The sequence below is a fragment of the Pseudomonas sp. B21-010 genome, assembly GCF_024749325.1.
Taxonomy (GTDB): Bacteria; Pseudomonadota; Gammaproteobacteria; order Pseudomonadales; family Pseudomonadaceae; genus Aquipseudomonas; species Aquipseudomonas kilonensis.
The window spans coordinates 2,748,657-2,863,999 of sequence record NZ_CP087198.1; the positions used below are offsets into that span (position 1 = coordinate 2,748,657).

General features: G+C 61.4%; 81 protein-coding genes and 3 pseudogenes (1 of these 84 only partly in view). 32 read left to right on the forward strand and 52 right to left on the reverse strand.

Features of this window, described 5'->3' with window-relative positions; genetic code table 11:
* The 6 genes from LOY50_RS12155 to LOY50_RS12180 all read right to left on the reverse strand — a co-directional run.
* A protein-coding gene (locus LOY50_RS12155; protein ID WP_258690962.1) for a non-ribosomal peptide synthetase crosses the window boundary here: on the reverse strand, positions 1-4,002 show its beginning. Its footprint begins 5,100 nt before the window's first position; only the first 4,002 of its 9,102 coding nucleotides appear in the window; its start codon is at positions 4,000-4,002; the stop codon falls past the left edge of the window.
* 86 nt (positions 4,003-4,088) lie between these two features.
* On the reverse strand, positions 4,089-18,023 hold the full coding sequence (locus tag LOY50_RS12160) for a non-ribosomal peptide synthase/polyketide synthase (protein ID WP_258690963.1): 13,935 nt from the start codon (positions 18,021-18,023) through the stop codon (positions 4,089-4,091).
* A 58-nt stretch (positions 18,024-18,081) separates the two neighbouring features.
* On the reverse strand, positions 18,082-21,144 hold the full coding sequence (locus LOY50_RS12165; RefSeq protein WP_258690964.1) for an amino acid adenylation domain-containing protein: 3,063 nt from the start codon (positions 21,142-21,144) through the stop codon (positions 18,082-18,084).
* 111 nt (positions 21,145-21,255) lie between these two features.
* A complete protein-coding gene (locus LOY50_RS12170; protein WP_253473885.1) occupies positions 21,256-22,302 on the reverse strand; it encodes a TauD/TfdA family dioxygenase in 1,047 nt (348 codons plus the stop codon).
* An 18-nt stretch (positions 22,303-22,320) separates the two neighbouring features.
* A complete protein-coding gene (locus tag LOY50_RS12175; RefSeq protein ID WP_258690965.1) occupies positions 22,321-25,749 on the reverse strand; it encodes a condensation domain-containing protein in 3,429 nt (1,142 codons plus the stop codon).
* Between the two features lie 7 nt (positions 25,750-25,756).
* Entirely contained in the window at positions 25,757-26,734 is a 978-nt protein-coding gene (locus LOY50_RS12180; RefSeq protein WP_258690966.1) for a TauD/TfdA family dioxygenase, read from the reverse strand.
* Between the two features lie 248 nt (positions 26,735-26,982).
* Here LOY50_RS12180 and LOY50_RS12185 point away from each other — a divergent pair, with 248 nt between their 5' ends.
* On the forward strand, positions 26,983-29,046 hold the full coding sequence (locus LOY50_RS12185) for a TonB-dependent receptor (protein ID WP_258690967.1): 2,064 nt from the start codon (positions 26,983-26,985) through the stop codon (positions 29,044-29,046).
* A 107-nt stretch (positions 29,047-29,153) separates the two neighbouring features.
* On the forward strand, positions 29,154-30,575 hold the full coding sequence (locus LOY50_RS12190) for a diaminobutyrate--2-oxoglutarate transaminase (RefSeq protein ID WP_258690968.1): 1,422 nt from the start codon (positions 29,154-29,156) through the stop codon (positions 30,573-30,575).
* Positions 30,576-30,897: 322 nt separating this feature from the next.
* On the opposite strand, the gene LOY50_RS29120 is transcribed toward LOY50_RS12190, so the two are convergent.
* Both LOY50_RS29120 and LOY50_RS29125 read right to left on the reverse strand, forming a co-directional pair.
* Positions 30,898-31,575, reverse strand: coding sequence for a methyl-accepting chemotaxis protein (locus LOY50_RS29120; RefSeq protein ID WP_408980865.1), 678 nt, complete (start codon positions 31,573-31,575; stop codon positions 30,898-30,900).
* A 195-nt stretch (positions 31,576-31,770) separates the two neighbouring features.
* Positions 31,771-33,048: pseudogene (locus tag LOY50_RS29125) on the reverse strand (FIST signal transduction protein); the annotation flags it as partial.
* A gap of 340 nt (positions 33,049-33,388) precedes the next feature.
* Here LOY50_RS29125 and LOY50_RS12205 point away from each other — a divergent pair.
* From LOY50_RS12205 to LOY50_RS12245, 9 genes are all read left to right on the forward strand, one after another.
* Complete coding sequence (locus LOY50_RS12205) at positions 33,389-33,592, forward strand: hypothetical protein (RefSeq protein WP_258690969.1); 204 nt, start codon at positions 33,389-33,391, stop codon at positions 33,590-33,592.
* 162 nt (positions 33,593-33,754) lie between these two features.
* Positions 33,755-34,033, forward strand: coding sequence for a hypothetical protein (locus LOY50_RS12210; protein ID WP_258690970.1), 279 nt, complete (start codon positions 33,755-33,757; stop codon positions 34,031-34,033).
* 227 nt (positions 34,034-34,260) lie between these two features.
* A complete protein-coding gene (locus LOY50_RS12215) occupies positions 34,261-34,620 on the forward strand; it encodes a hypothetical protein (RefSeq protein ID WP_258690971.1) in 360 nt (119 codons plus the stop codon).
* A 154-nt stretch (positions 34,621-34,774) separates the two neighbouring features.
* Positions 34,775-35,038, forward strand: a complete 264-nt coding sequence (locus LOY50_RS12220; protein WP_258690972.1) for a hypothetical protein — start codon at positions 34,775-34,777, stop codon at positions 35,036-35,038.
* 175 nt (positions 35,039-35,213) lie between these two features.
* The gene (locus tag LOY50_RS12225) at positions 35,214-35,708 is read left to right on the forward strand and encodes a hypothetical protein (RefSeq protein ID WP_258690973.1); all 495 of its coding nucleotides are present in this window, start codon (positions 35,214-35,216) and stop codon (positions 35,706-35,708) included.
* A 551-nt stretch (positions 35,709-36,259) separates the two neighbouring features.
* Entirely contained in the window at positions 36,260-36,535 is a 276-nt protein-coding gene (locus LOY50_RS12230; protein ID WP_258690974.1) for a hypothetical protein, read from the forward strand.
* Between the two features lie 1,238 nt (positions 36,536-37,773).
* The gene (locus tag LOY50_RS12235; protein WP_258690975.1) at positions 37,774-38,091 is read left to right on the forward strand and encodes a DUF3077 domain-containing protein; all 318 of its coding nucleotides are present in this window, start codon (positions 37,774-37,776) and stop codon (positions 38,089-38,091) included.
* A 12-nt stretch (positions 38,092-38,103) separates the two neighbouring features.
* Positions 38,104-39,339, forward strand: coding sequence for a hypothetical protein (locus tag LOY50_RS12240; RefSeq protein ID WP_258690976.1), 1,236 nt, complete (start codon positions 38,104-38,106; stop codon positions 39,337-39,339).
* A gap of 218 nt (positions 39,340-39,557) precedes the next feature.
* Entirely contained in the window at positions 39,558-41,084 is a 1,527-nt protein-coding gene (locus tag LOY50_RS12245; protein WP_258690977.1) for an FAD-dependent monooxygenase, read from the forward strand.
* Between the two features lie 25 nt (positions 41,085-41,109).
* Here the strand turns inward: LOY50_RS12245 and yghU are convergent, their stop codons facing one another.
* The 5 genes from yghU to LOY50_RS12270 all read right to left on the reverse strand — a co-directional run bounded on the left by yghU (position 41,110) and on the right by LOY50_RS12270 (position 45,977).
* Positions 41,110-41,949: a glutathione-dependent disulfide-bond oxidoreductase gene (gene yghU, locus LOY50_RS12250; RefSeq protein ID WP_258690978.1), complete on the reverse strand. Its 840-nt coding sequence runs from the start codon at positions 41,947-41,949 to the stop codon at positions 41,110-41,112.
* A gap of 44 nt (positions 41,950-41,993) precedes the next feature.
* The gene (locus LOY50_RS12255) at positions 41,994-42,728 is read right to left on the reverse strand and encodes an ABC transporter substrate-binding protein (protein WP_214511840.1); all 735 of its coding nucleotides are present in this window, start codon (positions 42,726-42,728) and stop codon (positions 41,994-41,996) included.
* A gap of 26 nt (positions 42,729-42,754) precedes the next feature.
* A complete protein-coding gene (locus tag LOY50_RS12260; protein ID WP_258690979.1) occupies positions 42,755-44,098 on the reverse strand; it encodes a diguanylate cyclase in 1,344 nt (447 codons plus the stop codon).
* 1 nt (position 44,099) lies between these two features.
* A complete protein-coding gene (locus tag LOY50_RS12265) occupies positions 44,100-44,858 on the reverse strand; it encodes an ABC transporter substrate-binding protein (RefSeq protein ID WP_258690980.1) in 759 nt (252 codons plus the stop codon).
* 123 nt (positions 44,859-44,981) lie between these two features.
* On the reverse strand, positions 44,982-45,977 hold the full coding sequence (locus tag LOY50_RS12270; protein WP_258690981.1) for an aldo/keto reductase: 996 nt from the start codon (positions 45,975-45,977) through the stop codon (positions 44,982-44,984).
* A gap of 113 nt (positions 45,978-46,090) precedes the next feature.
* Between LOY50_RS12270 and LOY50_RS12275 the strand changes: the two genes are divergently transcribed.
* Complete coding sequence (locus LOY50_RS12275) at positions 46,091-47,014, forward strand: LysR family transcriptional regulator (RefSeq protein ID WP_258690982.1); 924 nt, start codon at positions 46,091-46,093, stop codon at positions 47,012-47,014.
* A gap of 681 nt (positions 47,015-47,695) precedes the next feature.
* Here the strand turns inward: LOY50_RS12275 and LOY50_RS12280 are convergent.
* The 7 genes from LOY50_RS12280 to ppk2 form a co-directional block, all read right to left on the reverse strand.
* Entirely contained in the window at positions 47,696-47,881 is a 186-nt protein-coding gene (locus LOY50_RS12280) for a nucleoid-structuring protein H-NS (RefSeq protein ID WP_258691301.1), read from the reverse strand.
* Positions 47,882-48,120: 239 nt separating this feature from the next.
* Positions 48,121-48,888: a phosphonate ABC transporter, permease protein PhnE gene (gene phnE, locus LOY50_RS12285; protein WP_258690983.1), complete on the reverse strand. Its 768-nt coding sequence runs from the start codon at positions 48,886-48,888 to the stop codon at positions 48,121-48,123.
* Positions 48,885-49,712 carry a phosphonate ABC transporter, permease protein PhnE gene (gene phnE / locus LOY50_RS12290; protein ID WP_258690984.1) on the reverse strand — a complete coding sequence of 276 codons (828 nt, stop codon included), beginning with the start codon at positions 49,710-49,712 and terminating at the stop codon, positions 48,885-48,887. Before phnE (LOY50_RS12290) ends, phnE (LOY50_RS12285) begins: the two co-directional genes overlap by 4 nt.
* Complete coding sequence (locus LOY50_RS12295; RefSeq protein WP_258690985.1) at positions 49,706-50,503, reverse strand: phosphonate ABC transporter ATP-binding protein; 798 nt, start codon at positions 50,501-50,503, stop codon at positions 49,706-49,708. The genes phnE (LOY50_RS12290) and LOY50_RS12295 overlap by 7 nt, the downstream gene beginning before the upstream one ends.
* A complete protein-coding gene (locus LOY50_RS12300) occupies positions 50,500-51,351 on the reverse strand; it encodes a putative selenate ABC transporter substrate-binding protein (protein ID WP_253473927.1) in 852 nt (283 codons plus the stop codon). The genes LOY50_RS12295 and LOY50_RS12300 overlap by 4 nt, the downstream gene beginning before the upstream one ends.
* Before the next feature lie 407 nt (positions 51,352-51,758).
* Complete coding sequence (locus tag LOY50_RS12305; RefSeq protein ID WP_258690986.1) at positions 51,759-53,378, reverse strand: inorganic phosphate transporter; 1,620 nt, start codon at positions 53,376-53,378, stop codon at positions 51,759-51,761.
* A gap of 68 nt (positions 53,379-53,446) precedes the next feature.
* On the reverse strand, positions 53,447-54,364 hold the full coding sequence (ppk2, locus tag LOY50_RS12310; protein WP_214511831.1) for a polyphosphate kinase 2: 918 nt from the start codon (positions 54,362-54,364) through the stop codon (positions 53,447-53,449).
* Between the two features lie 210 nt (positions 54,365-54,574).
* Between ppk2 and LOY50_RS12315 the strand changes: the two genes are divergently transcribed.
* The 4 genes from LOY50_RS12315 (at position 54,575) to LOY50_RS12330 (ending at position 59,341) form a co-directional block, all read left to right on the forward strand.
* Positions 54,575-55,510, forward strand: coding sequence for a Ppx/GppA family phosphatase (locus tag LOY50_RS12315; RefSeq protein WP_258690987.1), 936 nt, complete (start codon positions 54,575-54,577; stop codon positions 55,508-55,510).
* A gap of 254 nt (positions 55,511-55,764) precedes the next feature.
* Complete coding sequence (locus LOY50_RS12320) at positions 55,765-56,862, forward strand: carboxynorspermidine decarboxylase (RefSeq protein ID WP_058545429.1); 1,098 nt, start codon at positions 55,765-55,767, stop codon at positions 56,860-56,862.
* 25 nt (positions 56,863-56,887) lie between these two features.
* On the forward strand, positions 56,888-58,132 hold the full coding sequence (locus LOY50_RS12325; RefSeq protein ID WP_018603827.1) for a saccharopine dehydrogenase family protein: 1,245 nt from the start codon (positions 56,888-56,890) through the stop codon (positions 58,130-58,132).
* Between the two features lie 708 nt (positions 58,133-58,840).
* Positions 58,841-59,341 (forward strand): GNAT family N-acetyltransferase, encoded by a 501-nt coding sequence (locus tag LOY50_RS12330; RefSeq protein WP_258690988.1) that lies wholly within the window; start codon positions 58,841-58,843, stop codon positions 59,339-59,341.
* Between the two features lie 85 nt (positions 59,342-59,426).
* Here LOY50_RS12330 and LOY50_RS12335 read toward each other — a convergent pair whose 3' ends face one another.
* From LOY50_RS12335 to LOY50_RS12370, 8 genes are all read right to left on the reverse strand, one after another.
* Entirely contained in the window at positions 59,427-60,125 is a 699-nt protein-coding gene (locus LOY50_RS12335) for an outer membrane protein (RefSeq protein WP_253473939.1), read from the reverse strand.
* 85 nt (positions 60,126-60,210) lie between these two features.
* Positions 60,211-60,681 carry an SRPBCC family protein gene (locus tag LOY50_RS29130; RefSeq protein ID WP_214511826.1) on the reverse strand — a complete coding sequence of 157 codons (471 nt, stop codon included), beginning with the start codon at positions 60,679-60,681 and terminating at the stop codon, positions 60,211-60,213.
* 57 nt (positions 60,682-60,738) lie between these two features.
* Positions 60,739-64,158: a beta-ketoacyl synthase N-terminal-like domain-containing protein gene (locus LOY50_RS12345; RefSeq protein ID WP_258690989.1), complete on the reverse strand. Its 3,420-nt coding sequence runs from the start codon at positions 64,156-64,158 to the stop codon at positions 60,739-60,741.
* Between the two features lie 77 nt (positions 64,159-64,235).
* Positions 64,236-65,336 (reverse strand): phosphopantetheine-binding protein, encoded by a 1,101-nt coding sequence (locus LOY50_RS12350; RefSeq protein ID WP_258690990.1) that lies wholly within the window; start codon positions 65,334-65,336, stop codon positions 64,236-64,238.
* Between the two features lie 118 nt (positions 65,337-65,454).
* Positions 65,455-67,218, reverse strand: a complete 1,764-nt coding sequence (locus tag LOY50_RS12355; protein ID WP_253473945.1) for an FAD-dependent monooxygenase — start codon at positions 67,216-67,218, stop codon at positions 65,455-65,457.
* A 3-nt stretch (positions 67,219-67,221) separates the two neighbouring features.
* Complete coding sequence (locus tag LOY50_RS12360) at positions 67,222-67,833, reverse strand: HAD-IB family hydrolase (RefSeq protein WP_018603840.1); 612 nt, start codon at positions 67,831-67,833, stop codon at positions 67,222-67,224.
* Positions 67,823-69,343: a class I adenylate-forming enzyme family protein gene (locus LOY50_RS12365; RefSeq protein ID WP_258690991.1), complete on the reverse strand. Its 1,521-nt coding sequence runs from the start codon at positions 69,341-69,343 to the stop codon at positions 67,823-67,825. The genes LOY50_RS12360 and LOY50_RS12365 overlap by 11 nt, the downstream gene beginning before the upstream one ends.
* Before the next feature lie 81 nt (positions 69,344-69,424).
* Positions 69,425-70,438, reverse strand: a complete 1,014-nt coding sequence (locus LOY50_RS12370; RefSeq protein WP_258690992.1) for an SDR family oxidoreductase — start codon at positions 70,436-70,438, stop codon at positions 69,425-69,427.
* Between the two features lie 510 nt (positions 70,439-70,948).
* On the opposite strand from LOY50_RS12370, the gene LOY50_RS12375 reads away from it, so the two are divergent.
* The gene (locus LOY50_RS12375; protein WP_253473951.1) at positions 70,949-71,545 is read left to right on the forward strand and encodes a TetR/AcrR family transcriptional regulator; all 597 of its coding nucleotides are present in this window, start codon (positions 70,949-70,951) and stop codon (positions 71,543-71,545) included.
* Positions 71,546-71,936: 391 nt separating this feature from the next.
* Here LOY50_RS12375 and LOY50_RS12385 read toward each other — a convergent pair whose 3' ends face one another.
* Complete coding sequence (locus LOY50_RS12385) at positions 71,937-72,680, reverse strand: GntR family transcriptional regulator (protein ID WP_253473954.1); 744 nt, start codon at positions 72,678-72,680, stop codon at positions 71,937-71,939.
* A 134-nt stretch (positions 72,681-72,814) separates the two neighbouring features.
* Here LOY50_RS12385 and LOY50_RS12390 point away from each other — a divergent pair, with 134 nt between their 5' ends.
* The 4 genes from LOY50_RS12390 to LOY50_RS12405 all read left to right on the forward strand — a co-directional run bounded on the left by LOY50_RS12390 (position 72,815) and on the right by LOY50_RS12405 (position 77,842).
* Entirely contained in the window at positions 72,815-73,654 is an 840-nt protein-coding gene (locus LOY50_RS12390; protein WP_253473957.1) for an ABC transporter ATP-binding protein, read from the forward strand.
* A complete protein-coding gene (locus LOY50_RS12395; RefSeq protein ID WP_253473960.1) occupies positions 73,651-74,652 on the forward strand; it encodes an ABC transporter substrate-binding protein in 1,002 nt (333 codons plus the stop codon). Before LOY50_RS12390 ends, LOY50_RS12395 begins: the two co-directional genes overlap by 4 nt.
* 7 nt (positions 74,653-74,659) lie before the next feature.
* A complete protein-coding gene (locus LOY50_RS12400) occupies positions 74,660-75,409 on the forward strand; it encodes an ABC transporter permease (protein ID WP_053179194.1) in 750 nt (249 codons plus the stop codon).
* A 63-nt stretch (positions 75,410-75,472) separates the two neighbouring features.
* On the forward strand, positions 75,473-77,842 hold the full coding sequence (locus LOY50_RS12405; protein WP_258690993.1) for a hypothetical protein: 2,370 nt from the start codon (positions 75,473-75,475) through the stop codon (positions 77,840-77,842).
* A gap of 229 nt (positions 77,843-78,071) precedes the next feature.
* On the opposite strand, the gene LOY50_RS12410 is transcribed toward LOY50_RS12405, so the two are convergent.
* The 13 genes from LOY50_RS12410 to LOY50_RS12470 all read right to left on the reverse strand — a co-directional run bounded on the left by LOY50_RS12410 (position 78,072) and on the right by LOY50_RS12470 (position 95,085).
* Positions 78,072-79,127, reverse strand: a complete 1,056-nt coding sequence (locus LOY50_RS12410; RefSeq protein ID WP_258690994.1) for a hypothetical protein — start codon at positions 79,125-79,127, stop codon at positions 78,072-78,074.
* A gap of 32 nt (positions 79,128-79,159) precedes the next feature.
* Positions 79,160-80,968: a hypothetical protein gene (locus LOY50_RS12415; RefSeq protein ID WP_258690995.1), complete on the reverse strand. Its 1,809-nt coding sequence runs from the start codon at positions 80,966-80,968 to the stop codon at positions 79,160-79,162.
* Between the two features lie 3 nt (positions 80,969-80,971).
* Positions 80,972-82,276, reverse strand: a complete 1,305-nt coding sequence (locus tag LOY50_RS12420) for a hypothetical protein (RefSeq protein WP_258690996.1) — start codon at positions 82,274-82,276, stop codon at positions 80,972-80,974.
* Positions 82,277-82,295: 19 nt separating this feature from the next.
* Positions 82,296-83,216, reverse strand: a complete 921-nt coding sequence (locus LOY50_RS12425) for a hypothetical protein (protein WP_258690997.1) — start codon at positions 83,214-83,216, stop codon at positions 82,296-82,298.
* Positions 83,217-83,397: 181 nt separating this feature from the next.
* On the reverse strand, positions 83,398-85,782 hold the full coding sequence (locus LOY50_RS12430; protein ID WP_258690998.1) for a hypothetical protein: 2,385 nt from the start codon (positions 85,780-85,782) through the stop codon (positions 83,398-83,400).
* A 10-nt stretch (positions 85,783-85,792) separates the two neighbouring features.
* A complete protein-coding gene (locus LOY50_RS12435; protein ID WP_258690999.1) occupies positions 85,793-86,935 on the reverse strand; it encodes a hypothetical protein in 1,143 nt (380 codons plus the stop codon).
* Positions 86,914-88,359 (reverse strand): alkaline phosphatase family protein, encoded by a 1,446-nt coding sequence (locus tag LOY50_RS12440; protein WP_258691000.1) that lies wholly within the window; start codon positions 88,357-88,359, stop codon positions 86,914-86,916. Before LOY50_RS12440 ends, LOY50_RS12435 begins: the two co-directional genes overlap by 22 nt.
* Positions 88,349-89,578 (reverse strand): metabolite traffic protein EboE, encoded by a 1,230-nt coding sequence (eboE, locus tag LOY50_RS12445; protein WP_258691001.1) that lies wholly within the window; start codon positions 89,576-89,578, stop codon positions 88,349-88,351. The genes LOY50_RS12440 and eboE overlap by 11 nt, the downstream gene beginning before the upstream one ends.
* Positions 89,575-90,459, reverse strand: a complete 885-nt coding sequence (locus LOY50_RS12450) for a TatD family hydrolase (protein WP_258691002.1) — start codon at positions 90,457-90,459, stop codon at positions 89,575-89,577. Before LOY50_RS12450 ends, eboE begins: the two co-directional genes overlap by 4 nt.
* 36 nt (positions 90,460-90,495) lie before the next feature.
* Positions 90,496-91,269, reverse strand: coding sequence for an EboA domain-containing protein (locus LOY50_RS12455; protein ID WP_258691003.1), 774 nt, complete (start codon positions 91,267-91,269; stop codon positions 90,496-90,498).
* Positions 91,266-92,156: a UbiA family prenyltransferase gene (locus tag LOY50_RS12460; protein ID WP_253473997.1), complete on the reverse strand. Its 891-nt coding sequence runs from the start codon at positions 92,154-92,156 to the stop codon at positions 91,266-91,268. Before LOY50_RS12460 ends, LOY50_RS12455 begins: the two co-directional genes overlap by 4 nt.
* Positions 92,153-94,027: a 3-dehydroquinate synthase gene (locus tag LOY50_RS12465; RefSeq protein ID WP_258691004.1), complete on the reverse strand. Its 1,875-nt coding sequence runs from the start codon at positions 94,025-94,027 to the stop codon at positions 92,153-92,155. The genes LOY50_RS12460 and LOY50_RS12465 overlap by 4 nt, the downstream gene beginning before the upstream one ends.
* A 242-nt stretch (positions 94,028-94,269) precedes the next feature.
* Entirely contained in the window at positions 94,270-95,085 is an 816-nt protein-coding gene (locus tag LOY50_RS12470; protein ID WP_258691005.1) for a helix-turn-helix transcriptional regulator, read from the reverse strand.
* Between the two features lie 92 nt (positions 95,086-95,177).
* Here LOY50_RS12470 and LOY50_RS12475 point away from each other — a divergent pair, with 92 nt between their 5' ends.
* The 4 genes from LOY50_RS12475 to LOY50_RS12490 all read left to right on the forward strand — a co-directional run bounded on the left by LOY50_RS12475 (position 95,178) and on the right by LOY50_RS12490 (position 98,880).
* The gene (locus LOY50_RS12475) at positions 95,178-96,134 is read left to right on the forward strand and encodes a threonine dehydratase (RefSeq protein WP_258691006.1); all 957 of its coding nucleotides are present in this window, start codon (positions 95,178-95,180) and stop codon (positions 96,132-96,134) included.
* A gap of 303 nt (positions 96,135-96,437) precedes the next feature.
* The gene (locus LOY50_RS12480) at positions 96,438-96,941 is read left to right on the forward strand and encodes a hypothetical protein (protein ID WP_077506097.1); all 504 of its coding nucleotides are present in this window, start codon (positions 96,438-96,440) and stop codon (positions 96,939-96,941) included.
* Between the two features lie 227 nt (positions 96,942-97,168).
* Entirely contained in the window at positions 97,169-97,312 is a 144-nt protein-coding gene (locus tag LOY50_RS12485; protein ID WP_258691302.1) for a hypothetical protein, read from the forward strand.
* 420 nt (positions 97,313-97,732) lie between these two features.
* Positions 97,733-98,880, forward strand: a protein-coding gene (locus tag LOY50_RS12490) for an IS3 family transposase (RefSeq protein ID WP_258689295.1) whose coding sequence is annotated in 2 segments (ribosomal slippage) — positions 97,733-97,988 and positions 97,988-98,880 — 1,149 coding nt in all. Because the reading frame shifts where the segments join, the coding sequence is not laid out codon by codon here.
* A 119-nt stretch (positions 98,881-98,999) separates the two neighbouring features.
* Here the strand turns inward: LOY50_RS12490 and LOY50_RS12495 are convergent.
* The 6 genes from LOY50_RS12495 to LOY50_RS12520 all read right to left on the reverse strand — a co-directional run bounded on the left by LOY50_RS12495 (position 99,000) and on the right by LOY50_RS12520 (position 102,864).
* Complete coding sequence (locus LOY50_RS12495; RefSeq protein ID WP_258691303.1) at positions 99,000-99,140, reverse strand: hypothetical protein; 141 nt, start codon at positions 99,138-99,140, stop codon at positions 99,000-99,002.
* Between the two features lie 178 nt (positions 99,141-99,318).
* Entirely contained in the window at positions 99,319-99,915 is a 597-nt protein-coding gene (locus LOY50_RS12500) for a helix-turn-helix domain-containing protein (protein ID WP_162493997.1), read from the reverse strand.
* Between the two features lie 47 nt (positions 99,916-99,962).
* Entirely contained in the window at positions 99,963-100,124 is a 162-nt protein-coding gene (locus tag LOY50_RS12505; RefSeq protein ID WP_258691007.1) for a hypothetical protein, read from the reverse strand.
* A gap of 121 nt (positions 100,125-100,245) precedes the next feature.
* Entirely contained in the window at positions 100,246-100,959 is a 714-nt protein-coding gene (locus LOY50_RS12510; protein WP_018605145.1) for an ABC transporter ATP-binding protein, read from the reverse strand.
* Positions 100,960-100,962: 3 nt separating this feature from the next.
* Positions 100,963-101,808 (reverse strand): ABC transporter permease, encoded by an 846-nt coding sequence (locus LOY50_RS12515; RefSeq protein WP_258691008.1) that lies wholly within the window; start codon positions 101,806-101,808, stop codon positions 100,963-100,965.
* A gap of 63 nt (positions 101,809-101,871) precedes the next feature.
* Positions 101,872-102,864: an aliphatic sulfonate ABC transporter substrate-binding protein gene (locus LOY50_RS12520; RefSeq protein ID WP_258691009.1), complete on the reverse strand. Its 993-nt coding sequence runs from the start codon at positions 102,862-102,864 to the stop codon at positions 101,872-101,874.
* A 303-nt stretch (positions 102,865-103,167) separates the two neighbouring features.
* Here LOY50_RS12520 and LOY50_RS12525 point away from each other — a divergent pair, with 303 nt between their 5' ends.
* Positions 103,168-104,115, forward strand: coding sequence for an ABC transporter substrate-binding protein (locus LOY50_RS12525; RefSeq protein ID WP_258691010.1), 948 nt, complete (start codon positions 103,168-103,170; stop codon positions 104,113-104,115).
* Positions 104,116-104,883: 768 nt separating this feature from the next.
* Here the strand turns inward: LOY50_RS12525 and gstA are convergent.
* Positions 104,884-105,483: a glutathione transferase GstA gene (gene gstA, locus LOY50_RS12530; protein WP_258691011.1), complete on the reverse strand. Its 600-nt coding sequence runs from the start codon at positions 105,481-105,483 to the stop codon at positions 104,884-104,886.
* A 112-nt stretch (positions 105,484-105,595) separates the two neighbouring features.
* Between gstA and LOY50_RS12535 the strand changes: the two genes are divergently transcribed.
* The 4 genes and pseudogenes from LOY50_RS12535 to LOY50_RS12545 all read left to right on the forward strand — a co-directional run bounded on the left by LOY50_RS12535 (position 105,596) and on the right by LOY50_RS12545 (position 110,285).
* Complete coding sequence (locus tag LOY50_RS12535; protein WP_253478508.1) at positions 105,596-106,501, forward strand: transcriptional regulator GcvA; 906 nt, start codon at positions 105,596-105,598, stop codon at positions 106,499-106,501.
* 174 nt (positions 106,502-106,675) lie between these two features.
* Positions 106,676-107,353 (forward strand): annotated as a pseudogene (locus tag LOY50_RS29135) (PAS domain-containing protein); the annotation flags it as partial.
* 114 nt (positions 107,354-107,467) lie between these two features.
* Positions 107,468-107,941, forward strand: a pseudogene (locus tag LOY50_RS29140) (methyl-accepting chemotaxis protein); the annotation flags it as partial.
* A gap of 289 nt (positions 107,942-108,230) precedes the next feature.
* Positions 108,231-110,285, forward strand: coding sequence for an FAD-binding oxidoreductase (locus tag LOY50_RS12545; protein WP_258691013.1), 2,055 nt, complete (start codon positions 108,231-108,233; stop codon positions 110,283-110,285).
* Here LOY50_RS12545 and LOY50_RS12550 read toward each other — a convergent pair.
* Positions 110,282-111,187, reverse strand: a complete 906-nt coding sequence (locus LOY50_RS12550) for an AraC family transcriptional regulator (protein ID WP_253474028.1) — start codon at positions 111,185-111,187, stop codon at positions 110,282-110,284. The genes LOY50_RS12545 and LOY50_RS12550 overlap by 4 nt on opposite strands.
* A 110-nt stretch (positions 111,188-111,297) precedes the next feature.
* Here LOY50_RS12550 and LOY50_RS12555 point away from each other — a divergent pair, with 110 nt between their 5' ends.
* Positions 111,298-111,645, forward strand: coding sequence for a carboxymuconolactone decarboxylase family protein (locus tag LOY50_RS12555; RefSeq protein WP_003201101.1), 348 nt, complete (start codon positions 111,298-111,300; stop codon positions 111,643-111,645).
* A 913-nt stretch (positions 111,646-112,558) separates the two neighbouring features.
* Positions 112,559-112,783: a hypothetical protein gene (locus LOY50_RS12565; protein WP_258691014.1), complete on the forward strand. Its 225-nt coding sequence runs from the start codon at positions 112,559-112,561 to the stop codon at positions 112,781-112,783.
* A gap of 53 nt (positions 112,784-112,836) precedes the next feature.
* On the opposite strand, the gene LOY50_RS12570 is transcribed toward LOY50_RS12565, so the two are convergent.
* Both LOY50_RS12570 and LOY50_RS12575 read right to left on the reverse strand, forming a co-directional pair.
* Positions 112,837-113,235 carry a VOC family protein gene (locus LOY50_RS12570; RefSeq protein ID WP_258691015.1) on the reverse strand — a complete coding sequence of 133 codons (399 nt, stop codon included), beginning with the start codon at positions 113,233-113,235 and terminating at the stop codon, positions 112,837-112,839.
* 309 nt (positions 113,236-113,544) lie between these two features.
* On the reverse strand, positions 113,545-115,251 hold the full coding sequence (locus tag LOY50_RS12575; protein ID WP_258691231.1) for an amidase: 1,707 nt from the start codon (positions 115,249-115,251) through the stop codon (positions 113,545-113,547).
* Positions 115,252-115,343 lie beyond the last annotated feature (92 nt).

Here is a 115,343-nt window from a genome sequence, read left to right on the forward strand (position 1 = left end):
GCCGATGACCGTGGCCGGGTCGAAGTCGGTGCGGCTCAAGGCGCTGGTGAGCGGTAGGCGAGCGCGCTCGCAGCGGCCGCGGTCCAGGCTTAGCCAGACGTCCTGATTGGCACTTTGTTGTGCCAGTTCCGCTGCGACGGCGGTAGCTACCAGTGATGCCCACGGCGCGTGGCTGCGGCGTTGCAGCACATTCAGACGGGCGCTCAGAGACGACGAAATCCGCACGCGGCGCTCAGTGGCCGGCCCCTCCGGTTGCGGGGCGGACGGCAGGGCTTCACCTGCGTATTGCAGCCAGTATTCCCACGCCGGCTCCAAGCCGTCTTCATCCTTGGCGCGGGTAGTTTGGTATTCAGCCCATTCATCCAGATTGCCACCGTGACGCGGCAAATCGATTGCACGGTCGTATTGCGCTTGCGCCACGGCCAGCGCCAGGTCCGTCATCAGCAAAGCCCATGAACTGGCGTCCAGGCGCAAGGCATGCGCCACCAACAGCACGGCGTCGCCCTGTTCGCAAAGGCAGGCATGCCAGCCTTCGCCGGCGGCGTGGTCCAGCCTGGCCAGGGTGGTTTCAGCCAGCTCGGCCAATGCGTTGGAATCGCCAGTGTTCAGCGACTGGCGACTGGCGCTGACCGGCTTAGGTGTAGCCGGCAGGGTTTGCACCCAGGTGCCGTCAGCCTGTGGGACCAGGCCCACTTGCAGCGCCCGGTGCTGTTGTTGCAGGGCCAACACGGCACGGCTCAATACCTCGACGCTGATCGGCGCATTCAAGGCCACACAGCGCCAGTCCGCCGCCAGCGGGCCGGCTTCGAGGCGGGCATGCTGACCCGCTGTCAGCGGCACATTGCGCGCCACGCTGCTGGTCTCGCGGCTGTAGTTCGTGCCTTGGCTGATCACCGCGGAGATTTCGGCGATGGTGCGGTTTTCGAACAACTGCTTGGGCGTCAGCTTCATGCCGCGCTGGTGGGCGCGAGCGATGATCTGCAGGTTGAGAATCGAATCACCGCCCAGGGCAAAGAAGTTGTCGTGGATACCGACGCGCTCGACCCGCAGCACATCCTGCCAGATCTCGACAAAGGCGCTTTCCACCGCATCCCGTGGGGCTTCGTAGGTGTCCTGACGGGTCGGGGCGTCGGGCAAGGGCAAGCGGGCAATGTCCGGTTTGCCGTTGGCGTTCAGCGGGATGGCATCCAGCGCGATGAAGTCCGCTGGCACCATGTAATCCGGCACGCGCAGCGCCAGGTCATGGCGCAGCTTGTCGGCAGACATGGAGGTACTGGCCACCAACCAGGCGACCAGGCGTGGCGTCTCGTTGGCCGGCTGCACCACATGCACCAGCACTTGCTGGATGTTGCTCGACAGGCGTTTGATCTGTGCTTCGACTTCGCCCAATTCAATGCGGTAGCCGCGCAGCTTGATCTGGTTGTCGACGCGCCCAAGGAATGCCAGCTCGCCAGTCTCTAGCCAACGCACACGGTCGCCAGTGCGGTAAGCGCGGGGCAGGTCGGCGACGGCCGTGAAGCGCGCAGCGGTTTGCGCTGGATCGCCGAGGTAGTCGATGGCCAGGCCTTCGCCGCCCACCCACAGTTCCCCCGGCACACCGACAGGCACTGGGTGACCGTGGTTGTCGAGTACCCGCAGTTGCCGGTTCGGCTGCGGGCGGCCCAGCGGTTGCACACCGGCCAGAGGCTGGTCGATGCGCGACAGGCAAATGCCCACTGCGCTTTCGGTCGGGCCGTAGTGGTTGTAGACCGCGAGGTCCGGACGCAGCGCCCGGAGGGTGTCCAGCAATGTGCCTTGCAGCGCTTCGCCACCCAGCAACAAGGCGCGGCGCGGGAGCAGATCGGCGTCGGGACGAGCGGCGAGCAGACCGTGCAAGTGATTGGGGGTGAGCTTGACCAGATCCGGGGTGAACTCGGCAAAACACTGCGCCAGTGCGTTCGGGTCGGCACGTGTGTCGTCGTCCACCAGCAACAGGCTGCCACCGCTGACCAGCGCGCCGAACAACTGGGTGTACCCAAGGTCCGCCGCCAGGGTCGAGAGCAGCGCATGGCGCCAGGGTTGTTTCGCCTCGGCGCAACCCAGTTCGGCCAGAATGCCGGTGATATAAGCGACGATAGCCCGATGAGACAGGCGCACGCCTTTCGGCGTACCGGTGGAGCCGGAGGTGTAGATCACATAGGCGCAGGCCTGTTGATCCGCCGCTGGCAGGTCGATGCCGGTGGCGCGGGCCGAGGCCTCGATCACCTGCACGCAGGCGCTTTCGAAGGCCGGTGTCCCGATGATGAAGTCCACGTCGGCACTGGCGATCAGTGCACTCAGGCGCGAGGCCGGTTGGCCCAGGTCCAGCGGCAGGAAGCAACCACCGGCCTGCATCACCGCCAGCAGCGAGATGACCGCGTCGTTGTTGCGGGGCAGGGCCAGCGCGACTCGATCACCCTGTTGCAGGCCCCGCTGGCGCAAGACGTTGGCCAATCCGGTCGATGCTTCAAGCAGTTCGCCGTAGCTCAAGGCGCCGTTGGCGTCGCGCACGGCTTCGCGCTCGGGATGACGGCGGGCCTGGGCGGCGATCAGTTCGTGCAGCGGGGCTTCAGGTATTTCGAGGGGCGCACCGTTGCCCCAGTGGCGGGTCAGCTGCAGCTCTTGCGCCGGGCACAGCGGCACGTCGGCCAGGGGCCGATTCGCGTCACGGCTCAGTTCCTCGACGAGCACGGCCAATTGCTGCAACAGGCGCGCGCCGGCCGCGTCGGACAAGCGTTTGCGTTGATGCACCAGGTGCAGTTGCAAGCAGTCGCTTTCCATCGACGCGATCAGCGACATCGGGTAGTTGTTGCGCCCGCCCGTGTGGCGCAAGGGCGCGGCGTGTTCGGCGTCCGGTAGGCCGAACAGGCCATCGTCGATTTGATCCAGCTCCCGGGGGAATGGGAAATTTTCGAATACGATGATCGCTTCGAACAATTCGCCACCCGGCGGCAGCGCGGTCAATGCCCGCAGACTGGCGAGTGGGGTGTGTTCGTGCTCGCGCATCTCGGCGTTCCAGTCCTGGATGCCCGCCAGCCATTGACCCACGGTCGGTGCATCGTCCCAACGAACGCGCAGCGGCAAGGTGTTAATGAACAGACCCACCATGCGCTCGACACCGCTCAGACGCTGTGGGCGCCCGGCCACGGTGACGCCGATCAGGCTTTCATCAGAGCCATTGTGACGACCCAGCAGGTAAGCGTAAGCCGCTTGCAGCAAGGTGTTGACGGTCAGGTTGTGGTTCCGGGCGAAGCCGGCCAGGCGAGCGGTGGTTGCGGCATCCAGCCTCAGGGAATGCTCGGTGCAGAGCAGGTGAGCGTCTACCGGGTCGGCGACCAGGCCGCGCGGGTCCGATTCGGGCACGCGGGTGGTGTTGGCGAAGTCTGCCAGGCGGCTGTGCCAGAAGTCGTCTGACGAAGGGCGTTCACTGAGGTAAGCCACGTAATCCTGGAATGGTCGCACCGTTTCCAGTGCCGCGTGCTGGCCGCGCCGTGCCGCACGATACAGATCACGCCAGTCCGCGAGCAGCGAGCCGACGCTCCAACCGTCGAGCAACAGGTGATGGTGCGTCCAGACCAGCGACCACTGTGCTTGGCCGTTCACATCGTCCAGTCGTGCCAGGGTCAGGCGCATCAACGGGGCGGCACCCAGTTCGAACGCCTGTGCGTGATCTTCTGCCGCGAGGGCTGCCAGCCCTTGCGAGTGACCGCGTAGATCGACTTCACGAAGGGGCAAGTCGACTTCTTTGAGGATGACCTGGTAGGCGTCGTCCAGCTCTTCCCAGAGAAACGCCGTGCGCAACACTGCGTGGCGTTGCATCAGGGCCACCCAGGCCAGGCGGAACGCAGCGAGGTCGAGCTCACCGGCCAGGCCGATGTTCATCTGCTGGTAATAAACCCGGGATTCGGGCGCATAGGCCTCGTGGTACAGCAGGCCTTTTTGCAGCGGGGTCAGCGAGTAGATATTTTCGATTTGGTCATGCATGGCGGCAGTGTTCAATCCAGAAAAACGAGGAGACACGTGCGCCGCGAACGGCGCACTTCTAAGTCAAATACAGGTCGTGCCGGGGCTCACTTCTTCGGCCCCAGGCGTTTGAGCAAGGTGTCGAGGGTCGCCTGGTTCATGCCTTTGGCCAGCGGGAAGTCCGCAGGCATCAGCGAACCGGCCTGCGGGTCGAGGCAGTGTTCGACCAGCGCCTGCAAACGTTCCAGCAGGCGAGCGGGCAAACGGCTGTCGGCATTCGGCGTGACGCTGTGCCATTCGACACGCAACACGCCGTCCTCCAGCCAGGCGACCACTTCACGGGCGTGGGTCACTCGGTTCACCGGGGCCACGTCCGGCGGCGGGGTCAGGCTGCTGGCGCGCAACCAGCCCGCTGGCGTTTGCTCATGCCCCAGGTAGTTGAACAGCACATCACCGTGGCTGGCCGGCAACTCGCCGCGCTGGCGCAGCAAGCCGTAGCCGAGGCCCAGGCCAGGTACGTCACGCAAGGCTTGCTTGGCGTTGCGCACCTGATCGCCCGCGGCGCCGCTGGCATTCACTCGCAGTGGGTAAAGGGTGGTGAACCAGCCGACGGTGCGGCCGACGTCCAGCCCGGCAAACGGTGCGTCACGCCCGTGGCGCTCCAGGTCCACGACGATGTCGCTGCGCTGTTCGACCTCGGCCAGGGTCGCGGCGAGGGCGGCGATCAGCAGTTCTTCCGGTTGGGTGCGGTAAGCCGCATGGGATTCGGTCAGCCATTGGTGCGTGCGGCTGGCATCCCAGCGAGCCGACAGGGTCTGGCGTTCGGCGACCGTGGCCATGGGCGGCTGGTTTGCGCCGATCTGGGCACTCCAGTAGCGATGCTCGGCAGCGACCTTGGCGGCATGGGCTTGCAGGTGCTCGCTCCATTGACGATACGAGGTGGTTTTCGCCGGCAACGTCGGGCTCTCGCCACGCTCCAGTGCCGGGTACAACTGCTGGAAGTCTTCCAGCAGCGGCGTCCAGGACAGCGCATCGACCACCAGGTGATGGGCCACCAGGTACAGGCGTTGCGGGGTATCTTCCAGCAGCGCCGCGGCAAACAGTGGACCGTGTTGCAGGTCCAGGCCCTGGGCGACTTGCAGCAGTTGTTCCGGGTGCTCGCAGCAGGTCAACTGGGCCGCAGCCAGCGGCGCGATGTGCGCCTGCCATTGGCCGTCGACGTCGGTGAAACGCAGGCGCAGGGCGTCGTGGTGGGCGACCAGTCGATCCAGCGTGGCTTGCACGATGGCCGGCTCCAGGCGCCGATCGCTGTCGGCCAGTACCGATTGGTTCCAATGCGCGACCTGGACCTGTTGCTGGTCGAAGAACCACTGGTGCAATGGCATCAGCGGCATCGGCCCGGTCACGTCACCTTGTTCGGCCTGGGTCAGCAGCGCCGTGGTCACATGGGCCAGGGCCGCCGGGGTCGGCGAACGGAACAAGTCCCGTGGGGTGAGCGAATAGCCCTGTTCACGCAAGCGCGAGATCAGTTTCAGGCCAAGGATCGAGTCACCGCCCAAGGCGAAGAAACTGTCCGAGGTGCCGACTTCACGGCCGCCGGTCAAGGTGTCGCCGAGCAGTTCGCCGAACAACTGGCAGAGCAGGCGTTCCAGGTCGGTGCGCGGTGCCGCGTAGTCTTTCTGGGTGTTTGGCAAAGGCAGGGCGGCCAGGGCCTTGCGGTCGATCTTGCCGTTGGTGCTCAGGGGCAGGGCCGGGATTTGCACCCATACCGCCGGCACCATGTAGGCCGGCAGCTCGGCCGCGAGCTGGGTGTCGAGGTCCGGTTGCGCAGTGCTACTGCTGTAGAACGCCACCAGGCGGTTGTCGATGACCAGGGTACAGGCACCCGTGATGGCCGGCAGGTTCAGCAGGGCTGCGTCGATTTCCCCCAGCTCGATGCGCTGGCCGCGCAGTTTCACCTGATGGTCGAGACGTCCCAGGTATTCGATGTTGCCATCGGCCAGGAAGCGGCAGCGGTCGCCGGTGCGGTATAGGCGATCACCGGCCACGAACGGGCTGGCGAGGAAGCGTTCCTCGCTCAGGGCCGGACGTTTCAGGTAACCCCGGGCCACACCGACGCCGCCGATGTACAGCTCGCCGATGCTGCCAATCGGCAACGGTTGCAGGGCCTCGTCGAGGATGTACAAGCGCAGGTTGGCGATGGGCTTGCCGATCGGCACGATCACATCGTCCGCCGAGCAACGCCAGACCGAGACGTCGATGGCCGCTTCGGTCGGGCCGTACAAGTTGACCAGCGCTGCCGGGTGTTGACCCATGAAGCGCCGCACCAGGTCCACCGGCAAGGCTTCGCCACTGGCGAACACTTGGCGCAGGCTCTGGCAGTCGACCAGGCTCGGCTCTTCGACAAAGGCCCGCAGCATCGACGGTACGAAGTGCAACGTCGTGACCCGTTCCTGCTGGATCAACTGGCTGAGGTAGGCCGGGTCGCGATGACCGTCGGGACGGGCAACCACCAGGGTCGCGCCAGTGATCAGCGGCCAGAAGAACTCCCACACCGACACGTCGAAGCTGTACGGGGTTTTCTGCAAGACGCGGTCGTTCGGGCCAATCGGGAAGGCGTCCTGCATCCAATGCAGGCGGTTCATCAAGGCGCCGTGTTCGTTCATCACGCCTTTGGGTTGGCCGGTGGAACCGGAGGTGTAGAGCACGTAGGCCAGGTCGTGGGCTTCGACGCTGATCGGCTCGAAGGCGGGTGCCTGGGGCAGAGCGTCAAGAGTCCAAGCCTGATGCTCAACGGGCAGGCGCGACAGCCATTGCCCTTGGGTCAAGGTGACCCGGGCGTCGGCGTCTTCGATCAGGAACGCCAGGCGCGCGGCAGGCAACTCCGGATCCAGCGGCAGCCACGCGGCGCCGGCATGGACGATGCCGAGCAAGGCCACGACCATCTCCACCGAGCGCTCCATGCACACCGGCACGATGCTGTCGGTGCCCACGCCGGCGGCACGCAGGGCGCGGGCAACGGTTTGTGCCCGTTGGTCCAGCTCGGCATAAGTCAGGCGCTGGCCTTCGAACACCAGTGCCGGGGCGTTGGGGCTCAGGGCGGCTTGTTGGCTCAGGGCGGTGTGCAGGTTGGTTGGGCCGCTGTAGTGGCGGTCGGTGGCGTTCCAGCGGTCCAGTTGCTGCTGATCCTGCTGTTGCGGGAACAGTTCGACCAGAGTGCGTCCAGGGCTTGCCACCAGGGCGTCAAGCAGCGCGCACCACTGCGCGCTCCAGCGGTGCATCGTCGCTTCGTCGTACAAGGCCGATTGGTATTCCAGCGCCAGCGTCATGTCGCTGCCGTCGTCCTGGATTTCCCAGCTCTGTTCAAACTTGGCGTCGATCACCGGCAGCATCTGTTCTTCGACGTTCAGCCCAGGCCATTGGCTGCTGTCCACCCGGCCATAGTTGAGGGAGAACAGCACCTGGAACAACGGCGTACGGTTCAAGTCGCGGTTTTGCGCGACGGCGCCGACCAGGGTGGCGAAGGGCAGGTCAGCATGGGCTTGGGCTGCACGCAGGTCGGCCTCGAGGCTGGCCAGCAGTTGCTCGGCCGGGGCCCGTTGGTCGACGTCGCTGCGGATCACCAGGGTGTTGACCAGGCAGGCCAGCAATGTCTGGGTTTGTGCGTGGTCACGCTGGTCCGCCGGGGTGCCGAGGCGAATCTCCCGCTGGCCGCTGTAGCGGGCCAGCAGCGCGCTCAGGGCCGTGGCCAGCACCACATAAGTGGTGGTGCCGCGCTGACGGGCGAACTGCCGGATGGCTTCGGCGCGCTGGGTGCCGAGGCGCACGTTCAGTTGCCGGGCGCGACGATCGGCTTCGGCGCCGCGTGGATGGTCGAGGGGCAGGTCGAGCTGGTAGTCGTCCTGGCCCAGGTGGTTTTTCCAGTAGTCCAGGCTGTCACCGCGCCGGGCCTGGGTGTCCGGGTGCTGTTGCCACAGGGCGAAATCGACGTAATCGATTTCCAGCGGAGCCCAGGCAGGCGACTGCCCGTTCAGGCCGGCGGCGTAGGCCTGGGTCAGTTCGTCGATGAGTAACTGCATGGCCCAGCCGTCGGTGGCGCTGTGATGCAGGCACACCAGCAACCGGTGTTCGTCACTGCCCTGGCGTTGCAGCAGGTGCGCACGCCAAGGCGCGGCGGCGGCCAGGTCGAACGGTGTCATCAGCTCGTCCTGGGCATTGGCGCAGGTCGCGGCCCAGTCCTGGGTTGCAACGCCAGTGACCGCGAGCGCCGGCCCGTGGTCGTCGATCAGCAATTGCGGCTCGCCGTCGACTTCGACGATACGGCTGCGCAGCACCAGGTGGCGCTGGCTGACCTGCGCAAAGGCCTCGCGCAAGACCTCGACCTGCAGCTCGCCGCGCAAGGTCAGGGCGAATGGCATGTGGTACTCGCGGGACTCCGGCACCAGGCGGCTGAGCATCCAGAACCGGCGTTGAGCCAGGCCCAGGGGCAATTGCGCCGGGCGCGGTTGTGCGCTGATCGACTCACCGGGCATGGCCGCGCGCAGATGCTCGGCCAAGGCCGCTACCGTCGGTTGGGCGAACACCAGCGGCAAGGGCAGGGAAACCCCGAGGCGCTCACGGACTCGGCTGACCAGGCGGGTAGCCAGCAAGGAATGGCCGCCGAGTTGGAAAAAGTTGTCCTTGATGCCAACTTGCGAACCACCCAGCACTTCGCTGAACAGTTCGCAGAGCACGGATTCAGTGACCGTGCGCGGCGCGGTGCGCGGCTGGTCGTTCTGGTTTTGCGGCAGCGACGTGGCGGCCAATGCCTTGCGGTCGAGCTTGCCGTTGCTGTTGAGCGGCAGGTTATCGAGCTGGACCAAGAGGCTTGGCTGCATGTGTGCGGGCAGGCTGTCGTTCAAGTAGGCCCGAAGGGTCGCCTCATCGGCGTCACCGCACCAGAAACTCACCAGGCGCTGATCCAGCAACAAGGTGGCGGCATCGCGAACACCGGCCTGGGCCAGCAACGCAGCATCGATTTCCCCCAGCTCGATGCGCTGGCCGCGCAACTTCACCTGATGGTCGAGACGTCCCATGTATTCGATGTTGCCATCGGCCAGGAAGCGGCAGCGGTCGCCGGTACGATACAGGCGCTCACCGGCCACGAACGGGCTGGCGAGGAAACGTTCCTCGCTCAGGTCCGGACGTTTCAGATAACCCCGGGCCACACCGACGCCGCCGATGTACAGCTCGCCGATGCTGCCAATCGGCAACGGCTGCAGGGCTTCGTCGAGGATGTACAAGCGCAGGTTGGCGATGGGCTTGCCGATCGGCACGATCACATCGTCCGCCGAGCAACGCCAGACCGAGACGTCGATGGCCGCTTCGGTCGGGCCGTACAAGTTGACCAGCGCTGCCGGGTGTTGACCCATGAAGCGCCGCACCAGGTCCACCGGCAAGGCTTCGCCACTGGCGAACACTTGGCGCAGGCTCTGGCAGTCGACCAGGCTCGGCTCTTCGACAAAGGCCCGCAGCATCGACGGTACGAAGTGCAACGTCGTGACCCGTTCCTGCTGGATCAACTGGCTGAGGTAGGCCGGGTCGCGATGACCGTCCGGACGAGCGACCACCAGGGTCGCGCCGGTGATCAGCGGCCAGAAGAACTCCCACACCGACACGTCGAAGCTGTACGGGGTCTTTTGCAGCACACGGTCGTTCGGGCCAATCGGGAAGGCGTCCTGCATCCAATGCAGACGGTTCATCAAGGCGCCGTGTTCGTTCATCACGCCTTTGGGTTGGCCGGTGGAACCGGAGGTGTAGAGCACGTAGGCCAGGTCGTGGGCCTCAACACTGATCGGCTCGAAGGCTTCAGCGTTTGGCAATGCCTCCAGCGTCCAGGCGTCATGCCCGGCTGGCAGGCGCGATAGCCATTGTGCTTGGGTCAAGGTGACCCGGGCGTCGGCGTCTTCGATCAGGAACGCCAGGCGCGCGGCAGGCAACTCCGGATCCAGCGGCAGCCACGCGGCGCCGGCATGGACGATGCCGAGCAAGGCCACGACCATCTCCACCGAACGCTCCATGCACACCGGCACGATGCTGTCGGTGCCAATACCGGCGGCGCGCAGGGCGCGGGCAACGGCTTGTGCTCGTTGGTCCAGCTCGGCATAAGTCAGGCGCTGGCCTTCGAACACCAGCGCCGAGGCGTTGGGGCTCAGGGCGGCTTGTTGGCTCAGGGCGGTGTGCAGGTTGGTTGGGCCGCTGTAGTGGCGGTCGGTGGCGTTCCACTCGATCAACTGGCGATGACGCTCTACCGCCGGCAACGGTGTCCAATCCCTGAGGCGGGTTTGTGGCGCTTCGAGCATGGCCTCCAGCAGTTGTTGCCACTGTTCCAGCCAACGCCGGGCGGTGGTTTCGCTGAACAGCGCGGCGCGGTATTCCAGCAACACCGACAGCACCTCGCCGTCATGCACTTCCCAGTTCAGGTCGTACTTGGTGGCCTGGGCGGTCACGGCGCGTTCGCTGACCTGCAACTGCGGCCATGGCTGGCTCGACGAATCGGCGTTCTGCATGGCGAACAGCACTTGGAACAACGGCGTCTGGCCGAGGCTGCGCGAAGGTTTCAAATGCTCGACGACCTGGTCGAAGGGCACGTCCTGATGCTGCTGGGCATCCAGCACACGGTTGCGCACCTGGCCCAGCAAACCTTCGAAATCCAGCGCCGGATCAAGGTCGGCACGCATGACCACGGTGTTGACGAAGCAGCCGATCAGCGGCTGCAGCTCAGCGAATGGACGCTGGGCCACCGGGCTGCCAACGCGCACATCACGCTGGTTGGCGTAGCGCCCCAACAGCAACTGCGCAGCGCCGAGCATGAGCATGTACAGCGTGGCACCACGCTGTTGGGCGAACTGTCGCAGGCGTTCCACCAGGGCGGGCGGCAATTGCAGTTGCACCGCGCCGGCCGCCGGGGCGAGCTGGTTTGGCCGGCCCTGTGCGGTTGGCAGGTCCAGCAGGTAGTCGCCGTCCTCCAGTTGGTTGCGCCAGTATTCCAGTTGGCTGCTGAACGCGGTCTGTTGAGCGGGTTCGCGCTGCCAGAGGGCGTAATCGGGGTATTGCAGCGCCAGCCCTGGCAGTGCCGCCGGGGTGCCCTGGCACTGGGCGGTGTAGAGCTGTCGCAGTTCATCCAGCAGGTTCTGGCTGGAGGCGTCGTCGGTGGCGCAGTGGTGCACGCTGAGCAACAGCAGCGACTGTGCAGCGCCGCTGCGTTGCAGCAGCATGGCACGGACCGGCACTTCGGCGGCGAGGTCGAAGCGGCGGCCGGTTTCTGCGTGGATCGCCGCGTCGGTCAGTTGTTGCCATTGCTCGTCGCTGGTCGCTTGCAGTGCCGTTACCTGCACACTGATATCGACCTGCGGTTCGATCACCAGCGCCAACTCGCCGTCGCTATCGCGCACGATGCGGCTGCGCAGGATCTCGTGGCGTTGGACCACGCTGTTCAGGGCCGTGCGTAGGGCCTGGACGTTGAGTTCGCCGTCCAGTTGCACGGCGCTGACCACGTTGTACTCGCCGCCGCCGGTGCTCAGTTGTTCAAGGAACCACAAGCGTTGCTGTTCGAACGACAGCGGTAGGCGCGGCGGACGCGCTGCCGGGACAAAGGTCGCCGCCGGGGCGTGCAGGGGATCGCCCAGCAGCGCGGCCAAGGCGTCGAGGGTCGGGTGTTCGAACACCGCCCGCAACGGCGGCACGCTGGCGAACTGTTGGCGCAGGCGGGCAAACAGCGTCGCCGCCAGCAGCGAGTGGCCGCCGAGGTAGAAGAAATGGCTGTCTCGGCCGATCTGCGACGACGGCATCTTCAGCAGTTCGGCCCACAAGGCCGCCAGTTGCTGTTCGGCGGCGCTGCGGGGCGGATCGAGGGCGTCTGGCGCGGCTTGGATGTCCGGGGCCGGTAAGGCCTTGCGGTTGAGTTTGCCGTTGTCGGTCAGCGGCAGTTCATCGAGCAGCACGAATGCCGAGGGCACCATGTAGTCGGGCAGGCCGGCGCCAATGGTTTTGCGCCAGGCGTGGATGTCGGCTTGCTGGTCGCACGTCACGTAGGCGACCAGGCGCTTGTCGCCGGGCACGTCTTCCCGGGCCAGTACCACGGCCTGGCGCACACCCGGTTGGGCGCCGATCAAGGTTTCTATTTCCCCCAGTTCGACACGGAAACCACGGATCTTCACTTGATGATCCATGCGTCCCAGGTATTCGAGCTGGCCGTCGGGCAACCAGCGCACCAGGTCGCCGGACTTGTACATCCGTGCCCCGGCCACCGCTGAGAACGGGTCTTCGATGAACACCTTCGCGGTCTGTTCGGCGCGGTTGAGGTAACCCAGGGTCACGCCGGCACCGCCGATGTGCAGTTCCCCCGGGACGCCCACCGGCATCGGGTTGAGGAAGGCGTCGAGCACGTAGGTGCGCACGTTGGCGATAGGCCGGCCGATGATCGGCCGCAGCGGGAAGTCATCCACCGCGCAACCGGTGGCATCCACCGTGCATTCGGTCGGGCCGTAGGTGTTGAAGAAGCGGCTGCCGGCAATCGACGGCAGGCGTTGCCACAGCTGTGCGTCCACCGCATCGCCACCGAACAGCACGAAGCGCGGCAGGTACACCTCGCCACGCCGAACGCCGTCGCTTTCAAGCAGAGCCTTGAGCTGTGCCGGGGTGCATTCGAAGGCGTCCAGGCGGGTGTCGCGGAAGAAACCGGCCAGGGCCTCGGGGTCGTAGCGCACGTCTTCCGGGGTCAGGTACAGGCTGTGGCCGTCGAGCAACAGGATCAGCTCGGCCACCGAACTGTCGAAGGCGAACGAGTAGTTGAAGCTGGTGCGCATCGGCTGGTCGGTGTAGCGGCGATACAAGCCATGGATACGCGCCCAGGCCAGGTTGACCACCGAACCGTTGGTCACCAGGGTGCCCTTGGGCTTACCGGTCGAACCGGAGGTGTACATGATGTAGGCCAGGTCTTGCGGCCCGGCGAGCGGAGCCGGGTTGCTGTCCGGCTGGTTGGCGAACAGGGCCGCGTCGCTGTCCAGGCGCAAGCGCGGCAGTTCGGCGCCCAGTTGTTCCAACAGGCCTTGCTGGCCGAGGAACAGTGCCGGTCGGGCGTCCTCGAGCATGTACGCCAGGCGATCCACCGGGTAGGTCGGGTCCAGCGGCACATAGGCGCCACCGGACTTGAGGATGCCCAGCAGGCCGACCAGCAGTTCCAGCGAACGCTCGACACACAGCGCCACCGGGCTGTTGGCGCCGACGCCGCGGCTGCGCAGGTAATGCGCGACCTGGTTGGCGCGTCGGTTGAGTTCGCCGTAGCTCAGGCTGCGGCCTTCGAAGCACAGGGCGTCACGTTCCGGGGTGCGTTCGGCCTGTTGTTCGAACAACTGGGCGAAGGTCAGGTGCGTCGGCACCGCCATCTCGGTGCGGTTCCACTCGACCACGGTGCGTTGCCATTCCGCTTCCATCAGCAGCGGCAAGGCCGCGACCGGACGCTGTGGCTCGGCGAGCATGTGTTCGAGCAGGTGTTCCAGGCGTGCCAGGGTCTGGCGGGCGCTGTCGGCGACGAACAGGTCGAGGGCGAACATCAGCTCCAGCTGGATCGGCGCATTGGCCGGGCACAGCACGTGCAGGTCCAGGTCGCATTCGGAGTGCCGCAGCGGCGTGTCCAGGGCTTCGAATGCCAGCCCGGGGAAGCGCAACCGCGACTCCATGGCCAGTTGCTGGGCGACCATCACCTGGTACAGCGGCGCATGGCTGAGGCTGCGTGGCAGTTGCAGGCTGTCCACCAGTTGCTCGAAGGGCAGGTCCTGGTGCAGCAGGCCACTGCGCAGACGTTCGGCCACCTGTTTGACCAGGGCGGTGAAGCCGGCTTGCGGCTCGAAGTCCGCACGGATCGCCAGGTTGTTCAACAAAATGCCCAGCAGGCCTTCGGTGCCAGGCTGTTCACGGTGGGTGACCGGGGTGCCGACCAGCACCGTGGCATCGCCGCTCAAACGGTGCATCAGCACGGCGAAGCCGGCGAACAGGACGGTGAACGGCGTGGTGCCGAGGCGACTGGCAAAGGCCTGTACCCGAGCGCTGAGGTCGGCGCTGAGTTCACGCTGCACGATGCCGGCGCGGTAGCTTTGCACCGACGGCCGTGGATGATCGGTGGGCAAGGCCAGCAGCGGACTGGCATCGCTGTCGTGCCGGTCCAGGGTGGTGGTCCAGTAGTCGAGTTGGCGCTTGAGTTCGGCGCCTTGCAGGTGTTCGCGCTGCCAGAGGGCGAAGTCGGCGTATTGCAGCGCCAGGGCCGGCAGTTCGGCGGGAGCGCCGTTGCAACGGGCTTCATAACCCAGGGCCAGCTCGCGCAGGGCGATGGTGGCCGACCAGGCGTCCGAGACCAGGTGATGCAGGGCGATGCCGAGCACATGTTCGCCCGGCGCCAGGCGCAGCAAGCGCGCACGCAGCAGCGGTGGGCAGGTCAGGTCGAACGGCTGCTCGAAGGTGTCTTGCAGGGCATTGAACTGCGCGCCGGCGCGAGCGGTGGCGGTCAGCCCCGACAAGTCTTCGAAGGGCAGCGCGATGTCCAGCGCTGGGCTGATGCGCTGGCACGGCACGCCGTCGGTGCTGTGGATGCCGGTGCGCAGGATTTCGTGGCGTACCAGCAGGTCGTTCAGGCTGGCGTGCAACGCCTCGACATTGAGTTCACCCTTGAGGTGCAGGGCGAACGGGATGTTGAACAGGGTGGTGCCCGGCGTCAGTTGCTCGATGAACCACAGGCGTTGTTGCGAGAACGACAGCGGCAGCAACGTCGGGCGTGGCTGGGCCTTGGGCACGCTGATCGCGCTGGCTTGCGGTGCGGCGGCCTGGGCCTGGCGTGCGGCGATGGCCACGGCCAGCAAGGCCACGGTCGGCTGTTCGAACAGCACCCGCAACGGCAGGTCGAGCTTGAATTGAGTGCGCAGGCGGGCAACGATCTGGGTCGCCAGCAGCGAGTGTCCGCCGAGGGTGAAAAAGTTGTCTTCCACGCCCACCGTGTCGCGCCCCAGGACCTCGGCCCAGATGGATGCCACGGCGGTTTCCAGCGCGTTGCGCGGGGCGATGCTTTGCTGGGTGTCGGCCTGCCAGTCCAGCTCCCGGGCGGCCAGGGTCTTGCGATCGACCTTGCCGTTATTGTTCAGGGGCAGTTTGTCCAGGCAGACGAAGGCCGCCGGCACCATGTACGGCGGCAGTTGCGTGCGCAGGTGTTCGCTCAGGCCGTCGCTGCCCTGGGTCTCGTCATGGGCCGACCAGTACGCCACCAGCCAGGCTTCGCCGACGGTGTTTTCCCGCAGCAGGACGGCGGCTTCGCGTACGTTGGGGTGCTGGGCGAGACGGTGTTCGATTTCCGTCAGTTCGATCCGGTGCCCGCGCAGTTTTACCTGCTGGTCGCGGCGGCCGAGGTATTCGATCACCCCGTCTGCACGCCAGCGTCCCAGGTCACCGGTGCGGTACAGGCGACCTTCAAATTGAGGGTGGTCGATAAACGCGTCTGCGGTGCGCTGCGGGTCGTGCAGATAACCGCGGCCAACGCCGACGCCGCCGACACAGATTTCCCCGGCCACGCCCACCGGCACCGGACGCAGGGCTTCGTCCAGCACATACAGGCGGTTGTTGGCCGTCGGTTGGCCGATGGGCATGTGGCTGACCTCGGCCCCCGGTGCTGTGAAGATCGGCTGGAAGGCCACGTCGTCGGCGCATTCGGCCGGCCCGTAGGCGTTCATCAGGGCGATGTCGGGGAACCGTGCGAACCAGTCGCGGGCCACGGTCGGCGGCAGGGCTTCGCCGGTAGGCAACACCCAGCGCAGGTCCGGCAGTTGCAAGTCGCACGGGCACAGCGCGAGCAAGGTGCGCATCAGGCTCGGGACGATTTCCAGCACGTTCAGGCGCTCGCTGGCGAGCACTTGCAACAGGCGTTGCGGGTCGTGGGCGACTTCATCCGGAAGAATGTGCACCGTGGCACCGAGCACCGGCGCGGCGAGGAACTGCCACACCGAAATGTCGAACGCCACCGAGGCGGTCTGGGGAATCCGGTCGGTGGCGCTGAGCCCCAGGGCCGGTACTTTGCCGAAGATGTTGTTGAGCATGCCGCGCTGTTCGATCATCACGCCCTTCGGCGTGCCGGTCGAACCCGAGGTGAACAGCACGTAGGCCAGGCTGTCGGGGTTTGCGAGCACCGGCAGTGGCGCGTCGTTGCCGGACGTCCAGCAGGCTTCGGCGAACAGCGCCTCGGGTGCCTGGTCGAGGCCGCTGAGCAGTTGATCGAGCAGGCCGCTGCAGGCTTCGCTGGCAACCAGGAGCGGGGCGCGGGACAGCCCGAGGATTTCCCGCAGGCGCTCGGGCGGGTGATTGACTTCAAGGGGCAGCATCGCCGCACCGGCCTTGAACACGGCCAGCATCATGGTCAACAGCGCCAGGCCACGGGGGGCCACCAGCGCAACCAGTTGGTCTTCAGCGGCGCCGGCCTCGCGCAGGGCGTGGGCCAGGCGTGTGGAGCGCAGGTCCAGCTCGGCGTAGGTCAGCGACTCCCCGTCGCAGGTCGCGGCGACCTGATCACTGCGCTGGGCGACCTGGGCGGCAAACAGCTCGGCGTAGCTTTGCTCCAGCGGAAAATCGTGGGGGTTGAGCGCCCACTCACCCAGCAACTGCTGGCGTTCTTCGGCGGCCAGCAGCTCAAAGCTGGCCAACGGCGCCTCGGGTGCGGCGAGCATGCTGCGCACCAGGCTGGCGATGTGGCCCAGCAGGCGTTGCACGGTGGCGGCTTCGAAACGTTCGCGGTCATAGGACACGCGGATGCCCAGCTGTTCACCCGGCAGGATCACCACGGTCAAGCCGTAGTGGGTGTGCACGCTGTGGTCCATGCCTTCGAGGCTGAACTGGAAGCCGCCTTCGAGAATCTGTTCGTCGATGGGCGCGTTTTCGAACACCAGGATGCTGTCGAACAGGGTTTCGCCCCGGGGGAAATCGCTCCAACCCTGGATGTCGGTCAAGGGCGTGTGTTCGAAGTCGCGCATGTCGACGTTGAGCTTTTGCAGGTCGCCCAGCCAACTGCCGAGCGCGGCGTTCGGGTCCACCGAAACCCGCAGCGGCAAGGTGTTGATGAACAGGCCGATCATTTCCGCAACGCCGGTCAGGTCGGCCGGACGCCCAGCCACGGTGACGCCGAAGACCACGTCCTGCTGCCCGCTGTAACGTGACAGCAGCAGCGACCAGACGCCCTGGAAGAACGTGTTCGGGGTGATCCGGCGACTGCGGCAGAACGCCGCCAGTGCCTGGGTTTGCTGTTCGTCGAGGTGGATCAGTTGGTCGTCCACCAGCACCGCATCGGTGTAGCGGTCGCGGGTCACGCCGTTGTCCACGGTCAGTGGCGTGGGGGCATTGAGACCTTGCAGCTGGCCGCGCCAGAACTGTTCGGCCTTGCCCGCATCCTGGCGTTGCAGCCACTGGATGTAATCGCGAAACGGCCGCGGGCTTTTCAGCTCTGGCGTGCGGTCGTTGCACAGTGCTTCGTAGACTTTGAGGAAGTCCACGGTCACCAGGGAAATGCACCAGGCGTCCATCAGGATGTGGTGGAAGCTGCGAATGAACTCGTAGGACTCATCGCCCAGGCGCACCAACCGGAAGCGAATCAGCGGAGGCTTGGACAGGTTGAAGCCGACTTTCTGCTCGTCTTCCAGCAGCGTACGGATCCGCGCTTCCTGCTCATGGGGGGCGAGCCCGCGCAGGTCGAGGGTATCCAGCGGTACCTTGACCTGGCGATGGATCACCTGCACCGGTTGCTTCTGGCTTTTCCACTGGAAACTGGCGCGCAGGGAAGGGTGCAGCGCCACCACCTGGCGCCACGATTCGAGGAACGCCCCTTCATCGATGGCCCCGCCGATGCGGTAGCGATCCTGCATCAGGTACACACCGGAGTCTTCGTGCAGCAGGGAGTGGAACAGCATCCCTTGTTGCAGCGGCGACAGCGGGTAAATGTCTTCGATCGGGTTGCCGGTGGTTTTTTCGGTGGTCATTGAAAGCGTCCTGCGTAAAAAGGGGCAACGGTGATGGCGGGGCGACGGGACGAGCCGCTCACAGGTCGGCCTCGTCCAGTTCGGCCATCAGCGCTTGCATTTCGTCATCGGACAGGCCCGAGGCGCTGAACTCGGTGCTGTCGGCTTGCGGCTCGGCGGCGCTCGGCGCCAGCGGTTGCGCGACCTCGGCCATGGCCGCGATAGTCTGGCGTTCGAAGACTTGCTTGGCCGACAGCGCGATGCCTTGCTCGTGAGCCTGGGCCACCACTTGCAGGCTCAGGATCGAGTCGCCGCCGATGGCGAAAAAGTTGTCGGTGACGCTCACCGTCGAGAGCTTCAAGACCTTGGCGACGATGGCTTGCAGGGCGGTTTCCATGGCGTTGCGCGGCGCCACGTGGGCGCTTTCGTCGAACGAGTCGGGGTCGGGCAATTGGCGGGTGTCGAGCTTGCCGTTGGGCGTGCGCGGAAAGCTCGCCAGGGTCAGCACCAGGGCCGGCACCATGTATGACGGCAGGCGCTCGCCGAGGAAACGCTTGATCGCCTCGGAGTCCGGTGCGTAGCCGTGGGCGGCCAGGATGTAGGCGAGCAGGCGCTTGCCGGCGGCGTGTTCCTGGACGATCACCGCGGCTTCGCGCACGTCGCTGTGGCTGCACAACTGGCGTTCGATTTCACCCAGCTCGATGCGGTAGCCGCGCACCTTGACCTGATGGTCCTTGCGCCCCAGGAACGCCAGGCGCCCGTCGGCCAACCAGCACGCCAGGTCGCCCGTACGGTAGGCGCGGGTGCCGTCGGCCAGGGTGACGAAGGCCTTGGCGGTTTCTTCGGGTTTGTGGCGATAGCCGCGGGCCAGGGTCGGGCCGGCGAGGACGATTTCCCCTGGCTCGCCGATGCCGCAGGCGCTGTCGAATTCGTTCAGCAGGCGCAGGTCCATGCCGGCGATGGGGCGGCCAATGCTGACGTTGCGGTTTGGCTCCAGCACCTCATAGGTGGCCCAGACGGTGGCTTCGGTAGGACCGTATTCGTTCACCAGCCGGGCGTGGGGCAAGGTCTTGCTGTGTTGCGCGATCAGCGATGGCGGGCAGGCTTCACCGGCGACGATCCAGCAGGCGAGGCTGTCGGTGCCTGGGCTGCGCTGCAATTGATCGAGCAGGGCCTGGTACAGCGATGGCAGCGACAGACCGTGGCTGACCTGATGCTGGGCAATCAGTTGTGCCAGGCGGGACATTTCCAGCTCTTCCCCTGGGGCGGGCAAGACCAGGCGTCCGCCTTGGGCCAGGGTCCAGAAAATCCCGGCGACCGAGCTGTCGAAGGCGAACGACGACAGCAGCAGGTAGGCGCGCACCGGGGTGTCATAGGTGGTCATGCGCACCTGGGTCGAGAAGCTCAGTGCGCCGTGGCTGATTTCCACGGCTTTCGGCGCACCGGTAGAGCCCGAGGTGTAGATCAAGTAGGCGAGGTCGTTCGCGTCCGGCAACGGCAGCGCCGGCCAATCGCCAAGGTCCGGCGCTGCCAGGTCATCCAGCACGAAACGTTGCAGGGTGGCCGGCACGCTGTCGGCCAGTTCGGCGCTGACCAAGATGTGGGCAATGGCGCTGTCGGCGAGCATGTAGGCGCGGCGGTCGGCTGGGTAGGTCGGGTCGATTGGTACGTAGGCGCCACCGGCTTTCAACACGGCGAGCATGGCGACAATGGCCGCGTTGCTGCGGGCGAACAGGATGCCGACGGGCACGCCAGGACCGATCCCGGCGGCGACCAGTCGATGGGCCAGTTGCGTGGCGCAGGCGTCGAGGCGGCTGTAGCTCAGGTCACCGTCCTGGTCGCTGAGGGCGATGGTGTCCGGTTGCTGGCGAACCTGGCGGGCAATCAATTCCACCAGCGTCACCGGTTCGACGGCTGGCACGCTCGTGCTGGTGCCGATCAACTGCGATTGCAGCGTTCCACCCAGGGGCAGTTGGGCCCAGGCCCGTTGCGGTTCCGCCACGGCGCCTTGCAGCAGTTGCAGCCATTGCTCGGCGAGGCAGCCGGCGGCTTCGGCGCTGAGGAGGTGGCGGTCGTAAACCAGCTGCGCGTGCAGGCTGTCGGGCAACTGGCGTACGTTCAGGCACGCCTTCCGCGGGTTCATCACCGCGCTGGCATGGCGCTCCAGGGCATCGCCCGAGCGCCAGGCAAAGGCATAGCCGGCGTTGAGGTGGCCGGTGTAATAGTCTTGCCAGCCGACTGCCCGTTCCAGGGTGGCGGCCACTTGCGAGCTTTGCTCCAGCAGGGTTGCCTGGGCATCCAGTTCGATGCTCACGGGCAGGCACTGCTCGAACAGGCCCAGGGTGCTTTCCAGTTCCGCGCCGCGACTTTCATGGATCAGGGTGAGCGGCACCTGTTGCTGGCCGGCCAATCGTCCCAGTACCGCCGCCCACGCCGCCAGCAGCAGCTCCGGGGTCAGGGTCGGGTGACGGGCGAGGGCGCTCGGCAGGCTCAGGTCCAGTCGGGTCGGCGCGAACCCGCCATCGAGGGCCACTTCGAGCGGCAGCTGCAAGGTGGCCTGTTCGGTTTCGCCCGAGGGTTTCCAGAAACTCACGCCCGGATGGTCCGGCGCGTCTTCAACCAGGCTCCAGCGCCATTCGGCGTAGTCGGCGTACTGCAAGGTCTCGGCCAGGTCCGTGGCGATGTCTTGCTGCAATGCACCGGCCAGCCACTTCAGGCTGGCGAGGTCGAAGTGGCTGCTGGCCGCCGCCAGGTCCAGGACCGCATGTTCATCGGACAGGCGCACCAGGGTCACCCACAGTGGCGTCGTCCAATCGCGGGGCTGGTCGGCGAGCCGGGCCAGCGTGGCGTCCTGGTCGGCACGGCTGTGCTGGCGCAGGTCCTGGAGATTCACCGCCAGCGGAGCGGTTTCGTCGATCACCTGCACCGGGTGGCGCAGGCCGGGCACGGGCATCAGGCGCGTGCGCAGGATTTCACTGCCGGCCACCAGGGCTTGCAAGCGGTTGTTCAGTGCAGCGACGTCTAGCGGTTGCGACAGCGACCATTGCAAATGGCAGCTGAACGGGTGCTCCGCCGCGCCGTTGATGTGGGGGTAAACCGATGCCTGTTGCGGCGAAATACGAAAACCTTGAAGTCCGCTCATGTTCATCTCGACTGGAAAAGGGCTTGAGCCTGGATCACCGCACAGACGTCGGGGCTTGCTGGACACGTGTCAGGCAAGCCTCCTGCGAACGGCGGGTGGCCCCGTTGAATGTCAGACGGCAACGTCGCTCGACAGCAGGGCTTCAGCCATGCCGGTCATGATGGCGCGCTTGCCGGTAAAGGGTTCGCGACCGTGCACGGCGAGCATGTTGTCGATGAACAACACGTCCCCCTGTTGCCAACTGAACCGCACCAGCGAGTCGAGGTAGGCTGTACGCAGCGATTCCAGGACCTGCGGCTCGATGGGTTCGCCGTCGCCATAAAAGGTGTTGGTGGGCAGGTCGAGGTCGTTGAAGTTGCTTTGCAGCGAATCGCGGATTCGCTCAGGCAGGGTGCTGATGTGGAAGAACGTGGCGTGGTTGAACCAGACCTCTTCGCCGGTGCGCGGGTGGCGCACCACGGCCGGCCCGCGTTGGCGGGTGCGCAGGCGATTGTTGTCTTTCCACTCCACTTCGATGCCGACGCTGGCGCAGTAGGCCTCCACTTCGCCGCGGTCTTCGGACTGGAACACGGTCTGCCAGGGCAGGCCGAAACCGTCGCCGTAGTTGCGCACGTACAGCACGCCTTTTTCCCGGAACCGCGCTTCGATCTGCGGGCTGATCCTGGCCTTCACGGCGCGGGTCGAACCAATCGGTGTTTCACCACCGGTCTCGGACGGCAGTTGGCAATAGAAGAACAGCCGCAGTGGAAAGCGCGGCGAATAGGAGTGCTCGTTGTGGGGGAAAATCATCTGGTCGGCCGGGTAGTCGGTCGAGGTGTAGATGTTGCCGCCGACCCGTGTCCGGGGCGAGGCGCGGAACATGTATTCCAGAGCGCCGGGAGAGAGGGCGGCGATCACCTGGTCGAACTGCTCGACGGACGCGACGTTGAAGCCGCGAAACAGCAGGGCGCCGTACTGCAGCAGTTTCTGTTCCAGCGACTCGCGTTCCCGGGCGGCCCAGGCGATCAGGTCGACGCCACTGACCGCCGGTTCGATCACCAGGGGCAGGGCGTGGTCCGGGCTGAGCAGGCGCTCGGTGACCAACTGTTGTTCCGAGACGCTCATGGCTTTGCGACGCACGGCGCCAAGGGCGCGTGGCGATGGGGGCACGATAGACATAATTGGCATCCGACTCGGTTAAAGGGACAAGGAGCGACGTTTGGCTTGCATCATCTGGCTGCGACCGGCCAGCGCCTGTGACTGTTGTCGCTCACGGGCAAAGGCCTGGTCCCAGGTGTCGATGCGCTCGGCCAATGCCGGCAGCGGCTCGTCCAACAGGGTGTGTAGCTGTTCCAGCAGGCCCGTCCACAGGTGTTGCAGGCGCAGGGCACGCTGCTGGTCGAAGTATTCGCCGCGATACTTGAGGATCGCAGCGAGACCTTCGCTGCCGTGCACGAGGTCGAGCACCAGGTGGAAATCTCCCGGTGCCTGGGCCACGTCCAGCGCGGACAGTTGCGCGCCGGCGATGGCGGTCGGGGTCACCCGTGACGGTTGATAGTTGAGCTTGACCTGAAACAGCGGCGAGTGACCGGGGCGGCGTTGCGGCGCGAGGGCCGAGACCACCAGGTCGAAAGGCAGGCCTTGATGGGCATAGGCCAGGCGTGCCTCAGCGCGAACCCGCTCAAGGAAACCGGCCAGGGTCGGTTCGCCACGCAAGTCGCAACGCAGGGTCAACTGGTTGACGAAGAAGCCGATGACGTCGCTGTGCTCGGCCAGTGGCCGGCCGCTGACATCGGTGCCCAACAGGAATTGCTGCTGGCCGCCCAGTTGCTTGAGCACCAGTTGGTAGCTGGCCTGCAACAGCATGAACAAGGTCATGCCTTGCTCGCGGGCCAACTCAGCCAAGTGCTCGCAGCGGGCCTGGGGCACGCTGAAGTCCAGGCTGTGTTCGCCCGGGGCCTGGCCGCTGCCACCGAGTTCCAAGGTTTGCGGCATGCCGGCCAGGTGTCCGCGCCAGAAGTCCTGCTCGGTGGCGATTCGTTGTTCGCTCCAGTACCGGGCTTCCCATTGGGCGAAATCGAGGTATTGCCCCGGCAGCCCTGCGTCCGTCGAGCCAGCCAGTTCCGCCAGCAGCACTTGCGCCGAACGCCCATCGAAGGCGATGTGGTGCAGGGTCAGCAGCAGGTCATGCTGTTGCTCATGTCGGCTAAGCAACTGTGCTCGCAGCAGCGGGCCGGCTTGCAAATCGACAGGGGTGGCGTGTTCGTGGGCCAGGTGCTCGCTCAGCGCCCGCTGTTGCTGCGCTTCATTCTGTTCACGCAAATCATGATGGACCAGTGCTACCGCCGTGGCCGGCAACACCTGTTGTTGCGGGCCATCGACACCGTCGCGGTACACCGTGCGCAACACGCCATGCCGCTCGACCAGCGTGTTCAAGCGCAGGGCCAGCGTCTCGATGTCCAACGGCCCTTGCAGGCGCAGGTGCAGCACCAGGTTGTGGCGGGTGTCGTCCGGGTTCAGTTGGCGCAGGAACCACAGGCGACGCTGGGCGAACGACTGATGGCCCTGGCTGAGATTGGCCTGCTCGGTCGAGGCTTCGGCCGTGGGCGCCGGTTCATTCAGGAAACCTTGCAGGGCCAGCGCCCATTGCCCGAGGGTGGTGTCCCCGAACAGGCTTTGGGTATCGAGGTTCCAGCCCTGGTCCCGGTGCAGGCGCGCAGCGAAGTCGGCCACGCCGATGGAGTCCAGGCCCTGGCCGATCAAGCTGCGTTCGAAGTGGGCCGACAAATACGGGTTGACCGCGTGCAGCGTCTGTTCCAGCCATTGGCGGCAGGCGACCTGGGCCTGTTGCGGCGTTTCGGCCACCAGGTGCTTGAACTGGGCGAGGTCAAGGGTCTCGCCGTTCGAGGCATGCTGGCCACCGCTCTGGGCGATGATGCTCAACGTGCCCGCGGCCAGTTGTTTGCGTGCGCCTTGACGGGCGATCTTGCCGCTGGTGGTCATCGGGATGGTGCCGGCTTGCACCAGCACAATCTGGTCGATGCCGCAGTCGGCGGCTTCGCGCACGGCGTTTTGCATCGACGCGAACAGCGCCGGATGATGCGCCGGGTCGACGAACTTGCGCTGCGGCTCGGCGACGATCACCAGTTTCTCGCGGCCCAGGGCCGGGTCCATTTCCGAGAAGGCGGCGATGCGGCCGGTGCGGATGCCTGGCTCGGCGTCGGTGATGGCGAATTCGATGTCGTGGGGGTAGAGGTTGCGTCCGTTGAGAATCAGCAGGTCCTTGAGGCGTCCGCAGATCACCACCTGGCCTTCGTGCATGAAACCCAGGTCGCCGGAGCGCAGGTAATGCTCCGATGAACCGACAATCCGTGCTTCAAAGGCTTCGCGAGTGGCCTCGGGGTTCTTCCAATAGGACTCGGCGTTGCTCGGGCCCTTGAGCCAGACTTCGCCGATGCGGTCGGCGGCGCAGCGCTCAAAGGTGTGCGGGTCGACGATGGCGATGCTATGCAGGGCTTGCGGGTAACCGCAGGCGACGAACTCCACGGCGGCGGCATCGGCCATCGCCAGGGCCACTCGACCGGTTTCCAGCACGGTCTTGTCCAAGCGCAGCACCACCGGCAGCGCATCGGCCGGCGTGGCGCTGACGCACAGGGTCGCTTCGGCCTGGCCGTAACCGGGGCTGATGGCCAACGGATTGAGGCCACACGCGGCAAAGCGCTGGGCGAACGCTTCCAGAGTGCCAGGATGGATCGGTTCGGCGCCGTTGATCGCGTGTTTCCAGGCGCTCAGGTCGAGCTGCGCGATTAGGTTGTCGCTGACCACGCGGTTGCACAGGGCATAGGCGAAGTTGGGGGCGAAACTGGCGGTGGCGCGGTAGCGACTCAGCGCCTGCAACCAGGTCGACGGCGCATTGACGAAGGTCTGGGACGCCATCAGGTAGCACGGCATGCCGCTGTAGAGCGGGGCCAGCATGCCGCCGATCAGGCCCATGTCGTGGTACAGCGGCAGCCAGTTGACCATGGCGCCGTGCTCATCGAACGCGTAGGCCTGGCGCATCAGCTCGACGTTGGCGATCAGGTTGCGTTGACGCACCTCGACGCCTTTTGGCGAGCCGGTAGAGCCCGAGGTGTATTGCAGGAAGGCCACGGTCGAACCGTCGATGGCCGGGCGTTGCCACTGGCTGGCCGGTGGCGTGCCCAGGTGCTGGACGGTCAGCACATCGACGCGGCCCTCCACCAGTTCCAGCAAGCCTTCGCAATAGTCTGCTGGTGCAAGAATCAGCGCCGGTTCGGCATCCACCACCACGTTGCGGACGCGATCGAGGTGGCGTGGTTTTCGCGACGGCGGTGGAAACAACGGCACGGCAATCAGCCCCGCATAGAGGCAGGCGCAGAAGGCGCGGGCGTAGTCGAGGCTGCTGGGCAGCATCAACAGCACCCGATCACCCGGTGCATAACGCGCTTGCAGCGCGGCCGCCAGGGATTGGGATTGCTCGTGCAGTTGGGCAAAGGTCAGGGTTTCGCCGATCTCTACGCCGTCCGGCAGAAAATGCAGGGCGGCACGCTGAGGGAAGTGCTGGGCGTTGGCTTCCAGCACGTCGATCCAGTGTTCGAATGAAAACATGTGCAATTCACGCCATGGCCACGATGACTTTGCGGTCACCGGTGAAAGGATTGCGCCCGTGTGCAACCAGTCGGTTGTCGAGCATCAGGATATCGCCGGGCTGCCAGGGGAAACTGATGGCAGTCTCGCGGTAGACCTCGCGCACGGTGTCGAGCATGTCGTCGGCAATCGGCGAACCGTCGCCGAAATAGACATGGCGCGGCAGGTTCTCTTCACCCACCGCCGCCAGCAGGCTGGCGCGTACGCTCGGTTCGATGGCCGAGACATGGAACAGGTGCGCCTGGTTGAACCAGACCCACTCTCCAGTCTCGGGATGCTGCTGCACGGCGGCGCAACGCTGGCGGGTGCGCAGGTCGCCATCGGCTTTCCATTCCCACTCGATGTCGTTGTCCTGGCAGTAGCGTTCGACCTGGGCGCGGTCCTGGGTGTTGAAGACTTTCTCCCAGGGCAGGTCCAGGGCGCCACTGTAGTTGCGCACGTAGAGCAACTCGCGGGTGGCGAACAGCTCGCGAATCTCGACAGGCATGCGCTGGTAGATCAGGCGGCTATCGGCAATCGGGGTCTCGCCGCCGGTTTCACTGGCCTTGATGCAGTGGAACCAGATGCGCGAAGGCCAGGGACGGGTGTAGGCCTGTTCGTTGTGCAGCGGGATGAATTGATGGGCCGGATACTCGGTGGAGCTATAGACCCCGGCGAAGACTTTGCTGCGCGGTGTGGAGCCGAATTCGTAACTGGCCAGCGGTGCACCGAAGCTGGCAGCGAAGCGCTTGAAATCAATGGGCGTGGCGACGGTGAAACCGCGAAACAACACGCCGCCAACGGTATTCAGGAGATGGGCCAGGCTGTCGCGGATCGAAGTGTCCAGATCGTGGATCGACTGCCCCGATGTCCCCTGCACCAGCACGGGTAGCGACTGGGCGCTTGCATCCGTGGGCGCCATTGAAAAAAGCTCGGAACGCCCGTTCAGGTGTTCGATTGAGGTCATCCTTGTGCATCCTCTTTTGTCTTCTTCGACCAGTCACAAGACCATGAAAGCAGGGCAGCGGTCAGTGTTGTAGGACTCGTCTGTAATGTATGTAAGGCAATACAAGACGACATACTAGGTACAAATGAGATGGATTATCAATACTATTTATTTAAATTTTTTTTTGGATTAGACTCCGCTCCGCTGGCGCCAAGCAGCCTTCGGCCAGTTAAAAAAACCTAAAAATATCTGTCGCAGGGGAGCGGGGCGTGAATTTCAAAAAGAACACAATTGCGTTGGCTGTAGGGTCGGCCATCGGCCTGAGCAACGGCGCATGGGCGGCTGAAGAAACCGGCAAGATGGAGATCGCTCCGATCACCGTGACGGGTGAAAAAATCGACCGCACCCTCGAGAAGACCCAGTCCAGCGTCGTGGTCGTCACCGACAAGAATCTGCGTGAACACGGCGACAAGGACCTGGTTGATGTGTTTGCCCGCACACCCGGCGTCTTTAGCCAGGCCGGCAATGAGAACTGGGGTATTCGTGGCGTGCCGGTGTCCGGTTTTGACGACCAGGGCCCGGCGACTCTCAACGGTGCGGTATCGGTGTATGTCGACGGCGCCGTGCAGCCAAACCGTGCGCTGACCCTCAGCCCGGTTCCGCTCTGGGATGCCGAGCAGGTCGAGGTTTTCCTTGGCCCGCAATCCACCACCCAGGGCCGTAACTCCCTGGCCGGTGCGGTGGTTATCCAGACCAAAAACCCAACCTTCGAACCGAGCTTCTCGGCGCAGACCAACGTGGGCAACTACGGTGAGCACGGTGCGGCCGTGGCGGGTGGCGGGGCCATTGTGGATGACAAAATCGCCGGCCGTATCGCCGTGGATTATTCCGACGGTGACGGCTACATCCGCAACACCACGCTCGATAAAGACGCCAACCCGCATCGCACCAGCAACGCCCGCGGTAAATTGCTGATCCTGCCCAATGACGACACTGACGTCTTGCTGACTTATGCCCATAACGAACATCGCCAGGGCGACCGCTCGACGATGCGCGGCACCGATGGCAAACCGAGCTATTACGACATCGCGTCCAACACCGAGGCCTTCGACAACCTCAAGCAGGACACCCTCAGCGCCAAGGTGGATTATCGTCTGAACGATGCCTGGTCGTTGACGAGCATGACTGCCAATACCAGTACGGACTACAGCGCCCGTCTGGACTTTGACCAGACAGCCGTGGACGACCAAGTCGTTTTGCGTAAACAGGATGGCAACCTGTTCAGTCAGGAACTGCGCTTGAATTACGCGTCCGACACCGTCAAGAGTTTCGTCGGTGCCTACTATGGACGTAACACCAACGACTTCCATGACCGCTTGTTGTTCGATGGCGCGCTGTTCGGCACGGTCAAGGGCGATACCACGATCGAGAACAAGGCAGTGTTCGGTGAAGTCAACTGGACGTTCGCACCGCGCTGGACCTTGATCACCGGCCTGCGTTATGACCACGAGACGAACGACACCGACGTCGAGCAGGATGATTTCTCCGAGCCGGCCAAAGTCAGCAAGTCTTTTGATGCCGTACTGCCGAAACTCGGCATCGACTACGAACTGGCCACCGACCAATACCTCGGCTTCATGGTGCAGAAGGGCTATCGCGGTGGCGGCGTCAACCTGCGCTCCGGCAGCGGTCACCAGGCCTACGACCCGGAATACACCACCAACTACGAGTTGTCCTACCGCGGTTCGTTCTTCGACAAGACCCTGCGTACCCGCGCCAACCTGTACTACACGGATTGGAAAGACCAGCAGGTCAGTGTTCGGCGCAACGGCAGCAACTTCATTGATGTCTTCAACGCTGGTCGCAGTGATATCAAGGGACTGGAAGTTTTCGTCGAAAAAGACGTTACCGAACAGCTGACCTTGAACGTCGGCGGGGCCATCACCGATGGCAAATATAAGGACTTCGTTGCTGACAATGGTCAGGACAGGAGCGGCGAGTCACTACTTTACTCGCCTAAGTACAAGATGTCGGTGGGTGGTGTCTATCGCTTCGATGACCGTCTGATATTCGGCACGGACGTTGTCTACCAGAGCGCCGCGCCAACGGAATACGAGTTCGATGCCAGCGGCAAGGTCACCGGCGAGCGCCGGAGCGACAACTACGTGCTGGTGAACTTCAACACCGAGTACAAAGTCACCAAGAACGTCGCGGTGTCCGCCTACGTGAAGAACGCGTTCGACAAGGAATACGTCACCAACAACCGCAACGACACCATCATTGACGTCGGCGCACCGCGCACGGTGGGGATGATCCTGCGCTACGACATGTAACCCATGGGCGCGGGGAGGCAATCTCCCCGCGTCTGCTCTGCAACGTTTCGGATGTTTGTTTCCAGGCTGTTCGTTCCCTTCCAAACCCAGCCTCCATGGAGGAAATCATGAGTGCTTTTTCGAATGTCACAGCAGGTGGCGCGCAACAGCTACGCCTGTTGCACACCGGTCTGTCGAGTCCTTACTGCCTCGATTCCACGCCGTTGCTGGAACGTCAGCAACAGCAGGAGTCCAACGCCCGCAGTTACCCGCGACGCATTCCCCTGGTGCTTGAAAGGGCCCATGGCATTTATGTGCAGGACAGCCGAGGGCAAGTGTTCGTCGATTGCCTGGCCGGTGCCGGGACCCTGGCGCTGGGGCACAACCACCCGGTGATCATCGAAGCCATCACCCAGGTCATGGCGGCCGGTGTGCCGATGCATACCCTGGATCTCATGACCCCTGTGAAGGATGCATTCGTCCAAGAGATTTTCGCTTGCCTGCCCAGCGAGTTCGCTCGCCATGCACGCATCCAGTTCTGCGGCCCGAGCGGGGCCGATGCGGTCGAGGCCGCGCTCAAGCTGACCCGTACCGCCACCGGGCGGCACTCGGTCCTGGCGTTCGAAGGGGCCTATCACGGGATGACCCTGGGCACGCTGGCCATCAGCGGCAACCTGTCGCCGAAAAATGCCCTCGGCGCGTTGATGCCCGGCGTGCAGCGCCTGCCGTTCCCTCACGACTATCGTTGCCCGTTCGGGGTGGCCGGCGATCAAGCGGTCACGTTGAACGTGCGTTACCTGGAACACTTGCTCAACGACCCGGAAAGCGGGGTGACCGCACCGGCGGCAATGATCCTGGAGCCGATCCAGGGCGAGGGCGGGGTGATTGCCGCGCCGGACCGCTGGCTGCAGGAGTTGCGCCGGTTGACCCAGGCCCACGGCATTCCGCTGATCGTCGACGAGATCCAGTGCGGCATTGCCCGCAGTGGACGGATGTTCGGCTTCGAGCAATCGGGCATCACGCCGGATGTCATCACCCTGTCCAAAGCCATCGGCGGCGGGTTGCCGCTGTCGGTCATGGTCTACCATGAGTCGCTGGACGTCTGGCAGCCGGGTGCCCACGCCGGCACATTCCGCGGCAATCAACTGGCGATGGCGGCGGGTACTGCGACCTTGCGTTTTATTCGTGATCAAGGCCTGGTCCAGCACGCTGAAACGGTGGGCGCCCACCTGCAGAAACACCTGCAGGCACTGCAAAACGAGTTCGCCTGGATCGGTGATGTGCGTGGGCGTGGCCTGATGCTCGGCATGGAAATCGTCGACCCGCACGGCACCCCAGACGTACAGGGCCATCCGCCGGTGGACACCGCCCGGGCCAAGGCGTTTCAGCAGGCTTGCCTGAAGCACGGCTTGATCGTTGAACTGGGCGGACGCCACGGCGCGACCGTACGCTTCCTGCCGCCGCTGATCATCACCGAACAGGAAATCGATTTCGTCGCAAAAATCCTGTTCCAGGCCGCGAGCACAATCAACGAGCACCCCGCAGGCTGATCATCCAGGTCCGGACCTGCATCGGGACTCAACACCAAACCCTGTGGGAGCGAGCTTGCTCGCGAAGGCGCCGGCCCATCCAACATCACCACAAGCTGACCCACCGCTATCGCGAGCAAGCTCGCTCCCACAAGGGATTACGGGTGCCCAAAGCATCCGGACCCAACACCAAACCCTGTGGGAGCGAGCCTGCTCACGAAGGCGCCGGCACATCCAACATCACCACAAGCTGACCCACCGCTATCGCGAGCAAGCTCGCTCCCACAAGGGATTACGGGTGCCCGCAGCATCCGGACTCAGCACCAAACCCTGTGGCAGTTGCTCAAGCACTGGCGTGAGTCAGCCCCGTCAAGGTGTCCGCGATGGCCTTCGTGCGTTGTGCGGTGCCTTCGGTGGTGCGGCTCGAGTCTTCCAGGGCATCGAGCATCTCGCGCAGGGCGCTGACGGCGACGGACTGGTCTTCGATCTGTTGGGCGACGCCTTGGATCTCCGTCGAGAGCAGGTCAATGTCCACGCCGATTTCCGCAGCATTCTTGCGGGTGATTTCCGCGAGCTTGCGGACCTCATCAGCCACCACCGCAAACCCTCTGCCCATTTCACCGGCGCGTGCTGCTTCGATGGCGGCGTTGAGGGCCAACAGGTTGGTCTGCCCGGCGATTTGCTGGATGACCTGTACGATCGACTGAATACGCAAGCTTGAACTGGCAAGCGCACGGGCGCCGACCACCGCTTCACCCGCTTGGGTGGCAAGTTGTTCGACGGTCGTACCGGCCTGCTCGGCGACGCTGTTTTGCCGGTCGATCGTGCCCGTCAGGTCATCCATCGACAAGTGCAGTTCGCCAGAGTAATGCTTGATTTGCGTCGCCATCTGCGCCTGCTGCTGGCTGGCTTGCGCCAATACCTGGCCCAGATCGGTCAGGCCGTCGAACACCGGCAGGATGGCGTTGTCCAGGCCGCGCGTGTCCAAGGCACTGCTGAAATCATTCATCTTGAACGCCATGATCTGCTTGACCACGACATGGTTCAGGCCGGCCAGCTTCTTGATCTGGCGGCGCAGGAAAAACGCCTTGAACTCGCCATAGTGGGCGATGAAGTTGTCGACGTACTCATCGACAAAATTGGCGCCCTTGGTGACTCTGAAGAAGAAAATCGCCGTAAGGGTCTGGTTAAGGTTCAAGCCGAGGATTTCACCAAACGTCGAGAAGCCGGCCAAAGGCACATCGCCGAAAATACCGGCCATGCTGCCCAGGTCGCTGCTGTTGTTGAGCCGCCGCAGGATGCAATCGTTGAGAATGGCGGCCACCGGACGGCCGCCTTTGCCCTTGAGGAATTTCTCGTAGTCGAGCCGGGTCGCCTCGCGAAGGGGCGTGCGCTTGACCATCACCAGCTCTTCGCCGGGCGCCACGTCGCAGAACAGCTGGATGATCTGCTGCTGATAATCGATGCGGGCAATGGAACGGACGAACAGCTCATCGCCCACGCGGATGGCGAATGAATAATCGGCCAGCTTCTTTTCCAGTGCCTGGGCACTGCACTCGAATGCATCGCACAGCGCCTGGACCATGCTCTTGATGTTGCCACGGCTGTCGATGACCTGGTCGATGGTGCGGTCTTCGACCGACGCGGTCAGCACGCTGAACGTCAGCCCGGCAGGTTGGAAGTTCTGACTCTTGAACACCCCGAAGCGCACATCCGCCGCGGTTTTCAGGAAGACAATCTGCGCGTGGTTCTGATAACTGCGCTGCCCATCACTGATCAGGGTCTTTTTGAAATCCGTCTTGCCACCGGCCGAGCCGCCGACGAACAGGCAGGGGAAACGTCCCGATTCATAGAGCGCCTCCATAAAGAACGACTCGGAAGCCGAAAGACCATCGAACACCACGTAGGCCAAGGTGTCGCGATGATCAATCGGCGTGCTCACTTGCGCCTGCTTGATGTTAGTCACCAACCTGGCGATTCGCTCACGCATGGCCAAGCGCTTGCCGCCACCGCGAATGTCCTCGCATTCCAGCGGCACCATCACCACCTCGGCCGACACAATCACACTGGCATCAAACAGCTGTAGCACCACCCGATCCCAGGTCTCGCCGGTCTGGCAATACAGCGTGTTCGCACCGTTGCACAGCTCACCTGACGTCGTGCACAGGCTGATGGTGCTGTGGGCGAAGCGCTTTTTGACGTTGGCGGCGATCTGGTCGATGTCCAGGTGCGGGGAGATGAACCCGGTGATCAATACCGGGGTGATGCGCACGCTGGCCAGCGCCTGATCAAGTTCAGCAGAGGTGCAGACCACGCTTACAACCCCTTGAGTGCGGGCTCGGGCAGTGTTGAAGAGGTTCAGTAGGTTCATGGCTGGACTCGGTTGAGCGCGACGTGACGCGTACGCGGTATGCGTGCGGAGTCCTTTCTCTGTAGCGGTCACGGCTGGGGGCTTGTATGGGCGTGAGCTTGTGCTATTTGCGGGGGGGGCCATAGGGGCTTTTGGTTGGGGTTTGCTCCGTCTGTTGATCAACTACTTTCGTATAGGTGCCAAGGGAGGGCGATGAAAAAACAGTCTCTGACCTCTAGACGAAAAAATGGCAGCCGCTATGCTTCGGTGATGGCCTCTTGCTACTCGCTATGCCCACCACAAGCAATTCTTGGCGCGAGACGGAAACTTACTCGTCATCGTCCTTGAGGAGACGTGGAGGAAAACGGGGGGACAGATTTGAGCTCACTTGTAATTGGCCTGTCTCATAATCGTAATCTGTCCAGGTTTTTTCGTTGTTAAGCAATAGATCGAATTTTTAGCGAATGGCTGAGGTTGTTGTGTAATGAATAATGAAAAGATATTACCTGAGCCTCGAGAAATCGAAGAGGCGACGCGCAATCCAAATGGTTGGGTGTATAGAATATACGGTCACTATGGGGTAAACGATGCAGTCCCACCTGAAGCTGTTGTGGGTGCTTGGAAAGTTAATGAGGAAGGACTCATTGTGGGTGAATTTATTTCGAATCCGAAATTCATCCATAGATGACAGAGTAGCAAGGTAGGGTGATGAGTATCTCTATAGTGAAACCCAAAATAGCTCTATTGTTCTGTGGTATTTTTTATAGAAAACGTGGTCTTTCCCCGTTTTTGTGGTCGATATTGGCGATCAGGCTGTATGGCAGTTGCGCAGAGATAGGGGGCTTTAACTATGGAATCCGAACTGCTCAATGAAGTTTGTCAGATTGTTGAAGACTGCAAAGTGCTAAACTTTTCAGAGTCAAAACTGGCACTCGCAATAATTCGCGCCGCAGAAAAATACTCCGATAAGGAAGTCGTAAGCGTCTTTTCCAGTCTGTCAAACGGTGTGATGGCGGAGATTGGGCAGCATGTCTCCAGGTACGAAACTACCGGGGAGTATTACGTCATTTCAAATGCGGGTATAAGCGACTTGTCTGGACTGATGGGGCGCATTTCGAAACTGGTTTAAGCTTCAATCAGCGCATGTAGTAAAAATGTTAAGGCCTGTAAAAGATGTTGTGAATGCTACCCAGGTGCTGGCGGAAACGCCCATCAACGGCTATTGTTGCCGGCGTTGTTTCCCCCAACCCATTAAGGTGCCTAAAAACCACCAATTGTGTAGGGAACGTGGTCTATCCCTGAGGAATTTCAGCTGTCAATTGTTGTGAAACCAATCGTTCCTAGAGGTTGAATTCAATGCAATATGTAAACCTGCTTGGTGTGCACCCTGGTTGCGTGGAACTGCGACCATTTGCGAAAAAATTCTTTGACGCCCTATGCGTTAATGATAGGGAAGAGCGCGAGAGCAGTAATTACATTGATGGTTATTATTGCAAGGATTCCCTTGGTGGCATGACTTTCTCCGTCGCTATTTCAGACGAAGATGCGCATGAAAACGTACCGTACTGGATTCACATTTCAGCGGACTTGGTCACACCTGACGCTCTGGAAGATGCTGTTTCCCAGTTGATTCGAGATAAGGTACTTCCAATGGGATTTCAGTTGGTCCGTATTGTTAACTTAGGCAAGCGAGGTGAGCTGCGAATTGACTACTGACATGTCAAGCGTGATAAAGATAATATTGTTATTGGTAGCGTTGTGGTGACGGATTTTGCCGATGGCGAGATTTTCAGATTGGATCACGGCGACCAACGCACTTGAGAAGTCAGAAGGCAACAGAAAGATAGGGCTCTAATAAATGAAGTTTACAATGAGCGTAGTCGAAAAATTTGAGTTGTCAGATGGAGTTACGATTCTCGCTTGTAAAGGCTGTAACTCAAATGTTGATGTTATCGGAAAACGATTTTATCCGGTTTCTGGTGATAAGGTTCGACAGCCTCTGACGATAGTTTGTGAGCGTAAGATGCTAAATCAACAGTCGAATCTTGATCAAAAGGCTTTTGAAATAAGAGATGTTGTGGATCTGACGCAAGAAGAGGCAAGAAGTGGAGGTTGGCAGTTGGTCGTAGAATAAGATCAAGAGGGCTTAACGGGGGGCAAAATTCTGGCTCACTTGAAGTAGTGCTATTAACGCTTTGTTACGTTCTTTAAAGGCTAAATAGAATGCTAGCGATTGTCGGGTAAAAGCATTGCGCACAAATAGATTCTGAGTTTGGCGATAAAAATTATCTGTTTTGAGGGTTGGCTGGATGAGTTCTCCAATTATTTTTGGCTTGAGCGAAGATGATAATTCAATGAGGCTGATTTATCGTCTTGAGCATGACTTGGAAAGAGATCGCGAAAGAGTATCGTTGACTCAAGCTTTAACATTGGATAAAACTCGCCCGCTTATAGGGCTTAAAGGAACCTATGGGCTTTTTGGATCAGTAGATTGGTGGGATAGCATCCGCCAAGGACAAATGCCACTGTTATTCGTTTCTGGCGTCATTTTGCGGGCTTATGTTGCGGGGCAAGATAAGCATCAAGCAAATAATATGCTTGATTTAAAGCTAGAAGACGGCTCGGTGCGAGCTGTTGGTATTTATGTCAATGACAGGGAAGACGTTCGGTTGTTTCGGTCTGGTTACAAAGCTAGTGTTGTGTATGCGTTAGATGAATTGAAACAGCAGCCGGCTTCTGATGGTAGTGTGAATTATTCGAAGGTTGCATTGGAGATGGCGGTTTCGTTGCAGTCTGTTATATAGCGAAAACCAGTTGGCAGCTTTGGGGCAGTGCGCGCAGATCAAGTCTTCTGATGTATTTTGATTGACTGAAACAGTAGGGGAATAGAAAAGGGTGCTGTCTCTTCTGGAGTTGACTAAGTTTTTGGTCCGACTTGTACGAAAGGACTCTCCATATGCCACGCAGAGCATGCGTCTCGATACCTGGCGTATCCTTGCGTTCAATTCTATGGGGCAACGAGGCATATTTGTTCCGAGGGGTGATAGCTTGAATGGGTGGAAGCCATGGTGATGAAGAGGTTGATGAGCTTGGATGAAATGGAGCCAATCGCTAAGGAGGCTACGCGTCTGGCGTTAAGTGAGTATCCGGAACCGTCGAAGGGAAGCGGGGACAGACCACGTTTTCTGATGAAACTGAAGCAATGATCGAACGGGGAGTTCAGCGAGGTCGACCGGAGGGCGGGACAGCGATTGTCGTCTTAGTTTAGAAAACGTGTTCTGTCCCCGTTTTCTCTGTCCCCGTTTTCTAGAACTGGTTCGAGTCCACGATTGACTCAGCCAATAAGACGATTGGGGTGAGTATTAATTTGAAGTACGACACCGGTACGTTAACGGAGGCGCAAGCGACCAAGCTGATGTCTTTAACCCAGGATGGGGTATCTAGGTTCTGGAGCCGCACTATTGACCTGAATGGCGATACATATGCTGTTAATGTTAACGTGAGCAAAAATGAAGAAGGTATGCCGATTAGCCTGAAAATCGAAAGTGGAAAAGATTATGCGCGCTCGCTCAATACGAATGGCGCGTTCTTTCCATTCTCGATTCCGGGCGCCACCATCTATTGTCAGTAAGGGTATAGTAGTGGCAGGCTGGAGCGGGCTGACAATGACTATAAACTTGTTGCGGCACACGAAATCGGGCACCCAATCCTTACGCTGGCAGAAGGTTTGAAGTATTCGTGGGGCCACGAGGGGACTTCCGGGATCTTTGGAGGCGAAAACGGTACGCGGGCCTCTGCTTCCTGAACGGGCGAAATAAATCTGATGAAATACTACGAGCGAGTGAGCGATAAAGCAAAATATGACCGATCTATTGCGAGTGAGAGTTATGTCAAAAATCTTATCTATATTTCTACACGTCGTTAAAGTGTCGGTTCTGCCACTGGCGTTGTCTAGCTGTTCTTTGATAGAGATGGAGCAGGTTTTTTTTGACGAGCTGCGTATTGAAAATAAGCTGGCAATACCAATAGCCTATTGCAACGAATTCGATGCTACGACCTGTTCTGAGGTAGTCCAGAGTGGCGGAAGCTACAGCGTAATTTTCGTTTCGCACGTTAATAATGACAGTGACGAAAAAAAGTTAGAGTCATTTGATCGTCAAAACATTAAGGTCTGTGGAAAGGTCCTTGATATCAAGCTGATTCGGACAGTGTCGTCAATAGTGAAGCGTGACAAGGACCATTCCGAGATCATCATCGATAGGGCGGTAAGCGATAAATTTTGTCAATAAAGGAAACGGGAGCAGACCCTGAGGAATCCCCACAAATCTACTCCAATACCCGCGCCTCTTGATGGGCCTCTGCTCGCAACGCGTGCTCAAGCCTCTCAAAGGTGCTTCGAGAATTTGAGCCGCGTCCACAAAACGTGTCTGTCCCTGATGGACTGCGAGCATTGGGTCCTCGCGTAGGAAACTTCTGAAAATCCCACCAAAAGCACTATTCTGACCCTAAGCCTCTCGCCGGAGGTTTTCTGTCGCGTTACGCTCTGGATGTCGCTGCACATTCAGCGACCGGGCTTGGTAACCCGGTGGAATAAGGCGTAACAGTGCACAGACAGGATTGCAGGCTTTCAGGCCTGCGATTTTGTTTTATGGCAGCTGTGCGTGGGACGTCTTCTGACGTGCCGGTTTCCTTGATTCCCCGGTTTACCAACCTGCGCACAGCTGCCACCCATTCGCTTGGTGACGGATGCGGCAGCTCTTCGAATCAAGGGAGCTGAACAATGCATATCAATAGATCAAGAAAACGGCCTCATCTGCTCAGCAGTTCTGTATCGCAGTCCCGCTGCATCTCAGTCAGTGGAGATAGCAAATGACCGAACAAGCAGAAGCAAAAACCATCGGCTACACCCCATTCCATTATTGCTCCGATCGTCCACTGTTCCGCGTTAACGGCGGTGTTCCGTTAAATGAAGCGTTGCAACAAGCGTCAGATCTCTTGCATCTCGCCTACCGGCTTGCAGAGGATGCAACCTTCGAAAGGAAAACGGACCGTCATGCTTGGGCGGCTCATTATTTAATGGAGATGAGCAAAGCGGTGATTGATGATGTAGTGAAAGTCATGACAGTTAGACCCGGGGAATCAAAACACCGGTTTCTTCGGGTTGGTGGTGCAGCACCAGAGCGGTGAAAAATCAGCTCCATGACGCCTGGACGGCAAACCGACACCCGCTATGCTATCGACGATGGCGTCTTGCCATTTACCACGCCCACCACAACCCCAGGCGCGAGACGAGAACCTGCTCGTCATCGCCCTTTGCAGAGACAATCCATGAATACATACAAAGCCGTGTCCGGAGTGGCCTGGGGTGTTTTGTTGGGTTGCATCGGCCAGGCCAACGCTTTTCAGCTTTCGCCGGATGGCACCTTGGCTGAGCGGGAGATGGCCAAGAAATACGGGGTTTCCTATAAGGCGACGGTGCCTTTCGCCAGTTTTGCGCTGCACAATTTTTCCGATCCTGCCCATGAGGCGCTGACGCAGAAGATCTATGGGTGCGACGGGGATTGGCAGGAGTGCAGCAACCCCAACCTGGAGAATGCTGGCGCCTACATCATTGCCGGGGTTCGCTGGAACGATGATCCGGTGTTCATGCCGGGCGCGGAAGATGCCAAGACCAAGGGCTGCGATGGGCGTTATTCGGTTGGTTTTATCTCGCAGACGCGGTGCTGGGTAAATCTCTTCGAGAAAGCCGAGAGCAAAAGCGCTTCTGATCCGATGGCGTTCATGGGCGCGGGGAACTACATCTCTCGTTCGCATTTTGGCGACCTGCAGTTCTTGCATTCCATGGCTTCCCAAGAGGGCGCCACGCCAGAGCAGACCAAGCGTGAAATCATGATGTGGGCCGAGTTCGCCTGGGGTGTTGCCGATGGGACCTATCCCATCAATACCTATTTGAAAGACATCAAGATCGAAGGCTGGGAGCAGCATTTCAATAACGGGCAGACCGTGCAGGATCTTTTTGCCGTGGGGCGTCCATGGCTGCGGGCGAATGTGAACCAGGTGGCGTTTGGCAGCTTGCTTCACCTTGTCCAGGACAGCTTTGCCGGTGGGCATGCGCAGCGGCGCGAAGAGGTGCTGGGTGACAAGTGCATGGGCGGTGCCGAGGCTGTGTTGGGGCGAATCGAGGAATTTCATTCTTACGCCCGGCAGGATCATGCCAAGCACAAGGCCGATGACGCCAGTTCAGTCGCCAGGATCATGCTGATGGCCCATGAACCGGACGTCGTGGATGCGGGCAAGAAGCTGAGAGGGTTTATCGCCGATCGCAGGAAATGGGCGGATGTCAGGCCTTATCTGGATGAGTGTGTTTTTGCGCTGGCCAATGAAACGACTCCGGCGTCGGCGGGTGATGGATATAAGCTGGAGGCCAATCGCTGACCACCTGATGAAAAACTGGTGGGAGCGAGCTTGCTCGCGATAGCGGTGTGTCAGGCGACTTCGATGTTGACGGTCATGACGCCTTCGCGAGCAAGCTCGCCCCCACAGTAGCCGCAGAACGATGTGCCTTACTTGCCCGTCGGCCGTTCGTTGACATTCGGCCTTCCTCGACCATTATTAAGTGCCTCCAGAGTCATCACTCCTCCAGAGGCACGATCATGGCGCAAACGGACATTCTCATTGTGGGGGCCGGCCCTACTGGATTGGTCCTGGCTTTGTGGCTCACCCGGCAGGGGCTTGCTGTCAGGATTGTCGACAAGAGCAGCGGGCCGGGGGAAACCTCGCGTGCCATGGCCGTCCAGGCCCGCACACTTGAGCTGTATCGCCAGCTTGGCATGGCCGGCGCGGTCATCGACGCCGGGTACAAGACCCCGGCCATGAACATGTGGGCCCGGGGGAAACGCAAGGCGCGGATTCCCCTGGTGGACGCTGGCGGGGATGTATCGCCTTATCCTTTTGTCCTCATATACCCCCAGGATCGTCATGAGCGGCTGTTGGTCGAGCAGCTTCAGTCCCTGGGCGTCGAAGTCGAGCGGCAGACCGAACTGCTGTCCTTCGAGGACTGTGGCGACCACGTTACCGCGCGCTTGAAACACGCCGATGGTCGCGAAGACACGCTGACGACCGCTTACCTCGCAGGATGCGATGGCGCGCGGTCGCTCGTGCGTCATCAGGTGGGGAGCGGCTTCGAGGGCGGCACCTACAAGCAGCTGTTCTACGTGGCGGATGTGTCTGCCAGCGGTTTCGAGCCTGCGGAGGAGGCCCATATCGCCTTTGATAAATCCGAATTCGTGTTGGCGTTTTTCTATGGCGAAACTGGTCAATATCGCCTGATCGGTACGATTCGCGATGAACGCGCAGAGCATCCAGAGACGCTCACGTTCGAGGACGTTGGCCATGACGCCATCAACGGCCTGAACATCAGGATCAATGGCGTGAATTGGTTTTCCACCTACCGGGTCCATCATCGCGTCACGGATCAGTTCCGCTGGGGCAGGGCGTTTTTGCTGGGGGATGCTGCGCACGTCCACAGCCCGGCCGGTGGACAGGGCATGAACACCGGCATCCTCGACGCGATCAATCTGGCCTGGAAACTGGCGGCGGTCGTGAAGGGACAGGCACCAGACGCGTTACTCGACAGCTACCAGGTCGAACGCCAGGCGTTTGCGCAAAAGCTTGTGGAAACGACGGACCGGCTGTTCACCTTTGCAACCGCCCAAGGCAATTTTGCCGACTTCGTGCGCACGCGCATCGCACCGCTTTTTGCGAGTGTTGCCTACAAAAGCGAGAACGTGCGTGAGTACCTGTTCCGGATGGTGTCCCAAACCACCTTGAATTATCACGAGAGCCCGTTGAGTGCCGGCAAGGCGGGTGACGTGCTGGGCGGTGACCGTTTGCCCTGGGTACCGGTGCCAGGCGCTGACAACTACGAACCGCTCGCATCCATCGGCTGGCAGGTGCATGTCTACGGCGAGGCCGGGGCGGAGCTGAAAGCCTGGAGCAGCCAGCACCAGATCCCTCTGCACACGTTCACCTGGCGGGATGAGCATCATAAAGCCGGGTTGTGTCGGGACGCCGCCTATCTGCTGCGTCCCGATACCTACGTCGCCCTGGCGGATCCCCAAGCGTCTGCGGCAACGTTGAGCCGCTATTTCAGCGACCGGGGCCTGACGCTGCCGGCTTGAGCGCGTCAGGTGTGGCGATCGGCCCTCAGCCCAAATCCCCAGCCTCATGCCGCTCCGGCACTTGGCTCGCCTCATCCCCCCACGTACGGTTGACCCGCTGCCCGCGCTGGACGGCGGGGCGCTTGGCAATGTCTTCGGCCCAGCGCTGCACATGGGTGTATTCGTGGGCACTCAGGAATTCGGCGGCGCCGTACACGTTGTTGCGCACCAGTTGGCCATACCAGGGCCAGACCGCGATGTCGGCGATGGTGTAGTCATCGCCCACCAGGTATTGGCTTTCGCCGAGGCGGCGATCCAGGACGTCGAGTTGACGCTTGGCCTCCATGGTGAAGCGATTGATCGGGTATTCGAATTTTTCCGGTGCATAGGCGTAGAAATGCCCGAAGCCGCCACCCAGGTACGGGGCAGAGCCCATCTGCCAGAACAGCCAGTTCAGTGTTTCGGTGCGGCCTGCCAGGTCGGTGGGCAGGAGGGCGCCGAATTTTTCCGCCAGGTAGAGCAGGATCGAACCGGATTCGAAGACCCGGAGGGCAGGCTCCACGCTGCGGTCCAGCAGGGCCGGGATCTTGGAGTTGGGGTTGACCTCGACAAAACCGCTGGAGAACTGGTCACCTTCGCTGATGCGGATCAGCCAGGCGTCGTATTCCGCGCCCGTATGACCCAACGCCAGCAGTTCCTCCAGCAGGATGGTCACCTTCACGCCATTGGGCGTGGCCAGGGAATAGAGCTGCAACGGGTGCTTGCCAATCGGCAAGGTTTTTTCGTGAGTCGGCCCAGCGATAGGGCGGTTGATGCTGGCGAACTGGCCGCCAGACGGGGCGTCGTTTTTCCAGACCTTGGGCGGAACGTAGGACGCTTGGCTCATCGGGACATACCTCATCGTTTGCTTGTGGTGTGATCCCCCAGAGTCTACCGCTGTTCGTTCATGATCCGCGCCACTTCACCGGAAGCCTTGAGCTGCTCGAAAGCGCGCTGGGCCTTGGCGACGACTTCGTCAGGTGTGCTCAGGCTGAACGCCAGGTGGACCTTGTGGGGTTGCTCGTCGAGGGTATAGACCTCTTCCAGCGAAGTGAAATCCACTTGGGCATCCTTGCTCATCAGGCGCGCGGTGTTCTCCGGCAGCGGCAGCATTTGGATCTGGTGATTCAGCAGCTTTTGAAAGTTGTCGTGGTTGTTGGCCGAGATGACCAGCCGGGTAAACCCACGCTGTTGCAGGTAAATCTGCTTGGCGTCATTTCGCACCACGCCGATGCTGTACTGCTTGGCATCCTCAAGGTTGTTGACGGCGATGCCCTCACTGTCTCGCATCTTGTAGAGCCGGCTCGCCACCCGGTGTATTTCACCGACCCATTTGAACAATTGCTCGCGGGCCGGGGTGCGGTCCAGCGGGAAAATCAACACGTTAGGCTCGTGCAGCGCCTTTTCGTAGGCCCGGGCCCACGGGTACAGCGACAGGCTGTAGTCGGTGAGCTGGGCGTTTTTCAGCGTTTCTTCGGCGATGCGACTGCCCGGCCCGACGACCTTGTCATCACGCTGGTAGGCATAGAGGGAATCTTCGGTCACGACTTCGATCGTCTCGGCGTGGCTTTGCAGGCTGATCGAGGTGAGAAGCAGGCACGAGCAGAGTATCAGGCGATAGTGCATATACAGACCTCATGGCACGCGATGGTTTACAGGGCGACGCAATCGCGTCCCTTGTGTTTGGCCCGGTACAGCGCCTGGTCGGCGCGTTGCAGCAGTTGATCGAAATGGTCCATGGTCTCCGGGTCCAGCTCGGCGACGCCGATGCTCACGGTGACAAACGACGAGACCTTGGAACCGCTGTGGGGCAGTTCACGTTCCGCCAGGCTTGCACGGAAACGTTGGGCGGCCTCGCAGGCCTGGGCGGCATCGACGTTGGGCAGGACCACGACGAACTCTTCGCCGCCGACGCGCGCGGTCAGTTCGCCAGAGCGGCCGAACACGCTGCGCAGGGTCTCGGCGATCTCTTTCAAGCACAAGTCGCCCTGCATGTGGCCGTAGGTGTCGTTGTAGATCTTGAAGAAATCGACATCGCACATGAGCACGGCCAGCGGGGTCTTGTGGCGGATCGCCCGGCGAAACTCGATGTCCTTCAATTCGTCGAAATAGCGACGGTTGGCCAGCCCCGTCAAATCGTCGTGACGTGACAGGGCTTCGAGGGCCTGGTTGGCCGCCTTCAATTCTGCGGTGCGGGCCTCGACCAGTTCGGCCATTTGGTCGCGGCTGGCGGCAAGCACCAGCTCGTCCGAATGCTGGCGTTCCAGATGGGCGCGCAGATTGTCCTGGAGTGTATTGACCTGGTGTTCGAGCAGGCTCAGTTCGTCCTGGCGCTGCACCGCCCGTTGCAGCTTGAGGTGCCGCTTGAGGGTTTGCGGCGCCAGTTCGCCCAGGTGCCGGGCGATGTGCACCACATGCACGGTCACCAGCCGGTTGAACACGGTCATGATCAACCCGGCCAGCAGCAAGGACTGGATGAGCTGGGTGATGACGATGCTGCGTGCTTCGCCCCAGAGGCGCTCCCACAGCAGGTTATTGTCGCCTTCGATGGTCAGCTCGCCGACTTTTTCATGGGCCCCGGCATAGGGTTGTGCGATGAGTTGGCGATGCAGCACCGGCACCACGCCCGATTGACCGACGGGGTATCGATTGAGCTCGATGACTTCAGGCGCTTGCCCGGGGCGCAGGATGTTCAACACCAGGCGTCCCACGGGCGCTGCCATGGCGACGCTGGCGATTTGCTGGTCGAGGGATTCACGGTCCAGTTCCCAAATGGCATGGGCCAGGGTGTTCTGGAACACTTGGTCGATCAGGGCCAGCTCCGAATTCATCTCCGCCAGGTTGTTTTCCCAGGCCATCCAGGTGCGCCAGGTGACCATCACCAGGGTAAAGAGCAGGCAGAACAACAGCGTTGCCAGTACCAGGCGACGTCCCAGGGAGCTGAACGCCTTGGCCTGTGGTTGTAAGGAGGACGCCCTACGGAAATTGGCATCCATGTCATAACCATTTGCGCAGGATGGCATCGTAGACGCCATTGCGCCGGATGGTCTCCAGGCCCGCACGGAACTTCGCCACCGTATCGGCCGGCGTCTTGCGGCTGAATGCCATGCTCAAGCCGTCGGTGCTGCTTAGCTCGGGCAGCGCCAGCGAGCGGATCAGCAACTTGTCCGGGTCTTCGCCATTCTGGCGCGTCAGGTACAGCGCGTTGAGCTCATTGGAAATCCACAGCTCCACGTGATCGACCTTGAGCTTGCGGTAGTTGTGTTCGTACTTGGTGCTCGACTGCAGTTCTTCGCCGATGCGAAAGCCCTTCGAGACCAGGTATTGCTCACCCACGTCCTGATTGACCGTGGCGATCTGGTGCCCATGGGCATCGGCCAGCGAGTTGAGTTTCACCGGCCGGTCCGCCAGCGAGTAGATGTACCACTGCGTCGGGCCGATGCTGCCGACCCACTGGAAAAGCGGTTCGCGTGCAGGCGTGCGGACGATCGAGTAGATCAACACGTTGCTTTCATTGAGCGCCAGTTCGTAGGCCCGGGCCCACGGCATGGAATGGATAGGCGCGTCCATGCCGACCTCCTTGAGCACGGCCTGGACCACCTCGGTGCTCATGCCGGTCATTCGGCCGTTCTGCGTCATGTTGTAGGGCGGTAGCTCCTCCGTCACGATGCGCAGCGGCGCCTCTGCCGCACAAGCGCTTGCAGCGAGGAACATCAGGACGCCCCACATCAGCAGGCGATTCAGCGGCCAATCCATTGATCATTACCCTATGCAACTGGCAGAACCCGGAGGTCTGGGAGCTATTATTGTATAGGGTTATCGGCTGGGCTGGGGCCTGCTTGAATCCGGCCTGTCGAAACTGCCAGCCCAGCCGAAGGATCAACCGTTCAACAACGTCATCGTGTGCGCCTGGTATCGGTCGCCCGCCACGGCACCTTCGCCTGCGAAAATCCCGTCCAGCTGGGCCAATTCACCAGCGCTCAACACCACTGAAGAAGCTGCCACGTTGCTTTCCAGGTACTTGCGCTGCTTGGTGCCCGGGATCGGGATGACATGGTCACCCTGGGCCAATACCCAGGCCAAGGCCAATTGCGCAGCGCTGATGCCCTTGTCCAAGGCCAATGCCTTGACCCGCTCTACCAGCACCAGGTTGCGATTGAAGTTGTCGGCCTGGAAGCGCGGGTTGAAGCGGCGATAGTCATCGGCGGCGAAGTCCTCCGGTGATTTCAGCTCGCCGGTCAAAAAGCCCCGGCCCAAGGGACTGTAGGCGACGAATGCAATGCCCAGTCGCTGGCAAGTCGCGAGCACGCCATTGTGTTCAGGCTCACGGGACCACAGCGAGTATTCGCTTTGCACCGCTGCCAGGGGATGCACGGCGTGGGCTCGCTGGATGGTCTCGGCGCTGGCTTCCGAGATCCCGATGTGGCGGACCTTGCCGGCCTTGACCAGCTCGGCCATGGCGCCGATGGTTTCTTCGACGGGCACTTCAGGATCGATGCGGTGCTGGTAGTAGAGGTCGAGGTAATCGGTATCGAGACGCTTGAGGCTGCCGTCGACAGATTGCCGGACGTAGTCGGGGCGACCATTGACGCCGCGGGCATGGGGATCGCTGCTGCGCACCAGGCCGAACTTGCTCGCCAGGTACAGGTTTTCACGCTTGCCACGCAGGGCCCGTCCGAGCAGTTCTTCGTTGGTATGCGGTCCGTACATGTCGGCGGTGTCGAACAGCGTCACGCCCAGTTCCACGGCGCGGTGGAGCGTGGCAATCGCTTCGCGCTCGTTCACACCCGTGGTGTAGAAATCCGACATGCCCATGCAGCCCAGGCCGATGGAGGAAACGTGAGGGCCGCGATGGCCGAGTTGGCGAGTCTTCATGCTGATAGCTCCTGGAAATGAACGACCTGTGCAGTCTCTATCAAGCGGTTTCCTGGATAAATCCATGATTATTGGTTTAACTATTCGTGATATCTAAATAGTGAGGCGCGAGATTGGACCGATTACAGGCCATGCAGGTGTTCCGGCGCATCGTTGAACTGGGCGGTTTTGGCAAGGCGGCCGATGACCTTGGGCTGCCCCGGGCCACTGTCAGCCTGCTGATCCAGCAGTTGGAAGCCCATCTGGGCGTGCAACTGTTGCAACGCACCACCCGACAGGTGCGCGCAACGCTGGATGGGCAAGCGTATTACCAGCGCAGCGGCCAGTTGCTGGACGACCTTGATGACCTGGAAAGTTCGTTATCGGCGCAACGCAGCCAGCCGCGCGGCACCTTGAAAGTGGACATGCCCATCGCCTTTGGTTGCACCTGGATCGTGCCGCGCCTGCCGGATTTCTATCGCCGCTACCCGGCGTTGCAACTGGACATCGGTTTTCATGACCGCCAGGTCCATCTGCAGCGCGAGGGCGTGGATTGTGCAATCCGCGCCGGCAATGTCGTCGACCAGGCGCTGGTGGCGCGGCCCATTGTGCGCCTGCATCAACTGACGTGCGCCAGCCCTGGCTATCTGGCCCGCGCCGGTACGCCCGGGCGGTTGGAGGGTTTGACGGCGCACCGGGCCATCGGGTTTGCGTCCGGCAATGGGCGGTTCTTCCCGTTCGAATTCGAGGTGGCGGGGCGGGTGCGTGAAATGCAATTGCCCAGTGACTTGAACGTCAACAATGCCGACGCCTATGTGACGGCCTGTGAAGCGGGATTCGGCTTGATCCAGGTGCCGCGCTATCACGTGCAACGGCAATTGGCCGAAGGCCGGTTGGTTCAGGTACTTGAGGATTACAACGTACCAACGTGGCCGATCTCAGCGGTGTACCCGCCCCATCGACAGTTGTCGCCCAGGGTGCGGGTGTTTATCGACTGGGTGATCGAGCTGTTGCAGGGAGAGGCGGATGCCCAGCAGACGCTGATGGATAGGGTGTAGATGGTGCTTGTTTCAGGAATGGAAAGCGCCGTTTTTTGAGCCGGTATCTACTTGCTTTGGTGTGTATATCCGTTTCTTCGGTAACGGCCACTGACGGTTCCGCTCTTACAGCGGCTCACTTTTGAGACGCCCGGAAGCTGGCCCAGTCAAAAGTAAGCAAAACGCTTCTGCCCCACCACTCGGTGCCTCGCTTAGGCTCGGCATGCCCTCACTCCGGCATTGCTCCGTGGGCCCACTGCGCAATGCCTGCGTTCGGCCATCGTGGTTAACGGGGCGCCCGAGATCCACGTCCACGCCGAGGCGGCCTAGTAGCCGACCTGGCTCTCCCGGTCGTACACCCATCAGATCTGTGGGAGCAAAGCTTGCTCGCGAGGCGGCCTGATAGCCGGCCTGGTTCTCCCGGTCGTACTCCAATCCAATTAATGTGGGAGCGAGCCTGCTCGCGAAGGTGCCACAATCAGCATTGATGCAAGCAGATCCACCGCCATCGCGAGCAAGCTCGGCTCCCACAGGGATCGGCGGTGGACACTGATCTTATAAACGACCAAGAACCTGTGTGGGAGCGAGCTTGCTCGCGATGGCGGTGGTTCAGTCACATGGATGTTGGGTTTACTGGCCCAATCGCGAGCAGGCTCGCTCCCACAGGAAAAACGCGGTCCCCATCAAGAACCAGGTCGGCTATCAGGCCGCCTCGTGGCGGACGTTGATCTCGGGCGCCCCGTTAACCACGATGGCCGAACGCAGGCATTGCGCAGTGGGCATCCCGGCATGGATGCCGGGATAGCCGCGCTGGGCCATGGATGGCCCTTCGCGGCGGGCCCACGGAGTAATGCCGGAGTGAGGGCATGCCGAGCCTAGGCGAGGCACCGAGTGGTGGGGCAGGAGCGTTTTGCTTACTTTTGACTGGGCCGGCTTCCGGGCTTCTCAAAAGTGAGCCGCTGTAAGAGCGGAACCATAAGTAGCCGTTACAAAGAAAACGGATATACACACCAAAAAACTATGCCTCTCGGAACGGAAGACCAGAATCTCGGGAAGGCTTAAGTGAACAGCATTACGCTCCCACAGGTTGCGTGGTTTCATCGAACGTGTTGGTTTTGCCAAAGACCTCAAGCCTTGACCCAGCGCTGGCGACTCCAGCTGCTCAACGTATCGACCGCGAAAACCAGTAGCAACATCGCCAGGATCACCGTGCTGCCTTGGGCTTCCTGGAACAGGCTGAGGCTGACGTAGAGCATTTGCCCCAGGCCCCCGGCGCCGACGAAGCCGAGCACGCTGGCCATGCGGATATTGTTTTCCCAGCGGTACAGGACATACGCCAGTAGCTGGGGCAGGAGGTTGGGCAGCGTGCCGTAGCAGAACGCCAATACCGCATTGCCACCTTGCAGGCGGATGGCGTCGGCCGGTTCGGACGGGGTATTTTCCAGGGCTTCGGCGAACAGCCGGCCGAGCACGCCCGTGGTGTGCAGGGCCAAGGCCAGGGTGCCGGCATTGGGGCCGAGCCCGGCGGCCAGGACCATCAGCGCCGCCCACACCAGTTCTGGAACCGCGCGCAAGGCATTGAGTACCAGCCGCGAAGCGCTCTGCAGGGGCCAGCCGAAGCGCCCGGCCGCAGGCAAGGCCAACAGCAGGCCGAAGACCGCTGCGAGCAGGGTGCCAAGGGCCGACATGGCGAGGGTTTCCAGGGCGCCGTGGCCGATCGCCTTCAGGTGGCCCAGGCTCAGGTCCGGGCTGAGAAAGCGCTGCGCATAAGCGCCCATCCGGTGCAGGTTGCCGCTGTCACCGAGCTCGCCCAGGTCGATGCCCAGGTAGACGAACGAGGCGACGACTGCCGCACCGATGCCCAGGACAATGACCGCGTTGATCAGGCGATTCATGCCAGCCTCCAGCGCAGCAGGCGGCTGAGTTGATCGGCGAGCAGCACCAGCATCAGGAACGTCAGCAGCAGGCTGGCCACTTCACCGCCGGCGAACATTCGCAGCGACAGGTCCATTTGTTGGCCGAGGCCTCCGGCACCGACGAAGCCCATCACCACCGAGGCGCGGATGGCGCACTCCCAGCGATAAACCGTGTATGACAACAGTTCCGCCGCGACATTGGGCAGGATCCCGTAGCAGAAAGCGGCGAGCCGGCTGCTGCCCGATTGCAGGAGCGCATGGGCCGGACGCTGGTCGACCGACTCGTAGATTTCCGCGTAGACCTTGCCCAGCATGCCGCTGTAGGTAATGGCGATCGCCAGTACGCCGGCCGTGGGGCCGAGGCCGACGGCACGGACGAAGAGCAAGGCCCAGACGATTTCCGGGACGCTGCGCAGGAAGATCAGCAGGCCGCGCACCGGCCAGCGCAGCAGTTGACCCCAATAGCCCGGGTGCCCGGCACGGGAGGCCGCCGACAGCGACAGGGCGCGGCTGGCCAGCAGGCTCGCGGGCACCGCCAACAGCAACGCCAGGGCCATGCCGGCCGTGGCGATCGCCAGCGTCTGCAAGGTGGCTTGCCACAGCAGTTCGACAAATTCGTCGCCATGGGCTGGAGGCCAGAAGGCCGCTACAAACCGGCCCATTTCGCTCTGGCTGTCGCTCGCCACCAGCACGCGAAGGTCCAGTTCGCTGAACTGGATGCCCGGCCACAGCAGGACGAGGGCCAGCAGAGTGAGCAGCAGGCGCGGGCGGGTAGCGGGGTCTCGGGTATCGCGTGTCAGCATCGGGGGATCTGCACGCTCAAGGAAGAGGACGGTGTTGGCGAAGACTGTAGCTGTTCGTTGGCGTAGAGCGTGTCGAGCAACTGACGGTCCACCGCTTCGGTTGGCAGGTCGAACAGGATCTGTCCATCGCGCAGGCCAATGACTCGGGAAAAGTGTGCCAAGGCCAGCTCCACCGCGTGCAGGCTGGCGACCAGGGTCACGTCGTGCTCGCGGGCATGGCGGCACAGCACCGAAAGCGTGTGCTGGGCCAATACAGGGTCCATGGCCGAAACCGGCTCGTCGGCCAGCAGCACCTCTGGCGCCTGGTACAACACCCGGGCAATGCCTACGCGTTGCAGCTGTCCGCCTGACAGCTGCTGGCATTGCGCGAACAGTTTGTCGCCCAGGTCCAGCCGGGCCAACGCCGCCCTGGCGCCTGGAATATCCAGGGGATGCAGCAGGTTCAACAGGCTTTTGCCGATACCCCACTGACCGAGCTTTCCCGCCAGGACCGCCGTGACCACGCGTTGACGTGGCGGCAGCGGCGGCGATTGGTGGATCAGGCCGATGCGCGCACGCAGGCGCTGACGCTGGCGGGCAGACAGCTGCCAGGCGCGCTCACCGAGCAACTGCAGCTCGCCGCTACCCGGGCGCAGGGCGGTGGCCAGCAGGTTGAGCAGGCTCGACTTGCCCGCGCCCGATGGGCCGATGATGGCGACCTGCTCACCTGTGCCGATGTGCAGGTCGATGCCCCGCAGCGCCTGGACGCCGTTGGCATGGGTAACGCTGACCTGGGTCAGTTGCAGGGTCATTTGAGCAGTTCGGCGGCGCGTGCGGCTTCCTCGATGCCCTTGTAGTTCTCAGGCTTGGTTTCGATGAAGCGGCTGGCGGCCTGCAGATCGAGGATTTCCTTGTCCTTCGGGTTGGCCGGATCGAGTGCCAGGAAGGCTGCCTTTATCTTGGCCGCCAACGCTGGGTCGAGGGTACCGCGCACCGTCCAGTTGTAGTCGAAGTAGGCTGGGGTGGTGGCGAAGACCTTGACCTTGGTCGTGTCGACCTTGCCGGCAGCGACCAGTTTTTCCCAGACACTGGCATTCAGCACGCCAGCGTCGACCTTGCCGGCCTGGACCCAGGCGACGGTGGCATCATGGGCGCCCGAGTAGCCCACGCGACTGAAGTAGCTTTCAGGCTTGATGCCGTCCTTGAGCATGAAATAGCGCGGCATGAGGCTACCGGACGTCGACGATACCGAACCGAAGGCAAAGGTCTTGCCCTTGAGGTCGGCGAGGGATTTGACGGCCGGGTCGGCGGTGATGAATTTACTGGTGAACTGGGCGTCCTGTTCGCGCTGGACCAGGGGGATGGCGTTACCGGTTTTCAGGCGTGCCTGCACGAAGGTGAAGCCGCCCAGCCAGGCCATGTCGATCCGGTCGGTGGCCAGCGCTTCGACCACGGCGGGGTAGTCGCTGACGGGTACGAACTCGACTTTCATGCCGGTTTGCTGTTCCAGATAGGCACCCAGCGGCTTGAACTTGCGCAGCAGCTCGGTCGGGGCCTCATCGGGAATCGCACTGACTTTCAAGGTGTCGGCGGCCTGGGCCAGCAGGCTGCTAAGAGACAGGGCAACGCCGACGGCCAATGCCAGGGAACGCTTGAGCATGGAGGATCTCCGATACATGAAGGCAAGGAATGGTGAAGCATCACGCCCACGTGGATGGCGGTACGCCGCTCTGTGAGGGTAGACGAAGGAGAGGGATGTTAACCGTTTCTGGCCTTGAACTCACTCATTCACCCGTGGCGAGGGAGCTTGCTCCCGCTGGCCTCTGTAGGAGCTGCCGAAGGCTGCGATCTTTGATCTTTCGCTTGATACTCAACCGGCTTTGAAAAGATCGCAGCCTCGCTTCGCTCGGCAGCTCCTACAGCGCAGCCGAGCGGGAGCAAGCTCCCTCGCCACAGGTTCTGGGTTGTCTGGGTTGACGCTATCGCGAGCAAGCTCGCTCCCACAGGGGGGTTGAGGCGGGCGGGAGAACCGGGGCCTCGTCGGGTGAGGCCTCGGCGAATGAGAGGTCAGAACAGCTTGGTGAACAACCAGTAGAGGCTGCCGGAAAGGAGGATGGCAGCAGGCAGCGTCAGTACCCAGGCCATCACCAGGTTACGGATGGTGCGCATCTGCAAGCCAGAGCCGTTGGCGACCATGGTGCCGGCCACGCCGGAGGACAACACATGGGTCGTGGACACTGGCAAGCCGAACATATCGGCGGCGCCGATGGTCAGCATGGCGACGGTTTCGGCCGAGGCACCTTGGGCATAGGTCAGGTGGGTCTTGCCGATTTTCTCACCCACCGTCACCACGATGCGCTTCCAGCCGACCATGGTGCCCAGGCCGAGGGCGATGGCCACGGCGATTTTCACCCACAGCGGAATGAACCGCGTGGAGTTGTCGATCTGCTGCTTGAACAGCTGCAGCTTGGCGGTGGTGTCGGCGTCGAAGTTGCCGACTTTGTTCTTGTCCATCAGGCGAATGGTTTCGCTGGTCAGGTACATATCGTTACGCACGTTGCCCACGGCTTCTGCGGGTACCCGGGCCAGCGAACCGTAGCCCTTGACCTCGGTACCGATGCTGCCCGCCAAGGCGGCAAGGGCCGGCACCAATTGTGGCGTCGCTTCCTTGCTGCCTACATAGGCAGAAAGGATCGCTCGCGGATTTGCCGGGGCCGGTAACGGTGAGCCTTTGACCAAGGCTTGTTGAGTGACTTCGGCCACGGCGGCGAATTGCAGTGCCTGGTCGGCCGGCATGGTGCGGTTCAGCGCATACGCCATCGGCAGGGTGCCGACCAGAATCAGCATGATCAGGCCCATGCCTTTCTGGCCGTCGTTGGAGCCGTGGGCGAATGACACGCCGGTGCAGGTCAGGATCAGCATGCCGCGAATCCACCAGGGCGGCGGCGTATTGCCTTCCGGGGCCTTGTACAACGAGCGGTTCTTGACGAAGGCCCGCAGCGCCAGCAGCAGCAACGCAGCGCAACCGAAGCCCACCAGCGGTGACAACAGCAACGCATAGCCGATCTTGGTCGCCTGGGCCCAGTCCACACCGCTGGTGCCGTCACGCCCGTGCATCAGCGCATTGGCGACACCCACGCCGATGATCGAGCCGATCAGCGTGTGGGACGACGACGCCGGCAAGCCCAGCCACCAGGTGCCCAGGTTCCACAGGATGGCGGCGATCAGCAGGGCGAAGATCATCGCGAAGCCGGCAGAGGAACCGACTTGCAGGATCAGTTCCACCGGCAGCAGGGCGATGATGCCGAAGGCCACGGCGCCGCTGGAAAGCAGCACCCCGAGGAAGTTGAAGAAGCCCGACCATGCCACGGCGAAGTTCGGCGCCATGGAGTTGGTATAAATGACGGTGGCCACGGCGTTGGCGGTGTCGTGGAAACCGTTGACGAATTCGAAGCCAAGGGCAATCAGCAGCGCTACGCCCAACAGCAGGAACGGCGTCCAGGTGGTCACCACGGTGCCGAGTTCGTTCATGTCGTGCATCAGGCTGTAGGCGGTAAACAGCAAACCGCTGCCCAGTACGGCGAAAAACACCACCAGGGTGATGACGCTCGGCTTGCGGTTGAGTTGCGGTCTTGAACTGGGGGCGATGGTACTCGATGAGTCCATGACCAGGGTCTGGTTTGTCATGATGAAATCCGATTCAGTGAGCGGTGGAAGGGAGAGGCTCGGTGCCGGGCGTCCCTGCCTGGCTGGCCTTAATAGACCCGGGGCACGATGAGCTCCGGTGGCGTCGGACTGCGGGAGTAGTCTTGTTGTCGCACCCGCTGCGGCAGTTCGATGGCCGGCAGTTCCACCTCTTCATAGGGCATTTGCCCAAGCAGGTGATGGATGCAGTTGAGCCGGGCTTTTTTCTTGTCGTCGGCGTGCACCACCCACCAGGGGGCCTCGCTGATGTGCGTGCGTTCGAGCATGATTTCCTTGGCCTTGGTATAGGCCTCCCAGCGCCGACGGGACTCCAGGTCCATGGGGCTGAGCTTCCATTGCTTGAGCGGGTCATGGATGCGACTGAGAAAGCGCAGGTGCTGTTCCTGGTCGGAAATGGAGAACCAGTACTTGATCAACTGGATGCCGGAGCGGGCGAGCATCCGCTCGAATTCCGGCACGGTACGGAAGAACTCTTCGTACTGGTCGGCGGTGCAGAACCCCATGACTTGTTCGACGCCGGCGCGGTTGTACCAGCTGCGGTCGAACAGCACGATTTCACCTGCCGCCGGCAGATGCGAAACGTAGCGCTGGAAATACCATTGAGTCCGTTCGCGGTCGTTGGGAGCGGGCAGGGCGGCGACGCGGCAGACCCGCGGATTGAGTCGCTGGGTGATGCGCTTGATCACGCCACCCTTGCCGGCGGCGTCGCGTCCTTCGAACAGGATCACGACCTTGTGCCCGGTCTTGACCACCCAGCTTTGCAGCTTCACCAATTCGCCTTGCAGGCGGAACAGTTCGCTGAAATACCGTCGGCGGATTTCCTTCTCGCTGCTATCCGGGGCGTGTTCATCGAACAAGGCGTTCAGGTCATACCCGTCTTCGGATAACTCCAGCTCCAGTTCTTCGTCACTGTGATCGAGCAGTTCGCGGTGGATGCGCTGTACCAAGGTGTCCTGGGTTGAAAACATGATGGAAAACTCGGTCGTGGAGGCGCCATCCACGCTAGTTGCATTTTGTTACATAGTAGTGACGGTCATCTGTGCTTCATGGGCCCGTCGTAGGCTAAAACAGGGAGTGTCATCCAGGTGTCATCGACGCCATGGCAGGATCCTCGCAAACCATCGTGGGAAGTCCGGCAGCGCTTGTGCCTGCTGGCAGATGAATCAAGGAACACCGCTATGAAAGGCGACGCCCCCCTGTTCGCGGCCATTGACCTGGGCTCTAACGCCTTCCGCTTGATGATCGGCCAGTCGGTCAAGCGCAATCGACAGTTGGTGATCCAGGAAGTGAAGACCCTGCGTGAGCCGGTCCGATTGGCCGAGGGCCTGCAGGCCGGGGCTTTGGACGAGCTGGCGCTGGATCGGGGCTGGCAGGCGCTCGCCCGATTCGGCAAGAAACTGCGTGGCTTTGAAGCTGGAAGGGTGCGGGCGGTGGCGACCAGTGCCGTGCGCGAAGCGGCGAATGCCCAACTGTTCCTGGCCAGTGCCGAGCGGCACCTGGGGTTTCGGATCGACGTGCTGTCCGGGCATGAAGAAGCCCGGCTGGTGTATGCCGGTGTTGCCCATACGGTGCCCGGTGTCGAGCACACGCGGCTGGTGGTGGACATCGGCGGCGGCTCGACCGAACTGATCCTGGGGCAGGGCGCTCAACCTCTGCTGACGGAAAGCATCGCCATCGGCAGTGGCACCTTTGGCGCGCGTTACTTTCGGGGCGGATGCATCACCGCCCAGGCGCTATTGGAGGCGGAGCGAGTGGCTGTCCTGCAGTTTGAAAAAGTCGCGGCAGGTTATCGCGCCCAGGGCTGGCAGCAGGCGATCGGTTCTTCCGGTACGGCGCGGATGTTGGCCAAAGTGCTCAAGGCCAATGGTTTCAACGATGCTGGGCAAGGCGGCATTACCTACGGTGGATTGTTGCGTCTGTCGCTGCGGTTGCTGGAAGTCGGCCATGTCGACCAGCTCAGGTTGGCCGGCTTGCAAAGCCATCGCCTGGGCATCCTGCCCGGTGGCCTGGCGATCATGCTGGCGGCATTCAAGGTCTTTGGTATCTCGCAGATGATTGCTTCCGAGCCGGGCCTGAGGTTCGGCGTTCTGCATGGCCTGATGCATCAGCACTGATCACGGACGGTTGTTGCCCATTGCCGTCCATCAGCAACGGCTCGATTTCGAGCATCGACGCCTCTTCGGCGACCCCTTCTTTATCCGATCATCCTGCATTTCATCGCCTGGGCAGTCGGTACGTCCGGTTATCGCAAAGCGTGGGCCTGGATCAGGGTGATTGCGTGAACGGGGCTTTTCGCTCTTTCGATATGCAGTGAGTGAAGGCACAATGCGCATCCTTTTTTGGCTCGCCTTGCCCGGAGGCCTCGAAAATGATCAAAACGCCGTACTACCTCATCGACAAACAAAAGCTGCTGGCGAACATGCAGAAGATCGCCTATGTGCGTGAGCAGTCCGGGGCCAAGGCCTTGCTGGCGCTCAAGTGCTTCGCCACCTGGTCGGTGTTCGACCTGATGCAGCAGTACATGGACGGCACCACGTCGTCGTCGCTCTATGAGCTCAAGCTCGGCCGGCAGAAGTTCGCTGGCGAGACCCATGCCTACAGCGTCGCCTGGGCTGACGATGAGATCGAGGAGATGCTCGCCAACTGCGACAAGATCATCTTCAACTCCATCGGCCAGTTGCAGCGCTACACCGAGGCGTCGGCCGGCAAGGTCCGCGGCCTGCGGGTCAATCCGCAAGTGAGCAGCTCCGATTACCTGCTGGCCGACCCGGCGCGACCGTTCAGCCGCCTGGGCGAATGGGATCCGGTGAAAATCGAGCAAGTCATCGAGCATATCTCCGGCTTCATGTTCCACAACAACTGCGAGAACGGCGATTTCGGTTTGTTCGACCAGATGTTGGGCACTATCGAAGAGCGCTTTGGTCACTTGCTGCATAAGGTCGAGTGGGTCAGCCTCGGTGGTGGCATTCACTTCACCGGCGAGGGCTACGCCCTGGACGCCTTCTGCGCACGGCTCAAGGCCTTCTCGCAAAAATATGGCGTGCAGGTCTACCTGGAGCCGGGCGAGGCCGCGATCACCCAGAGTGCATCGCTGGAAGTCACCGTGCTCGACACGCTCTACAACGGCAAGCACCTGGCCGTGGTGGACAGCTCCATCGAGGCGCACATGCTCGATCTGCTGATCTATCGCCTGGACGCCAAGCTGGCACCGAGCGAGGGCGAACACACCTACATGGTGTGCGGCAAATCATGCCTGGCCGGAGACATTTTCGGCGAGTACCAATTCGATCGTCCGCTGTCCATCGGCGATCGGCTGTCGTTCATCGACGCAGCGGGCTACACCATGGTCAAGAAAAACTGGTTCAACGGCCTGAAAATGCCGTCCATCGTAGTGAAGCAGCTCGACGGCAGCGTCGAGGTGGTTCGCGAGTTTGTTTACGACGACTATCTGTCCAGCCTGTCTTGAGCTGGCGGAAGGAGAAATGAAGAAATTGAAGAAGAACGTACTTATCATTGGTGCAGGAGGTGTCGCCAAGGTGGTGGCCCACAAGTGCGCGCAGCACAACGACGAACTCGGTCGTATTGCTATCGCGTCGCGCAACATCTCCAAATGCCAGGCCATCATCGACAGCGTCAAGGCCAAGGGTAGCCTCAAGCAACCCGCCGACATCAAGGCCTTTGCACTGAACGCTCTGGATGTCGAAGCGACCAAGTCGCTGATTCGCGAAACCGAGTCGCAGATCGTCATCAACGTCGGCTCTGCCTTTCTCAACATGTCGGTGCTGCGTGCCTGCATCGATACCGGCGTGGCCTACCTGGACACCGCCATCCACGAAGAGCCGGGCAAGGTCTGCGAAACGCCGCCCTGGTACGGCAACTACGAGTGGAACCACCTCCAGGAGTGCCAGGAAAAGAACATCACCGCCATTCTCGGTGTGGGCTTCGACCCGGGTGTGGTCAATGCCTATGCGGCACTGGCGCAGCAACAGCATTTCGACCGCATTGATTCGATCGATATTCTCGACGTCAATGCCGGCTCCCATGGCAAATATTTCGCCACCAATTTCGACCCGGAAATCAATTTCCGCGAATTTACCGGACAGGTGTGGAGCTGGCAGGACAGCCAGTGGACCAGCAACACCATGTTCGAGGTCAAGCGCACCGACGACCTGCCGGTCGTGGGCTCGCAGAACCTGTACCTGACCGGCCACGACGAAGTGCACTCGCTGTCGAAGAACCTCGACGTGCCCAACGTGCGTTTCTGGATGAGCTTCGGCGAGCACTACATCAACGTGTTCACCGTACTGAAGAACCTCGGCCTGCTCTCCGAGCAACCGGTCAAGACTGCCGAAGGCCTGGAAGTCGTGCCGCTGAAAGTGGTCAAGGCCGTGCTGCCTGATCCGAGTTCGCTGGCGCCGGGCTACACCGGCAAGACCTGCATCGGCGACCTGGTCAAGGGCGTCAAGGATGGCCAGCCGCGCGAGATGTTCATCTACAACGTGGCCGACCACGAGGACGCCTACGCCGAAACCGACAGCCAGGGTATTTCCTATACCGCAGGCGTGCCACCCGTGGCCGCAGCCTTGCTGGTAGCCCGTGGCGAGTGGGATGTGCAGCGCATGGTCAACGTCGAGGAGCTGCCTGCCGAGGCGTTCCTCGAGGCGCTGGATGTGATGGGCTTGCCGACGCGCATCAAGGACGAACATGGAGACCGTCCCTGGAACCAAAACGCCTGAAGGACGCCAGGCAGGTTCCGTTCCGACTCCCCGATAGGAACTGCAGAATCCCTCTGAATTCTGCAGGCGATTGAACCAGGAGACTCACCGTCGCGTGAATACCTGGCAATCCGTGGAAGTCTTGAAGAAATGCTCCGTATCGAAAGGTACGGAGCATTTTTCGTTTAGGGTCCCCATCAAATGAACCCTGTGGCGAGGGAGCTTGCTCCCGCTGGGGCGCGCAGCGGCCCTGAAGCTTGGCCCTGTGGCGTTTCAGGCAGACCGCATTGAGCTTTTTGGGGCTGCTGCGCAGCCCAGCGGGAGCAAGCTCCCTCGCCACGGAGTTGTGTTTGGCTGCGGAAGGAGTGAATCATTCAACTCCCCCGCATGAACCAAACTGTGGCGAGGGGATTTAGCGAAACGTCGCGCCGCCCCGCTGGGGCGCGCAGCGGCCCTGAAGCTTGGCCCTGTGCGTTCCAGGCAGACCGCATTGAGCTTTTTGGGGCTGCTGCGCCGCCCAGCGGGGATGAATCCCCTCGCCACAAAAACCTTTCGGATTTCCCCATCTATCTGTTCTCTCGGACGCATCTGTGTCGCTTTTTGTGGCGAGGGAGCTTGCTCCCGCTGGGCTGCGCAGCGGCCCCAACACAAGACCGCTCAAGCAGAAATCCTCGCCATGAACCATCACTCGACCTTACGATTGCGCTTCAGCCCCGGGAGAAGCAATCAGTGACACCATTCAGGATTCGCGAGCTGGAGAATACCGACGTCGAAGCGTTGCTGGCCTTCGAGATCCAAAACCGTGAATGGTTCGAGTCGCATATCGACGCCCGCGCCCCAGCCTTTTATTCACGGACGGGCGTCACCGATCACATTGAAAGCTATCTGGCCGATTTTGCCGAGGGCGCCTGGCACCCGTTTGTGATCGAAGATTCCAGCGGGAGAATCATCGGGCGAGCGAACCTGAAAAGCATCCACTCACCACTCGGTTGCGCCGAGGTGGGCTATCGCATTGATCAACGTGTTTGTGGGCAGGGGCTGGCAACGCAGGCCCTGAAACACCTGATCGAAGTGGCACGGATGCGTTGGGAGCTTACGCAACTGGTGGCTTATGTCTATGAGAGCAACGTCGGCTCAAGGAAGGTCCTTGAACGGTGCGGGTTTGTGCCTGACGCGCTGTGGGGTAGCGAGGAAATCGAAGGTGGAGGCCGCTTTGTGCTGTCGATCTAGAAATTTGATTCACGCAGGGCAGTGTTAGGTCAGCGTGATGATAAATCGACGCCTGGCCAAGGCCAGGCGCCAATCCATCCAGCGCTTACATCCAGTACCGCAAACCGAGCATCAAGGACTGGGCGTTGTATTCGGTTTCCACATCAGCCGGGGGCAGGCCCTGGATCTTGCCGAAGTTCGCTTCGCCGGTCTTGAAGTAGCGATAATCCAGGGACATGGACCAATGCTCGCTGAGCTCGTAAGCGACGCCGGCGCCGAGCTGCCAGGCCGTGACGGTGTCGCGATGGGTGCCGCCGAACTCGACGCCGCCCGCTTCCAGGCCCTTGATGGTCAGCACCGCGTAGCCCAGGCCACCGCCTACATAAGGTGTGAAGCGGCTGAAGGGGGCAGGCAGGTTCGAGATGTCATACCAGAGGTTGGCCATGAGGCTGCTGGCTTCCTCTTCGCCTTTGCCCTCGATGCTGCTTCCGCCCTCGTAGATCCGGTTATTGAACTGGTCCATGGTGTTGCGGCGGTAGCTCAGCTCCAACTCGGGTCGTAGCCCGACCGGGAACCGCCAGCCCATTGCCAGCCCGGTGGCGTAGCCCGAGTGCAGCGGTTGATTGTATTCCATCTCGACGAATTCGTTGTTGTTCTGGGTCAGGTCCTGATTAGAGACCCAGTTCAGGCCACCCATGCCACTGACATAGGGGCCGAGGTTGTCGGCGAAACTCGATGCTGGGGCAATGGCCCCCAGGCCAACGATTGCCATGAGCAGATACTGGGTGTCTTTCTGTAGGTTCATGCTAGATCCGAAATGTACTGTTATCGATAAGTAAGCAAAGCGAGTCCGGGAAGGCGCGTTCTGCACGCGTGCTTCCGGGAGGCATTCACACGAGGTGCAAAGGCGTCGCGGTTTTCTCGTGTCCTGGGGCGCCGATGGCCCGCTGTTCAGCCAGCTTGCACAGGTTGTCCAGTGCCGTGGTCATCGCTGCGGTCAACGCTTTGCGCAGCAGTGCGCGATACAGGAAACTCAACGGCCCGGAAATTTTCGCGCTATGGATGACATGGGTTTCATCGGGAGAAATCCTGCGCATCTGATGATCGAATTCGAGGTCGATCCACAGCAGCCGTGCACTGTTGCGATAGCTTTCGTGCAGGCTCACGGCTTCCAGTTTCAGTGGCATGTTCAAGCCGTTCTTGAGGACACATTTGCCGTGTGTCCCCGCCTGGAAAGGACCATCGAGTTGACACCGGCGAACGTCGGTATCCCATAGCGGCGCTTCTGCAAAATTGCTCCAGATCTTCCAGATTTCAGAAGGGGGCGATTTGACTATGACTTGCACTTTGACATCGTTCACGGCGACACCTTGGTTGTGGGGGGCACGGTCATGCTGGAGGGCAGATCCATTCAATGCTCAGGCCGCCGGTGCGGATTGACTCAGCACCTGGGCGGTAATGCTCGCTTGACCGATTTTTTCGCCCCGGTTGAACAGGTCGATATAGATGCGGTTGGTCTTGAAGGCCTGGAGCGCCGCATCAAAGCCGGCTTGCGGCGCCAATGACAGCGGGCTGTTCCTGGGGATGGGGCGATCCAGGGTGAAGCTCAAGGCCAGCAGATTCATCGGGGTATTGAGTGGAATCCGCAGATGGCTGTGGGCGATCTGCATGTAGCACTGGCGAGCGACTTCGAGGAAATACACCATCGAATAGTGCTCGGGATCACCGGCCTGGAAGAAGTGTTCCTGCGGCAGTTTCAACGTGTCCACGCTCAGGCCCTGGGCGACGCTGCTCATCTCGCTGACGATGACGTTCTCCTCCCTGGCCTTGTGCAACAGGGCCTTGTTACGGCAGGGCGTGGCGGTGAATTCGCTGGCTGGCAATGTCTCGAACGCCGAGCTGTAGCCCATCCCCAGGACGCAGGTGCACATCACTTTTCCACCTTGCATGACCTTGGCATTGAACACCTGGTGATCCTGGCCTTGCTCTACATGCAGATCGATCACGCCCTGCTTCTGCACGTATTGCTGGAACTTGATCGTCAGGCTCTTGATGTAGGCGACCCGTCCGCTCAGAGGCGGCATCGCCAGTTCGATCAGTTGCAGCACGCCCTCGAGCAGCAAAATGCCCGGGACGTGATCCAGGGGATGATCGAAGAAGTACGGGTGCGCTTCATCCACCACGAGCTGGGCGTACAGCGACTGTGGGCTGCGCTGGGCGTTGGCGATCACGATATGTTCCGCGCTGCGCTGCCAGTGCGTCGGGCGCTGGGTTGTGTCGCCACGGTGCAGGGCGAACAGGCTTTCCATGGCGCGAACTCGCACGCGAAGCCCGGAGAGCAAGGTGCTGGTGAGCATGTCGCTGAGTTGCTGCACGTCGACGCCATCGTTCTGCGGTTCGCGAACCACGCTGACAGGCCGGGCTGGCGTGATGACCTGCTGCAGTTCGTGGGATGACGAATGGGCAAAGCGCAACATGAAGGGATGCTTGATGGGCGAGCTGGCTTCGGCCGCCGCCGGGCTCCATTGGCGAAGCTTTTCGGTAAACAGCCACATCACCGTCTTGCCGGCGTCGCGCACCTCGATCACTGAATGGGTCGCGCCCTTCAACATCACCGCCAACAGGGTCTCGATGCCACTGGCTTCAGCCAGGAAGCCGGTCATCTCCTGCAGTGATCCGCTGGCAGGCGTCGCAGCAGGCTGCAACTCACAGACGTCAACGTTCGAATAGTCGCTCGGCGCTTTGCCCAGCCGTTGGCAAGCTTCTTCCAACGAGCCGGCAGCGTGGGCGAGGACCGCCGCGCGGATCACCAGCAAGGGTTTGTCAGCGGCATCCGGTTGATAGCGACGCAGCGCGATCAGCCCCAGTCCTTCACCTTGCGTGATTGTGCTGCTCCGGGCGCGCTCGACCTCGATTTCACCGCTGACAAAACGCCCTGCGCCGAGCAGCAGCGTGGTGATGCCGTCGTTGAACCATTGCGGCGAGGCCAGCAAGGTTTGCCAGAACAGTCCGGCCGTGCCGACCAGGGTCTGATGGAAACCCTTGAAGTCAAAAATCTGCGCCGGGTAGCCGGACAACATGTTCGGCAGCATGGTTGCCACGTCCGTCACCTCGACGCCCGGTGCCGTACCTTGCGCCCGGGAGTAGAAGGTGTGGGCGCTGCTGTAGGCATTGCTGAAGCGCTCGCCGCCCATGTTGCAGCACATGACCATCGCTGTGCCGGGCGAACCGGCCACGCCTGGCAAGCGTCGCAGCAGATGATTGACGCGATCGGTGATCAACAGCTTGAACGGGTCGACATGAGCCAATGGCTTGGGACCCATGCCAAAGCCATCGATATCGATGACGTGGTCTTGTGCGAGGAATTTGCCCAGCAACGGTTGGCCGGGCGCCGGGGTGTAATCAACGAAGCGCCCATAAGGGAACATGACCGAGGGGGCGGCGGGTTGATCGAGTTGCTGCTGGAATGACTGCAAGGAACGGTGGCTGCCCAGCGCTGCTTCAGCCTCGACAATGGCAAGGTCGAGCATGACCACGCCACTGGCGCTCGCCGGGGGCGTGGCAGGGCGGTCGGCGGGAATGTATTCGTCCACCACCAGGTGCGCGTTGGCGCCGCCGAAACCAAAGCTGGAGATGCCAATGCGGATTGCAGACTGACGCTGCTCCAGCGGGTGTACCTGCTGGGTGGCGAGTCGCAGGCAGGTCTCGTCGACCTTCGTGCTGGGGCTGTAACCGGGCTGCGGGGGGATGCCTTTATGGCGCAGTATCATCAACGCCTTGGCGAGCGAAGCACCACCGGCAGCGGCCAGGGGATGGCCGATGACCGACTTGATCGAACCGATGGTGATTTTCTTGCCGTCCGGACGATGGGGGGCAAAGAAGCTGTTCAGCGAGGCCAGCTCCGTTGCGTCCCCCAGCGGTGTACCGGTGCCGTGGGTCTCGATGTAGTCCACATCGCGTGGATCGAGGCCGCGATAGGCACGTTGGTAGGCCGAGTACTGGGCCTGTTTGCCTGGCGCGAACACCGAGCCTTCGGCGCCGTCGGCGGACATGCCCAAGGCGCGCAGCACGCCCAGGGGACGGCGCTGCGCCGTCAGGGCCTGGGCAACCGGTTCGACCAGAAAGGCCACCGCACATTCGCCCGGCACGATGCCGTCGGCGTCCTGGCCGAACGCTTCCATCCGCGCGCGGGCGGAAAAAGCCGTCAATTGCGAGAAACCCAGGAACAGCGCGGGTGGCAGCACGGTGTTGAGGGCCATGACAATCGCGTTGTCCGCCTGGCCACTGTTGACCAGCGCCTGGGCCATATCCAGGGCATAGGGGAACGAACTGCACGCGGTGTCTACTGATAACGCCGGCCCGCCCAAGGCAAAGGCCGCCGCCAGTTCCGCTACTTGTTCGCCCGGTGTAAAACCCTGCGGTGTGTCGGTTTTTCCGGACATGCCGGTGACGAAATAGCTCTCGTCACTCCAGGAGGTCGCGACCACCAGCGCGGTGCGCTCCCTGTTCAGCGCCGAGCCTTGTCCAGCGAGTTGGGTGAGCAGCGCCTGGAGCACTTTCTTGCCGATGGCGACCTGTCGTCCTTCGTGCCGTGATGGGGTCGAGGCGTCGTCGGTCAGACAAAAAGCGCTGTCCAGGTAGATGCGATCCTTTTCCCCGGTCGTGCTTGAATAGATCGACGCCTTGTCCAGTTCCCAGCGTGCCGGCATGGATTCGATCGGTGCGATCTGTCCTTGCGAGAGCAACTGCCAAAGCGCATCCGTGGACGGCGCCCCCGGAAACTCGCCCGCCATCGCGCTGAAGCAAAAATCGCCCGTTGTTGTTACTGCGCCACTCATACCCTGTCTCCCTGATCGCAAAAAAGCTGGGTGACCTGTTCGATCACCCGGATTCCATTCCTGTCGCTCGTTACCGGTCAGCTCAGCCTGGCGAGCAACGACAGGGCATCTTGGGGCGTGCGACGGGACATCAGCGCTTCACCGGCAAACTCGCTGGCAGAGCACTGTTGCGCCATGGATTGGCAGAGCGCCTCGCGGGCAAAGCCGTTGAGGCCCAGTTGTGCGAATGGCGTCTGGATATCGATTGACTGCGCGGTGTCCGGGATCAACGGAGACAGGGCGTTGAGCAGCAGGTTTTCTTCCTGCCCTTGAGTGTCCGTCGTGGCCGGTGAAGGCTCGTCGCCAGGCACCGCCTGCGGCTGGGGATCGGCCAGGGCGGCTTGAATCAGGGCGATGGTTGCCTGCGGGAACTTGGCGTTGGCCAGTTCGGAACTGTGGGCCTTGAGCTGAGGCCACATGGCGACTACCGACTCCAGGAAGTCCAGCTGCACCAGCGAATCCAGGCCCAGGCTTTCATAGCTTTGTGTCGGGTCGATCTGCTCGACCGTAAAGCCGGTGATGGTCGCCAATTGCTCGAATACCCACGCTTGGACGTCCACCGCTGGCGCCTGCGGATCGGCTTCAAGCCGCGCCAGCAAAGCGGTTGGGGTAGGGGCATCGAAGAGCTGCGAGGTCAGGTCTTTCTTTTCCGGGAAGTGCTGGGCCAGGGATTCGAAAATATCGACCAGCCCCAGCGAATCGATCCCCAGGCTCTCGAAGCTCTGATCGAAGTCGATCTGTTGTGCCTGGAAGCCGGTGACCTTGCTGATTTCCGCACGCAACCATTGCCCGTAGCTGAGTGCATTTGTCTCTTCGACGGCTGCGGCGGCTTCGACGACAGGCGTCGACGCCAGTATGGTCGGGTTCGAATGAACCGGTTCCAGCACGGGAACACTCTTGTTGACGGCAGCTTCGGTCCCATTGGCATAAACGCCTTCAAGGACTTGTTGATGAGCATTGAAATAATGCGCAGTGACCGTTTCAGCCTGTTCCAGGAGTCGCAGTAATATCGACTCTTTGGCGATATTGGATTCGCACAGTGAATCAATAATCTTTTCGGAAAGAGAGAAATAGCTATGGGCTATTCTCCCATTGGACACAATGAATTCCTGTACAACATCGTTAAGTTGCAAGCGCATAAAGTTCTCCTAACCAAGTCGGTCGACATTTCTTTAAGTAAGAAAGATCAAAAATCATGGCCCAGGGCAGGGCCTTGTTTATATCAAATCATCAAACTGGCAGTAGCCATGGAGCGACTTAAAGTTGGAGTTCCACTGCTTCGGTCTCGCAAGACATTGTTTTTCTGGCGCCCTTGAGTAACCCGGACCTTACATTCAGATACGTCATCAGCGTTATTGCATCGGCGCCGAGGAAAGCGATATAGCCGTCAGGGCGAATCAGCATCATCGTGCCTTCCTTGGCGTGATAACGCTTATGCAGTCGCCAATCGGGGTCCAGCAACGTCGAGTGCCAAGCCGGCAGGCCGGCGCTGCTCAGGGCGTCGATCACGCAGTAGGCCTTGATGCCTGGGTAGTCCTTTTCCACCGACTTGGCCAGCGTGTAGTAGCCTGGCAACAACGGCGAAAACTGATCGGCCGCGCTGAAAATCAACAGCGTGAATGTCCCGTGGAACAAGTCGATCAAGCGTTTTGCTGGCATCCCTTGCAGTTGCCACAGTTCGACATCGGGCGCCAGTTGCCCGGCGCGAGGCGGTGCGGTCTGGAACTCGGGTTTTTTCCCTTTCTTGCTCCAGTTCTTGCGCTGCTTCTTCGTCAGCGATTCTTGAATGTAGTCACTTTTCTCATAGTGATATTGATGACCGGAAATCATCGATGGCAGTTTGCGCTGGGCCTTTTTGCGGTTGCTCAACAGCGGCAGGACGTTGTCGCGAAGCCACACCAGGGCGCGACGCTGGACTGTAATCAGCCCCGTCAGCCGGTGTGCGGTGTTCTCGACTTCCAGGGCAACCGGGTAGCGCTCTTCGTTGTAGCTGTCGAGCAAGGACGGATTCGCCAGGCCCTGATCGACATAGGCCATTTTCCAGGCCAGGTTGTAGGCCTCGGAAACCCCCAGGTTCATCCATTGGCCACCGATGGGGCTGCCGATATGCGCCGAGTCCCCCAGCAGAAACACGGAGCCTTGTTGCATCGATTGCACGCGGCGATGCTGGAAGGAGGCGATGGTGGTCGATGAAATGTTGGACAGCGTCATCTTTTGCCCGCGCCCTTCGCACAAGCGCTGGAAGTTTTCCAGGCTCAAGGATGGGCGCTCGCCTTCTGGCGGCAGGTTGTAGGGCATTTCGATGAACAACCGATAACGCGATTGAGCACTGATCGGTGCAACGGCTACATAACCGTCCTGCGCACCCAGGAAGAATGCGCCCTCATCCTTGCTTCCGGACCACTCGATATCGGCATCGGCGAGCATGAAGAAGCGGTCGTAGGACGAGCCTTCGAAGGTCATGTCCAGGCGTTTTCTGATGTTGCTGCGAGCACCGTCGCACGCGGCCACCCAACGACTGGTGAAGTGTTCGTCGGTGCCGTCGGCATGCTTGAGCGTCATGCTCACCGAGCCCGGCAGGTTTTCGATGTCCACCAGTTCGGTATTCCACTCCACCTCGGCACCCAGCGCCTTGAGCCGCTCCAGGAGAATTTTCTCCGTTTGCGGCTGTGGCAGGCTCAGCAGCAGGGGATAGGGCGCGTCCAGGTAGGAGAAGTTGTAGTTCAGTACCCGCTTGGCATTCGATTGCACCGAAAACTGGTTGATCGTGAAGCCGTCGCTGATGGCTTGCTCGGCAACGCCCAGGTCCCGAAAGATTTCCAGGGTCCGGGAATGGATGGCCATCGCCTTGGTCGCCGTCGAGGGACCAGCGTTCCTTTCAATGATGCGGAACGACACGCCCCATTTCTTCAACAGGATTGCCAGGGACAGGCCAACAGGGCCGGCACCGACGATCATGACGGTCGGGGCGCTGCCAGGTCGCTTGAAATGCTTGGGGGCCAACGTGCTCAGAGTGTTCATCGATCAGTACCAGTTTCTGTAGAAGGGAGAGTTGGCAATGCTGAGCAGGGCATCGTCGCCTGATGAATCGCCGTAGGCATAAATGTAAAAATCATCAAGGTTGCTCAAGCAGCCCTTGAGCCGCGTGACTTTCTCTCGCTCTACACAGTTGGTACCGGATATTCCGCCGGTCAGCTTGTTCTTTGCCGTTGCCAGGCGTGTGCCGCACACATAGTCAAAACCTGCGGCCTGGCCCCAGGGGATCAGGTAGTTCTCCGGCGAATTGCTCACCAGTGCGGTGACGTGCCCCATGGACTGATGCCATTGCAGCCGCCGCATCGCCTCGGGCCTGAGCCAGAGCGGCAGCAGCTCGCTGATGAAATACTTGGCGTGCTCGCGCTCTTGCTCCACCGACAGGCCGCCCAGGTAGCAGGCAATGAACGCCAGCCGTGCTTGCATCAGCGGGGTGATGCCGACGATCACGCTGAGCATCTTGGGCAGCAGGGGAATGATCCGCAGCCAGAACGAGCGGGTGCCCACGATATAGCGCATGTAGCGCCAGAACGTGTGCCGGTCGGTCAATGTGCCGTCGAAGTCGAAAACGGCCAGGACCGGTTGTGTGCTATTAGCGTGCATGTGCCTTTTCCTTGAGAGAAGTAATCTCGATGGTCTTGGGCAGCTTGAAGCCCGATAAGTAGCGCGAAAGCAGGGTGGACAGCGCGTTCTGGGTCAGCTCACCGGTCCCTTCGACGCACAGGTGCAGCACGTTGACTTCCTTGTGGTCCGGGACGATATAAGCCTTGGCGCGCACCACGTCGGGGTGCTTGAGGGCGACGGATTCGATTTCCACCAGGTCGACCATCTGCGCCTTGATCTTCGAAATTCGCAGGCGTTGGCAATAGAAAAACACATGCCCATCGTCGTCCTGCCAGACCAGGTCACCGCTGTGGAACCAGCCATCGCGGAAGAACCGCGCATTGGTGTCCTCGGCATCGTTATAGCCGTCGATCACCATCGAGCCGCGTATCAGCAATTCGCCGATACGCCCAGGCGCTACGTCCTGGCCCTGGGCATCGACGATGCGCAGTTCCACACCGCTGATCGGCTGGCCCATGGCGCCACGGTGGACCGTGCCAATCGAACTCTGGACGATCACGGGCATGCTTTCGGTCAATCCATAGCCCTGCAGCACCGGATTGCAGCCCAGCAACCTCCCCAGTTTCTCGGCTTCATCGGCCGGCAGATGGCTGCCACCCGAGTAAATCATCAGTTGCGGGTGCAGCGGCAACAGCGCGCCTTTGCGCTTGGCCAGGCGTGTATTGAAGTAGCGAATGACGTCGGGCACCAGGCAGGCGAAGGTGACCTGATGCTCGGACAGGACTTCAGCCAGGTCTCGATTGAGCAGGGTGTTGGTCATCAGCAGGGTGGCGCCAATGCTCAAGGGAAACACCATCATCACGGACAGGCCGAAGATGGCATACAGCGGCAGCGTCACCAGATGAACGGATCCAACGCCTTGCAGATGAAAGTGCTCATGCAGCCCGTCGCTTGATTGCGTCAGGTCGAGATAACGGTGGGAAACCGCCAGGGGCCGGCCGATGCCACGATAGGTGAATTGTACCGAGACGATCGGATTGCCCTCGGGCAACACCAAGGGTTCGATCTGGCAAGGCAGTTGAGAGAGGGTCGTTGCGTTGGCGGGCAGGGACGATGACGGCTCGCTCCCACCGTCCAGCACCAGGGAGTGCCTGACACCGTTGTCAGCCTGGAATACCTCACTGTGTTGCACCCATAGCGCTTCGGTCGTGACCACGAGCGTCGGCCTGGCGAGGCTGACGACATTGGCCATTTCGAAGGGGGTCAACTTGTAGTTGAGGATGACCGGAATGGCACCTCGCCCGATGATCGCCAAGTAGTAAGCGATGAATGCCACCCCATTGGGCAGCACCAGCGCTACTTTGTCGCCAGGCAATACACCAAGCGCTGTAAGAGCGCCATTGCATTGTTCAGCCTTGATGTGCAACTCTCGGTAAGTAACGGTATCTTCTTCCGTGTCCAGATGCCGAATAGCAACTTGCTCGGGGAACGATTCCGAAAAACCGACAAAACGATGCAGAAAACCTTCTTTATATGAAAGGCTTTTCATTTACCAACCTCTCTCAATCCTTGGATGTATGGCTAGTCAAAAAAAGTACTACAGAGGCAGGCTATATATGAATTGTTTCAATTAAGCATCTGTGTAGTTGTTAATCCGATACCAGTCCAGGGTATCGGTCAGGGTTTCAGCAACAGGGCGGAACTTGCACTCCAACTCCCGTGAACTTTTGTTATGGCTGAAATGAGTACGGCCTTGTTCCTGCTCCATGAGCTTGACCGTGGAGGTACTGATGAGCACCGGTTTTTTGGTGATCCGGTAGTAACCTTCATAGATAAGCGCGATGACTCGCAGCATGAACAGAGGCACTTTTCGCTCTGGGGCTTTTATGCCACTGACGCTGGACAGCGCCTGGAAAATGCTCTTCATGTCCATGTGATTGCCGGCCGCCAGGTAGCGCTCGCCGGACCTGCCACGGGTGATGGCTGCGATTTGATGCTCGGCCACATCCCGGGCATCGACAACGGAAAAGCTGCCGGGAAGTACACCGGGCAATTTTTGTCCGACAAAGTCGAGCAGGAACTGTCCTGAGGAAGTAGGGCCGATATCGCCGGGGCCGAACATCCACCCGGGCAGGACCATGGCGATAAACATGTCCGGGTGCTGGGCCAGGAATTGCTGGACCTTCTGTTCGGACAATATTTTGCTCAAGTAGTAATCGTCAGCCTCCAGTTCACTGCGAGACATGGTTTCATCGATTACTTGATCCCGATTGCCCTTCAATACGGCAATGGAAGAGGTGTGGACTGCACGACGGATACCGGCGTCATAAGCGGCTTGCAACAAGCGCTCGGTGCCGGTCACGTTGGTGTCATACAGTTTTTGCCAATGTTTCCCGCCTTTGTAACTGTCGCGGAAATAGGCCGCCGTATGAAACAGGGCATCACAGCCTTGCAGGGCGTGGGCGAAGGCCTCGACGTTGAGCATGTCGCCTTCGACAAACTCCACGGGCAGGCTGCCGAACTGTTTCCTGGCTTTCTCTACGGAACGAACCAACGCTTTTACTTTGATGTTCCGCTTTAACAGCGCACGAACGACATTATTCCCGAGCAGGCCAGTAGCGCCTGTAACGAAGGCATATTCCATTAAAATCCCGCTCCTGTGAGGTGACCTGGCATTGCATCGAGAGTGGTGTCACTGACTCGATGCGCTGATCAGGCGTTGGGCTCCACCAACGGCGCAAGTAAAAACCATTCGGTATCTGAAAATCAAGTGGTATTTCGTCGGATCGACGAGCTGATGGCTCTGAATCGGGCTTCGCGCACGTTTTTTCAGGCTCCGGTGCATGGTCGAGGGCAGGAAAATTTCCGGTTTGGCCGCTCAAAGGGACGGCAAGGACTCATCAAAGAGAGCGAAACGAAGACTGTGATTCACTCCTGTCCCGGCAAAAACTGTGGCCGGCAGCCCATCTAGGGTGCCTTTGCGGCTGTTCCAACTACATGGCACATACATGGCATTTTTTGAAAGTTAAAATGTAAATGATTGAACAGGGCGCGTATAAGATATGATGGCGAAAACGGGTTCCGTACAGTGAGTAATCGATTCGTTGCATTCAGTTACACATAGCTATCTTGTTTGGCCAAAGGAGCCGAGGGCGTGATTAAAAAGAGACTAGGTCGAGAAGAGAGCCAGCAAGTAACAAGAGACAAATTGTTCGACACAGCCACTGAGCTGATGATCCGAAAGGGCTTTCATGCCGCCAGCGTCAACGTTATCGCCGAAGAGGCGGGCTTTTCCAAAGGCGCCTTTTTCTCAAATTTTTCAAGTAAATCGGACTTGCTGCTGCAATTGACTCAACGCTTCAAGCGAGTTGAGATCGACCGACTGAGTACGACCCTGGCATCGGGATATTCGGCGGAGCAGTTGAGCCACGGCTTGAATGCCTATATCGATACGCTGAAGAACAATACCCGCTGTGCGATCCTCGATGCCGAGTTGCAATTGATCGCCTTGCGCGATGAAGAATTCTCGCCGCATTACTACGACTTGCATGAGGAAAACAGCGAGGCCTTGGGCAAGTTGATTACCATCATATTCAATCACGCTGGCAAGAAGCCGCCGCTGGCCTACGCCGCGCTTGCCAAGACCTTCACCGCCCTGGCGGAAGGCCTGATATTGCAAGGGCATAAAGACCCGGCTATTGAAATCAAGCTGGTGTTGAACTCGCTCATCCAGACTGCAGAACCCCTGTAGTCCTCCGCTCTCCTTGCTGATAGGCCCGCGACGGGTGTCCAGCATCTGGTTCGCTAATACCGCTGCCTGGATCGACGGTCCCATGAATCGATATTGACCGTACAACCGTCATCGCGAGCAAGCTCGCTCCCACAATGGTCCAGCGCTGAATGCAACGTTCATAACCCCCCCCCAGATCCCCTGTGGGAGCGAGCTTGCTCGCGAAAGCGGTGGGTCAGCTTGCATCAATATTGACTGTGCCACCGTCATCGCGAGCAAGCTCGCTCCCACAATGGTCCAGCGCTGAATTCAATGTTCATAAACACCCCGGATCCCCTGTGGGAGCGAGCCTGCTCGCGATTGCGGTGGTCCAGCTGGCAGCGATGTTGGGTTAGGGCCAAACCTGATTTTTTTAACTGCTCGGATTCGATTTGAAAACACCGCTGAGAATGAAGGCATAGCGTTCCGGGCGGATGAAAAACGTCGTGCGGTCGCAGCAGCGGCCGTCGGCAAAATAGGACGTGCGCTCCATGACCAGCAGCGCGGCGCCGCGTTTGACCTGCAACGCACTGGCCAGGCTTTTGTCGGCTTCCTGCGCACGGATCGCCAGGTCGGCACGGGTGACCGCCAGGCCGGTGATCGACTCGAGAATGGAGTAGATCGGCTGATGTTCGACTTCAGCCCAGGCCACGCTGGCCAGCGCTGCCGGTAAGTGGCTGCGTCCCAACGCGATGGGTTCGTCATCGACGAAGTGCAGCCGCTCCAGGAGCAGGCAGTCGTCTGCTTCCTCAAACAAACCCCGCAGGGTCTCTGGAACGGGCTGCAGGGCATGGCTGACCACCTGCATGCTCGGTTGCAGCCCTTGCAGCAACAACGCCTCATGAAAACTGCGCAACGCATCCAGGCCGTGGCGTACCTGCTTGGCCGCCACGAAGGTGCCTTTGCCTTGTTTGCGCTCCACCACGCCGTCGTCGCTGAGCTTGCCCACCGCCAGGCGAACCGTGACGCGGCTCACCCCGAACCGTTCGCCCAACTGTGCCTCGGACGGCAGCTTGCCGCTGGGTTCGTAGTCGCCACGTTGGATTTCCTCCAACAACTGATGAGCGATCTGTTCGTAGAGCGAGGTGGTGCTGTCGCGAAGAATGGACGTGGACACAGTCAGCTTCCATGGCCTTGAGCGGGGCAGGGTGCCTTCACTTCTAAGGTTATAAAAATAGGTTATTGGGACTACTTGTATTAATACGTATTATGTCAGGCATTCCCATTGTAAACGACCTGACGACACTTGCCATGCTCAAAACCTTTCCTTACGCACAGCCGCAAGCCGATGCCCTGAGGGTCGATGACATCAGCTTCAGTTACCCCAATGGGCACCCCGTGTTTTTCGCTTTCAGCCTGAATGCCAAGCCTGGCGAGTTCGTCGCGATCCTGGGGCCATCGGGTTGTGGCAAAACCACCTTGCTGAACTTGTTGTCGGGGTTCGTGCAACCGCAAAGCGGCCGTATCACGATCAACCAGACAGCGGTACGTCCGGAGCGTTCGGAATTGGGCTATGTGTTCCAGGCACCGCAACTGTTTCCCTGGTTGAGCGCGTTGGAAAACGTCCGTTTCGGTCTGCGGATGAGTGCCCGCACCGACGCATCCCAGCAGCGCGCCCAGGCGTTGCAGTACCTGCGCCTGGTCGGTCTGGAGAATGCGGCGCATCGGCTGCCGCACCAGCTGTCCGGCGGCATGCAACAGCGCGTTTCCCTGGCCAGGACCCTGGCACTGGAGCCTAGCGTGTTGCTGATGGACGAACCGTTCGCCGCGCTCGATGCGATCAGCCGCAACAGCATGAACGAAGAGACGTTGCGCATCTGGGCCGAACTGGGCCAGACGGTGTTGTTCATCACCCACGACATCGACGAAGCGGTGTTCCTGGCCGATCGGGTCGTTGTGCTCAACATCGCGCCGGGCGGTATTCATAGCGAGCTGGAGATCCACCTGCCGCGCCCCCGCAGCAACCTGCAAACCCGCCGCCTGCCGGCCTTCCTGGATTACCGCAATGAACTGATGACGCGCATTGCCCAGGTGATGGACGCGTCCCAGGCCATTGCTCACCCCACCCCTCGACTTGAGCTGACAGCATGATCAAACGTTCGCTGCTTGCCTTTACATTGTCTGCTGCCACGTTGGCAGGCAGCGCATTCACCGTGGCGGGCGAGGAGAAACCCTTGCGTGTGGGGTACGTCTTCGCCATGGCCAACGCCCCGGCGCTGATCGCCGACAAACAGGGTTACTACCGCGAGGAAGGCTTGAACATCGACCTCAAGGCGTTGGGCGATGGCCCGGTGATCCAGCAGGCACTGGCCGCCGGTGAACTGGATGTGGCCTACGTCGGTACGCCGCCGGTGTACCAGTGGTTTTCCCGCGGTCTGCAAAGCCGGATCCTGGCGAAGGTCAACTACGGTCAGGCTGCAGTGATTGTCGACGCCAAGAGTCCGATCACCAGCCTGGATGCGCTCAAGGGGAAGAAACTGGCCGGGGTCAAGAAGGGCAGCGGCATGGATGTGCTGCTGCGCGGTTATGTCCTGAAGGAGAAGGCCGGGCTCGATCCTGACAAGGACCTGGACATCATCGACATGCCGCCGGGCAACATGAACGCGGCCCTGGAACGCGGTGTCGTCGACGCGGCATTTTCCTGGGAGCCCTTCGTCAGCCAATCGGTGTTGCGTGGCTCGAGCCGGATCCTGCTGGACGTCAACCAGGCGCTGCCCCAGTACCCGTGGTACGTGGTGATCGCCCTGCCGAAAACCTTGCAGGAGCGCCCGGATGATGTGGTGAAGCTGCTGCGGGCCCATCGCAAGGCCATCGCCTTCCTCAATGAGCATCCCGCCGAGTCCAACCGGCTCATCGCCGAGGCCTTCAAGCTTGAAGCGGTGCAAGGCACTGACGGCAAGACCATCGCCCCGGACGCCATCGTCGCCCAGGCCCGTACCCGGCTGGGCTGGTCGGCGGATTTGCAGGCGTCGGACATCCAGTTCATCCAACGTCTGATGGATTACTCCCACGACCTGGGCTTTATCGAGACCACGCTCAAGACTGATCAGATCGTGGATACCTCCTACCTGGAAAAAGCCGCGCACTGAGTCCGTCATGTCCTTGCCAAAACCGAATTGGGGATGGGCGTCGCTGCCATTCCTGCTGTTGATCTGGATCGCCCTGGCGAGCCGCTTTCCCACCTACATCCTGCCGCAGCCCTGGGACGTTGCCCGCGAGGCGGTGCGCTGGCTGGGCGACCGTTCGCTGTGGCAGCACCTGCAGGCCAGTGTGCTTGAAGAGGTGGGCGGCTTTTGCGCGGCGGTGATCGTTGCGATTGCCCTGGGCACTGGCGCTGGCCTGTCCTCGCGTTTTCGCGACTTTATCTCGCCGCTCAACAGCCTGTTCATGGCCATCCCGCCGATTGCCTGGGCGCCGCTGATCATGATCATTTTCGGCCTGGGTTATGTGTCCATCGTGCTGGTGATTTTCATTGCTGCGATGTTCCCCATGGCGGTGACCATCCAGGAGGGCGTGCAGAGTATTCGCGGCGGTGAAGTCCGCGCGGCACGCACCTTGGGTGCCAACGCCTGGCAACTGTTGGCCCACGTCTACCTGCCGGCCTCGTTGCCGTTCGTGACCGCCGCCTTGCGCATTGGCTTCAGCCAGGGCTGGCGGGCACTGGTCGCGGCGGAAATGATCGGCGCCTCCCAGGGCATCGGCTGGATGGTCTCCACGGGCGGCCAGATCGGCAACAGCAGCCAGGTGCTGCTGGGCATTGTCGTGATCGGCCTGATTGCCTGGCTGATGGAGAGCTTTGTATTCCGGCGCATCGAGCGTCACTACCAGAAATGGCGCGTGCAATAAGCGCTGCCTGCTTGTCTTCGTCCCCCTTTCAAACCTTCAGTGGACCACTGCACGAGGTGTCATGTGAGTAACGTTTTCGATCCCCGCGAAGCCGGGCATTACATCGCCCCGCAAGGCCTGTACGAGCGCAACAAGAAACGTCCGTTCCTGGGCAGCGTCCACTGTGACCGTGACACGCTGGTCGCCGGGCAGTGGGATGAGATCACCCTGGTCTACGAGGTCGGTGGCAGCGGCCTGGCCGACGGTGCCTGGCTCAAGCTGGCCTTCAAGTTCTACTCCGACTGGGCCTTGTTCCAGACCTCGAACCCGGCTGGCCCCAACTACGTCAGCGCCGAATACCAGGCCGGTGAACGGGTGCCCGGCCAGAGCCAGGCCACGGTGCAGCACTTGAAAGTGCGCTTCGACCAGAAGGGCCATGAACGGCCGTTCCAGAAAGCGATCATCATCGACATCATCGACGGTTACCTGAACCCCGGCGACAAAGTCATCATTCGTCTGGGCGACCGACGCCAGGGCGGGGCGGGGACGCGGGTGCAGAGTTTCGTCGAGAAGGACTTCCGTTTCCGTCTGTTCATCGACCCGTTGGGCAGCTCGAAATTTGCCGAGGTGCCGGGTGATCCCTTGCTGGACATCGTGCCGGGACCGGCGCGGAGCGTGCAGTTGATCATGCCTCGATTGGTCAGTGCCGGTGAGGCGTTCGATGTCCTGTTGCGGGTGGACGATGCCTGGGGCAACACCTGCCGAAACTTGCCGCTCAACGGTGTCTTGACCCTCGTTGACCCGGAAGGTGGCGAGCGCCAACAGCCGTTCACGCTGGCCGCCGAAGGTTGGGCCACGGTCCGGCTCGAGGGGCTTGATCTCGGCGCCGTGGGCGAGTGGCGTTTGTCCGCCAAGGTGGCAGAGCCTTTTGTCGACGGCGCCCAGGCCTTTGTTACCGTCGACCCGGCCGGTACTGCGTTGCGCCCGCTCTACGCCGACCTGCATGTGCACTCCGATGACACGGTGGGTACCAACGACACTCTGTACAACCTCAGCTACGGTCGCGATGTCGCCGGGCTCGATGTACTCGGCTACACCGCCAACGACTTCAATATCACCGAGCAACGCTGGGACCAGGCGGTCAAGTTGATCCACGAGCTCAACGAGCCGGGTCGATTTGTTTGTTATCCCGGCACCGAATGGTGCGGCAATTCTTGCGCCGGCGGCGACCGCAACGTGGTGTTCCTGCATGACCGCAAGCCCGAGTTCCCCTTCGACAACCAGGGGCGGCTGGTGCGTTCCTTCGAATGGAACGAGTTCACCGCCGGCACCATCAAGCCGGGCGCCTGGCCGGTGGACGAGTTGTACGCCGCCTATGCCAAGGACCCCGAAGGGCATCTGATGATGCCCCACGTCGGCGGACGCCGTTGCAACCTCGACTGGCATCACCCGGAGCTCGAGCGGCTGATCGAGGTCGGTTCGGCCTGGGGCCAGTTCCATTGGGTCTACGCCGAAGCGCTGCAGCGTGGTTATCGGGTGGGCGCCGCGGCGAACAGCGATGAACACCAGGGCCGCTGCGGTGGCGGCGTGCCGGCCACGGCGGTGTTCGGTTCCCGTGGCGGGCTGACCGGCGTTGTCGCCGAGGCTTTCGACCGCGCCAGTGTTGGCAAGGCCTTGCGCGCCCGCCGCACGTTTGCCACGACAGGCGAACGTTCGTTCGCCAGCTTGCGTCAGGGCAGGCACTTCATGGGTGAAGTCTTCACTGCTGATTCGAATGCCACCTTGGACTATCGACTGTTGGGCGAGGCGGGCTGGGAGCAGGTCGATCTGTTCGATGGCGACAAGCTGATCTGGTCGCGCAACCTGCATCAGGAACTGGGTTTTAGCACGCAACGCATTCGCCTGCGCCTGGGGGGCGCACGGATCAAGGACCGTTATCGCGGCGCCTACTGGACCGGTGAGATCCGCATCACGGGCGCGGTCATCAATGGCTTTCGCGCCTTGGGCCTCGACCATCCCGAGCAGACCGTATGGCGCAAGGATGCGACGGTCCTGGCATTTCGCACCGACACCAACGGCGATACCGACAGCATCGAAATCGACCTGTCGCAACTGGCCGGCGCGACGCTGCAGGTCCACAGCCGTATCGACAACTACGTCAAGGTCGGCGACCCGTCCGAGCCGCAACCTTACGTACACGCGCCGACGGTGTTGATGACGCTGTCCGGCGAACAGTTGCTGGCGCAATCGCAAGTGGTCGAAGAGTTGCCGGGCGCGGAGTTGAAGGTGTCCCTGGAACGGGTGACCGCCGCAGCGCTGCCCCGTGAGTTGCAGGGGACAATCGAACTGGCCCGGTTGGGTCTTGAGCCAGGTCGTGAACACCCGTTGTTCATCTGCGCCCGCCAGCGGGATCAATCACGGGTCTGGACCTCGGCACTGTTCCTGACTCTGTAGGAGCTGTGTTGAGCTGTGTAGGAGCTGTCGAGTGCAACGAGGCTGCGATCTTTCCCCAGCCACTTGAATCTCAAGCGAAAGATCAAGATCAAAAGATCGCAGGCTTCGCCAGCTCCTACAGGGCCCAGCGGGGGCGACCCCTGGCCACGTTTCGCGCAAAACCCCGACAGTCCCAGCAAGCCTGAGGAAGCCCGGCAATCGCCGTTGCTGCCCCCGGCCGGTGTTTTTGTCAGAGCTGCACTCGACGAAGTCTGCCGCGTAACGGCACCGCGCTTCCATCTGGCGTAGGCAGTGGCCGCCCGACCAGCCCCATGCCTTCGCTGACCAGTACCGCGTCGGGTACCAGGCACAGGTTGGAAGGGGTATCCAGGTCGCGGGCGAGTACCGTGACCTGGGCGGTTTGCAAGTCGCAGCTCAGCAGCCGCCCACTGAACCGGGTAAAGCCGCCATGCAGGGGTTCGCCGTGCCAGTCGGGGAGCAGCGGTTGTTGCAGGCGCTCGCAGAGTTCCAGCACCAGCAGCTGGCCGTTGGGGCGCAGCGCCAGCCCGGTGGGCAGTTGCAGGCCGCGAATCAGGATGTCGATCCTGGCGCTGGCAGGCCAGACCCGGATCACCTGGCCGGCCTTCTCGGCAAAGTCGATGCCCTTGCGGCTCGGGTCGCCGTGCAGTTCGCCCGAGAACAGGCTGATCAGCACGGCGTCTGTCGCCGGTTCGTACACCAGGGTCACGGGAACGGCTTCCTGGCCTTGATCCAGTTCGGGCAGTTGCGCCAGCACGTGCTCTTCCTGGCCTGTGACGAACTCCACCAACTGATTGGTATCGGGCTTGACGGCCAGCCAACTGCCACGGGTCGGGTGGTAGCACAGCGCATTCAGGTTGCCACGGCTATGAAAGACCGGTTCGGGCGGTGTGAATTGCAGGTCCAGCAGTTTGGAACCGGCGACGTAATCGGTCTGGCTGACCAGACAGCGTCCATCACCGCAGGCGATGTCCGACACCCCCATGATTTCATCGCGCAGCATGCGCGCCTGCATGTTCATGGCGCGAAACCCTTGCGCCAGGGTTTCGCGGGGCAGGTAGGTGCCGGGCCGCTGCGGATCCGGTCGCAGTCGACTGATACGACCGCTGAAGGGTTGGTCGGGCAACCCCGAGCCTGCTTCGGTCAGCAGCAGGCTGCCATCGGCTTGCAGGCAAAGGCCGCGAGGGTTCAGCAAGTCCTCGGCGACCAGGGTGCTGGGGCGCAGGCTTTCCCCAGGGTGTGCGGGGATCTGAAGGGGAACGGGCATAGGCTCTCTCCGTGAATGAGAAGGGGATACGGTCATTGCGGCGGCTGCCACGGTTCACCGGTGAGATAGGCCCGCAGCAACGCCCGTTGGCAGGGCGACATCGAGCGCACCACGGGCATGAACAGCGTGGTGCCTTTGTAGACGTCCGAGGTGCGGGCGAGGATGGGGTTCTTGGCGCCCATGACGGCGTCGGGCTGATTCAGCGGGATATAGCGCGACATGGCGGGGAACGCGAGGTAGTGAAAGCGCAGCACGTTGGGGTACATCAGCGGCCAGGTGATGGTGGTGCCCTGGGGAATACCGAAGTCGGTCTGGGCGTACTTGCGAAAGTTGGTGAAGTAAGCGCTGCTGTCGAGGCCATTGGCCGTGCAGGTCAGGGCGACGAAACCGGCCTGGGCGGCGCTGCCCGGCTTGACGGTGACGGGAAAGCTGACAGACAGCTCGCCACTGCCGACGGTCAACGAATCAGGGAAGTCGAGGAAGTCCCAATATTGTGGTTGATCGTAGACAGCGGGAGCCGCCGCTTGCAGGCCGATTTCGGTCGTACTGGGGACCGCCCCGCCCAGGTACCTGACCTGCAGGGTGATCGACAGGCCGTTGGGGTAGTCCTCCAGGTACACGTTGCGCCGGTCGGCATAGATCCGATAGGTCGACTCGGTGGCTTGCAACGTGGTGCCGGCGACCTTGCCCGGTGCGTTGATCGCCAAGGCAGAGGTGCGTACTGCCTGTAGCTGGTCGGCGGTCAGGGGCAGGTCGACGATGCCGCCATACACGTAGTAGTCGAATAAAAAGCGGCTGGTCGGCTCCAGGGTCGTCAGGGTGGTGGCGCCGGCGCTGATGGTCACGGTGCCGTAATCGGCGTTGGGGCCGATCGGGCTGGTGATGTCGTCCCTGACGGCGCGGAAGGTTTCCTTCGGAATGACGTTCACCATGTCGATGCTCAGGTAACCGGTGTTGTCCAGGTCGGCATAGCCGGCATTGCCGGTACTCTGGTTGACCAGTTGCCGGCCCGGCTGGCAGTTCAGCGGCTCGTCGGCGAAGGCCGGGGCCAGTGTGCCGATGACCCGGCCGATGCTCGGGTTGGGCGTGTACTTGCCGGCGGCGTAGTCGGCGTCCAGTTGTTCGGTGGTCATCGTCGGGCACATTTCGAACATGACGAAACGCAGGACGATGCCTGTCGCGCCCGGTGCCTGGATGATCGAGCGCAGGCCGCTGCTGTTCTGGTTCCAACTGACAACGCTGCTCAAGGGGAAGGTCAGTTGAAACGTGCCGCTGGCGTGGAAAGAACCCGGCGCGTCCATTTTTTTCGGCAGCAGCACACGTCCCGCCACGTCGAAACTGCTGCACACGGTGTTGCTGCGGATCAGCAATTGGATGTTGTCGTTGCCACCGATTTGCAGGCCGCCGACGAAGATTTGGGTGGTCGTCGAGGCGGTGGGGTCCAGGTCCACCATCATCGGGCCGGAAACGGGTCCCTGGCCGGTCACCGGGTCCACCGAACCGAGCAAATAGACGGCCTGGCCCACCAGGTCGCCGGTGGTGTTGATGCTGCCGGGGATGCCCTGGGAGCTGATCAGGGCGTTCTGCATGTCGACGACATGCTGCCCGTAGTGATTCCAGCCACCGGCGGTGTAGTAGTCGCCGGTGGGGGCATTGATCATGTTGTTCAACTGGTCGTCGGAGTAGGACTCGGCGCTCGGTGCCAGGGTCGAGGTGGTCAGGTCGAAGAGCGGCCAGTCATCGTTGCCATCGTAAGGAATGGTCGGGGAGTTGTTCGGCAGGCTGACGTCTGTGCGGATACCGCCCCAGAAGTTCAGCCGTGGTCCGTTCAGGATACTCATGAGTTATTCCTCGTCCTTGATGGTTTTGCCGACAGGCGAATTGGCGAATTTGAACAGGTAGGAGTAGTCGGATTTGTAGGGACTCTTGACCGGTGTCGCCATGGAGTGGCAATTCATGCAACTGCTGTTGGGCTGGATGTAGCTTTCCATGGTTACGTTGGCCGAAAGGGCGGGGGTCGGCTGGCCCAGCGGGTTGCTGGGGTTGTCCGGCATCAGCGGGCGCTGGGTGGTGATGAGTTGGTAGTACTTCAATACGCTGCGTTGCAGGTCCGGGTCGCTGCGGTAACGGGCGTTGACCTCGTTGGTGATCTCGGCGATCGGCGTGAAGCGGTTCAACGGGTTCGGGGTCTGGAAGGTGGTGCCAGGCTTGGGCACGCAGACCAGGTGCGCGCCCTGGGTCTGCCAGTCGCAGGGCGACTGGTTGAGCGTGGCTGCCGGGGCGCTGGCGTTGAAGTAGGAATAGGCCGTGCCGGAGGTCGGCTGGTCGACCCATACACCGTTCACCCGTGTTTTGGGCGGAACGTTGTCGATCTGCTCGAAGGTCGACCAGATCCACTGCGCATAGCCGTTCACCTTGGTGATGACGTGCAGCCCCACCAGGCCCAGGTAGGCCTCGGTGACGCCGGTGCGCTGGCCTTGGTCGTCGAACGTGGCCACGCGCGCAAGCATGGTCAGGTAGCGGCTGGCATTGTCATTGGGGGTGAGGATGCGCCAGCTCGATTTGACCTCGATGACCCCATAGGGAAAGTTGATGTTGTTGGCTTTGGAAACCACATCGGCGTTATAGAACTGGTTGGCGACGATGTAGTTGTAGGAGGTCTCGTTGGCCGAGATATCGTAGTAGGTCGGGTTGCCGGCCTGGTCGATCAGCCAACCGCCGACGGCCTGGTCGACGGCATTCACCTGGGAGCTGTTCTTCAGCGCGGCGATGTTGATGATGCCCAGGCTCTTGGCAAGCTGCGGGGTGTTCCAGGGACCTGGATCGGCCCCCCGTGGCAGGAAGGTTTCTTCCACGGTCTTGTAGGTCTGCCAGACGGTGTAGCCAGGGTCTCCCGGTTGTTTGCTGCAATCGGGATCACCGCGCTGCCCCGCCTGGGCGGGCCAGTTCACGGCGATGAACAGCTGCCAGCTGTATTGATCGAACAGGTCCTGGCTGGCGTTGGCCGCTGGCGCGGTGCTGGGGGGCTGGCAATTCAGGCTGGTGGCCTGCGCCTGTTGCAAGGCTTGCTCCTGGGATTGCTCCAAGGCCTGGGCTGGAAGGTTCGCCAAGCCCAGTAGTACCACGGTGAGGCGGATTGAAATGTTCATGGCGATCCTTCGTCATTGGTCAGGGTTTGCGCTGCATGAGCTTGTTCCACTGCGCTTTTTGCCCGTTACTCTGTGAAGCCGGTGGCTCGAACAATTGGCAGGGCGGTGGGTTCGCCGGGCACATCGCGGCCACTTGCGCCCAGGTCTGGGCAGGGTCCGGTTTGGCGATGCGGAAGTTGGTGTAGTTCTGGCTGACGATGGGGGCATTGGCGACGCTGGTGTCACCGGAAAAAAAGAACGATTGGGGCTGCCGGTAGGGCGGTTGCCCCGACATCTTTTTGTAGAAGGCATAGCCGAACAGGATCGGACCCTGCGGCGATTGAAGGTCCAGCGCGTAGGCCTGCACGCTACCGTCGAGGTTTTTGCTGCGCTCGGCGCTGTAGGGCAGGTGCTGGATGAAGTCTTGCCGCGGCGGATGATTCATCGGCGAAAACATGCAGCAGGCCGGCATGTCCTTGGGGCGATCCTGCGGGTAGGTCAGGAAGTAGGCCTTGTTGCCCAGGGACACGAAGGAGCAGGTGTAGTTGTTGTTCTTGATCGGGAAGATCGGCAGGCAGTACTTCTCATAGTGCTCCATCATCGCACCGAAACCGTCGCCATCGGCCGGGATATAGGCCGTGTCGTAGTAGCTGGTTCCTCGAGAGACGGTGTAGTCCGCCGGGGTCAGGGTGGAGGGCGGATTGCTGTAGGGCGGCGGGTTTTTTTCATAATTGTGCATCACCCGGTACATGGTCCAATCGCTGATCCAGAACGCCGGGAAAAACGGATCGGAAGGCTCGCCTGGGAGGCGTTTGGCGATGCAGTTGCCGTTCTGTTCGTCGCAGCCCTCGGTGTTGTGCACGCCCATGGTGAAGTACACGGCACCGCTGTCCTGGGCGAACAGAGGCGGGCTGAACAGCAGGATCAACAGCAACAACCGGTTCAAGAGACTGGTTTTCATAGGTCATTCCTTTGAAAAGTACCGGGTGACACTGTGGGAGCCTGTGGGAGCTGAGCTTGCTCGCGATGAACGATAACGCGGTCATTCGAAAGACCGAGGTGCCTTCATCGCGAACAAGCTCAGCTCCCACACAAGCTCGCTCCCACAGTGCTTTATCCTCCTTGGGTGAACAGCGTTACGGTCAGAGGTTGTCGTAATCGCTCATCTTGAGTTGTTGTGGCGGATAGTTGCGCTTCACCAGCTTCTGGGCCCACAGCTCCAATACCGCGCGGCGGCTCTGGGACATGTCACGGGTGATGGGCATCGAGAGCGTGCTTTCCTCCTGGTAGGGCTTGCTGATCAGCACAATCAACTGGTCGATGGCGCCCTCGACGCGCGCCTGGGAGTTGAGCGGCATGTACTTGTTCATGATGGGGTACAGGTAATAGAAGGTCTGCAGGATGCGTGGGTAGAGGAAGCCCTCCCACAGCTGCGTGGCGGCGTTCTGATCCTTGTAGACAGTGTTCCAGTAGTTGATGAAGTCCTGTTGCAGCTGCAGGTCCAAGGGCAGGACGCGGAGCGGGGCGAGGAAGTCGATGTAGGCTTGGGGCAGCGGGAAGCTGAAGGGGATGACCGGATCGCTGGTGCCGTCCTTGACGAAAAAACGCAAGGTCGGGAACCCCGGGGCCACAGCTCTGAAGCTCACTTGGGCGATGCCGTTGGCGTCGGTAGTGGTGGTGACATAAGAGTAATCCACCGGAGTGGCGTGGACGTCGTCGCTCAGGGTTCCGGTGGCGTAGACGCCGGCATCGAATGCCAGGCAAGGGTGCAAGTCGATCGTGACCGGTTTGCCGTCGCCCTGCAGGAATTGCTGATAACCGATCGGGTTTCCACTGGACTGATCCGTATTCTGCAGCGCGGTCAGCCGGCGGCCGCTGCCTTCGGTCAGATAGTTTTGTACGGGTGGCGCGTTATTGAAATTCGGCAGATTGGCCTTGTTCAGGTTGGGGTTGCCTGGGTGGTCGAAGAACAGCGTGAAATTGGCCGCGTTGCTGGAGGCCAGGTAGTAGTCACTGGTGGTCACCATGTAGGGGTTGCCATATTCCGCCACCCACAGCGTGGTATTGGCCGCCGGCTGACCATTTTTCTGCACCATGATGGTCAGTGTCTTGTGGTCGCCCACGTCGATGAAGCTGCCGCTCTCCACCACTTCGGCGGTCCAGGTCTGTTGGGTGGCGGCGATCACCGGTGTCGGGGCGGCTGTGGGCTTCAGTCGCAGCTCCAATGGATGACCTGGTTGTAGTTTCGTCAGGTCCGCGTCGCTGAGGGGGAAGTCCTGCAGGCCGGAGCGTTTGTCGAAGGCTGCCTGGTTATATCGGTCGAAACCGAAGTCCACGACCGGCGTGAATTGATCACCTTCGCGTACACCCAGTTGATAGTCGCCGGCCTGGAATTTTTCGGCGGTCAGGATGGGGGCATCGGGCTCTACCGGATAGAACGGGAACGTGTTGGCCAGATCCAGCGACAGGGTGTTGCCGGTAATCTGCACCGAAGTCACGCCCAGTGTGGCGTTTTGGGGAGTCCCACCTGGTTGAACGACAGATACGGCCTTCGCGGGCACCAGGCGCAGGCCGGCGGGGGCGGTCGGGTATTCGTCGGCGAACCAGAGGCCCAGGGTCGCGGCGGTGCGGCTGTAGGCGGGGTTGAAGAAAATACCGGAAACGTTGTCCAGGCCTTTCTGATACATCGCTTGCAGACGAGCCGTATCCGAGGGGGCATTGGAACGGGTGTTGACGTACGGGAAGTCGTTGAAAACACCGTTCCTGTCGTAGCAGGTCAGGTAGGTGGAGAACCTGAACATCAGGCCCTTCGCCCCTTGCAGCTTCATCTGCTGCTGGAGGTTACTCAGCAGCGCCGAATCGCCGATGACCCATTCCAGGTTCTCCTGGGGAAAGCAGGACTGCCAGGTGGTGGTGACATACACCAGGCCACCGAAGGCGCCCCAATTGAAATTCAGGAACCGGTCCATCATCCGATACTGGCGATTGAGGGTCAGGCCACAGGTGGTATCCCCCAGCATCAGCTTGTCGAAGTACAACGCGGTGAAGGTGTTCTGCCACGGGCTGACGTCCACGAAGCGCGCGGCAGTCGGAGCGTTGCTGCCAAAGGGATTGCCGAGCAGCTGGTAGTCCCTGCCAACCAATGCATCCTCGGTGATGTAGGTGTTGGCCTGCAGCTCGCCGCCAATGATCGTTGAGCGAGTACCTTTGTAGCTCACCGTGCCGCAGGCGTTGTCGCCAAACAGATCCCATTCGGCGGGCATGTACGGGTAGGTTTTCGGGTTGGCATTGGTCGGTACCTGCAGCATATAGGCCGGTAGCTCTGCCATTGTCAGGGGCTTGATGGCCCAGGGCATCAGTAGGGTGGGGGCGTTCGCGGCGTTGATGTCGAAGTGGCTCATGAACGGCCAGTTGATGTCCGCGTTGACCGCGTCATACAGCGGATACACGTCATTGTTATTGGCCGTTGGCGGGTTCCAGAACATATGGCCGTTGAGGTAGATACGGGGGAAATTCAATACGCTCATGTCATGCTCCTTAGCGTTGCCACTGGGCGCGTTTCAGCGACCAGACAAAGTCCAGTTTTTTGTAGCCATCGAATGCCGAGGGCGGCAGCGGGGTGGTGGGATAGACGATGCCGCCCCCCTGGTTCAGAGCGAAATTGAAGTAGCCTTTGTCGTTCGAGTAAGCGGCGGTGCCGTGGCAGGCCAGGCAGGACGAGGTGTTCTGGAACGCCGATTCCAGTTGTGAGTTGGCCAGTACCTGGGTGATGGGTTGGAACTCGACCCCGATCAACTCGTACTTCGACAGGTTCCGGTTATTGGCCTGGAAGCTGGCGTTCACCGGCTTGGCGGCCGGTGTCGGCCCCGTGGTGTTGGTCATCGGCGCAGGCGGGGCGGCATTGGTGACGGTGTATTTACTGTTGTTGATGTTTTCGAAGGTGGTCCAGACCCAGTCGGCATTCAGTTTGTTGACGACATGCAGGCCGCTCAATGCCACATAGCCGACCTGGTAAGTACCGTCGTCCTGCCGGTAGTAGGCCTGGGCAATGTAGTAGCCGTCGTTCACCAGGGTTTGTCGGTAGGTCGTGTCCGTGCCGATCCACAGCCACGCGGCTTTCAACTCCCAGGCGGTGGGGGGGAAGTCCAGGTCGTTGGCCAGGGCGGCCTGGCCATTCATGTTGTAGACCTGCTTCTTCACGACGTAATCGAACGTGTCCTTGCCCATCAGCAACTGAAAGCGTACCGGGTGGCCTTGTTGGGGATCGGGCACGGCACCCCCCATTTGCAGGATCAGGCCATCGACCTGTTGGGTGGCATTGATGTTATGGAAGGATCGGGACAGGTCCATGCCTTGTGCCTTGGCTTGCGTCACCACCGCGTCCGGGAGCGGCGCGGAGCTGTCATAGGTGCCCGGTGGAGCGCCGTTGGGCAGGTAGACCTGGTCCGAGGGCTTCATCATCTCCCACACGAGATTGCTGCTTTGCGCGGTACTGGGTTGGTTCAAGCAGACGAACCAGTTCCAGGCCATGGTCTCGGGGCTCTGGGCAAACGCGGTCCGAGTCTGGTTGATGTCTGCTCCAAACTGCAGGAAGTTGCTGCAATCGAAGTTGTTGGTGTCCTGTGCCTGGGCCAAACCGGCCAGGGCACTGAGAACAGTTATGGAAATGGCTCGCCGCATGGAAGCTCCTTGGCATTCGCCGTATCGGCATGAGGGTGCCCCCGGAAGTGTTCCAGGAGCAGTTGCTTCACCGCCGTGGCCGCAAGGTGCGGCGGCAACGACAGATCACAATTGGTGATGAGCAGCGGGCCGGTCTTCTCGCTCGCGGGCAGCCGGCCATGGCTGCCGCGGACCAGGCGGGTGTCCAGCGGAATCAGGTCCATGTAGTAGCGAAAGCCGAGCTTTTTCTGGAGCAGGCGGCGCGCCACTTTCAATTTCGGGAAGCGAATGGCCGGGTCGATGAACAGCTCGAGCGGGTCGTAACCTGGCTTGCGATGAATGTCCACGGTGCGGGCAAAGTCGGGAGCCTTGCGCTCGTCGAACCAGTAGTAGTAATCGAACCAGTAACCGGGCGCGGCCACGGCCACCAGCTCGCCGCTGCGCGGATGGTCCAGTTGCCAGGCCTGTTGTTCGGTTCTATCCAGTACCCGTTCGATGCCGGCCTGGCGTTGCAACAGCGCCTTGACGCGGGGGATGTCGCGCGCTTGCTTCACGTAGATGTGCGCGACCTGATGATCGGCCACGGCAAACGCTGCACTGGCGCCGGGATCGAGCAACTCCCAGGTCAGCGATTGGCGTACCTGCAACAAGCCCTCGGCACGTAACAACCGGTTGATGGAAACGGATTGGGTGACGGCTTCGATCCCGTATTCGGACAGCAGCATCACCGCAGCGCCTTGGGCTTGGGCAAAGTCCAGCAGACGCCCGACTTCGCTGTCGATGGCCCGTACCTCGTCGGCAATCGCCGGGTGATCGGGCCCCAGGCGTTGCAGGCTGTAGTCGAGGTGGGGCAGGTAGATCAATTGCAGGTCGGGACGGTTGAGCTGGAATTCGGCGATGGCACAATCGACGATCCAGCGACTTGAGGCGATGCCGGCCGCCGGTCCCCAGAAGCTCGGAAAGGGAAACTCGCCAATCTGCTGTTCGATACGCTCATGCAACGAGGCCGGCGCCGAATACAGGCCGAACATCTTGCGGCCATCAGCCGGGTAATGCGGCCGTGGGGTAATGGCGGCGTCCACGTCGGCATACATGTTGTACCACCAGAACAACTGGCTGCAGCGAAACCCGGGGTACTGACGCTTGAGGGTCTGCCAGACCTTTTCCCCCTGGATCAGTGCATTGGGTTGCAGCCAGAAACGTACCTCGGCCTGATCGCGAAAATACCAGCCGTTGCCGACGATGCCGTGTTCCGATGGTGGTTGTCCGGTGAGGATCGAGGCCTGCACGGTCGAGGTGACCGCCGGGAACACCGGCTGCAGCGTGGCCATCTTGGCCGTTTTCAACAGGGCATTGATGCAGGGCGTCGCGGCACCCAGCAGCGCGGGCGTCAGGCCGACCACGTTGATCAGCAGCAGCGGCTGGCGCGCAGGATCAGAGCGCATGGGCATGGGCCTCCAGCGCTTGAGGTTGCAGCAAGCGGCGCTGTAGCAATTGATCCTCGACCCAATGCAACTCCGCCGCGATGCCCTGGAGTTGGGCGTGCTCGGTCGTGGGCCGCAATTGGCTGGGCAGGACGCCCCAGCTGTAGGTTTCCACTTCCAGTACGGGGCGAAAATCCTCGTGGTCGGCCAAAAAGTCGAACGTCTGCGACAGGGCAACCTGGCTGCCGCTGAGTTCGGGCAGCAGCAACTGCTCGCTGAACAGCGGAATGTGGAAGTGAATCCTCAGTTCGGGATGAGAGACGCGGTTCTGCTCACAATCATCCAGGGCCGCGGGGAGGTCGGCCCAGGCCGATAGCTGATCGTGCCCAGCGCGGGCCTTCACTTGATGCAGGTAGGTGGGCTCGGCAAAACCGCTCAATGTCTTGAGCACCTGTTCGCGCCGATGCTCGTCCTCAGGCAGGCGACAAATCAGCGCATTGGATAACTGGATCTTGCCGATGGGGACCCGGGCCCGACGCAATCGGTCCAGTGATTGATAGCAGTCTTCGAACATCACGGCCTGGTGGCAAACGTCAAAGCACAGCGCCAGGTGTTCATGGTGCGGGTCCGTGGCTTGCCAGTGGCGGAAGAAGGCGATGGCCTGGTCGGTGTTTTCCAGCACGCAATCGGGCTCCATCTCCAGGCAGACCACGATCTTCTTGCCCGTTTCCCGTTGCAGCCGGGCCAGCCCGGCAGTGAGCTCGCGCAGTTGCTGCTCGGCACATTGCTGTAGCGTCGGGCTCCAGTGGGCGGCATAGCCCAGCGGCAGGCTGGAGATCACCCCCTGGGCACAGTCCGCTGGCAGGGCCTGGGCGAGAAATCGAGCCAGGTCCAGGCTGTACGCCAGCCGCTGCGGATCGGCCCAACTGGGCAGGTAGACGTCGGCTTTCACCGCGCCCTGGTGAAATTGGCCGTAGGGAAACCCATTGAGTGAGGTCAGGCGTAGCCCGCTGCGTTGCAGCAGGTCGAGGAAATCCGCACGGGTTGGCGCTTGTTGGAGTTCGGCGGCGGCGAGGGCGCTGATCCACAATCCACTGTCCTGCGTGTCGAGCCCGCGCAGTGTGCGTACGGTGTGGAAATGCCGTTCGACGGAAGCGCGCAGCCCACCCAGGTCATGGGTCGGGTGCACGTTGCTGCAATAGCCGATCTGCGTGGCCGTCCAACCCGTGCGGGCACTCATTTGATCACCGGTTCCTGGCCGCGCAGGGCGGAGTTTTCCTGCCACTGCCGTCGCTGATCGATGGGCAGGGGCGTGCTGACCAGGGCTTTGTCCAACTGGCCGCTCTGGGCAAAAAAGTCCACCGGGTTGTGGAACAGCACTTGTTCGACCTGGGCTTCACTGAAGCCGGCAGCCAGCATCGCCTGGCCGGTCTTGGGCACCTTGAGCGGGTCGCTGATGCCCCAGTCGGCGGCGCTGTTGACCACCATTTTTTCCGTGCCGTACTGTTGCAGCAGCGCGACCATGCGCTGTTCCGACATCTTGGTGTTGGGGTAGATGGAGTGGCCGCGCCAGCAGTCGCTGTCCAGCACCAGGGGCAGGGTCAGTTCGTTGAGGTGGTCAATGATCACCAGGTGTTCGGCAATGCCGACCTCGCGAATGACCGCGAGCGTGCGTTTGGTGCCGCCGATCTTGTCACGATGCGGGGTGTGCACCAGCACCGGCAGATTGAATTGCTTGGCCAGCTCCAGTTGCGCGGCGAGAAAGCGATCCTCTTCCGGGGTGATGTCGTCGTAGCCGATTTCACCCACCGCCACCACGCCGTCTTTCACCAGGTAGCGCGGCAGAATCTCCAGCACCTCATTGGCCACCGACAGGTCATTGGCCTCCTTGGGGTTCAGGCCAACGGTGCAGAAATGATGGATGCCAAACATGCTGGCGCGAAAACGCTCCCAGCCCAACAACGTGTCGAAGTAGTCGATGAAACTGCCGACGCTGGTCCTGGCCTGGCCCTGCCAGAAGGCCGGCTCGATCACCCCGGTGATGCCGGCGGCCGCCATGTTCTGGTAATCGTCGGTGGTGCGGCTGACCATGTGGATATGCGGGTCGAAGTACTTGAGCATGGTGAATCCTCGTCAAAAAAAGGGGGCGGTGGGGAATCAGTTCGGTGAAACGCCGCCCAGGTGCTCGTGCCATTGCGCCGGCAAGCGTCGTTGCTGGCCCAAGCCGGCCAGGCGCTGACGTTGCGCCGGGCTCAGCAGGGCGAAGGCAATGACGTGGGGCAGTCCGGCGGACACCGTTCGTTCGGCGGCGAGTTGTTCGTCCAGCAGGTCGAGGGCCAACTGGTTGAGGGTGACGCTGTGTCGTTGCGTCAGGCCGATCAGGCGTCGTACGTCGAGGCCCATGCCCAGCGCTTTCAACACCAGTTGGTTGAAGGCCTGTTCGTTGTAGTGATGCGACGGGTAGGCAGTGTCCAGGGCGAGGGCGGCGAACACCTGGCTGTTGCTGGTGCGCCCGGCCTGGCGTGCAAGCTCCACGCACGCCCCGCGGCTATCGAGCCAATCAAGGGCTTTCAAGGTGGCGACCTTTTCCTGGTCGTCGCCCCACAGGAACAACTGGTGCAGCAGGGCGACTTGCCCGGCGGCGGGCTGCTGTTCCAGCACCTGGGCCAGCAGCAACGCCCGCGCCATTTGGACGTTACTCCAGCCGTCGATATCGGGCAGTGCTCGCTCCTTGAGGTTGCGCTTGCACTGGCTGCTCAAGAGCGCCGAGGTATTGGCGTCCGGGCGCTGGGCAAGTTGCTCCTGTGCCTGGCGCCACCATTGTCGCTCGGGTTCTTCGAGCTGACGAATGAAATTTTGCCGTTGTTCGTTCAGGCAGTCGTGGCGCATGTCGAGGGCCGCCGATGCCGCTGCAGTAACGTCCGTGTTCATGTGGGTTTGATCCAGCGCTGGAAATGAGGAAGCAGGAAAAACACCAGGACACATAACAGGCTGCCCAAGGGCTGGTTAGCCACGGCCAGCACCAGGGCATCGAACAGCGGCAGGGCTGCCAGGCCAGCGCCGATAAAGGCGCGGACCTGCCGTTGCCGAGGGTTGGCCAGGTTGTGCCAGTAATGCCAGCCCAACCAGCCAAGCCATAACAGCAGCACCGGCCAGAACCAGGCGCTGCCTGCGTAGATCGCCAAGGCCAGTGGGCTCAGCATCAGGAGCAGGGGGAGACGGCTGATCAGTTGGTTGCGGTGTTCCTGGCGAGCCAGGTAGGTCAGGCCGCTGATGTAGACACCGAGCAAAATGGCGCAGAGCCAGATCGGTCCCGGTGGCAGCGCCAGGCTGGCCGCTGCGGTGAGGTAGAGCGCCGAGCGGCAGGCCCCCATCAGCCAGACGCTGTGGGCGTATTTCTTGTGCAGCAGGTTGTAACCGAGAATGCAGCCCACCAACAGGGTGGCGCTGCCCAGCAGCCAGTGCGGCTGCTCGATCAACTGGCTCAGGCCCAGTAGCGAGGCCGCGGCCAGCAGTAGCAACAACGCAGTGGCCAGTCGCACTTGCTGGCGGCTGACCAGGCCCAGGGTAATGGGGCGGGGGTTGTGGTGTTGCTGGTCCCAGTCGGCGTCCAACAGGTCATTCAACAGCATGCCGGCCAGGTACAGCAGCGACAGTGCCGCTAGCAGCAGGATCCACACCAGGGAAGACGGCGGTGCCAGGGCCCCGGCGCTGCTGGCGAGCAGGGCGGCGGCCAAGGTGTTGGTCCATACCGTGGGCAGGTTGGAGACACGGCCGAGGGTCAGCCAGGTCTTGAGGTTCGGCGCCGTCTGGTTCATTGCGCACAGCTCTGGTTCAGGGGCAGGGCAAGCTCGACCTGGGTGGACAGCCGCTGCAGCGCCTGCTCCATTCGCGCGGTATCGATTTCATGCAAGTCCACCGACTCGCCGATCCGGCTGAGCATGGGAATGGAGAGTTGCCCGCCCAGATGCTGGCGGAACTCCTCCAACCCCAGCAAAACCTGCGAGCGCCCCAGTGCATCTTTCAAGGTCAGTTCCGGCGGGTTCAGGCAGAAGCCGAGCTTGAGCAGCAGGTTCAGCACCCGTTCGGTGTCGCTGTCGCTCAACAACCCCAGGGCATTGGCATAAAGCCCATCCAGGGCCATGCCCACCGCGACGGCTTCACCATGGCGCAGTCGATGCTGACTGAGATTTTCCAGTTTGTGAGCGGCCCAGTGGCCGTAGTCCAAGGGCCGCCCGTTACCGCGTTCGAAGGGGTCGCCGGCACCGGTGATGTGCGCCAGGTGCAATTCGGCGCAGCGGCGGATCGCATAGCGGCTGGCCCCATGTTCGAAGTGGGCGAGGGCGTCGGCCTGTTGCTCCATCCACTGGAAGAAAGCCTGGTCCTTGATCAGCGCCACCTTGACCGCCTCGGCCAGCCCGGCGATCTGGTCGCGTCGGGTCAGGCTGGTCAGCAATTGAAAGTCGTTGATGACTGCGGTGGCGGGATAGAAGGCGCCCAGCAGGTTCTTCTGGCCGAAGGCGTTGATGCCGTTTTTCACACCGATGCCGGCGTCGTTTTGGGCGAGCACGGTGCTGGGGATGCGAATCAGGCGAATGCCGCGGTGGAAGGTGGCGCAGGCGTAGCCCACCGCATCCAGCACCGCGCCGCCACCGAGGGCCAGCACATGGCAATGCCGGTCCAGGCCATGTTTCAGCATGTCGGTGTACAGCCGCTGCAACACCTGTGAATCCTTGCTCGACTCGCCGGCCGGGACCGCGATCGGCGGCGCTTGCAGATGCAGGTCTGGGAAATGGCTAGCGAAGTAGGCGTTGATCTGTTCCAGCAGGTGCGGGGCGCTGTGCAGCAGTTGTTCGTCGGCGAATATCAACACCGTGACCGGGCCCCTGTGGCCGGCCATGAGCTGGCGGTGCAGGCAGGGATTGAGCGGATCGAACACATGATCGGTGAACACCACCGGATAGTCGTAGCTGACCTTGAAGCGCCCGTGCAACGGTTGCTCCGCGTCGCTGCGGCGAAGGCTCTTGAACAGGCTGTACCCGGCGATGAACAGCCCGGGCAATACCATGCTGGCGAGCAGGGTCACCAACAGCGCGTTCTGCTCGACGAGAAAGGTGCCAATGGCGCTGTAGGCCAATGCCAGGCCGGCGTTGGCCAGGGTGGTGACCAGGATGAACGCGCGCAGCGGGTAGCGTTGCATACCGGCGGCGACGACCGACGTTTCCGCCAATACCGGGACCCCGCGCAGGCAGATCAACGACAGCGTGCCCAACCGGTACGCCAGTTGCCCTGGCTGGCGCTGATGCAGGCCGAGGCGGCCGGACAACAAGCGCAAATAGCCGGCTCCCAGGGCATAGCCCAGCCCGGCGCCCAGGCACAGCCCCACGAAAATCGCCAGGTAACCCCCCACGCTGCCGAGCATGGCCACGGCCAGCAGCGCGACCATGCTCGACGGTACTGGCAGCACCACGTCCAGCGCGAGCAGGGCGATCAGCAGCAACGCCAGGTAGAGTTTCTGCGCGGGCGTCGAGGGCTGGTACAGGTTGAGATGGGTCAGGAAGTCCTGGATCTGTTGTTCGAACAGCAAGAAGCTGGCGATCACCAGGGCTGAAAAGCAAACCAATGACAGCCAGAAATGTCCGGCTGCTCCTTTTTGCGAGAGCAAACGATACCCACGGCCATGCTTCATCAAGCATCCCTCTTGTTGTTATTGACAGATTCCGTGTCAGTAATTGAAAGCAACGCCAAGTGTGTGTTTTAGGCCAATAGACGCTCTCGCCCGAGGGGCTGTGATGAGTGGTGGGTGATGTGGTTGGAGACAGGTTTGAATCTAGACGGCCCGGGTGTTTTTGCAAGGCGATCTGATGGCAATTTGATTTGGGGTGCCACTTCGCGTTTCAGGTACCCGTACCCGCGGCTTGTCCCGCTCGTTCAGGGCCTCGAGTACCCGCGCAACTGCGCCGGGCTGACGCCAAGGCGTTGCTTGAACAGCGTGGTCATGTGCGCCTGGGAGTTGAAGCCGCAAGTGTGGGCGATATCGGTCAGGCGGGCGGTTGAATCGCGCATCAGCGCTCGTGCCTTGGCCAGGCGCCGGTCGATCAGGTAGCTGTGTGGGCTTTTGCCGGTGGCATTCTTGAATGCCCGCATGAAATACCCTTCGGACAAGCCAAGCAGGCCGGCCATTTCCTTGACCCCCAGCGGACCGTCGAGACCGGCGTCGATGAACTCGTCGAGCAGGCGCATTCGCCCGCCGGTGATGGACCCTTGTACGGGGGCCGAAAACGTCTTGTGCTCCTTCACCCGTTCAGCCAATCCCAGCGTCCAGGCCTCCCAGTCATCCTCTGCGGTGGCATGCAGCAATGCGCTGCGCATTCTCAGGGCGAGGGTGATGGCCTGCGGGTCCATACGATTGTTGAACGCCTGTTCCCCCGGCAACGCCATACCGTCGGTGCGCACGACCCGCAGGTATTCACCGCCCCTGGGGGATTCGGAGAACACGTCGCATTCGGCGGGGACGAATGCCAGGCCGTTGGGGATCGCTTCGAAGGGCTGTACGCGGTCGCTGCCGATGGCGTGCAGGCCGCGCTGGCTGTCGAAGGCAAAGCCGATCGCCGACTGGGTGGCGACATAGCGGGTGGCGTAGGCGCAGCCGGGCAGCAATTCGATCGCCCACGGTCCTGCCTCGATGCGACGGACCGGTTCGGACTGGGGCGGCTGTTGGCGGTTTCGAGGGTTCATGAACAGCATAGTAGTGAAGAGAGGACCAGAAAGTCAGGTCAGTTTTCTGAAAGCCCGCCGGTGGTGCCCTGATTAGACTGGGCAAAACCCGGAGGCCCATCATGCACACACTTACTCGCGACGATATCGAACAAGCTGCCCGCCACTTATACGAAGTCATGCCCGCCACCGCCCAGTACGCCTGGCCCTTGTTGGCTGAACGGCTGGGTTGCACGGTGTGGGTCAAGCACGAGAATCACACCCCGACGGGGGCCTTCAAGGTACGCGGCGGCCTGACCTTCGTGCGCTGGCTCAAGCGCGAGCATCCCGAGGCAAAAGGCATCGTCACGGCGACTCGCGGCAACCACGGCCAGAGTCTGGCGCTGGCGGCCAGCGCATTGGGTTTGAAAGCGTTGATCGTCGTGCCGCACGGTAACTCGGTGGAGAAGAACAACGCCATGCGCGGTTTTGGCGGTGAGGTGGTCGAGTATGGCCGCGATTTCGATGAGGCCCGTGAAGAGGCCGTACGCCTGGCCCAAGCGCATGGCCTCTATCTGGTGCCGCCGTTCCATCCCGAGTTGGTCAAGGGCGTGGCGACCTATGGCCTTGAGCTGTTCAACGCGGTGCCGGACCTGGACACCGTCTATGTGCCGATAGGCTGTGGCTCGGGGATCTGCGCGGTCATCGCCGCCCGCGATGCCTTGGGCCTGAAGACCCACGTGGTGGGCGTGGTGTCCACCGAGGCCCTCGCGGCGAAGTTGTCGTTTGAAGCGGGCAGGCTATGCGAGACCGCTTCGGCGAATACCTTTGCCGACGGCCTGGCGGTGCGCAGACCCGTTCCCGAGGCCTTTGCCATCTATGGGGCCGGGGCGGCGCGAATCGTAGCGGTCAGCGATGCTGAAATTGCCGGGGCCATGCGGGCGTATTACACCGACACCCATAACCTCGCTGAAGGTGCCGGCGCGGCCGCCTTGGCAGCGCTGATGCAGGAGCGTGAAGCGATGCGGGGGAAAAGGGTGGCGGTGATTCTGTCCGGTGGGAATATCGACCGGCCGGTGTACGCGAATCTGATTGGCTGAATCCAGGCTTGCCGTTGTGGCAGGCGTTTCCATGCGACAAGTTTAGATCGATTATTTCTTACGGTTATTTATATAGGTTTGGATGGCATATCCATGACCGGAGAATCGAAGCTGTCGTGGGGGAAGCGTCTGCAATGAAAGCGCAGGGCATGCAGCAGCAGACGACTCTGCGCGCGTCACTCCGGTAAGCCTGCTTGAACGTTCATTCCTGCTGTTCGACCGTCATCTTGTCGGGCCGGGGCCAATCCTTAGAATCCGCCCCATCAGCCTCTTCCGACTCTCGAACCTACAGGGAACACCACCATGATGAATGCCATGCAGATGCCGATGAACGCCAACATGCCGATGATGCCAATGATGGGCATGCCGATGATGATGGCGACCATGACCTGCGAAATGATGGATGACGGCATGCTGTGCAAAATGATGCCCGCTGCCGGCATGGACATGGCCATGTTCAAGAACAGCGCCGACATGATGCAAATGATGATGAACTGCGGCATGCCGATGATGATGCATTGCGGCAACATGAGCATGATGTGCATGTCCCCGGCGAGCATGGCCATGCCGATGGCGAGCATGATGATGCCAATGCCGATGATGGGCATGCCGATGCCGTCGATGAAGTGTGTGATGGAATGTACGGTGATGGCTGACTGCATGATGTGCAAAGTCATGCCGATGGCCGGCATGAACATGGACATGATGAAAAGCTGCTGCGCCTTGATGATGAAGATGATGAACGACTGCAGCATGCCGATGATGATGAGCTGCAACGGTATGCCGATGATGTGCTGCACCTGCTGATTCGTTGCTACGGTCCGTTTGCGGAGTTGGTATTTTGTGTTGAGGTATGTGTCAGGGGCGGTGTGTATATCCGTTGCTGCGGTAACGGCGGCTTATGGTTCCGCTCTTACAGCGGCTCACTTTTGAGAAGCCCGGGAGCCGGCCCAGTCAAAAGTAAGCAAAACGCTTCTGCCCCACCACTCGGCACCTCGCCTAGGCTCGGTGTGCCCTCACTCCGGCATTGCTCCGTGGGCCGCCGCGAAGGGCCATCCATGGCCCAGCGCGGCTACCTCGGCATCCATGCCGAGGTGCCCACTGCGCAACGCCTGCGTTCGGCCATCGTGGTTAACGGGGCGCCCGAGATCAACGTCCACCCCGAGGCGGCCTTATAGCCGACCTGGCTCTCCCGGTCATACACCCGTTAGTTCTGTGGGAGCAAAGCTTGCTCGCGATGAGGCCAGCACATTCAACATCTTCATTGACTGAACCACCGCCATCGCGAGCAAGCTCGCTCCCACATTGGATCTTCAGCAGACACAATATTCGTGTACACCCGAAGTCCCTTTGTGGGAGCGAGCTTACTCGCGATGAGGCCGGCACATCCAACATCTTCATCGACTGAACCACCGCCATCGCGAGCAAGCTCGCTCCCACATTGGATCTTCAGCAGACACAATATTCGTGTACACCCGAAGTCCCTTTGTGGGAGCGAGCTTGCTCGCGATGAGGCCGGCCCATCCAACATCTTCTGAGCTGGTCTAATAGTCCCGGACACCTCAATAGGTGAAACTACACCTATTGAGGAGTATTCCATGACCAAGAAGTACAGAAAATTCGACGCCGCTTTCAAGCTAAGAGTCTGCAAGATGATTGTTGACCAGGGCCTGAGCGTGAACTCCGTTTGTACCGATTTAGACTTGAGTGACACGGCCGTGCGCCGCTGGGTCCAGCAGTACCAAGCCGAGCAGTTAGGTGGTACAGGGATTGGCAAACCGTTAACCAGCGAGCAACAGCGTATTCGTCAGCTTGAGCAGCAGATCCGCGAGCTGAAGACGGACAACGACATATTAAAAAAAGCTACGGCCTTCTTTGCCCGCGAATTGAAGTGATCCACCAATTGGTTCACCAAATGCAATGCAAGGCCTACTCGCTAATACGTATCTGCCGGGTTTTGCGGATCAGCCGTTCGGGGTTCTATGAAGCTCGTCAGCGGTCTTTTAAGCCAAAAGCTGTCTGTCCGATTGCAGCTCGGGTCAAAGCTACGTTCATGACCAATGAGCACTGTTATGGCAGTCGTCGGGTGATGAAAGCGCTGCGTAGCGATGGCGTATCCATTGGGCGGCACAAGGTCCGTCGGCTGATGAAACAACAGGATTTACGCCCGATCTGGAAGCGCAAGTTCGTTCATACCACCGACAGTAATCATAATTTCCCGGTAGCTGAGAACCTGCTCAACCGCCAGTTCAACCCCGAGCAGATCAACCAATCATGGGTTGCTGACATCACTTATATTCGCACCCGAAGCGGCTGGCTGTACTTGGCGGCTGTCATGGATTTGTATTCACGCAAGATCGTGGGCTGGGCCATGGCACCGCATATGCGCGCAGAGTTGGTGTGCGGCGCTATGCAACTGGCCATCACACAGAGACAGCCTGAACCGGGTCTGATCGCGCACTCAGATCGGGGCAGCCAGTATGCAGGCGTTACTTACCAAACCTTGCTGACACGACATGGCTTGCGCTGCAGCATGAGCCGCAAGGGCAACTGCTGGGACAACGCAGTCATGGAGCGTTTCTTCTTGAACCTGAAGATGGAGCGCGTTTGGAGGAAAGACTATGCCAACCATGATGAAGCAATCAAGGACGTCACGGATTACATTGTGCGGTTCTACAATGAACGACGAATGCATTCATCGTTAGACTATTTGCCGCCCAATCAGTACGAGCGGCAAACAGCCTGAAAACACCGATTGAGGTGTCCGGAAAAAGTTGACCACCTCATTCATCGACTGTGACACCGCCTTCGCGAGCAAGCCCGCTCCCACAGGAGGAACGCGGTCACCCAGAGCCAGGTCGGCTATCAGGCCGCCTCGCGGTGGACGTTGATCTGGGGCGCCCCGTTAACCACGATGGCTGAACGAAGGTGTTGCGCAGTGGGCACCTCGGCATGGATGCCGAGGTAGCCGCGCTGGGCCATGGATGGCCCTTCGCGGCGGCCCACGGAGCAATACCTTCGTTCAGGCATGCCGAGCCTAAGCGAGGCACCGAGTGGTGGGGCAAAGCGCTTTTGGTTACTTTTGGCTGGTCCGGCTCCCGGCTCTTCCAAAAGTGACCCGCTGTAAGAGCGGAACCGTCAGTGGCCGTTACCGCAGCAACGGATATACACACCACCCTGCCTTTCAGTCCAGGCGTTCCGGATAGGTAACCACCAGATACGCCACCGCTTCACTGTCGGCCGGGTTGCGATAGCGGTGAGGCTGGTCGGCATAGAACAGAATCGAATCGCCCGTGGAGAGCAGGTAGCGCTCGTCGTTGACGCTGATCTCCAGCACACCTTGGGACACCACCAGGTTTTCCTGGACGCCGGGCCCGTGCCCTTCGGACTGGTCCTCGCCCAAGGGGCTCAGGCGCAGCTCGTAGAATTCCGACTGGCGTGCCACATCGAACGGAAACAAGGCGCGGCTGACGAACGCACCATTGGCGCTGACCAGGCGTTTGCTCTGGCTGGCCGACAGCACGGCCACCCCTTCGAAAGCCCGGTGTTCCAGAAACGCGGCCACCGACACCTTCAAGCCCTTGGCGATTTTGCACAGCACCTTGATCGACGGCACGCTGCGTCCGGATTCGATCTGCGCCAGCATGGCCCGGCTTACCCCGCACTGGCGGGCGAGGGCGTCGAGGGACAGGTGTCGCTTGCCGCGCAGGCGTTGCAGGTTCTGCGCAACCCGTTCGCAGATAGGATCCTCATCCAAGGCTTCCAGGTGATTGAGGTCCACTTCGGGTTCATCGGTACTCGCCAAAAAGCGCGAGGGTTCCTGGGCGCTCACGCCTGGTACGTCCTGGTCGGCTGGGACGCCTGGATCCACTGGAGCGCCTGGTAACCGGCATTACGCGCGTACATTTCCCACATGGCCCGGGCCAGTTGCTGGGCCTGCTTGCGTTTGCGGAATTGGACGAAGTCGATAACGTTGTCAGTCGGTTTCATAAGGCACTTCACTGTCGTGACCAATGGGACGGGATGAGCTGAGAGTACGTGGTTATGTTTATAACCATAAATACTAATTGTTTATTTATTAATTCTTTTGTGTTCTTAGCGAGACGCCTGATCAAATCACGTGGGCGCGGTGCAATTCGGTCAGGGCCAGCGCCTTGAGTCGGGCCAGCAACGGGTCGCGCCGGTCACGCGGGTGGTCCAGTTGCACCGCTAATTCTTGGCGAATGCGGCTGGGGCGGTTATCCATCACCAACACCCGGTCGCTCAGGTACAGCGCCTCGTCGACATCATGTGTCACCAGCAACAGGGCGATGGCGTGCCGCTCGGCCAGTTGCAGCAACAGGTCCTGCAGTTTCATCCGGGTGAAGGCATCCACGGCGCTGAAGGGCTCGTCCAGCAACAGCACCTGTGGTCGCGAGTACAGGCCGCGGGCAATCGCCACCCGTTGCGCCATGCCGCCGGACAACGCCTTGGGCAAGGCATCGGCAAAACCCGTGAGGCCGACTTCCTCGATCAACTGCGCGACCCAGGCCTGGTCGTAATGGTCGTCATCGCTGAAGCCTATGTTCTGCTGCACCGTCAGCCAGGGCATCAACCGCGGTTCCTGGAACACAAAGGCCAATTGTTCGGTGTGGCTGAGCAGTTGCCCTTCAAAGTCCTTTTCCAGGCCGGCGACGATGCGTAGCAAGGTACTTTTGCCGCAGCCGCTGGGGCCCAACAGGCTCACGGTTTCCCGTGGCTGCAATTGCAGGTGGATGTGATTGAGTACGGTGGTGGCGGCGAAGGTCTTGCGCTCGACGTGGATCTCCAGCAGGGCTTGGGTCATGGCTCACTCCTCGGTGCCGTTAAAGGTGTCGCGCCAGGCCAGGAAGCGTTTCTCCAGGCCGGCAAGCAGGCCGTCGCTGAGCTTGCCCAGCAGGGCGAGCACGATGATCGCGGCCAGCACAATGTCTGGGCGCGAGGTTTCGCGACCATCGCTGAGCAGGTAGCCCAGGCCTTTGGTCGCGGCGATCAGTTCGGCTGCCACCAGGAACATCCAGGCCAGGCTCATGCCGCTGCGCAAGCCGGTGAACAGGCCGGGCAGGGCGGCCGGCAGGAGAATTCGCCGCACCAGACGGCGGCGGCTGAAGCCGTACATGTGGCCGACCTCCACCAGTTTGCGGTCGATGTTGCGAATCGCCGCCACGCCATTGAGGTAAACGGGAAAGAACGCGCCGATGGCGATCAGTACCACTTTCGAGGTTTCGTCGATGCCCAGCCACAGCAGGAGCAATGGCACCCAGGCCAGGCTGGGGATCGAGCGCAGGCCGGCGAAGGTCGGCTCCAGATAGGCTTCGGCTTCCCGGCTCAAGCCCACCCAGGCGGCGAAGACCAAGGCCAGGCCAGCGCCAATGACAAAGCCCAACAACACTCGCAAGAGGCTGGCGCTGATGTGTTTCCACAGCGCACCTTCGGCCAGGTCGCCGAGGGTCAGGGCGATCTCGCTGGGGGCCGGCATCTGGTAGGCGGGCAGCCAACCGATGCGCACGATGATCTCCAGGAACACGATGATCAGCACCGGCAGGGCCAATCCCTTGAGGCGCAGCCGCCAATGGTCGGGATTGAACAGCGGCGCTTTGCCTGGTGTGGACAGCGCCAGGCGCGGGCTGGAGAGGTCTTTGCTGTTGCTGCTCATGGCGGTTCTCCGGCAACGCCGAATCCGCGCCAGGCGCGGATTGGTTGTCGCCTGGGCTAGGGGTTATTGGCGGGCCACGGCCTGCTGGCGGCCGGTGTCGAGCAATTGATCGATCACCTGGTCGACATTCACCCCGCGACGTACCAACTCTTCGGAGACCAGGATCGGCGCGGCAGCCTTGGAAGCCAGCACATCCTTGGCGCTCAACTGCGGGCTGCCCAGGTCGGTGCGCGACAGTTGCAGCTTGGCCACTTCCAGCGGCAGTCCGGATTCGTCGGCCAATAATTTAGCCAGTTCTTGCGGATGCTCCACCGACCACGCCCGGGCCTGTTCGTAGGCCGCGAGCACGGTGTTGATCGTCTGCGGATGCTCCTGGGCATATTTCTCCGTGACGCTGACCACGCCGTAGCTGTTGAAGGCCGGGTTGCGATACAGCAGGCGCGATCCGGCCTGCACTTCGCTGGCGGCCATATGCGGGTCAAGACCGGCCCAGGCATCGACGTCGCCTTTTTCCAGGGCGGTGCGTCCGTCCGGGTGCTGCAGGTGCACCAGCTCCACGTCGTCTTTTTTCAGCCCGGCCTGTTGCAGGCTGCGCAGGGTGAACAGATAAGGATCGGTGCCTTTGGTGGCGGCGATTTTCTTGCCCTTGAGGTCGGCGATCGTCTGGTACGGCGAATCCTTGCGCACCACCAGGGCGGTCCATTCGGCGCGGCTGTAGACATACACCGACTTGATCGGGCTGCCGTTGGCCCGGCTCAGCACCGCGGCGAGGCTGGCAGATGAAGCGAAGTCGACGCCGCCACTGTTGAGGTATTCCAGGGAACGGTTGCTGCCCTGGCTCAGGACCCAGCTGACCTTGGTCTGGGGCAGGGCTTTTTCCAGATAACCGAAGTGCTTGAGCACCAGGCTGACCGGTGAGTAATAGGCGTAGTCCAGGTGCACTTCGGCCGGAGGGCTTTCTGCGGCCAGGGCCAGGGACGGCAGGCCCAGCGCCAGGGCGCAGGCGCTGATCAAGTATCTGGCACGGGCCAGGGAGAAGCGGGCGTCGGGTTTCATGGAGCAGCTCCAGACAAGGCGGCGAGAAGGCAATGTTCTTATTTCCGAAAGATCGGACAGCGGAAGAAAATACCGCCTGAAAGGAATATTGCAGGCTCTGTGCCATAGCCGGCGAAAGGGCGTTTTTCGGGGGGCGCCATGGGGTAAAGGCTTCAAGGCGATGTTGCCCAGCCAACAGTCTGTTGCGGCACTGTTGCACCCTGGACATTGGCTGCCTGTGACTATGAGCTTATGCTTTAAAAGAATTTCTAATGTGAATTCCAAGAGCGTTATGTTCTATGAAATTCACTCAGGAATGTCTTCATGAAGTTCGCCCGATCCCTGCGCCGTCTGTTCCTCAGCACATTGTTCACCGCACCTTTGGCCCAGGCCAGCGAGCCCTTGGTACTGCACGTCGGTGACCAGAACTATTACAACGTACGGGCGTCGGTGGAGGCTTCGGGTGTGCTTGAGGGCGCACCTTACCAAGTCGACTGGAAACACTTCCAGGCCGCAGCGCCCTTGGCCGAGGCGCTGAGTACCGGCGATCTGGACCTGGGTTTTCTCGGCGATTCGGGTTTTCTGTTCCTGGCTGCCAAACAGGCGCCGGTGAAACTGATCGGTGTCTCGCGGCAGAACCCGGACACTATCGCGCTGCTGGTGCCCAAGGATTCACCGGTCAAGACCATCGCCGACCTCAAGGGCAAGAAAGTCGCCTATTGGCCCGGTGCCTGGAGCCAGCAACTGACTTTGCGCGCCCTGGAGCAGGCCGGTTTGCCAGAGAACCATGTGGCATTCATCAAGCTGATGCCGATCGACGCGGCGGCGGCCTTGCCCCAGGGCAGCATCGATGCGTTTCCGGTGTGGGAGCCCTACATCTCGCAACAGATCCTGTTCTCCGGCGCCCGGCCGATCCTGACGGCGAAAAACCTCATGCCCGGCCTCAGCGCCATTGCCGCTTCGACGCCGGCCATCGACAGTAAGCGTGAAGCCATCGCCGATTTCCTCGGGCGTGTGAAACAAGCCCGCGCCTGGGTCGACAACCACACCGACCAGTACGCGGACCTGTGGGCGAAAAAGGCCAATCTCGACCAGAACGTCTCGCGTCATTGGTTGCGCCAGGCACACATGAGTGTCGGCCCGGTGGACCAACAGGCTGCCGCCGACCTGCAAAGCACGGCGGACTTCCTGTTCAAGGTCAAGGCGCTGCCGGCACCGCTGGCCACTGCGGGGATTATCGACACGTCCTTCAACCAGGCCTTGAGCGAATAAACCGAGCCCCGGCCGCAGGCCTTTGTGGGAGCGAGCCTGCTCGCGATAGCGGAGGGTCAGCTTGCAAGGATGTTGAATGTGCCGCCGCCATCGCGAGCAAGCTCAGCTCCCACAGTTTTCCGGGGTGATCATGAAATTCGAGCTCCACCCCGAATCCCGGTGGGAGCGAGCCTGCTCGCGATAGCGGAGGGTCAGCTTGCAAGGATGTTGAATGTGCCGCCGCCATCGCGAGCAAGCTCAGCTCCCACAGTTTTCCGGGGTGATCATGAAATTCGAGCTCCACCCCGAATCCTTTGTGGGAGCGAGCTTGCTCGCGATAGCGGAGGGTCAGCTTGCAAGGATGTTGAATGTGCCGCCGCCATCGCGAGCAAGCTCAGCTCCCACAGTTTTCCGGGGTGATCATGAAATTCGAGCTCCACCCCGAATCCCGGTGGGAGCGAGCCTGCTCGCGATAGCGGAGGGTCAGCTTGCAAGGATGTTGAATGTGCCGCCGCCATCGCGAGCAAGCTCAGCTCCCACAGTTTTCCGGGGTGATCATGAAATTCGAGCTACACCCCGAATCCTTTGTGGGAGCGAGCTTGCTCGCGATAGCGGAGGGTCAGCTTGCAAGGATGTTGAATGTGCCGCCGCCATCGCGAGCAAGCTCAGCTCCCACAGTTTTCCGGGGTGATCATGAAATTCGAGCTACACCCCGAATCCCTGTGGGAGCGAGCTTGCTCGCGATAGCGACAGGTCAGGTTGCACCAGGGTTGAATGTGCCGCCGATGGCTACGCCGCCTCCGCAGCCATGGCCGCCCGGACGCTAGGGCGTGCGGCGATTCGCGCCATGAACGCCGCCAGCGTCGGCCAGTCCTCGATCTGGATATTGAATAACGGCAGCCAGTTCAGGACGGTAAACAAATAGCCGTCGGCCAGGCCAAAGGTGCCCATCAGGTAATCCTGTTGTTCAAGGGCCTGGCTGAGGTAATCCAGGCGCCTGAACAGCTTTGCCCTGAAGATGGCCTTGGTCGGCTCTGCAATATCGGCGTTGAACAGCGGCGCACATCCGCTATGAATCTCGGAGGCAATGAAGTTCAACCATTCCTGCAGGCGAACCCGCTCCCAGGTGCCGTTGGCCGGCGCCAGCGTGTTTGCGGGGACCAGGTCGGCCAGGTACTGGACGATGGCGGGTCCCTCGGTCAGGACATCACCGTTATCCAGCACCAAGGCTGCCACGTAGCCCTTGGGGTTGATGGTCAGGAAATCGAGCCCATCGGCAGTTCGCTTGGTCTGGTTGTCGACCCGAATCAATTCAAAGGGCAAGCCCAGTTCCCGCAACACGATGTGCGGGGACAATGAGCAGGTCATGGGGGCGAAGTACAGTTTCATGGTTTCCTCAAGGTCGGGGGACGTGCCGCCAGAATCCGCGAGGGCCGGAACATTTTCAAAGGACATCTTCAGTGCTAGCGTATGACAAAATCTCATGATCAAGCGAAACCCAATGGCCACAAGAATCCCTTCCTTAAATGGCCTTAAAGCATTCGAGTCGGCCGCTCGGCACATGAGTTTTACCAAGGCTGCGCAAGAGCTGAACGTCACTCAAACAGCCATCAGCCATCAAATTCGCCGGCTCGAAGAGGAACTGGGCGTGCGCCTGTTCTTGCGGCTCAAGGACGGCCTGGCCCTGACAGACGAAGGCCATGCCTATTTTCCAGGCGTTCGTGCGGCGTTCCATGAGTTGCGCTATTGCACCGAGACGTTGCTGGAGAGCCGCAACAACAGCGTCCTGACGATCAGTACCCTGGTTTCATTTGCCTCCAAATGGTTGTTGCCGCGACTGGCGTCATTCCAGCAGGCGTTTCCCAACATTGACGTACGCGTTACGGCATCCACCGAACGGGTGGATTTTCGTAAGGGCGGCGTCGATGCGGCCATTCGTTACGGTTCCGGGGACTGGAAGGGGTTGCGGGCCGACTGGCTGATGGCCGATGAGATCTTTCCGGTGTGCAGCCCCAGGCTGCTGCAAGGTCCGAAAGCCCTGGGGAATCCGGGCGATCTGGCCCGGCACACCTTATTGCAGGTCAGTGGAGTGACTCACAACGACTGGAGTGCCTGGTTGAGTGCCGCCGGCCAACCGAAAGAACTGGCCGAAGGCAGCCGGTTGACATTCGACCTTGCCATGATGGCCGTTCAGGCTGCGGTTGACGGTCTGGGTGTCTGTATCGGGCGTTCCACCTTTGTCGAGGATGACCTGAAGGCCGGGCGATTGGTTGCCCCCTTTGATCTGCGATTGAAGTCTGATCTCGGCTTTTATTTCGTCAGCCCGCATGAAACAGCCGACGCTCCAAAAGTGCAGGCTTTTAGAACCTGGTTGATGGATTCAATGGGTTTTGGCGCCAAAACATAATTACAGCGTACCGTTCAGCCCCCAGCCAGCGAGCCGATATGAACAGAAGGTCCGCTTACTTTCAGGGTTCATCGAGGGTACGTCATGTTTAATAAAACACTAAAAAATGAACTGACGGCTAGGACGGCCGAATTGGCAACATACAAAGGACTGGTCGGCTCCCTGGAGCGGTCGATGGCTGTCATCGAGTTCAGCCCCGACGGCAAGGTCCTTCGGGCGAACGAGAATTTCCTCGCCACGATGGGCTACCGTGCGGATCAATTGGCCGGTCTGTCCCATCGGGATTTCTGCACGCCTGCGCTGGTGGGCAGCGCCGAGTACCGTGAATTCTGGAACCAGTTGCGCGCCGGTCAATTCGTTTCCGGCACGTTTCAGCGCCGCAGCGCGCAAGGGCAGAACGTGTGGCTGGAAGCCAGCTATAACCCGGTAGTGGACGAGCAAGGCCGCGTCGTGAAGGTGGTCAAGTACGCACTCGATGTCACCGCCAAGGTTGCCGCCGAGGCAGAAACTCGTGGTCGGCTGGCGGCACTTGATCGTGCCATGGCGGTGATCGAGTTCGACTTGGGCGGCAACATCCTGACTGCCAACGACAACTTCATGAATGTCATGAATTACTCGCTGGCAGAGCTCAAGGGCAAGCATCACCGGATGTTTTGCGAACCGAGCCTGGTAGGTAGTTCGCAGTACAGTGATTTCTGGCGGCGTCTCAACGCCGGCGAGTTTTTCAGCGGCCAGTTCAAGCGCCTCGGCAAAAACGGCAAAGTCGTCTGGCTGGAAGCCAGCTACAACCCGGTCTACGACGCCGAAGGCAAGTTGTGCAAGATCGTGAAGTTCGCCAGTGACATCACTGAACGGGTGGAGAAATTCGAAGAGGATTCGCGTGGCGCTTCCCGTGCGTACCATATCTCCGCCGAGACCGAGCGAGTGGCCGAACAGGGCGCCCAGGTGATCCACCAGACTGCCAAGGAGATGCGCGAGATCGCCGACAACATTGGCTCTTCCGCGCGTCTGGTTGGGCAGTTGGGGGCGCGTTCGGAAGAGATCACGGCCATCGTCAACACCATTCGCGGCATTGCCGACCAGACCAACCTGTTGGCCCTCAACGCGGCCATCGAGGCCGCGCGGGCCGGAGACCAGGGGAGGGGATTCGCGGTGGTGGCCGACGAGGTCCGGCAACTGGCCGGGCGCACCAGTCGCTCCACCTCGGAGATTGCCGAAATGATCGGCATGATTCTCTCCGAGACCCGCGATGCCGTCGCCAGCATGAACGTGACCCATGAAGGCGCATTGCGCGGCGTCACCCTGGCAGACCAGGCCGGCTCGGTCATCGTGCAAATCAGGAACGGGACCACGGATGCCCTCGATGCGGTGAGCATGTTTGCGTCCAAGCTCGACGAGTCCGAGGTGATTCCCAAGACGGCTATCGGCTGGGTGGGTTGAGGTGAGTTGAGTCCTCGCCCTTGCGACCGCCGGAGTTGCGGGCGCCCTTGCTCGAGCTGACCAAGAACTTTGCCAGCGTCAGGACCTGACCTCCGTTCGGGCCATTCCTCGTGCATCCACCGTTCCATTTTATGAAACGGTGGATTGCAGTTTGTGCGTATTCCAGCGCCGCCGCTTTGGGCAGAAGATAACCCCCAGCCACTTGCACAACCGTGCAAACGATGGCGGAGAATCCCCAACCGTAGCGCACTGGCGCAGGCGTTCAGGCTGCGAGCGCGAGGAGTAGCTGATGGACGAAGCCTTGCAAGCAAAAAACTCGCCCTGGCACGAAGGAGAGCTGGCCTTGCAGCGCTCCGTCGGGGCAGTCGACATGATGACCGGTGTCGGTCAACGGCAACTGGCGCGTACCTGGATGCCGGACCAGCATCGGGAGTTCTACGCCCAACTGCCTTTCGTGGTGCTGGGGGCGGTGGATCGGCAAGGCAATGTCTGGGCGACCCTGCGCGCGGGGCAACCGGGCTTCATGAACTCGCCCGATCCGCAGACCCTGCACATTAACCTCGAGCCTGAGCCGAACGACCCGGCCCAGGCGGGCATGGGCGAGGGCGATGCCATCGGGATGCTGGGGATCGAGTTGCACACCCGCAGACGCAACCGCATGAACGGTGTCGTACGTCGTCAGCTCGACCCGGGGCTCGAGATTTCAGTGAGCCAGGCGTATGGCAACTGCCCTCGCTACATCAACCTGCGCCAGTATCACTTTGTTGACGCGCAGGTCGTTGCGTCGCGTCAACTGACCGTGTCCGACCCACTGGTGCGGCGCCTGGTGACGGCGGCCGATTCGTTCTATATCGCCACCTACGTAGTACGTGATGGCGAGCGGCAGGTCGATGCTTCCCACCGTGGCGGCAAGCCGGGGTTTGTGCGCATGGATGAAGACGGATCGCTGACCATCCCGGACTTTTCCGGCAACCTGTTTTTCAACACACTGGGCAACATCCTGCTCAATCCACGGGCCGGGCTGGTGTTCGTCGATTTCCAGACGGGCGATCTGCTGCAAATGAGCGGCTCGGCGCAAGTGCTGTTGGACGACCCCGAGATCAGCGCGTTCCAGGGGGCCGAGCGGCTGTTGCGCTTTACCCCGCAACGCATCGTGTATCGCCCGGCGGCCATTGCGCTGCGCTGGAAAGACCAGGACGAAGGCGACTCGCCCAATTCAATGATGACCGGCAGTTGGGAGCAGGCCGCCGAGCGCTTGCAGGCCGAGGCGCTGCGTAGCCGCTGGCGTGCATTGCGGGTCGCGCGGGTGGTGGATGAGAGCCACAACATTCGTTCGTTCTACTTGCAGGCGAGCGATGGCTTGGGTTTGCCCCGGTTTGAAGCGGGGCAACATTTGCCGGTGCGGATCTTGTTGGAAGGGCAGAACGCGCCATCGATCCGCACCTACAGCGTATCCAGTGCGCCGTCGGATGATTTCCTGCGTATCAGCGTCAAGCGCGATGGCTCGGTGTCGTCCCACCTGCATGATCAGGTGCAGGCGCTGCACGAGATTGAGGCGCGGGCGCCCCAGGGCCATTTCACCGTCCAGGCCACCGAGCGGCGTCCGTTGGTCTTGCTGGCAGCGGGGGTAGGCATCACGCCGCTGTTGTCGATGTTGCGCGAGGTGGTTTACCAGGGCCAACGCATCAGCCGCATGCGCCCGGTCTGGCTGGTGCAAAGCGCTCGTTCGGTGGCCGACCTGGCTTTCCGTGACGAGATCGACGAACTGGCCGCCCGTGCCGGCGACAAGCTGCAGGTTCTGCGCATGGTCAGCCAGCCGCCCACTGATGGAGGGGGCGCTGAGGGCTATGACCTGGCCGGCAGGATCGATGTGGAACTGCTCAAGAAGCTGCTGCCGCTCAACGACTACGACTTCTATTTGTGCGGGCCGGGCAGCTTTACCCAGGCGCTGTACGACGGGTTGCGCAAACTGCGCATCCCTGACGATCGTATCCACGCGGAGACCTTCGGGCCCTCGACGCTTGTGCGGGATTTGGAAGTGAGCATGCCGGCGCCCGTGCAAGTGCCGGCTGCGAGTGAAGCGGTGAAGGTCTTGTTCGCCAGCTCTGGCAAGGAGGCACGTTGGGAACCGGGCAGTGGGACGCTGCTGGAGCTGGCCGAAGCGCGCGGCCTTAACCCGGAATTCAGTTGCCGCGGCGGTTCCTGCGGCACCTGCAAAACCCGCTTGAGCCGCGGCCAGGTGCATTACCTGAGCCAGCCGGCCGAACCGGTTGGCGACGGTGAGGTGCTGATCTGTTGCGCCGTACCGGCCCAGGGGAGCGAGCCGTTGGTGCTTGAGGTCTAGATCCCTCGACGCACCCGTCCTGGCGCCTCACCGTAGATTTCCTTGAATTTCTTGCTGAACGCAGCCTGGGATTGGTAGCCGACCTGCACGGCGATATCGCTCAGCCCCAGGTGCGAGTGGCTGAGCAGGCTGAAGGCCAACTCCATGCGTACTTGCGTCAACAGCACCCACGGCGAGACGCCGGCCACCTTGACGAATGCGCGCATGAAATTGGCCCGGGACATGCTCGCGATGTCCGCCAGGCCTTGAATGGTCCAGTCGTGGGCAGGGTCAGCCAACATGGCCTGCCAGGCCCGACCCAGACGTTTATCGCCGAGCAGGGCCAGCGAGCCGCTGTCCTGCCCCTGGCTGGCCAGATGCGCACGCAGAATCAGGGTGAACAGCGCCTGTGACAGGGCATCAAGCAAGAAGCGCGCGCCGACCTTGTCCCCATCCGCTTCTGCGCGCATGACTTCCACCAGCGCCGGCAACGGTCCATTGGCCGGTAATGCGCCGCTGGGAATCACCAGGTATTCGGGCAAGGCACCGAACAGCAACGAAGCCCGGTTGAAGTGAAAGCCCCCACAAAGCATGTCCAGCTCCGCGCTGGCGCCGCCAATGCGATGAATCGGCAAGGTGCCCCCGGTCACGACCCGGGGTGAGATCGGCGTTACCGTTTTGCCAGGGCTGTGCATGACGTGAGGGGCACCGCGCGGCAACAGCAGGATGTCACCGGCACGCATGGGCAAGCGCTGCCCATCGGCAAGCTCGACGCGGCATTCGCCGGCCAGCACGATGTGATAGGGCGCTGTGCCCAGGGCTTGCTGTCCGTGATCCAGGGCCCAGTCACCCTGGAACTGACAGCGCAGGTCCAGGCTGCCGCGCACGTTGGCCAGGCTGATGAGTTTATCGATCGCATTCATTTGAGCGTTTCGCCAAAAAACCTGAGCGCATTGAGCAAACTCGAGTGGCGCCAGGGTGAAAAACTGAGGGCGTCAAAACAGTACACCCAACCCACTCAGGAGTTAATGCCATGTTCAATAACTGGTCCGAATTGTTGCCCACCATTCAGAAAGCCTTTGGCGCGCTGGGCCGCAGCAACCCGAAAATGGTCAAGGCCTATATGGCGCTAGGGGAGGCTGCCAGTGAAAACAATGTACTCGATGCCAAGACCCGCGAGCTGATCTCGATCGCCATCGCCGTCACCACCCGCTGCGACGGTTGCATCGCCGCCCACACGGACGCGGCGATCAAGGCCGGCGCGAGTCGCGAGGAGGTCGCGGCGGCCCTGGCAACTGCGATTTCGTTGAATGCGGGGGCGGCCTATATCTACTCGCTGCGGTCGCTTGAGGCGTATGACATGCTGAAAGCGCCGGTGTGATTTGTATGGGGGCATATCCGTTGCTGCGGTAATGGCGGCTGGCGGTTCCGCTCTTGCAGCGGGTCACTTTCGAAAAGCCCGGAAGCCGGCCCAGTCGAAAGTAACCAAAGCGCTTTTGCCCCACCACTTGGTGCCTCGCCTAGGCTCGGCATCCATGCCGGGATGCTCACTGCGCAATACCTAGCGTGGTTTAACGGGGCGCCCGAGATCAACGTCCACCACGAGGCGGCCTGGTAGCCGACCTGGTTCTTGATGGGGACCGCGTTCCTCCTGTGGGAGCGGGCTTGCTCGCGAAGACGGTGTGTCAGTTTACGGTGATGTTGGATGTGCCGGCCTCATCGCGAGCAAGCTCGCTCTCACAGGTTTTTGTGTCGTATGCAGATGCTATGAACACCCGTAAACCCATGTGGGAGCGAGCTTGCTCGCGAAAGCGGTGTATCAGTTTGCAGTGATGTTGAATGTGCCGACGCCTTCGCGAGCAAGCTCGCTCCCACAGGAGAAACGCGGCCCCATCAAGAACCAGGTCGGCTACTAGGCCGCCTCGCAGTGGACGTTGATCTCGGGCACACCGAGCCTAGGCGAGGTGCCGAGTGGTGGGGCAAAGCGTTTTTGGTTACTTTTGGCTGGTCCGGCTCCCGGCTCTTCCAAAAGTGACCCGCTGTAAGAGCGGAACCGCTAGCCGCCATTACCGCAGCAACGGATATACACACCCAAAAAAACACCCCTCTCGGAACGAAATATCAAAACCTCGGTAAGCCTTTTTTGTTCAGTCAGCTGCGATTGTTTCAGATGACGCAATCAAGTCATGTAATTCCTGGGCATTCTCTAAAAACCGTCCGCCAGTGAAACTGATCCCAGAAGCGATTGACCGTTTCGGGTCGTCGCAGCGTTCTCCATCCATCGGGAGATTCCCATGATCGACACGACTTGCACCGGCAACCTTCGGCCCGATACCTCCGTTGCGACTTACCAGGAGCACGAAAGCGGATTCCTGTTGCCCCAATTGATGGGCGCCTTGGCAAGCGAGTCCGTAGGTTTCGTCTCGAACGACCTGTGTCAGCCGCGCGCGCACGGCACTTTGCTGGCGAAGGCTGGCGCCATGGTGATGCGGGTGCTGAAGCTAACGCCGATCGGCTAACGCAGAGCCCGTGGCTAGGCAGAAAACGAAAGCGGGCCATGCATTACGATCGACTAAGTCGACACCGAATCATGGCAGCAGACGCAAAGCTTGTTGCCATCGATATCTCGAAAGTAGGCACCGTAATAATCAGGGTGGTAGTGGGGTCTCAAGCCGGGTTCTCCCTCACACGTCCCGCCCAGTGCCAGCGCTGTCGCGTAGCTGTTCCTCACGGCTTCCCGGCTGGGGGCAAGCAGAGCCACCATTTGTCCGTTGCCGGGTTGGTGCACCTTGCCGTCAAAGGGTTTTCCAATCACGAAGATCGGGCGCGATGAATGCTCGACAATCCAGCCCGCCCAGCCTTTGTGGGCGTCGCTGAATTTCAATGTCAGGCCCAGCCCGGCCATGACCTTTGAATAGAACCCGAAGGCGCGATCAAAATCGGCGATACCTAGAAAAACATGCGAGATCATGATGACTACCGTTTTGCCGTGGGCGCGAGGGTTGTTTGAAATTCCAGCCTACGCTGCCACAGGAATCATCGCGCTGCCAAGTCCGGGCGTCACACGGTGATGAGGCCGTGGACCTGCTTTCCCGTGCCATGCAACAGTGTTTCCGGCTGTAGAACCGGTCTAGGGACTGCTGCGCAGCCCAGCGGGAGCAAGCTCCCTTGCCACGGGGTTGCGCCCGTACTCAAAAATGAAGTCGAGCGCTGCTTTTGTGGCGAGGGAGCTTGCTCCCGCTGGGCTGCGTAGCAGCCCCAAACCAAACCCGCCAAACGATCAAGCCGACAGCGGCGGCGTCCGTGGCGGGACCAGGCGTTTTGAACCGATTGATTCAAACGCCGAAGCCAGTCGCAACAGCGTCGAGTCGTCATAGGCGCGGCCAGCGAACGTCAGCCCGACGGGCATGCCGATGTCCGCCATGACGCCCATCGGCACCGTGACGGTGGGCACGCCCAGATGGCGGATGGCGAGGTTGCCGTTGGCGACCCAGACGCCGTTGCTCCAGGCGATATCGGCAGACACCGGGTTGATGTCCGCATCGGCTGGCCCGACGTCAGCGACGGTCGGGAAGATCACCGCGTCCAGGCCCAGCCGCGCCATCCAGTCTTCCAGATCGATTCGACGTGTCTCTTCAAGCCCACGCAGGCCGTCGGGCAGGGTCGGGATCTGCTCCCACGGCGTGATGCCGCGCTGGGCCATCTTCACGTACTCATCCATGCCAGCGGCCAGATCATCCTCTCGGTTGGGCAGGGTGCCCGGGTCGTGGGGGAAGATCTTCGGTCCGTCGACGTCGGCCAGGCGATTCAACTTCGGATCGCCGTTGGCCCGCAGGAAATCATCGAATGCCCAGGCCGACAGGTCCCACAACTCATGGTGCAGGAACTCTTTGGAAACCAGGCCGCGGGTGAACACCGTCGGTGCGCCAGGACGATCGCCCTCGCAGTTGGACACCAGGGGGAAATCCACCTCGACCACTTCGGCGCCACAGGCCTCAAGCGCCTTGCGCGCTTGCTCCCAGAGCTCGATCACCGAGGCGCGGGTGATGATTCGCTGCCCCGTCGGGCCGCCGATGCCGGGGGCTTCGGCCGTGCCTGCTTCAGGGTCGGCGTTGATGTACATCCGAGGAACGCCGAACCGAACGCCTGCCAGCGCACTTGGGGTGCTGGCAAGGCTCGGATACGAGGCTGGACGAACCGAGTCGACGCTCGGAATCGGCACCCAGGGTTGCAGGCGCCACAGGTCGCCACGGGTGTCCGGGTCCTCGGCGACCACCACGTCCAGCACTTCGAGCAGGTCGGCCATGGTCCTGGCGTAGGGCACGACGACGTCCATCGTCGGCGTCAACGGCCAGTTGCCACGCACCGAGATCACCCCGCGCGACGGCGTATACGCGCACAAGCCATTGTTCGACGCCGGACCGCGTCCACTCGACCAGGTTTCTTCGGCAAGGCCGAACGCCGCGAAACTGGCGGCAGTTGCCGTGCCCGCACCGTTCGAAGAGCCCGAGGCAAACGGCGCGGTGAGGTAGTCGCCGTTGTACGGGCTCTCGGCACGGCCATACACCCCGCGCTGCATGCCGCCGTTGGCCATGGGCGGCATGTTGGTCTTGCCCAGGCAGATCGCCCCGGCGGCGCGAAGCCGTTCGATGGTGAACGCATCGCGATAAGCAACCAGGTCCTTGAACGCCGGGCTGCCGGAAGCGGCAGTGAGCCCCTTGACCAGGTAACTGTCCTTGGCCGTATAAGGAATGCCGTCGAGCGGCCCCAGGGTCTGGCCGCTGGCCCGACGGGCATCGCAGGCCTGGGCCTCTTTCAATGCATCGGGGTTGCGCACCACCACCGCGTTGAGGGCAGTGGGCGTATCGGGGCCGTCGTAGGCATCGATCCTGGCGAGGTAGGCCTGGACAAGCGCCACCGCGGTCGTCTGGCCCGACTCCAGCGCAGCGCGCAATTGGGCAATGGAGACTTCGGTGATTTCGATCATGCTGTTAGCGCCGCGGCAGAGGGATGGCGGGGTGTTCGGGTCCATTGAAGTTGCTCCTGAGACTTCAGGTCATCTCAAAGTGGATATTTATC

Excerpts from the sequence above, each read along its gene's own strand:
- LOY50_RS12160 (WP_258690963.1), bottom strand. The coding sequence starts at position 18,023 with ATGACCACCGAAAAAACCACCGGCAACCCGATCGAAGACATTTACCCG.
- LOY50_RS12165 (WP_258690964.1), bottom strand. The coding sequence starts at position 21,144 with ATGAGCGGACTTCAAGGTTTTCGTATTTCGCCGCAACAGGCATCGGTT.
- LOY50_RS12170 (WP_253473885.1), bottom strand. The coding sequence starts at position 22,302 with ATGTCTATCGTGCCCCCATCGCCACGCGCCCTTGGCGCCGTGCGTCGC.
- LOY50_RS12175 (WP_258690965.1), bottom strand. The coding sequence starts at position 25,749 with ATGTTTTCATTCGAACACTGGATCGACGTGCTGGAAGCCAACGCCCAG.
- LOY50_RS12180 (WP_258690966.1), bottom strand. The coding sequence starts at position 26,734 with ATGACCTCAATCGAACACCTGAACGGGCGTTCCGAGCTTTTTTCAATG.
- LOY50_RS12190 (WP_258690968.1), top strand. The coding sequence starts at position 29,154 with ATGAGTGCTTTTTCGAATGTCACAGCAGGTGGCGCGCAACAGCTACGC.
- LOY50_RS29120 (WP_408980865.1), bottom strand. The coding sequence starts at position 31,575 with ATGGCGTTCAAGATGAATGATTTCAGCAGTGCCTTGGACACGCGCGGC.
- LOY50_RS12205 (WP_258690969.1), top strand. The coding sequence starts at position 33,389 with ATGAATAATGAAAAGATATTACCTGAGCCTCGAGAAATCGAAGAGGCG.
- LOY50_RS12210 (WP_258690970.1), top strand. The coding sequence starts at position 33,755 with ATGGAATCCGAACTGCTCAATGAAGTTTGTCAGATTGTTGAAGACTGC.
- LOY50_RS12215 (WP_258690971.1), top strand. The coding sequence starts at position 34,261 with ATGCAATATGTAAACCTGCTTGGTGTGCACCCTGGTTGCGTGGAACTG.
- LOY50_RS12220 (WP_258690972.1), top strand. The coding sequence starts at position 34,775 with ATGAGCGTAGTCGAAAAATTTGAGTTGTCAGATGGAGTTACGATTCTC.
- LOY50_RS12225 (WP_258690973.1), top strand. The coding sequence starts at position 35,214 with ATGAGTTCTCCAATTATTTTTGGCTTGAGCGAAGATGATAATTCAATG.
- LOY50_RS12235 (WP_258690975.1), top strand. The coding sequence starts at position 37,774 with ATGACCGAACAAGCAGAAGCAAAAACCATCGGCTACACCCCATTCCAT.
- LOY50_RS12240 (WP_258690976.1), top strand. The coding sequence starts at position 38,104 with ATGACGCCTGGACGGCAAACCGACACCCGCTATGCTATCGACGATGGC.
- LOY50_RS12245 (WP_258690977.1), top strand. The coding sequence starts at position 39,558 with ATGGCGCAAACGGACATTCTCATTGTGGGGGCCGGCCCTACTGGATTG.
- yghU (WP_258690978.1), bottom strand. The coding sequence starts at position 41,949 with ATGAGCCAAGCGTCCTACGTTCCGCCCAAGGTCTGGAAAAACGACGCC.
- LOY50_RS12255 (WP_214511840.1), bottom strand. The coding sequence starts at position 42,728 with ATGCACTATCGCCTGATACTCTGCTCGTGCCTGCTTCTCACCTCGATC.
- LOY50_RS12260 (WP_258690979.1), bottom strand. The coding sequence starts at position 44,098 with ATGGATGCCAATTTCCGTAGGGCGTCCTCCTTACAACCACAGGCCAAG.
- LOY50_RS12265 (WP_258690980.1), bottom strand. The coding sequence starts at position 44,858 with ATGGATTGGCCGCTGAATCGCCTGCTGATGTGGGGCGTCCTGATGTTC.
- LOY50_RS12270 (WP_258690981.1), bottom strand. The coding sequence starts at position 45,977 with ATGAAGACTCGCCAACTCGGCCATCGCGGCCCTCACGTTTCCTCCATC.
- phnE (WP_258690983.1), bottom strand. The coding sequence starts at position 48,888 with ATGAATCGCCTGATCAACGCGGTCATTGTCCTGGGCATCGGTGCGGCA.
- phnE (WP_258690984.1), bottom strand. The coding sequence starts at position 49,712 with ATGCTGACACGCGATACCCGAGACCCCGCTACCCGCCCGCGCCTGCTG.
- LOY50_RS12295 (WP_258690985.1), bottom strand. The coding sequence starts at position 50,503 with ATGACCCTGCAACTGACCCAGGTCAGCGTTACCCATGCCAACGGCGTC.
- LOY50_RS12300 (WP_253473927.1), bottom strand. The coding sequence starts at position 51,351 with ATGCTCAAGCGTTCCCTGGCATTGGCCGTCGGCGTTGCCCTGTCTCTT.
- LOY50_RS12305 (WP_258690986.1), bottom strand. The coding sequence starts at position 53,378 with ATGACAAACCAGACCCTGGTCATGGACTCATCGAGTACCATCGCCCCC.
- ppk2 (WP_214511831.1), bottom strand. The coding sequence starts at position 54,364 with ATGTTTTCAACCCAGGACACCTTGGTACAGCGCATCCACCGCGAACTG.
- LOY50_RS12315 (WP_258690987.1), top strand. The coding sequence starts at position 54,575 with ATGAAAGGCGACGCCCCCCTGTTCGCGGCCATTGACCTGGGCTCTAAC.
- LOY50_RS12320 (WP_058545429.1), top strand. The coding sequence starts at position 55,765 with ATGATCAAAACGCCGTACTACCTCATCGACAAACAAAAGCTGCTGGCG.
- LOY50_RS12335 (WP_253473939.1), bottom strand. The coding sequence starts at position 60,125 with ATGAACCTACAGAAAGACACCCAGTATCTGCTCATGGCAATCGTTGGC.
- LOY50_RS12345 (WP_258690989.1), bottom strand. The coding sequence starts at position 64,158 with ATGAGTGGCGCAGTAACAACAACGGGCGATTTTTGCTTCAGCGCGATG.
- LOY50_RS12350 (WP_258690990.1), bottom strand. The coding sequence starts at position 65,336 with ATGCGCTTGCAACTTAACGATGTTGTACAGGAATTCATTGTGTCCAAT.
- LOY50_RS12355 (WP_253473945.1), bottom strand. The coding sequence starts at position 67,218 with ATGAACACTCTGAGCACGTTGGCCCCCAAGCATTTCAAGCGACCTGGC.
- LOY50_RS12360 (WP_018603840.1), bottom strand. The coding sequence starts at position 67,833 with ATGCACGCTAATAGCACACAACCGGTCCTGGCCGTTTTCGACTTCGAC.
- LOY50_RS12365 (WP_258690991.1), bottom strand. The coding sequence starts at position 69,343 with ATGAAAAGCCTTTCATATAAAGAAGGTTTTCTGCATCGTTTTGTCGGT.
- LOY50_RS12370 (WP_258690992.1), bottom strand. The coding sequence starts at position 70,438 with ATGGAATATGCCTTCGTTACAGGCGCTACTGGCCTGCTCGGGAATAAT.
- LOY50_RS12390 (WP_253473957.1), top strand. The coding sequence starts at position 72,815 with ATGCTCAAAACCTTTCCTTACGCACAGCCGCAAGCCGATGCCCTGAGG.
- LOY50_RS12395 (WP_253473960.1), top strand. The coding sequence starts at position 73,651 with ATGATCAAACGTTCGCTGCTTGCCTTTACATTGTCTGCTGCCACGTTG.
- LOY50_RS12400 (WP_053179194.1), top strand. The coding sequence starts at position 74,660 with ATGTCCTTGCCAAAACCGAATTGGGGATGGGCGTCGCTGCCATTCCTG.
- LOY50_RS12410 (WP_258690994.1), bottom strand. The coding sequence starts at position 79,127 with ATGCCCGTTCCCCTTCAGATCCCCGCACACCCTGGGGAAAGCCTGCGC.
- LOY50_RS12415 (WP_258690995.1), bottom strand. The coding sequence starts at position 80,968 with ATGAGTATCCTGAACGGACCACGGCTGAACTTCTGGGGCGGTATCCGC.
- LOY50_RS12420 (WP_258690996.1), bottom strand. The coding sequence starts at position 82,276 with ATGAACATTTCAATCCGCCTCACCGTGGTACTACTGGGCTTGGCGAAC.
- LOY50_RS12425 (WP_258690997.1), bottom strand. The coding sequence starts at position 83,216 with ATGAAAACCAGTCTCTTGAACCGGTTGTTGCTGTTGATCCTGCTGTTC.
- LOY50_RS12430 (WP_258690998.1), bottom strand. The coding sequence starts at position 85,782 with ATGAGCGTATTGAATTTCCCCCGTATCTACCTCAACGGCCATATGTTC.
- LOY50_RS12435 (WP_258690999.1), bottom strand. The coding sequence starts at position 86,935 with ATGCGGCGAGCCATTTCCATAACTGTTCTCAGTGCCCTGGCCGGTTTG.
- LOY50_RS12440 (WP_258691000.1), bottom strand. The coding sequence starts at position 88,359 with ATGCGCTCTGATCCTGCGCGCCAGCCGCTGCTGCTGATCAACGTGGTC.
- eboE (WP_258691001.1), bottom strand. The coding sequence starts at position 89,578 with ATGAGTGCCCGCACGGGTTGGACGGCCACGCAGATCGGCTATTGCAGC.
- LOY50_RS12450 (WP_258691002.1), bottom strand. The coding sequence starts at position 90,459 with ATGCTCAAGTACTTCGACCCGCATATCCACATGGTCAGCCGCACCACC.
- LOY50_RS12455 (WP_258691003.1), bottom strand. The coding sequence starts at position 91,269 with ATGAACACGGACGTTACTGCAGCGGCATCGGCGGCCCTCGACATGCGC.
- LOY50_RS12460 (WP_253473997.1), bottom strand. The coding sequence starts at position 92,156 with ATGAACCAGACGGCGCCGAACCTCAAGACCTGGCTGACCCTCGGCCGT.
- LOY50_RS12465 (WP_258691004.1), bottom strand. The coding sequence starts at position 94,027 with ATGAAGCATGGCCGTGGGTATCGTTTGCTCTCGCAAAAAGGAGCAGCC.
- LOY50_RS12470 (WP_258691005.1), bottom strand. The coding sequence starts at position 95,085 with ATGCTGTTCATGAACCCTCGAAACCGCCAACAGCCGCCCCAGTCCGAA.
- LOY50_RS12475 (WP_258691006.1), top strand. The coding sequence starts at position 95,178 with ATGCACACACTTACTCGCGACGATATCGAACAAGCTGCCCGCCACTTA.
- LOY50_RS12480 (WP_077506097.1), top strand. The coding sequence starts at position 96,438 with ATGATGAATGCCATGCAGATGCCGATGAACGCCAACATGCCGATGATG.
- LOY50_RS12505 (WP_258691007.1), bottom strand. The coding sequence starts at position 100,124 with ATGAAACCGACTGACAACGTTATCGACTTCGTCCAATTCCGCAAACGC.
- LOY50_RS12510 (WP_018605145.1), bottom strand. The coding sequence starts at position 100,959 with ATGACCCAAGCCCTGCTGGAGATCCACGTCGAGCGCAAGACCTTCGCC.
- LOY50_RS12515 (WP_258691008.1), bottom strand. The coding sequence starts at position 101,808 with ATGAGCAGCAACAGCAAAGACCTCTCCAGCCCGCGCCTGGCGCTGTCC.
- LOY50_RS12520 (WP_258691009.1), bottom strand. The coding sequence starts at position 102,864 with ATGAAACCCGACGCCCGCTTCTCCCTGGCCCGTGCCAGATACTTGATC.
- LOY50_RS12525 (WP_258691010.1), top strand. The coding sequence starts at position 103,168 with ATGAAGTTCGCCCGATCCCTGCGCCGTCTGTTCCTCAGCACATTGTTC.
- gstA (WP_258691011.1), bottom strand. The coding sequence starts at position 105,483 with ATGAAACTGTACTTCGCCCCCATGACCTGCTCATTGTCCCCGCACATC.
- LOY50_RS12535 (WP_253478508.1), top strand. The coding sequence starts at position 105,596 with ATGGCCACAAGAATCCCTTCCTTAAATGGCCTTAAAGCATTCGAGTCG.
- LOY50_RS12545 (WP_258691013.1), top strand. The coding sequence starts at position 108,231 with ATGGACGAAGCCTTGCAAGCAAAAAACTCGCCCTGGCACGAAGGAGAG.
- LOY50_RS12550 (WP_253474028.1), bottom strand. The coding sequence starts at position 111,187 with ATGAATGCGATCGATAAACTCATCAGCCTGGCCAACGTGCGCGGCAGC.
- LOY50_RS12555 (WP_003201101.1), top strand. The coding sequence starts at position 111,298 with ATGTTCAATAACTGGTCCGAATTGTTGCCCACCATTCAGAAAGCCTTT.
- LOY50_RS12565 (WP_258691014.1), top strand. The coding sequence starts at position 112,559 with ATGATCGACACGACTTGCACCGGCAACCTTCGGCCCGATACCTCCGTT.
- LOY50_RS12570 (WP_258691015.1), bottom strand. The coding sequence starts at position 113,235 with ATGATCTCGCATGTTTTTCTAGGTATCGCCGATTTTGATCGCGCCTTC.
- LOY50_RS12575 (WP_258691231.1), bottom strand. The coding sequence starts at position 115,251 with ATGATCGAAATCACCGAAGTCTCCATTGCCCAATTGCGCGCTGCGCTG.